Origin of the sequence: Kocuria sp. CPCC 204721 (genome assembly GCF_040980945.1) — a bacterium.
Taxonomy (GTDB): Bacteria; Actinomycetota; Actinomycetes; order Actinomycetales; family Micrococcaceae; genus Kocuria; species Kocuria marina.
The window spans coordinates 115,344-217,317 of sequence record NZ_JAVKPO010000005.1 but is presented as its reverse complement, the minus strand read 5'-3'; the positions used below and the strand labels follow the sequence as shown (position 1 = coordinate 217,317).

Genomic DNA, 101,974 nt, shown 5'->3' with positions numbered 1-101,974 from the left:
CCGTACACCAGGTTGTACGGGGCGTTGCCGACCGGGTCGAACGCCTCCGGGTCGCCGAAGATCCGCGGGTCGCGGTTGGCGGCGGTCCAGTTCAGGAGGACCCGGTCGCCGGCGGCCAGTTCTCGACCACCGACTGTGACGGGTTCCGTGGTGATGCGGCGGTTCACCACGAACGGGTCGTCGATCCGCAGGATCTCGTCGAGGATCGCGTCGAACTCCCGGTCGGACACGCCCGAACGCAACCGGTCCTGCAGATCGGGGTGGTCGGCCAGATAGGCGAGCACTACTCCGGTGCACAACGCCATCGAGCCCAAGTCACCGCCGGTCCAGTTGCGCAGGATCGAGACGATCTCCTCATCGGTGAGTTCCCGCCCGTCGACCCGGGCATGCACGAGCTCGGTGGTCACGTCATCGGGCGCGTCGTCGCCGGCCTCACGGCGGACGTCGATCAGGGACCGGATGATGGCGTCGAAGCGCTGGGCGACCTCCGCGGTGCGAGAAGCGTCCCGGGAGCGGGTGGCGGCATGGTTGTCCTGCATCCACTGCAGCAGATCCTCCTCCAGGCCTGCAGGCCACCCCAGCCAGGCCGTCTGGGCCCGCACCGCGAAGCGGGAGCCGACCTCCACGGCATCGATCGAGCCGGGGACCTCGAGCTGGCCCACCAGGTCGGTGGCGACCCGCTGCACCACCGGCTCCAGGGCGCTTATCCGCTCAGGGGTGAAATACCGCTCCACGAGGGCACGGAACACCGTGTGGGTAGGACCGTCAAGACCGTTGGGCACCTGGAGGTGACGGGAAACCGCGTTGGAGAAGCTCTCGTGGTCCAGCGCGGCGGCGGTGACGTCAGCGTGGGTGAACAGCGTCCAAGCACCACTGGTGTCGCGGGCCACGGGACAGCGTGAGCGCAACTCGTCATAGGCGGCCACGGGGTTGCGACGGACCTGCGGGCCCCGCGGGTTCCAATCGGACCGGACGGGATCCGTGGCAGACTCCGGCGCCACCACGGGACCAGTGACCGGGTCCGTGTCAGGGATGATCTCGTCGCTCGGCATGTGCTCCGTCATGTATCCATCCTGTCGTGGGCCATCTGGATCAGGAACTCCCTCCCAACACATGTGGGGTGATTCACTGTTGCGCGACTTTCTTCAGGTAGCGCGCCAGTTCCCGCGGTGCCGACTTGGGGGCGGAGGCCTCGACGGCGGCGTTGTAGTTGGTGTTCGTGTTCACGTCATAGGTCAGCAGCCGCCCGTCGATGGATTCGATGAACTCGATGCCACACACCTCCAGACCCACCCGACGGGTGAACTCCAGGTACTTGTCAATGATCGGGTCCTGGAAGTCCTCCCGCAGGCTGAAAAGTTGCTGACCTGGCTCGGGGGCCAGGGTGGCCCCGGGCGGGGCAATGGCCTTGCCGGTCACCGGGTCGATCTCGCAGGCATCGGCGGGGCAGAGTTGGAAGCCGCCGCGGGCGGTGTCGGCGGTGATCGCGTAGACGAACTCACCGCCGATGATTTCCACCCGGGTGATTTGCGGTTCGGCGGCCTGCACATACTCCTGGATCAAGGTGATGCCATCTTGGGGTTCTTCGAAGTCGGTCGAGTTCACGTACTCGGCTAGCTCGTCGTGGGATTCGAACTTTCGCACACCCAGACCTTTGCCGCCCTGGTTGTGCTTGGTGATGAACGGGGTCGGAAATCCTTGGGCGGCTTCCAGGATCCGGTGGCGGCCGATGGCGGCGACGGTGCGCGGGGTTTCGATCCCGGCCGCCCGCAGGGCGCTGAGCTGGTCCACCTTGCTCATCTCGAGTTCGAGGACTCGCCGGCCGTTGACGGTACGGCGTCCGTGGGATTCCAGCCAGGAGAGCACCGCCCGGGTGTAGTCCTTGGACAGGCCGTGGTCGCGGGTGTGGGAGGAGGCGCTGATCCGGGACCAGAAGATGCCTTCCGGTGGGGCGGAATCCAGATCGAGGACCCCGTCGGTCAGGATCCATTCTTCGACGTCCAGGCCTTCGAGTTCGAAGGCCCGGGCGAAGGGTGGGAACCATTCAGGGTTCTCATGAAGTGCGTAGATCTTGGGCAGATGGGTACTCAATCTGCGGCCTCCTTTACTCATTGATGAAAATGTCATTGCCCGGGCCCATGGGCAGGTCAAAGCCGTAGAAGACGGCCAGCACTCCTACCCACAGGACCCAGAAAACCAGGGTGAACGGCAGCATTCGGGCGATCACGGTGCCGAGTCCGGCCTCCGGCTCGTAGCGGCGCAGCATGGTCAGCAGCACGATCATGTACGGGTTCATCGGCGTGAGGATCTGGGTGGCCGAATCCCCCACCCGGAAGGCACCCTGCACGAAGGCCGGTTCGTAGCCCAGTAGCGCGAACATCGGCACGAACACCGCCCCCATCAGGGTCCACATGGACGATCCGGAGATGATGAAGAGATTCAGGACCGAGGCCAGCAGGATGAATCCGAGGATCGCCGGGAACCCCGTCAACCCGATCGCCTCCAATCCGTTGGCCCCGCTCACGGCGATCCAGCTGCCGATCCCGGACCAGTTGAACAGGGCGATGAACTGGCCGAGGATAAACGCCAGCACCACGAAACTGAGCATGTCCCGGAGCGCCTCGCCCATGATGTTCGGAACGTCCTGCCAAGTCCTGATCGTCCCGACCACCCGTCCGTAGACGATGCCGATCACGCTGAACAAGGCAAAGACGATGAAGACGATGGAGTCCAGTAGCGGGGATCTCGGTAGGAAGCTACCGGTCTCATTGCGCCAGGGCGAGGCGGGAACCAGGGCGGCCGCCATGAACAGCACCGCCACGGCCAGGCCGGCCACCAGCGCCCAGCGCACTCCCCGCTTCTCCTGCGGCTCCAGCACGGCACTCATCGCAGAGCTCTGCGCATGCTCGTCCTCCTCTTCGACGACCTGGTCCCGTGAGATCCCCGCCCGATCGATGCGCGGTTCCAGGACCTTGTCGATCAGGAACCCGGCGGCGACGGTGAGCACCACCGAGGAGGCGACGTTGAAGAAGTAGTTGGAAATCGGGGTCACCGGGGTACCGGGATCGGGCAGCGTGGCGGCCACCGCCGTCGTGATTCCGGCGAACAGGGCGTCGAGGCTGGTGACGAGCATCGTCGTCGAGTAACCGGCCCCGGCGGCGGCGAATCCGCCCAGCAGACCCGCGACCGGGTGGCGGCCGGCAGCCTTGAACACCAGTGCCGCCAGTGGGGGGATCACCACGAAAGCCGCGTCGGACATGATGGATCCGAGCACGCCCACCAGCGCCACCGCGTAGGGCAGCGCCCAGCGCGGGGCGGAGCCGAAAGCCCACCGGATCATGGCCGCCAGCAGACCGGTCTTCTCCGCTAGACCCACCCCGAAGATGATCGGCAGCACCACCGCCAGTGGGGGAAACCCGATGAAATTGGCGCCGAGGTTCGCGGTGAACCAGGTCAGTCCCTCCCCGGTGAAGAACCCCCGGATCTGGGTGACCTCGTCACTGCCGGGCACCTGCACGCTGACGCCCAACCATGCCATGACCGTGGTGGCAATGGCGGTGACGACCAACAGCAGCACGAAGAGGGTGAAGGGCTCCGGGATTTTGTTGCCGATGCGCTCGATTCCACCGAGAACGCGGTCAATCACTGACCGCTCCACGGTGTCCACTGGTGCAGATGACATGGCCTCCGCCTTCCCTCAGTCGAAAAAGCCCGGCACGTCGATGGCGCCGCCTTGGTCGTCGAACTCCTCGTGCACCGCTTTTCGCAGCCCAGCGTCGCACAGGTAGTCCAGCGCGGTCAGCCCCAGTCCGTAGGCAGCGTCCAAGGCGCCGCGTTCGGCGGCCGGGGACCCCGAGGCGACCGCGAACTCACGGGTGTGCAGAGCCACATCGGAATCGGCGATCTTCAGCAACGGATGGATGCCCGGGATGCGATAACTGACGTTGCCGAAGTCGGTGGAAGCTGCGATCGTCTCGGGCACGACACCAGCCGGCAAGGGATCACGGCCGCGTCGCCGCTGGGCGGTGATCCACCGATCCGTCAAGGCCGTGTTGGTGCGCACCGGCAACGAGGCAGGGTGCTCGTCCCAGATGATCTCGACACTCGTGCCGGTCATCATCGCCGCACCCCGGGCAATGTCCTCAAGCCGACGGCTGAGATCCTTCAGCGTCTCGGGATACTTGGACCGGGCATAGAGCTTGAGCCCGGCACGTTCGGGGATAATGCTGGGCCGCTGTCCGCCCTCGGTCATGATGGCGTGGACCCGGTCCCCCGGCGGCAGCTGTTGCCGGAACAAGCCGATGCCCTGATAGGCCAGGGCGGCCGCGTCCAGGGCGTTGCGGCCCATGAAAGGCTGAGCCGAGGCATGGGCCGGGACACCGGTAAACGTCAGGGCAAGCAGTCGCCGACCCAGCCATACCTGATCAGCCAGATCGTAACCGTAGGGGTGGACCATGATGGCGGCATCGATGTCGTCGAAGACACCGTGGCGGGCCATCACCTCCTTGCCGGTATGCCCCTCTTCGGCCGGGGTGCCCAGCAGCACCACGGACCCGGCGACAGCATCAGGGTGCTGGCGCCACAACCGCACCAGCCCGAGAAAAGCCCCGAGGCCAGCCGCGGCGATGACATTATGGCCACAGGCATGCCCGACTTCCGGCAGCGCGTCGTACTCGGCCAGGACGCCGATGGTCGGGCCCGACCCTGCACCCGCTCCCGGCCATGGCGCCCGGAAAGCGGTGTCCACCCCATACACTCCTGTCTGGGCATCGACGCCGTGACGGGACAATGCCTCAACCAGCAGCCGGGCGCTGTTGTGCTCCGCGAAAGCGGTCTCAGGATGGGCATGCAGCGTCGCGACGATAGCGTTTAGCTCCGGAGCCAACGCATCGATCTGCTCCTCCAAAGCAGCACGCAAATACTCCGGAGTCCCCGAAGACAACCGCCCCATATCGGCCCCGGCCATCAACGGCGCAGCTCGCATCCGCTCACGAGTCTCGGTCTCGAGGCGGTTCAGATAGGAACGACTGGGCGTCTCATTCACCACTTCAGGCTATGGGAGGCACCCTCGGCCACCAATCACCTGCGTCACATTCGAATAACCTGCTTTCTGTCGACGCCGGACGAATACTGAGCAGATGCGACGGTCGAAAAGTGAGCACTCGACGATTGGAGTGTGATCACTGTGGAAGATTGGGCGTTGATCCGTCGGCTGCATGCCGAGGGGGTGCCGAAGTCCCAGATCGCCTCGCGGCTGGGGATCTTGCGGAACACGGTCGCCAAGGCCGTGGCCGCCTCCCGACCACCGCGCTACGAGAGGTCCGCCGGGCCCAACGCGTTTAGCGATGTCGAGCCGGCCGTGCGGGCGCTGCTGGCCGAGCATCCGTCCATGCCGGCCACGGTGCTGGCCGAGCGGGTGGGGTGGTCGGGGTCCATCACCTGGTTCCGGGACAACCTTCGAGCCATCCGCCGCGAGTACGCCCCGCCCGATCCGGCTGACCGGTTGTCCTACCGGCCCGGGGACCAGGTCCAGTGCGATCTGTGGTTCCCGCCGGCACGGATCCCGCTGGATGATGCTCAGCAGGGATCACCGCCGGTGCTGGTGATGGTCTGTTCCTCCTCGCGGTTCGTCACCGCGGTGATGATTCCCTCCCGCACCACCGGTGATCTGCTGGCCGGGATGTGGCACCTGGTGGTCGAGCAGATCCAGGGTGTGCCGCGGCGGTGGGTCTGGGACAACGAGTCCGGCATCGGTCGCGGGGGCCGCCCGGCCGAGGGAGTGGCCGCGTTCATGGGCACGATGGCGGCAACCTTGGTGCAGCTCAAGCCCTACGACCCGGAGTCCAAGGGCATCGTGGAGAGGACCAACGGCTATCTCGAGACCTCGTTCCTGCCCGGACGCAGTTTCGCTTCCCCGGCCGACTTCAACGCCCAACTGCGCCAGTGGCTGGTGGGTGCCAACACCCGGCGGGTGCGGGCCATCGCCGCCCGGCCGGCGGAGCTGATCGCCGCTGATCGGGCCGCGATGCTCCCTGTGCCGCCGGTCGCCCCGGCCGTCGGGCACCGCTCTTGGGTGCGGCTGGGTCGGGACTACTACGTGCGGGTGGCCGGCAACGACTACTCCGTGGACCCGTCCGTGAGCGGAGCCATGGTCGAGGTCACCGCCGACCTGGATCGGGTGCTCGTGCGTCACCAGGGCCGGGTCGTGGCCGAGCACGCGCGCTGCTGGGCGTCAGCGACCACGGTCACCGACCCAGCGCACGTGGCCACCGCCGCGATGCTGCGCCGGGCCTACCAGCAGCGCCCGCACCCGGGCGCCGAGGCGGATCCGCTGGTGCGGGATCTGGCCGACTACGACCGCGCCTTCGGGATCGAGGTCGCCTGATGGCCACCACACCAGCCGAGACGGCCAAGACCCTGGAGTACCTCACCGCCTCGTTGAAGGCGCCGAGGATCCGTGAGGCCGCCGCCCGGATCGCCGACACCGCCCGCACCAATCGCTGGTCCTACGAGGAGTACCTGACCGCCGTCCTCGAGCGCGAGGTCGCCGCCCGCAACGCCTCCGGGGCCCGGCTGCGGATCACCGCCGCAGGCTTCCCCGCGATCAAGACCGCCGAGGACTTCGACTTCACGGCCCAGACGGCGATCACCCACACCGACTACGCCGCGATGGCCTCGGGCCGATACCTGGCCGAGGCCGGCAACATCGTGCTCCTCGGGCCCCCAGGCACCGGCAAGACCCACCTGGCCACGGCCCTGGGCATCACCGCCTGCCAGCAGGGCCACCGGGTGCTCTACGCCACCGCCGTGGACTGGATCCACCGGCTCAAGGGCGCCCACGACACCGGGCGCCTGGACGCAGAGCTGCGCAAGCTGGGCCGGTACCGGCTGATCATCATCGACGAGGTCGGCTACCTGCCCTTCGAGCAAGAGGCCGCGAACCTGTTCTTCCAGCTCGTCTCGACCCGCTACGAGAAGGCCTCGCTGATCCTCACCAGCAACTTGCCCTTCGCCCGCTGGGGCGAGGTCTTCGGCGACGTCACCATCGCCGCGGCCATGATCGATCGCATCGTCCACCACGCCGAGGTCCACACCCTCAAAGGCGCCAGCTACCGCCTCAAGACCTTGGGCACCGACTCCCTGCCCAGCACCACCCACCAGACCAACTAGCGACATCCACTGCTCACTTTTCGACCGTCGCTACTGCTCACTTCTCGACCGTCGTTGACACTTTCGCTCTCTCGGACACCGATTGCGAGACTATGACGACCGCGCGTGTTGGAATCGGGTATGGGATGCCAGCATCAGAGCCACCTTTAGTTCTGCCAAAAACTGTAGAACTTACTCGACTGCCGGAGTTACCGATCGCCCAGATCGCCAAAACCGAGGATCAACGAGTCCCACCTGGCTCGCCCGGGGCCACCGCCAGCCCTCACCCGGGCAGCCGCCGCTGGCGCAGGTGCTGGCCCGGTCCAGCTTCCTGCTCGACAGGGTGGCCAGCCCAGACGCCGAGATTCCGGCCGGGGCCGTGCCCGACGTCCTGCTCTCCTTTCGGGAAGCTGAGTTGAGTCCCTGATAGTGGTGTAATACCGGTCGCCGCGCCCCCGGCCCCTTGGACATGGGCGCGGCCACCGCGTGATCCTTCGAGTCAACCTCCTACAGAATCCTCGAACGGAGTCATCACGATGACCGCACCTCACATTGTCGGCCCTGCCAGCGTGTTGGGCGAAGCCTTGTCCGAAGCAAGCCCGGACATGATGCGCCAGTTGCTGCAAACCATGCTCAACGCTTTGCTGTCCGCCGACGCGGACGCCGTGATCGGCGCCGAGTGGGGCCAGCCCAGCCCGACACGCACGACCCACCGCAATGGCTACCGCCACCGCGACCTCGACACCCGTGTCGGAACCCTCGACATCGCTGTGCCGAAGCTGCGCTCAGGCACCTACTTCCCCGACTGGCTCATGGAACGACGCAAACGAGCCGCGTCCGCACTCATCACCGTCGTCGCTGACTGCTACCTCGCCGGCGTGTCCACGCGCCGCATGGACAAGCTGGTGAAAACCCTCGGCATCAACGCGCTGTCGAAGTCCCAGGTCAGCCGCATGGCCTCCGACCTCGACCAGCTCGTCGACGACTTCCGCCACCGCCCCCTCGACGATGCAGGCCCGTTCACGTTCGTCACCGCCGACGCCCTCACGATGAAAGTGCGTGAAGGAGGCCGCGTGATCAACACCGTCGTCTTGCTCGCCACCGGCGTCAACAATGACGGCCACCGTGAAGTGCTCGGCCTGCGCGTGGCCACGAGCGAAACCGGGTCAGCGTGGAACGAGTTCTTCGCCGACCTCGTCGCCCGCGACCTGAGCGGCGTCTTGCTCGTCACCAGCGACGCTCACACCGGTCTGCGCGAAGCGATCAGCGCGAACCTGCCCGGCGCGAGCTGGCAACGATGCCGCACCCATCACGCCGCGAATCTGATGGACGTCACGCCCAAGAGCGTGTGGCTAGCGGTGAAAGCGATGCTGCACAGTGTCTACGACCAACTCGACGCCGATGCGGTCAACGCTCAATACGATCGCCTCCTGGACTACGTCGACGACAAGTGGCCTGCCGTGCACGAACGCCTCGACACAGCCCGCACGGATGTGCTCGCGTTCACGAGCTTCCCGAAAGAGATCTGGACCCAGATCTGGTCGAACAACCCGACCGAGCGCCTCAACCGCGAAATCCGTCGGCGCACCGACTCCGTCGGAATCTTCCCCAACCGTGACGCGATCGTGCGCCTCGTCGGCGCCGTCCTGGCCGAGCAAACCGATGAATGGGCCGAAGGACGCCGCTACCTCGGGCTCGACGTCCTCGCCCGCTCACGTGCCGCTATCCTCACCGACCCGCCCACCGAGCCAGGACACGAACCCATGCCCGCACTCACCGCCTGAACCCACCCGCGAAGGATCACCCTGTTACACCACTGCCCGGGACTTGACCGAATCTGGACACCCCCGGCAGACGTCACCATCGGATGTCAGTGTGGGGTTTGCCGGCAAGGGCGAAGTCGGCGGGTAGTTCCGGTTGTCCGGTTGGAAGGTTGGACAAACAGAACTACCCACTCATGCAGGTTCTACCGAGAGGTTAGATTGCGGCGACAGCCGAACGAACAGCCTCGGCCATGGACGTGGCCGGGCGTCCGATAAGCCTGCTCAGGTCTCCAGAGTTCACCAGGAGGTCTCCGCGGGCTATTCCCAGATCAGAATCTGCGAGGATTTCCGCGCCCCCCTCGGGCACTCCGACCCTGACGAGCATTGCGGCGTATTCGCGCGGCGGCAGGTCCTGGTAGGAGATGTGCTTGCCGGCCGCGGCGCTGATCTCTGCCGCAAGCTCGGCCATGGTGAACGGCTTGTCACCGCCGAGCTCATAGATCCTGCCGGCCTGGTCGTCGGCCAGCAGCACCGCGGCGGCCGCCTGGGCATAGTCTGCGCGGGAGGCGGCGCTCACCCGACCATTGCCGGCACTGCCGACGAGGGCACCCTGAGCGAGCACGCCCGGCAATTGGTCGGTGTAGTTCTCCAGATACCAGCTGTTGCGCAACAGGACGAAAGGAACGCCGGACTGCTCCAGGAGGGTCTCGGTGGCTTGGTGCTCGACGGCCAGCTTCATCCCACTGCCGTCTGCGTTGGCGATGCTCGTGTAGGCGATCAGCTGGATACCCTCGCGCTGAGCGGCCTCGATCACGGTACGGTGCTGCTCCACCCGCTGGCCCACGTCGGAACCTGAGATCAGGAGGACTTTGCTGGCCCCCTTCAAGGCCTTTCCTACGGAGGCCGCGTCGGTGTAGTCCAGCTTCCTCACGTGGACACCGCGCTGTGCCAGATCCGCGATCTTGTCAACTGCACGCCCTGCGGCCACAATCTCCTGCGGCGGAACGTTGCGCTCCAGCAGTGTCTCCACGACCTGGCGGCCAAGCTGGCCGGTAGCTCCGGTGATAACGAGGCTCATGATGTCCTTCCATGGGGTCCTTGACGGAAGGTATAACCACCCCACCTTTCGATTACTTCCGAAAAGAGGGTACGCACTTCTCAGTAAGGTACTGATATGAAAGTTAGTGATTCTGCATCCGGGGGTGCGTGAGGCGGGGGGCTGGTTGGCGCGGGCGGTGTACCCGCCACGCTGCTTGTGGGCGCGTTCGGAAGCCAGGGCTTGGCGGGAGCCTCGCCCGTGGGCCCACCAACCACCACCGTCGGGGATTCTCCCGAGCTTCTTCACATCCAGGTGGATCATGTGCCCGGCCCATCCGGCCCGGATACGTTGGGGTGGGCGTGGCAGGTTCTCCCCGGACGGGGTGAGATCACGCAGTCCTGCTTCGCCCTCAGCACGGTAACGGGCCACCCAGGTGGCCACAGTGGGCCGGGAAACCCGGAACTTTGCAGCCACGTGAGCCTGGGGCACACCATCGTAAAGATGACGGTGCACCATCCGCAGAAGGCCGGTCGGGGTCAGGGGTGCATTAGCGTGGGTCATGAACGGGCTCTCTCGTACGGGTGGGTGGTGTAGGAACTTCCATCCCGCGACGAGCAGCCCGCTCCTCATCTCACCACCACACCCGTGCCAACAACCCCATCCCCCACAACAGCTAGGAAGCACCCTCATCGGGCCCGCGTCACTCGTGAACGGCGGCGCTCCGCGCCTCGGATCCCAGGTGCGGACCCGCCGTTCGCGCGCGGTCGTCCCATCGGCGGAGGGCGGCGCGCCGGATGAGCCACCGGCTCACGAGCTGCAGGAGCAGCCCCGCGGCGAACGTCACGGCCATGAACGGGCGGTCGATGTCGAGCGGTAGGACCACGGCCGCCATGCACACCGCACCGAGCACGATGAACGCGGCACGAGCGATGCAGCGGCACTCGGTGCGCCAATAACCACGGGGCAGCCGCACGGCCCGTCGGCATGTGGCGAGCACCGCGAGCCACCCCGTTCCCAGTGGAACGGACAGTTGCGGGTACGTGAGTCCGGCGTCGCCCGGCAGGGCGATCACCGCGCCTCGAGCCACCACCTGGTTGGCAAGGATCAGGGCCAGGGTCACGGCCAGGGCGTCCAGCAGTATCGACGTCAGGGGGCGGGACAGCCATCGCGAAGGCCGCGCCGGTGGTGTCCCGGTGGCGTTCGTAAGGCCGATGCCGTCCGAGAGCCACGGCCCGTGCGGGAGCCCGGCTCCTATGGACGGCCCGTTCGCCAGCCCGGTCCCGAGGGACAGCGCGGGCCCGTTCGAGGCGTGGGATGCTGTCGCTGGTCGGGACCCGGTGACGCCGGAGAGGTCCCGTGGGATGCGCGCACCACGGCGCACGATCTCGACCATCCGGGCCACCTCCCTCTCCACGCGCGCGGCCGACGTAACAGGGTACATCCAGATGCTTGAGGTTGCCCCTATTTGTATGATCGCGGCCCTCCCGCGAGCACACCCCTCCTCACCGGACCGACGTCCCCTCACCCGATCCGCCGTAGAGTGAGGGGCGTGCACCCCGCTCTCGTCCTGGCCTCGCAATCACCGGCGCGCGCATCCCTGTTGGAGCGCGCGCACATCCCGTACCGCGCCGTCGTCTCCCACGTGGACGAGGACGCCCTCGTGGCCGCGGAAGCCCCCGAGACCCCCGCAGAGACCGCCTTGCTACTGGCACGGGCCAAGGCGGAGGCCGTCTCAGCGCTTCCGGAAGCGGAGGGGCGGCTCGTGCTGGGTTGCGATTCCGTGTTCGAGCTCGACGGCGTCCCCTACGGCAAGCCGTACGAGCCGGACGTCGCGATCGAGCGCATCAGCGCCATGAGCGGGCGCACGGGCACGCTGCACACGGGCCACTGGCTCGTGGATGCGCGCACGGGCGAGGCTTCCGGCAACGGTCTGGTCTGTTCCGCGGACGTGCACTTCGCCACCATGACACGCGCGGAGATCGAGGACTACGTGGCCACGGGTGAGCCCCTCCAGGTCGCAGGCTCCTTCACCCTGGACGGGCGGGGATCCCAGTTCATCGAACGGGTGGACGGAGATCCGAACGCCGTGATCGGGCTGAGCCTGTCCACCCTGCGCACCCTGCTCGCCGGGGTAGGGATCCGGGCGTCCTCGTGGTGGGGTGCCGCAGCACAGGGTGGGGCGCAATGATTTGTAGATCTTCCACAGTTACCGCACCGCGGTGCCCCCGCGCTTAGGCGTTCCCCGGCGCGGGGCACTAACCTTTCGGCAGAGAGTCGACAAGGAGCTATCACGTGACAACCACCTCGCGGCAGCAAGAGGCCGCCACCGCAACCCGCCCCGTCACCAAGGTCCTCGTGGCCAACCGAGGGGAGATCGCGGTGCGCGTGATCCGCGCCGCGCGCGACGAGGGCATCGCCTCCGTGGCCGTCTACGCGGACCCGGACCGGGATGCGCTGCACGTGCGCATGGCGGACGAGGCGTACTCACTGGGCGGCACGACCGCCGCGGACTCCTACCTGCGGATCGACAAGATCCTCGACGCCGCTCGACGCGCCGGTGCCGACTCCGTCCACCCCGGTTACGGGTTCCTGTCCGAGAACGCGGAATTCGCCTCCGCGGTGATCGCGGCGGGACTCACATGGATCGGCCCTCCCCCGGCGGCGATAGCCCAGCTCGGTGACAAGGTCGCGGCCCGCCACATCGCGGAGAAGGTCGAGGCGCCGCAGGTCCCCGGCACCGCCGACCCGGTGTCCTCGGCCCAGGAGGTCCTGGACTTCGCGGACGAACACGGCCTGCCGATCGCGATCAAGGCCGCCTTCGGTGGTGGCGGCCGTGGCATCAAGGTGGTGCGTGAGCGCGCCGCGATCCCCGAGCTCTACGAATCGGCCGTGCGCGAGGCCACCGCCGCGTTCGGCCGCGGTGAGTGCTTCGTGGAACGGTTCCTGGACGCACCCCGCCACGTGGAGACCCAGTGCCTCGCGGACCAGTTCGGCAGCGTCGTCGTGGTGTCCACGCGCGACTGCTCGCTGCAGCGGCGCAATCAGAAGCTCGTGGAGGAGGCACCCGCGCCGTTCCTGTCGGACGAGCAGATCGAACGGCTCTACGAGTCCTCCAAGGCCATCCTCAAGGAAGCCCAGTACCAGGGCGCGGGGACGTGCGAGTTCCTCGTGGGCCAGGACGGGACGATCTCCTTCCTGGAGGTCAATACACGCCTACAAGTGGAGCACCCCGTCTCGGAGGAGGTCTCGGGACTGGACCTGGTGCGGGAGCAGTTCCGCATCGCCCGCGGTGAGGCTCTCGGCTACGACGACCCCGAGATCCGCGGACACAGCTTCGAGTTCCGGATCAACGGCGAGGACGCCGGCCGCAACTTCATGCCCTCCCCCGGCACGCTCACCACGTTCACCGTGCCCTCTGGGCCGGGCGTGCGCGTGGACTCCGGCGTGGAGGCCGGCGAGACCGTGGGCGGGAACTTCGACTCGATGCTCGCCAAGCTCGTGGTGACCGGTGCGACCCGCACGCAGGCCCTCGAACGGTCCCGCCGGGCCCTGCAGGAACTGACGATCGAGGGCATGCCCACTGTCGTCCCGTTTCACCGGGCCGTGGTGAGCGATCCCGCGTTCGCAACCCCGGACGACACCCCCTTCACCGTGCACACCCGGTGGATCGAGACGGAGTTCGACAACCGGATCGAGCCCTTCACCGTGGCACCCGAACCCTCGGCGGACGAACCCGAACGGCAGAGCGTCGTTGTGGAGGTGGGCGGTAAGCGCCTCGAGGTGACCATGCCGCAGCTGGGAGGTGCGGCCCGCCCGGACGCGGCCCAGCCCAAGGCACGCAAGCAGCGCAGCGGACGCGGCACGGCGGCCCGCGGAGCCTCGGGGGATTCCCTCTCCTCACCCATGCAGGGCACGATCGTGAAGATCGCCGTGGCCAACGGGGACGAGGTCTCCGAGGGGGACCTGATCGTGGTGCTCGAAGCCATGAAGATGGAGCAGCCGCTCACCGCCCACAAGTCCGGTGTGATCAAGGACCTGGACGTGTCCGAGGGGGACACCGTCTCCGCCGGCACCGTGCTGGCCTCCATCACGGGCTGACGCCCCGGCGCATCGCCTTACGGGGCCGGGGCATCGCCCCGGAGCTCCCACCAATCCGTCGTAGCGGCCCCGGTTCGGAACAGGACCGGGGCCGCTACGCACCCGCTCGACGACGAGACCGGCCCAGCACGCGAACTGAGCGACGTTGAGGTTCCATCTCAGAATGTGGACGCCAGAATTCACCATGCGGTATGGCCGGTCTTATCTTGAAGGCATTTCGCCCCTGAGTCCCTGTGAGGTTCTTCATGTCTTCCACCGTGTCCACCGTGGATCCGGGATCCCCCGCGGAGCAATCACGTGTGCCCCGCAGCCGCGTGATCCTGGCGTCCCTCGCGGGAACCACGATCGAGTTCTACGACTTCTACGTGTACGCGACCGCTGCGGTGGCCGTGTTCCCCGCCCTGTTCTTCACGGGCGAGAACGACACCGCCAAGCTGCTGGCCTCCATGGCCACGTTCGCCGCCGCGTTCTTCGGCCGGCCCATCGGCTCCGTGATCTTCGGTCATTACGGGGACCGGATCGGGCGTAAGGCCACCCTGATCGGCGCACTGCTGACCATGGGTATCGCCACGTTCCTGATCGGCCTGCTGCCCACGTTCTACCAGATCGGCATCTGGGCTCCCCTGATCCTCACGATCCTGCGCTTCTGTCAGGGCCTGGGACTGGGCGGCGAATGGTCCGGTGCCTCCCTGCTCGCGACCGAGTACGCGGAGGAGGGCAAACGGGCCCGCGCCGCGATGTGGCCGCAACTCGGCGCGCCGTTCGGGTTCATCCTGGCCAACGGCTTCTTCCTGCTGCTGACGGTGGTCATGCAGTTCGGCACCGCGGGTCACCACCTGGGCACGGGCCACCCGTTCCTGGTGTGGGGCTGGCGGATCCCGTTCCTCGCGTCCGTGGTCATGGTCCTGCTGGGCCTGTGGGTGCGGATCAAGCTCGAGGAGACCCCGGTGTTCCAGCGCGCGGAACAGCAGGGTGAGAAGGTCAAGGCCCCCGTGGCCGAGGTCTTCAAGACGTCGTGGGTGCAGATCATCCAGGGCACGTTCATCATGCTCGCCACGTACGTTCTGTTCTACCTGATGACCGCATGGGTGCTGTCCTACGGAATCGGCAAGCCGGAGACCGGTGGCTTGGGCATCGAGTACCGCACGTTCCTGATCCTGCAGTTGCTCGCCGTGCTGCTGTTCGCCGCCATGGTCCCCGTCTCGGGCTGGCTCGCGGACCGCTACGGCCGCCGCTCCTCGCAGCTCGTGATCACGAGCCTCATCCTGCTGTTCGGCCTGAGCTTCGCCCTGATCATGAACCCCGACCTCGTGGGCACGGGCGCGGATGCGTCCCTGCTGCGCGTGCTGGTCTTCCTCACGATCGGCATGACCCTCATGGGCCTGACGTTCGGTTCCATGTCCGCGATCCTGCCCGAACTGTTCCCCACGAACGTGCGCTACACCGGTTCGGGCATCGCGTACAACGTCGCGTCCATCCTGGGTGCGGCGATCACCCCCTACATCGCGGTCCTGCTCAACGCGCGCTTCGGCGTGGGCGCGGTGGGCCTGTACCTGTCTTTCGCCGCCGTCATCACGCTCATCGCGCTGTGGTTCTCCCCCGAGACCCGGCACGTGAACATGTACACCGTGGGCACCAAGGCCGCCACGTAGGCCTTCCGCTTCCACGGACGACGACGCCGCGGTGACCTTCCGTAGGAAGGTCACCGCGGCGTCTTCGTACCCGGGGTGCGAACCGTGCCCGGCCGGAACGAGCGGTGCTCGTCCAAGCGGGGCAGTCAGCGGTGGACATGCAAGCGGCGCGCGGCCTCCGCGATCGTGCCGGACAGGGACGGGTAGACCGCGAACGTGTCGGAGAGGTCGTCCACGCCCAGGCGGTGGGTCACCGCGAGCGCGATCGGGAAGATCAGCTCGGAGGCGCGCGGTCCCACGACCACGCCGCCCATGACCGTCCCGCTGCCGCGGCGGGCGAAGATCTTCACGAAACCGTCGTCCACGGCCATCATCTTGGCGCGCGGGTTGGTGGACAGCTTCATGGTCATGCCGGTGAACATCGTGGGATCCGCCTCGACGTCCGACTGGGAAATGCCCACGGAAGCGATCTCCGGGGACGTGAAGATGTTGGACGCGACCTCGCCAGTGTGCAGAGGGTGCACGGTGTCACCCAGGATGTGGGCCACGGCGATCCGGCCCTGCATGGCGGCCACGGAGGCCAGGGGCAGCACGCCCGTGCAGTCACCGGCGGCGTAGATCCCGGGGACGGACGTGCGGGAGACCGAGTCCACCTTGATGTGACCGCGCTCGTCCATGGCGACCCCGGCCTCCTCGAGACCCATGTCCGCGGTGTTCGGGATTGAGCCCACGGCCAGCAGGCAGTGCGATCCGCGCACCTTGCGCCCGTCAGAGAGCGTCACGCGCACGCCGTCCCCGGTGTTCTCCACGGAGTCGGCGCGGGAGCGGGACAGCACGCGCAGACCGCGGCGCTCGAAGACGTTCTCGAGCACCTGGGCGGCATCGGTGTCGGAACCGGGCAGCACCTGGTCGCGGGACGAGATCAGGGTGACCTCCGAGCCCAGGCCGTTGTACGCGGAGGCGAACTCGGCGCCGGTGACACCCGAACCCACCACGATCAGCTTCTCGGGGATCTCGGTGAGCTGGTAGATCTGCTTCCAGTTGAAGATCCGCTCGCCGTCAGGCTTGGCGGTGTCCATCTCCCGGGGGTGCGAGCCCACGGCGAGCAGGACGACGTTCGCGTGGAGTTCGTACTCGGCGTCGTCGTCGGAGGGGCTGACCACCACGGTGTGCTGATCGGCCAGGCGGCCGCGGCCCTGCACCACGCGCACGCCCACGCGCTCCAGGCCGCGCTTGATGTCACGGGACTGCGTGGCGGCGAGGCGCAGCAGGCGCACGTTGACGGTGTCCAGGTCCACGCGGAGGTTGTTCAACTCCTCGCTCGCGTCCTGACCGTCCCCCACGTGCACGCCCAGGTCCTTAGCGTCCGCGAACCGGTTCATGGTGTCCGCGGACGCGATCAGGGTCTTGGAAGGGACCACGTCCGTGAGCACGGCGGAACCGCCCATGCCCTGCTCCTCGATCACGGTGACCTCCGCACCGAGGGACGCGGCGACCAGTGCGGCCTCGTAACCACCGGGGCCGCCGCCGATGATCACGAGCTTCGGATTCGCAAATTCAGTCTGCACACTCACGGTCCCCATTGTTGCAGCATTTACCCCGGGTGCTACCGCCCATGATGGTGGTCCGGGTCTTCCGCGGGCCGGTTACGAGTGGCCGAGTCAGCGAACACACGTCGTAGGAGGAGACATGTCCACCGTCGCTCTCGTTGTCGTCCTGGGCTTCGTCCTTTTCGTCGTCCCCGTCGTCGTCCTGGTCGTCGGGGTGGTTCTCACGGCCTCACTCCGCCGGCAGCGCCCGCCCGCGTCCGATCCGGCTCCTCCGCTCAATGGCCACGTGATGCGGGGTGCACCTCCCGCCGATCGTTGAGGACGACCCCTTGCCGGCAGGACCCTTGCCCGGGCCTTTCACGTCCGAGCGGTGGATCGCGGCTTAGAGTGGTGCCCGTGACTGAGAACGCAACGGCTTGCACGGATCCCTTCGACCTTGCCCGCCGCGCCGCGGACGTCCTGCGTGAGCGCACCGGCGTGCAGAGGCACCGGATCGCCCTGACCCTGGGCTCCGGGTGGGGCGGTGCCGCGGACCTCATCGGTGAGACCGAACACGAGATCCCCGCGACCGAGATCCCCGGCTTCTCCGCCCCCGCCCTGCAGGGCCACGGCGGCACCCTGCGTTCCATCCGGCTCACGAACGGGGATCCCGCCCTGGTGATCGGGGCGCGCACCCACTTCTACGAGGGCAAGGGTGTGCGGGCCGTGGCCCACGGCGTGCGCACGGCCGCCGCGGCCGGAGCCGAGACCATGATCCTGACGAACGGATGCGGCGGACTGAACCCCGCATGGGCGCCCGGGACCCCCGTGTTGATCCGCGATCACATCAACCTCACCGCACACTCCCCGCTCGAAGGCGCCACCTTCGTGGACCTCACCGACCTTTATTCTCGGCGGATGCGGGACATCGCCCACCAGGTGGACCCCGGACTCGACGAGGGCGTTTACGCCCAGTTCACCGGACCGCACTACGAGACGCCGGCGGAGGTTCGGATGGCCAAGGTGCTCGGGGCGGACCTCGTGGGCATGTCCACGGCGCTCGAGGCGATTGCCGCGCGCCACGCCGGCCTCGAGGTGCTGGGGATGTCTCTCGTGACCAATCTCGCGGCGGGGATCAGCGACGAGCCACTGTCCCACGAGGAAGTGCTCGAGGCCGGCCAGGCCGCCGGTCCCCGGATCTCCCGGCTGCTCGCGGACGTCGTCGCAAAGTTGTGAGAACGCGCGCCGGTTCGGGTGCTCGATATCGACGGAATGTCGGCAAGTTCCGGTCCCAGGCACTAGACTGGACGCAGGAACGTAATGGGCCCGCCGCGGCGGTCTGAAAGGGTGAACTCATGGTCAGAAGAGCCGAAACACACACGAGCGATCAGTACTCCGCTGGGCGCACGGTGGAGGATGGCAGCCACGCGGTGACCGAGGACCACCGGGCCGCCCGCTCCGACCACGATTCCGCGTCCCGCCGCAAGCCGCAATACTCTGGCCAGGACGACGTCGTGAAGAACGCCATCCTCTTCGGCGGCGGTTTCATCACCATCCTGGTGAGCCTTTACCTCTTCGCGTCCTACCCGGACAGCTGGTTGTTGTTCCTGCTCGGGATCCTGGCCTACGGTCTGGCCCTCATGGTCCCCACCACGATCCTCAACGGCAGCACCGCCAAGCACTCCACGGGTGGCAAGGAAGTCACCCTGGACCTCCCGCGCGACGCCTCCGAGATGGTCCGCCAGCCCATCGGAGCGGGTCAGCTCCAGGACAACGTGAGCCACTGACGCACCACATCCACGACAGCCCCGCTCGTCCACCCGGATGGGCGGGGCTGTTTCCGTGTGCGGGCCTGCGACGACGCCGCGCCAAGGTACCCGGGGTGAGTCAGTACCCGGGCGAGGCGGAGCCCGGACGGGGCCGCGCTATCCCTACTGCGGGACCTCTTCCGTAGGCGCCTGTACCGGAGGGAAGATCGCGTCCAGCACCTCCCGTGCCCATGCGAGGATCTCCCCGTCCACGAGGTCCTTGCCCCCGATCCGCGCGGTCTTGGGTTTGGGGATCAGCGCCATGCGGGTGTCCGCCCCCGGGACCGACTTCACCTGCGCGCCCGGGTACATCCGGGTCAGGCGCATCTCGCGGGACTCGGTGAGCTCGGCCGGCGAGAACCGGATCATGGTGCCCTGGGTGGCCACGTCCGTGAGACCCGCGGCGCGCGCCCTGATCCGCAACCGGGCGACGTCGAGCAGGTTCTCCACCGGGGTGGGTAGCGGGCCGTAACGGTCCTTGAGTTCCTCGCCGGCCTCCGCGACGGCTTCTTCCGTGGCGGCGTTCGCGATCGTGCGGTACGCCTCGAGCCGCAAGCGCTCACCGGGCACGTAGTCGTGCGGGAGGTGGGCGTTGACGGGCAGCTCGATCTTCATCTCGGCGGGACCCGTGTCCTGGTCGCCGCGGTACTCGGCCACGGCCTCCCCCACGAGCCGCAGGTACATGTCGAAGCCCACGCCCGCGATGTGTCCGGACTGTTCCCCGCCCAGCAGGTTGCCCGCACCGCGGATCTCGAGGTCCTTCATGGCCAATTGCAGACCCGAGCCGAGCTCGTTGTGGGCGGCCACGGCCTTGAGCCGTTCCAGTGCCGTCTCGCTGAGGGGTTTCTCCGTGGGGTACAGGAAATAGGCGTAGGCACGTTCACGCCCACGGCCCACGCGACCGCGCAACTGGTGCAGCTGCGACAGCCCGTAGCGGTCCGCGTGGTCCACGATCAGCGTGTTGGCGTTGGCGATGTCCAGGCCCGTTTCCACGATGGTGGTGCACACCAGGACGTCGAACTTCTTCTCCCAGAAGTCCACGATGATCTGCTCCAGGCGCGACTCGCTCATCTGCCCGTGGGCCACCGCGATCCGCGCCTCGGGAACGAGTTCGGCGAGCGCTTTGGCCTGCGCCTCGATCGAGGAGACACGGTTGTGGATGAAAAACACCTGGCCCTCGCGCATGAGCTCACGCCGGATGGCCGCGGAGACCTGCTTGTCCGTGTAGGGCCCCGCGTACGTGAGCACGGGGTGGCGTTCCTCGGGCGGGGTCGCGAGCGTGGAGGTCTCACGGATGCCCGTCATGGACATCTCCAGCGTGCGCGGGATGGGGGTCGCGGACATGGCCAGGACGTCCACGTCCGTGCGCATGGCCTTGAGCTTCTCCTTGTGCTCCACGCCGAAACGCTGTTCCTCGTCGATGATCACCAGGCCCAGGTTCTTGAACTGGGTCTCCTTGGAGAGCAGTCGGTGGGTCCCGATGACGACGTCGATCGCGCCGGAGCGCAGTCCTTCGAGCGTGGCCTTGGACTCCTTGGCGCTCTGGAACCGGGACAGCGTGGCCAGGCGCACCGGGAAGCCCGAGAAGCGTTCGGCGAAGGTCTCGGTGTGCTGCTGGGCGAGCAGCGTGGTGGGCACGAGCACGGCCACCTGTTTGCCGTCCTGCACGGCCTTGAACGCCGCGCGCACCGCGACCTCGGTCTTGCCGTAGCCCACGTCCCCGGAGATCAACCGGTCCATGGGGATGGGCCGTTCCATGTCCGCCTTGACCTCGTCGATCGTGGTGAGCTGATCCGGGGTCTCCACGTACGGGAAGGCCTGTTCGAGTTCGCGCTGCCACGGGGTGTCCGGGCCGAACGCGTACCCCTTGGACGCCATGCGCGCCGAGTACAGCCGGATCAGCTCGTTGGCGATCTCCTTGACGGCCTTCTTGGCGCTGCGCTTGGTCTTGTTCCAGTCCGCGCCACCCATCTTGGACAACGACGGCGCTTCCCCGCCCACGTACGTGCTCACCTGGTCGAGCTGCTCCGTGGGCACGAACAACCGGTCCCGGGGACCGTTGCGCTTGGACGGCGCGTACTCGAGCACGAGGTACTCGCGCACGGGCTTGGGTTGACCCGGGGCAGTCATGGCCCCGGCGATCGGTCGCTGCACGAGTTCGATGAACTGCCCGATCCCGTGCTGCTCGTGCACCACGTAGTCGCCCTTCTGCAGGGCCAGGGGGTCCACCTGGTTGCGCTTGCGCCGCTGCGGCAGTTTGCGCTGGGCCCGGTTGTCGTAGGCGGTGGAACGCCCGAGCACGTCCGCCTCGGTCAACAGGGCGGTGCGCGTGGCCTCGATGACGAACCCGCGTCCGGCGCGGGCCGTGGTCAGTTCCACGAGACCGGCCCGGGGCACCTCCGTGAGGCTGTCGCACCGGGCGGCGGGGATCTCCGCCCCGTGCAGCAGCTCGCTCAGCCGCTGCAGCGGTCCGGGGCCGTCCGTGACGAGCACGACCCGCCAGTCGTCGTGCACGCGCTCCCCCAGGAAGCGCAGCATGGCCTCCACGTCCCCCGAGAACCGGGTGGGTTCGCGCGCCGTGACGGTCAGGGTGTCGGCGTCGGTGTCCGCGAGCCGGACCTCCTCGTCCGCGGTGTCGGCGTCGATCTGGGAGGTCGTCACGGCGTTGACGTTGAGCCCCGTGACGGACCACCACCCCACCGACCGGTCGAGCGCGAGTTCCCGGACCTCCCCCACTGTGTGGAAGGACCCGGCGGCGAGCGTGCGGGACGCGCCGTCGTCGGCGTCGAGCGCGGCGTGCAGGTCCAGCGGGGCGTCGTTGCCGCCCGAGGCGGACTCCCACGCGGCCGTGAGGAACTCCTGGTTGGTGGCCACGAGGTCGTGCGCGCGGGCCCGGACCTTCTCGGGTTCGAGCACCACGGTCATGGAGCCTTCGGGCAGCAGGGACATGAGCTGGACCATCTCGTCCGCGAGCAGTGGCGCGAGCGATTCCATGCCCTCCACGTACTGCCCGCCAGCAATACGCTCCAGGATCTCTCGCCCGCCCGGCAGCTGTTCCTTGAGCTTGGCGGCGCGCGACTGCACCGACGGGGTGATGAGTAGTTCGCGGCACGGCGGCGCCACGATCACGGACGGGTGTTCGGCATCGGTCAGCGTGCGCTGGTCCGCGACCGCGAACCACCGCATCTCGTCGAGCTCGTCCCCGAAGAACTCCGCGCGCACCGGGTGGTCCTCGGTGGGCGGGAAGACGTCGATGATGCCACCGCGCACCGCGAACTCACCGCGGCGGGTCACCATGTCCACGCGCGAATACGCTGCCCCGGCAAGACGTGTCACGAGCTGCTGGAAGTCGTACTCCTGGCCCGTGCGCAGCGTCACCGGTTTCATGGCACCCAGCCCGGCGACCACGGGCTGCAGCACCGAACGCACCGGCGCCACGACCACGCGCAGCGGCTGTTCCCCGTCCTGCGCGTGGTCCAGGCGCCGCAGCACGCTCAATCGCTGACCCACGGTGTCCGAGCGCGGCGAGAGTCGTTCGTGCGGCAGGGTCTCCCAGGACGGGAAGTTCGCGATCTGCTCGGCGGGCACGTAGGACGCGAGCCCCGACTGCAGTTCCTCGGCCTCACGTCCCGTGGCGGTCACGGCAAGCAGGATCGGGGTGGACCCCGCGGAACCGCCCTTGGCCCCGTCGGACGACGACGCTGCCCCGGCCCCGTCCGCGAGCCCTCGCGCGATCTGCGCGAGCACCGGCGCGCGCAAGCCGTCGGTCGCGCTGATGATCGTCTCGGCGGAGCGTTCCGTGAGCGGCCGGGCGGCCTGCACGCGGATGTTCGCGAAGCTGCGGTCCTCGGAGAGCGCGGTGAGCAGACCGGTCAGGGACATGGGTGGCTGACTCCTGGTGGGTGCGGTGATCGGGACCTGTGGTCCCGCGCCCATGACGGGCGCGACGGAACGCGCTACAGCCTACTCGGGACGTCGGACACGATCCCCCGCGAGCGCCCCGTCCGGAACATGCCCTCGCAAGAAGTGCACCGGGTCGGCCGGACTCACGCGAGGTCAGCCCCGTACGCGAGCGCGCGGACCCGACACCCGTTCCCACGGCCGGACTCGCACCGGGCGGCCCGCTCGTACCCTGGAGACATGACAACAGCTGAGCACCCCGCCCTGACCGGACTGACCGTGGCCGTGACCGCGCATCGCCGCGCCGCCGAGCAGGGCGGGGCGTTCGAACGCCACGGGGCACGTGTGCTCCACGCGCCCGCGCTCAAGCTCGCCCCGGTGGACGAGGACGACGCCGTGTTCGCCACCGTGCGCGAGACGATCGCGACTCCCCCGGACGCCGTGCTCGTCACGACGGGCTACGGCTTCGACCGGTGGCTGCGCGTGGCCGAGCAGGAAGGGCTGGGTGACGAGCTGCTGAAGACGCTGCGCGGCGTCGTCGTCATGGCACGCGGAGCGAAGGCCCGGGGGCAGTTGCAGGCCAAGGGCGTGACGTGCGCGTACACGGGTGCGTCCGGGCGCACCGCGGAGCTCGTGGACCGCGTGCTCGCGGGGGGTCCCGCGGCGCAGCGCCCCGCGACCGTGACTGTGCAGGTGCACGGCACCACGGACGAGGAGCAGCTCGAGCGGTTGCGCGCGGGTGGGATCGCGGTGCGCGTGGTGGCGCCCTATCAGTGGGAGTCCGCGGACGAGGGTTCCCGACTGGCCGGGCTCGTGCGCGACGTCGTGGCCGGGGAGATCGACTACGTCACGTTCACCGCCGCGCCCGCCGTGGACGCGCTGTTCGACGCCGCTCGCTCGGTGGGCGTGTACGACGAGTTGGTGGGCGCATTACGCGAGGGCCGGTGCACCGCGGTGGCGATCGGGCCGGTGTGTGTACAACCGCTCGAGGAAGCGGGCATCACGAACGCCGTGGTGCCCGAGCGGTTCCGCCTGGGGGCCATGGTCAAGGCCGTGTGCGATCACGCGCGGGAGGCCGCCTCGCGGTAGTGCTCCACAGTGAGCTCCATGAGTTCCGGGGGCACCGATCCAGGGTGGACGAGTAGCGGCTCGGCCACGACGTCGCCGCCGGCCGTGAGGACGCGACCGTGGAAGAAGCCCGGCGCCAGGAGGTACGGGACGAGCAGCACGCGCCCGGCATCGGCTGGCGTGGTTTCCGAGCTCTGCGCTGCGTACGGGCGCGATGCTCGACCGTGGGAGCCGGGCCGTTCGGAGTGTTGACCGAGCTCCGCGCGCGCGGCGGCCACGGCATCGGGAACCGAGGGCTGCGCCGCTGAGAGGTAGGCGGCCGTCACGGGCGTGCCCAGTGCATCGCCGAGGTATCGGGCCATGAGCTCGCAATCGTCCCGCGAACGGGGATCGGAGGATCCCGCCGCGACCATGAGCACGCGATCGGCCGGTGCGAGACCGGGTGCGCCCGCGGCGTCGAGCGCCTCGGTGAGCCGCCGGGCCATCACGCCCGCCAGGCGCCGGTCGGGGCCCAGTGCCGCGGCCACGACGTGCTGTGGTGAGGACTGGACGGCCCGGGCCATGTCCACGAACACGTGGTACCCGGCGGAGAGCAACAGCGGCACGACCACCGCGGGGTGCTCGGCGTGTTCCCGGGTGCGCGCCACCAGGTCGGGTTCCTGGACGTCCACCCACGTGTCCACCACGTCCACCTCGGGAAGGGCCGCACGCACCTGCTCGACCAGGGCGGCGACGGCGCGTTGTCCCCGCTCGTCGCGGGTTCCGTGGGCGCACGCGAGCAGGACGGGAGCGGAGGCGGGATGCGGGTTCACACAGTCCATTGTGCCGGTTTCCCAGGTTGCGCGGCGCATCCGGGAGGCCGCGGTCGCGGGACCGATGACTAGGATGAGGGCAGCCCGCGCACCGTGTCCCATGGCGCGCGGAAACCGACGATTCGGCGACGACCCTGAGGAGCACCATGTCCGTCAACGCTTCCACCACCATCAAGGCCCCCGTGGACACCGTCCTGGCCACGTTCGTGGACGAGGCCTTCGTCCGTCACGTGAGCGCCTTGGCCGGAACGCAGTTCGAGTCCTTCGAGGTCAACGGGGACACCTCCACGGCGTTCACCGCGACCACCGTGCGCAGCATGGGCTCGGACAAGCTGCCGGACGTGGCGCAGAAGTTCGTCAAGGGCGGGGTGAAGCTCACCCAGGTGGACACGTACGGCGCCCCCGCCGCGGACGGTACCCGTACCGTGCGCACCGAGATCAAAGTGGCCGGTCTGCCCGTGGGAGCCACCGCGCACCAGACCATCAAGCCCCTGGGTGAGGACGAGGCCTCGGTGGACGTCACCGGTGAGGTGCAGGCCAACATCCCGCTCGTGGGCAAGAAGATCGCCGCGGCCGCCGAGCCCTACATCGGCAAGGCCCTGACCCTGCAGGCCCGCCAGGCCGAGGCGTGGATCATCAAGAACTGAGCGCCTCGCGGGTCTAGGATGGCCGGGCGGGCACCATCGGTGCCCGCCCGGCCATCCTTCGTCCTACTCGACAACCGCGGTTCACCTGTGAACCACGTGACGGGAGTTCCTTGTCTTGAGCACAGACACGCAGACGTCCTCCGGTTCCGGTGGATCCTTCACGAATTTCCTGCGCCGGGACACCACCGGCGGTCTCTTCCTTCTGATCGCCATGGTGTTGGCCCTCGTGATCGCCAATTCCCCGTGGGGGGAGGTCTACTTCGGGCTGCGTGACACCGAGGTGGGCCCGAGTGTGGCCGGGCTGCAGCACACCGTGGGGCACTGGGCCTCGGACGGGCTGCTCGCGATCTTCTTCTTCCTCACGGGGTTGGAGTTGAAGACCGAGTTCGTGGACGGGGAACTGCACAACATCCGTAAGGCGATCCTGCCGGTCGTGGCCGCGTGCGGCGGCGTGCTCGTTCCCGCGTTGATCTTCCTGGGGGTCAACCTGGCCGCCGGTTCGGAGCGCACCGCGCTGCACGGCTGGGCGATCCCCACCGCCACGGACATCGCCTTCGCGGTGTCGGTGCTCGCGGTCGTGGGTTCGTCCCTTCCCGTGGCCATGCGCACGTTCCTGTTGACCCTGGCGGTCGTGGACGACCTCATCGCGATCGCGATCATCGCGTTCGTCTACACCGAGAGCGTGAACTTCCCGTTCCTGGGCGGGGCCGCGGTGCTGCTGGCACTGTACTGGTTCCTCACCCACAAGTTCATGGGGTGGTTCATGGCCCGGCACTGGGCCGCGTGGGTCATCCTGCTGCCCATCGGTGTGGTGACGTGGTGGCTGGTCTACGAGTCCGGGATCCACGCCACGATCGCGGGCGTGCTGCTGGGCTTCATGGTCCCCGTGCTCAAGCAGAAGCCGCGCATCATCCGTCAGGAGGACCCGCGCATGGGGTTGGCGCCCGCGCTCGAACACCGCTTCCGTCCGCTGTCCAACGGCTTCGTGATCCCCGTCTTCGCGTTCTTCTCGGCGGGTGTGGCCGTGGGCGGCTGGGACGGTGTGACCTCCGCCGCCACGGACCCGGTGGCCTTGGGCATCGTGGCCGGTTTACTGCTCGGCAAGCCCATCGGCATCTTCGGTGCCGCGTGGCTCATGGACCGTTTCACGTCCGCGGAGAAGGACCGGGACTACACGTGGTTCGACATGTTCGGCATGACGATCGTCGCGGGCATCGGGTTCACGGTGTCCCTGCTCGTGGGCGAACTGAGCTTCGGAGAGGGCAGCCCCCACGGCGACCACGCCAAGGTGGGCATCCTGTGCGGTTCCCTGCTCGCCGCGCTGATCGGTGGCACTCTCGTGGCCACGCGCAACAAGAAGTACAAGGCGATGCGCACGGCCGGCCACGACCCGGACACCCTGGACTGACGCCCACACACCGCTGCACAGGAGACGCGCCCGCTCCCCCGATCCGGGGAGCGGGCGCGTTACTCGTGACGGGCGGTCAGGCCGGGTTGCTCGGGTGGAAGTACTGTTGTGTGTCGGTGAGTCCCCGCTCGCTGAGCATTTCCACGGCGTCGGCGGCGTCACTGATGAGCAGCGGCAGTTCTTTGGCCTGCGCGCCGGAAAATCGCTTGAGCACATAATCGGCGGTATCCATGCGTCCCGGGGGTCGACCCACGCCCACGCGAACCCGGATGTAATCCCTAGTCCCCAGAGCCTTGGTGATGTCCCGCAGCCCGTTGTGACCGCCCCCACGACCATGGCACCGCTGTTGTGCCGGGTCCCCGCGTAGCGGTCCCCCGGGTTGCCCAGTCCCACGACCAGCGTCCGCTGCGTCATCTCGTGTCCCTTCTTCGGGGCGGGGGCCCGCTCGTTCGTCCCGCACAGTATCGGGTGTCGGATTGTTCGTTGCCGTCCACGTCGATCTCGAGCACGGCGTTGGAGTTACGGGACGCGAGCATCATGTCGTGGCCCGGCAGGATCACGTGCAGCGGCTCGGCACCGTGGCCGTCCTGGCGGTCGTGGGCTCGGCCCTGCCCACTGCCATGCGCACCTTTCTCTTGACCCTGGCCGTTGTCGATGATCTGATCGCGCTCATCATCATTGCGTTCGTGTACACGGATTCCGTGCGCGTGCTCTTCCTGGGCGGCGCAGCCGTGCTGCTCGGGATCCTCTGGGTACTCACCCACAAGTACGCCAACTAGTTCATCGCCAAGCACTGGGCCGCCTGGGTGATCCTGTTGCCCTTTGGAGTGGCCACGTGGTGGTTCGTCTATGAAGCCGGCGTGCATGCCACCATTGCCGGTGTCTTGCTGGGGTTCATGGTGCCCGTCATGAAGAACACTCCCCGAGTCATCCGTCACGAGGACCCCGAGATGGGCCTGGCCCCGGCCCTCGAGCATCGTTTCCGCCCGCTATCCAACGGCCTGGTCATCCCCATTTTCGCGTTCTTATCCGCTGGCGTGGCCGTGGGCGGCATCGAGGGCATCAACTCCGCAGCCACTGATCCCGTGGCGCTGGGTATCGTGGCCGGTCTGCTGATCGGTAAACCCGTGGGGATCTTCGGCGCATCCTGGCTCATGGACCGGTTCAGTCCAGCGGTCAAGGACAACGACTACACCTGGACCGACATGTTCGGCATGTCGTTCGTGGCCGGTATCGGCTTCACGGTGTCCCTGCTCGTGACCGAGCTGAGCTTCGGCACCGGCAGCCCCCACAACGACCACGCCAGGGCGGGAATTCTGTTCGGCTCCATGTTGGCCGCCGTCATGGGTGGCATCATGCTGCTGACCCGCAACGCCACGTACAAGAAAATCCGGGCCCACGGTGTGGATCCGGACGTCTACGACAACTGACGTGGCACCGCAACAGGAACGTCGTGCTGCTGCTCATAGTTGTATCGCGGGTCGCTCCACGCGCTACCTCCCGGGACCACCGGCGGGTCGGCTTGTAGGGGCGGGAGACCTATCCGGTGGCGGCCCCGCCCATCTGCTCATCCACCACGGCCAAGGACCAGCACCACCCGGCCAGCTCCCGTGCGATAGCCACGTTAGCGATCGTGGAGCGCTTCTTCTGTTCAAGCATCCGCACCCAGCGGTTGTGCAATCTGCGGTTGCTGGCATCGCCGCGGGCCCGAGCCGCAGCCGGGGCCAGGTCCCAGCGGTCCCGCATGATCTTGCCGATGCAGTATGCCCGGCGGTGGTGCCAGGCTGCGTCGACCAGCAGCCGCCAGGCATGGGTGTTACCGGTGAAGCGGTGCCAGTCCCCGATCTCCACTGCCAGCCCGAAGCCGGTCAGTGTGGAGATCCCGCGCAAGCACCCCAGCCAGTGGACGACCTCGGCGAATTGGGACTCGGCGGCCATCTTGGTAATTGCTTGATCCAGTCGGTCACGGCGGTCCGCAGTGGCCAGAACCGTCTCGTGCTCGGCATCAAAAGCCATCCGCGTGGCCGGGGATTCCAAGTACTGGCGGGCCAGGTGCACCGCGTCCTTCGCATCAGTTTTCACCCGGTCCCCAAAAGACCGTTGCAGCTTCGAGGGGCCGCCACCACACACCGGATCCCGTCTGCGTTCAACACCCGAGATGACCCGAAACCGATGGGGCGGCCTCCTAGGTCACCGCCACCGGCCCGGGCAGCTGGCGGATCCAGGACCGAATGTGAACGTAATCTGAAGTCAGCCGGGCATGTCCGGTAACCCACGAATCTCTGTGAGGGAGGCCCCGGCCCGCAACCCCTCCACGACAGACGGGTCACTAGATACCGTTTAGACGGTCTTGGACGCCGCGTGCTTCACGGCGTCCTCGACGGCCACCCAGCTGAGCATCGCGCACTTCACGCGCGCCACGAACTTGGACACCCCCGCGAAAGCAGCGGCGTCACCCAGGATCTCTTCATCTGGAGTCACCTGGCCACGCGACCGCAGCATGTCACGGAAGTGCTCAATCAACGTGTCCAGCTCGGGCAGGCTCAATCCCGGTGCCGTTTCCGCTAACACCGACGTCGCCGCCATGGAAATCGAACAGCCCTCGCCGTTCCATTCCACGGCCTCCACCGTGGGGGTCTCCCCACCGGTCACCGTCACCCGCACGGTGATTTCATCACCGCACGTGGGGTTGTACTGATGCGACACTGCGCTGCGCTCACCAGCCGATGAAACGTCCTGGCTCGCCTCGCCACTGCGCTTGTGCGAGTGCTCCAAAATGATGGTCTGGTACAGCTGGTCCAATTCAGCGCTCATGCGCCCTCCGCCCGGAAGTAGCCGCGAACACGCGAAAGCTCGTTGAGGAAGCTATCGACGTCGTCGGTGGTGTTGTACAAATACGTGCTTGCCCGCGTGCTGGCCGTGAGGCCCAGTTCGCGGTGCAGCGGCTGGGCGCAGTGGTGACCCACCCGCACGGCAATTCCCGCGACATCCAGGAGCTGACCCACATCGTGCGCGTGAACCCCTGCCACGTCGATGCTGACCAGGCCCACGCGCTCCACCCCGGGTTCGGGACCGAGGAGACGAACGCCGTCGATCTCGGTGACACCCCGTGCCAACCGACGGCCGAGTTCGGCCTCCCACGCCTCGATCCGGTCCATGCCGATCGCCTGCAGGTATCGCACGGCCTCCGCCCAGGCGACGGCCTGGCTGATGCGCTGGGTACCGGCCTCGAAGCGGACGGGCGAGTCCAGGTATCGAGCGTGCTCGGTGGTGACCTTGGTGATCATGGAGCCGCCGGTGAGGAACGTGGGCAGCGCATTGAGCAGCTCGCGGCGACCGTAGAGCGCGCCGATGCCCGTGGGGCCCAGCATTTTGTGCGCGGAGAACACGGCGAAGTCCACGCCGAGCGCGGGAAAGTCCATGGGCATGTGCGGTACGGATTGGCACGCATCGAGAACCGTGAGCGCGCCGACCTTCTGGGCCTCCTCCACGATGGCCTGAACATCCGTGATCGCGCCGGTCACGTTGGACACGTGCGTGAACGCCACGAGCTTGGTGCGCTCCGAGACCGTGTCGGCAACCGCCTGGGGCGTGATCAGGCCGCGCTCGTCCACGGGGACCACGCGCAGGCTCGCACCCGTGCGGGCTGCCAGTTCCTGCCACGGGATCAAATTCGCGTGGTGCTCCGCCTGGGTCGTGACGATCTCATCATCGGGCCCCACGCGGAACCGCTCCGCGTTCTCGGAACCATTGGAACCCGCGGTTGCGTTGGACATCGCGTAACTGAGCAGGTTCAGTCCCTCGGTGGCATTGGAGGTCCAGACCAGTGAATAAGGGTCGGCACCCACGAAGCCTGCGATCGTGGCCCGTGCGTCCTCGAAGAGATCCGTGGCCTCGACGGCCAGCGTGTGGGCGCCGCGGTGGACCGCTGCACGATGGCGCAGGGTGAAGTCTCGTTCCGCGTCAGCGACCCTCAGGGGCACCTGGGAGGTGGCACCGGTGTCGAGGTACACCAACGGATGACCCGCCACCTGCGATTCGGTGAGCAGCGGGAAATCCTGCTTCAGCCTCAAGACCTGCTCGTTGTCCAAGGGGGTTGTGGGCATGACTCCTTCTTACGAGCTTCCGCTCCTTGACGAACGCTACGGGCATTTCGACCGTAGTCCGGTGCGAGCACGGTGACGAATGGTGATTACGCAGTGTTGAGCCCACCGTCACTATGGGCCGGGTCCGCGGTGTCACCGGCCGGCGCGGGCCGGACGCGAGAACCCGGCCCGGTGTCAGGACAATCTGGCGTGGAAGTACTGTTGCGCGGCGGTCAAGCCCCGCTCGCTGAGCATTTCCACGGCGTCGGCGGCGTCACTGATGAGCAGCGGCAGTTCTTTGGCCTGCGCGCCGGAAAATCGCTTGAGCACATAATCGGCGGTATCCATGCGTCCCGGGGGTCGACCCACGCCCACGCGAACCCGGATGTAATCCCTAGTCCCCAGAGCCTTGGTGATGTCCCGCAGCCCGTTGTGACCGCCCTCCCCACCACCGCGCTTGAGCTTGACGGCACCGAAGGGCAGGTCAACGTCGTCGTGGACCACCACGAGCTCGTCCGCACCCAGGGAGTAGTACTGGGCCAGCGCGCTCACAGGCCCCCCGGAGACGTTCATGTAGCTCAAGGGCTGGGCCACCACGAGTCGCGGCGCCCCCGGACGTATCCGGGTCTCCGCCACGGCGGCGCGCGCCTTGTGGGCGGAGAGTTTCACGCCGGCGCGCTGCGCGAGTTCGGCCGCGACCATGGCACCGATGTTGTGCCGGGTCCCCGCGTAGCGGTCCCCCGGGTTGCCCAGTCCCACGACCAGCGTCCGCTGCGTCATCTCGTGTCCCTTCTTCCGTGCGGGGCCCCGCTCGTTCGTCCCGCACCGTATCGAGTGTCGGATTGTTCGTTGCCGTCCCCGTGTCCGGACCCGGGGACGACGGCGGCGGCAGGCACACGTGGTGCTTGCCGCCGCTCATCACATCGCCTCAACCCGTTACGGACGGGCGACCACTTGGATCACTCGTCGTCCGAGGACTCCTCGGCCGACTCCTGCGCGGTCTCGCCCTCGACGTCCTCGGTCTCCGGCTCCTCACCCAGATCCTGCTCCACGGGCTCGGACACATTGATGACCAGCAGCTCGGGGTCGGACACGAGCGTGACACCGGAGGGCAGGGTCACGTCCGCGGCGTAGATGTGCTCGCCGGCCTCGCGGCCCTCGATGTCCACGACGACGTTCTCAGGAACCTTCAGCGCGTCGGCCTCGACGAGCAGGACGTTCTCCTCCACGTTGTGCACGGCGGTCGCGGCGACCTCGCCCTCGACGGTCACGGGGATCTCGACCTCGACACGCTCACCGCGGCGCACGGTCAGCAGGTCGATGTGCAGGATCTCGGGGCGCACGGGGTGGCGCTGGACGTCCTTGATCATCGCGAGGTGGCCCTCGCCGTCCACGTCGATCTCGAGCACGGCGTTGGAGTTACGGGACGCGAGCATCATTTCGTGGCCCGGCAGGATCACGTGCAGCGGCTCGGCACCGTGGCCGTAGATCACGGCGGGGATCTGGTCGTTGGCGCGCACGCGGCGGGAGTAGCCCTTGCCGAACTCGGTGCGCAGGGTCGCGGGAATGGTGATGACGTCCACCATGGTGGGTCTCCTTCGATCGTGGGTCTGGTTGGTTACCGTCAGACCGTCCGAGTCACGGTGGAGGTGCTCGCACCGTGCGTCCCGAACGTTGTTACGACCGACGTGGTGCGGTACCCCACTCGCCCACCGCTCGGGATGCACTCACCGGTCGCGGTGGATTATAAGGATCCACAAGCCGTCGTCGATAACGGGGCGGGACGACCGCCCCCTCGCCTTGGCAACGGGCCCACGATAGCACGTGCCCCACCCCCGGCGCCGCCTCCGGGTTTGACCCCCAAGCGGGCGACGACGCGGCCCCGTCAAGGACGTCACATGTCCACAATTCTGTACCGATTCATGAACTCCGGGGATATTCGAGCAGGTGAGAGAGTATGTTGACTAATTAGCGGGCGTAAATCTCGGGGGAGATGAACACCGCGGTGCGGGGACTCGTTGGGAACGGTCCACGCATCGGAGCGAGCGCGTGGGGCGTCTCGCCGTCGAACGGTTTTGGGGGAAGGTTCGTCGACCGTGTTCCAACATGCAAGCCAGAAACACAAGCACCTGTCGTGGCGCGAGAGCTACCAGACGGAACTGAGGATCTACGACGCTTTGTCCCTGGTGCTCGCGCTCGCCGCGGCCCAGGCCCTGCGGTTCGGCTGGCTGCAGGGGTTGCTGCAGGTGGACGTGCTGCCCGTGCCCTACTGGCTCGTGGGGCTGCTGCTGGCCGTGGGGTGGTGGCTGTGGCTCGAGCTGCGCGGCACCCGCGGTGTGCGGCTGATCGGTAACGGCGCGGAGGAGGCAAAGCAGCTCGTCACGGCCTCGCTCACGTTGTTCGCCGCGATCGCCATCGCCTTCTACGCCTTCAACGTGCCCACGGCGCGCGGGTACATTCTGATCGCGCTGCCTCTCGGCACACTGGCCCTTTTCGCAGGACGCATGTGGGCGCGGCGTCAACTCATGCAGCGGCGCAAGAACGGGCTCAACATGTCCCGCACCATGGTGGTGGGTCGCTTCCCGGGGGCGGTGGAACTTGTTGGAGAGCTGCAGAGTCGCCCGGACGCCGGGTTCAACCCCGTGGCGGTCTATATGCCCACCTCGCACCACCAACTGCCGCAGTCCCTGCACTCCGTGCGGGTACCCGTCAACGCACTCGCGCCGGAGGAACGCCCGAGCGTCCAGGGGATCATGCAGGCGTGCCGCGAGCACGACATCGAGACGCTCGTGATGGCCGCCGCTGTACCCCTGAACACCACTGAGATCCGCCACCTGGGCTGGGCGCTCGCGGACGAGCGGATCCGACTGGTCATGAACACCGGGCTCACGGACGTGGCCGGACCCCGGATCCACACCCAGCAGCTCGTGGGTCTGCCGCTGATCCACGTGGCCACCCCGCGTTTCACCCGGTCCAAGAAGATCGTCAAGCGCATCATCGACGTCACCGGCTCTCTGGCCGCGCTGATCATCCTCTTCCCCGTGATGCTCGTGCTGGGCATCCTGATCAAGGCGCACGACGGCGGTCCCGCGTTCTTCGCGCAGGAGCGCGTGGGGATTGACGGCACCCGGTTCCGGATGCTCAAGTTCCGTTCCATGTACACGGACGCCGAGGAACGCAAGGCCGCCCTGATGGCCGCCAATGAGTCTCAGGGGGACGTGCTCTTCAAGATGAAGGATGATCCCCGCGTGACCGCACCCGGCAAGTGGATGCGCCGGTTCAGCCTGGACGAGCTGCCGCAGTTCATCAACGTGCTCAACGGCACCATGTCCCTCGTGGGGCCCCGCCCGCCGCTGGCCAGCGAGGTGGACAAGTACGAGCAGCACGTCTACCGCCGCTTGCGTGTGCGCCCCGGGATCACTGGCCTGTGGCAGGTCTCCGGTCGCTCGGACCTCGACTGGAACCAGACCGTGCGCCTGGACCTGTACTACGTGGAGAACTGGTCGCCGGTGCAGGACTTGATCATCATGCTGCGGACCGTGCGCGCGGTCTTCGCATCCGAAGGCGCCTACTGAGGTCGAAATCAGAAGTATTTCTTCTCGAAATGCAATCGTGATGACCGTTGCGTGTGAGATACATCAAATTCCTGGGTGACCACTTACACTTTCTAGTGCGTCCCCCTGGCCGCTCGCCTTCCCCCCCACGAGTGGCTCCCCCCACACGCAGTAAAGGCTACGCGTATGATCTCCCCCCGAAAATCAGTGCTGCCCGCTGCCGTGACCGCCGCGGTCCTGGCACTGACCACCTTCATCCCCGCCACGGCGGCCAACGATCCCGCGGAGAACCTCAATCCCGAGAAGGGGAAAGTGGTCTCCGTGGAAACCCACGAACTCGAGACGGTTGTCAAGGACCCCCAGCTGCCCACGGCCCCACCCAAGACCGGTGACAAGAATCCCGGCGCGACCATGGGCCAGAAGATGAAGTCCATGGCGACCACGACCAACCTCTCGGAGGCGTCCGAGAAGGAACTCGACAAGGTGGCCGAGAACGTCCTCGGCCCTGAGGCGGCGAAACCCTCCGCCGCGCCGTCGACCGCGGCGCCGTCGCCCAAGACCCCCGCCACGCCGTCCGCGAGCGCGAACCCGAAGGCCACCGCGAGTGCCGCCGCGCAGGCCGCGGGCACCACGGGCATCGGCCCGGCCGGTTCCATGTCCCTCGTGATCCGGGAGAACAACTGGACCCCGACCGGGATCCAGGGCATGGACGTCTCCGGGTGGCAGCCTGCTGTGAACTGGAGCGCGGAATACGCCGCCGGCGCGCGCTTCGCTTACGTCAAGGCCACCGAGGGGACCGGTTATCACTCCGAGGCCTTCGACGACCAGTACACGGGCTCGTACGAGGTGGGCATGTTCCGCGGCGCGTACCACTTCGCGCTGCCCTCACAGTCCTCGGGTGCCGCCCAGGCGGACTTCTTCATCAACAACGGCGGCGGCTGGTCCTCGGACGGCAAGACCCTGCCCGGCCTGCTGGACATCGAGTACAACCCGTACGCCTCCCTGGGTGGCACGTGCTACAACATGTCCCAGCCGCAGATGACCGCGTGGATCAAGTCCTTCTCGGACCGCTACAAGCAGCGCACTGGTCGACTGCCCGCGATCTACACGACCGCGGACTGGTGGCAGACCTGCACGGGCAACACGGCGCAGTTCAACGACCACCCCCTGCACCTCGCGTCCTACGGCGTCATGGCACCCCAGTGGTACCCCAATGGCTGGTCGCGCTACGACATCTGGCAGTACACGGACAGCGGGCCCTTCTCGGGTGACTCGAACGTGTACGGCGGTTCGTGGGCGCAGCTGCAGGCCCTGGCGTCGTCGTCGAACTACAAACCGCTGGGCGGGCGCGCGACCGGCTACTCCGTGGCCGGCGGCATCGGCGCGATCTACCGCGCCACGGGCGGCGCCGCGAAGTGGGGCACCCCGGTGGGCCCCGAGGCCAACACCGCGAACGGCGGCCGGTACCAAGAGTTCGTGCGCAACGGCGTGAAGTCCACCGCGTACTGGCACCGCACCACGGGCGGGCACATGGTGCGCAACACGAGCAGCATCGGCGGGAAGTTCATCGGCGCCGGACGGGAACGCGGTTACGGCTTCCCGATCACCGAGGAGCGCTCGCTGGCGGGCGGAGCCTACCAGGTCTTCCGTACCCCGTCCGGTAAGTCCACCAAGCTCATGTGGTCCCCGCGCACGGGTTCGCGCGCGATCAAGGAGTACGGCGCGATCGGTCAGCGCTGGGCGAAGTCCGGTATGGAGCGCGGCCTGGGCTATCCCACGACCGACGAGTACCGCGCGGGCTACGAGATCCGTCAGCAGTTCTCCAACGGATACGTGATCGGGTACAACACCGTCTACGGCGGGACCCGGATCAGCCGGTTGTGATGCCGTGGTGTCCGGGGTGATGCGCCCCGGACACCACAACTCCCGAGCACGACGAAGGCCGGGGTGGCGTGTGCCGCCCCGGCCTTCGTCGTACCGGAAACCGCGTCGTAGCGGTCACCGGCGGTTGTCAGGAGCGGCCGTTGAAGAGGCTGGTGACCGATCCGTCCTCGAAGACCTCCTGGATGGCACGGGCGATCAGCGGGGCGATCGAGAGCACCTCGAGGTTCTCGAACTGGTGCTCCGGGGGCACGGGCAGGGTGTCGGTCACGGCCACCTTGTCCGCGCCGCACGAGGACAACCGCTCCACGGCGGGACCGGAGAACACGGCGTGCGTGGCCGCGATGATCACGTTCTTCGCGCCCTGGTCCTTGAGCACCTTCACGGCGCCGGTGATCGTTCCGCCGGTGTCGATCATGTCGTCGATGAGCACGCACGTGCGACCCTTGATGTTGCCCACGACCTCCTTGGACACCGCCTGGTTGGGCACGGTGATGTCCCGGGTCTTGTGCACGAACGCGAGCGGGGCACCGCCCAGGCGCTCGGCCCACTGCTCGGCCACGCGCACACGGCCGGTGTCCGGGGACACCACGGTCACGTTGTCCACATCCACCACGGAGCGCACGTAGTCGCTCAGCAGCGGGATGGCCATGAGGTGGTCCACGGGTCCGTCGAAGAAACCCTGGATCTGCGCGGTGTGCAGGTCCACGGACATCAGCCGGTCCGCGCCCGCGGTCTTGTAGAGGTCCGCGATCAGGCGAGCGGAGATGGGTTCGCGGCCGCGGTGCTTCTTGTCCTGACGCGCGTACGGGTAGAACGGGCTGACCACGGTGATGGACTTGGCGGATGCCCGTTTGAGGGAGTCCAGCATGATGAGCTGCTCCATCAACCACTGGTTGATGGGAGCGGGGTGGGACTGAATCAGGAACGCGTCCGCGCCGCGCACCGACTCACCGAAGCGCACGTAGGTCTCACCGTTCGCGAAGTCGTACGCGTCCGTGGGGACCAGTTCGGTGCCCAGCTCACGGGCGATGTTGTTGGCGAGCTCGGGATGGGCCCGACCCGAGAGCAGAACCATGCGGTTCGAACCCGTGTTGGTGATGCCGGTCATGTGAACTCGCTTTCCTTGAATTCCTGTGGATCACTGCTCGCGTGCCGTGCGCCCGGACTCAGGCGTGGTCGTCGCGGTCAGAGTCTTGAGCGGCCTGGGCCGCGCGTGCCGCCGCGGTTCCGGGACGGTGCTCCTGCACCCATCCTTCCACGATGACCTGCTTGCCCTCCGTGAGCACCAGGGCCCCGGCGGGGACGTCCTTGCGCACGGTGGTCCCGGCACCCGAGTAGGCGCCGTCGCCCACGGTCACGGGGGCCACGTACATGTTGTCCGAACCCATGCGGACGTCGTTGCCGATCGTGGTGTGGTGCTTGGCCACGCCGTCGTAGTTCACGAAGACCGAGGCCGCGCCGATGTTGGAGTTCTCCCCGATCGTGGCGTCCCCCACGTAGGACAGGTGCGGGACCTTGGAGCCGCGTCCGATCGTGGCCTTCTTGGTCTCCACGAACGTGCCGATCTTGCCGTCCTCGCCCAGGACCGTGCCGGGGCGCAGGTACGCGAAGGGGCCCACCGTGGCGCCCGCGCGCAGCTCGGAATCGCTGCCGTGGGTGCGCGTGACGTGCGCTCCGCGGCCCACGATCACGTCGGTCAGGGTGGTGTCGGGGCCCACGATGGCGTCCTCCGCGACCCGCGTACGCCCGTGCAGTTGGGTCCCGGGTAGCACGGTGCTGTCCGCCTCGAGCTCCACGGTGTCGTCGATCCACGTGGTCGCGGGGTCCACGATGGACACCCCGTTGCGCATGTGCATTTCCAGGGTGCGCTGGTTGAGGTAGTGCCCCAGTGCCGCGAGCTGGACGCGGTCGTTGGCGCCCTCGAGCTCCATGTAATCCGTCATCTTGAGTGCGTCCACGCGGTGGCCGGCCTCGCGCGCGAGACGCGGGACGTCCGTGAGGTACTTCTCCGCCTGGGCGTTGTCGGTGTCCACGCGGGAGAGCGCATCCCGCAGCACCGCGGCGTCGAACGCGAAGATCCCGGAGTTGACCTCGCTCACCGCACGCTCGGCGTCCGTGGCGTCCTTGAACTCCTTGATCTCGGCGAACTCGCCGCGCTCGTCCCGCAGGATCCGGCCGTACTTGCCGGGCTCGGGGTGATCGGCGGTCAGCACCGTCACGGCGTTGCCGTGGGAGTCGTGGTGCGCCACGAACTCGCGCAGCGTGTCCACCATGAGCAGGGGGACGTCCCCGTAGGTCACCAGCACAGTGCCGCTCACGGGGGTCTCGGCGTCGAGGACCTCGAGGCCCGCGTCCACGGCGGAACCGGTACCGGGGACGTCCGACTGGTCCGCGGTCAGGACCTCGGGATCCACGGCCGCGATGTGCTCGGCCACGAGATCGCGCTGGTGACGGATCACGGCCACGATGCGCTGCGGCGCGAGCTCGCGGGCCACCTTCAAGGCGTGGCCCAGCATGGAACGACCCCCGATCTCATGCAGGATCTTGGGGGTCTTCGACTTCATGCGGGTGCCCTTACCCGCGGCCAGGACGATGACGGCGGCGGGGTTCTGCCCGGTGCTCGCGGTGTCAATGGTGCTCACGGAGCAGACTCCTCTGGTTGCTCGTGAGGCGGTGGGGGCCATCTACGCCTCGATGTATCGTGCGTTCCGCCACTAGGACTCGAACCTAGACTCACGGCTCCAAAGGCCGGTGTGCTGCCAATTACACCATGGCGGAGCGTTGTCACCCGCGGGCGCCAACATGTGCGTGCGCCCGGAGGACGCACGAGACGTCACTTTATCATCTGCGTTCAGCGCGTCAGCACGAGCAGAACCCGCCCCGCTGCACGGTTCTCCTCGAATCCGGGGAGCCACCGGGACAGGGTCTCGGTGTCCTCCACGGTGATCCCACGCACGAGCACGGGGGCGCGTGCGGCGGCGCGGCGCACGTACTCCCACGCGGCGTTGTCGGCCTGTCCGGCGGCCCGGGAACGCGAGACGTCCCACGCCGTGGAGGTGACGTCCGGGGCGGTGACGTCCAGCGTGCCGTTGTCGTACTCGCGGTCCAGCAGGGCCATGAGCATGCCCACTTCCTCCACGATCGTGCTGTTCTGCACCATGAGCTTGACCTGGCGGTGGGACGCTGCTTCCGCGAGCGCGGCGAGCATCGAGTACAGCCGCCGCCGTTGCCGCCCCCGGTGCGCCACCCCGCCCAGGGCGAGCACGAGCCACCCGGCGCCCACACCGCGGCACAGCTCCAGGGCGTCGTCCACGGCCGCGAGCACGCCCTCGTCGGGGATGTCGTCGTCCACGGCCACGGGCGCGCGCAACAACAGGGGTTCCGCGCCGGCCTCGCGCAGGCGTAGAGCGGTCTGGCGGCGCACGAGCGAACCCATGTGCGGCCCCACGGGGTGGTCCCCGCCGATCGTGATCTCCACCGGCCCCGGGAACTCACGGATCCGGGCCACCGCCGCGGCGAGGCCCTGGGGATCGTCCAGGACGGTTCCCGCGGGCGTCTCCCCGCGTCCTGTTGCGTCGTGCATGCCACACAGTCTCGCACGCCCGCGGGGCGGGGGGACGACGCCGCGGCCCGTCGGTGCGCGCTTGTATCCTTGCCGGGTGGCTCATCTGATCGGCGGAGAAAACTTACATCTCGAGTACCCCACCAAGACCGTGTTCGACTCGGTCACCGTGGGGATCGACGAGGGCGACCGGATCGGGATCGTGGGTCGCAACGGGGACGGCAAGTCCACTCTCATGCGACTGCTCGCGGGGCGCATCGCACCGGACTCCGGGCGGGTGACCGTGCGCAGCGGGACGACCGTGGGCATGCTCGACCAGGCCGACACGCTGGACCCGGACCAGACCGTGGGCCACGCCGTGGTGGGGGACGTGCCCGACTACGTGTGGGCCGCGGATCCCAAGGTGCGGGACGTGATCTCCGGGCTCGTCTCGGACGTGGACTGGGACACCCCCGTGGGGCAGCTCTCGGGCGGGCAGCGCCGCCGGGTCGCGCTCGCGAGCCTGCTGACCGGCGACTGGGACGTGATCTTTCTGGACGAGCCCACCAACCACCTGGACGTGGACGGCATCACGTGGCTCGCGAAACACCTCAACAACCGCTGGTCCAGGAACGCCGGCGCGCTCGTGGTCGTGACCCACGACCGCTGGTTCCTGGACGCCGTGTGCACCGACACGTGGGAGGTCCACGACCGGATCGTGGAACCCTTCGAGGGCGGGTACGCGGCGTACGTGCTGCAGCGCGTGGAGCGTGACCGACAGGCCGCCGTGGTGGAGCAGAAGCGGCAGAACCTCATGCGCAAGGAGCTCGCATGGCTGCGCCGCGGGGCACCCGCGCGCACGTCCAAGCCCAAGTTCCGCATCGACGCCGCCAACCAGTTGATCTCCGACGTCCCGCCGCCGCGCGATTCCGTGTCGCTGTCCCGCATGGCGGTGTCCCGGTTGGGCAAGGACGTGGTGGACATCGAGGACGTGTCGGTGGAGTTCCCCTCCCCCGCCGTTTCCGGTTCCGCGGGTTCGTCCGGTCCGTCCGGCCCTTCCGCGGATGACGACGGCGCCGCGACTGCCGCTTCGTCGGGCGCCTCTTCGCCTGGCGCCTCCGGTCGGACACGCGTGCTGCAGGACGTCACGTGGTTGATCGCTCCCGGGGAGCGCACGGGCATTCTGGGCGTCAACGGCGCGGGCAAGTCCACGCTCCTGGGGCTCGTCACGGGTGCCGTGGAGCCCACCACGGGGCGGGTCAAGCGCGGGAAGACCGTCAAGATCGCAACCTTGACCCAGCAGCTCGCCGAGCTCGAGGACGTCGCGAACGACCGGGTCTCGGACGTCGTCGCCCGGAAGAAGACCTCCTACGTGACCGAGGGCAAGGAGATGACCCCCACCCAGCTCTTGGAGCGGCTGGGGTTCTCCTCCGCGCAGCTGAAGACCCCGGTCAAGGACCTCTCGGGTGGACAGAAGCGGCGCCTGCAGTTGCTGCTCATCCTGCTGGACGAGCCCAACGTGTTGATCCTGGACGAGCCCTCCAACGACCTGGACACGGACATGCTCGCCGCCATGGAGGATCTCCTGGACACGTGGCCCGGGACCCTGCTGGTGGTCTCCCACGACCGCTATCTCCTGGAGCGGGTGACCGATCAGCAGTACGCGGTAATCAACGGCCGGTTCCGGCACCTGCCCGGCGGGGTCGAGGAATACCTTAACCTCTCGGCGACCGCGGCGTCCGGCACCGCAGCCGGTTCCTCCGGAGCATCCAACCCGCTTGCGGCGTCCTCTTCCTCCTCTGGCACTGCCCTTGCCTCCGACGGTGCCGCCCCCTCCGAGCCGCGGCTGTCCGGCGCGCAGGCGCGGGCCGCGCAGAAGGAACTGGGCGCCGTCGAACGCAAGATGCAGAAACTCGGCGAGCAGATCGAGGCATTGGACGGGACCATGGCCGCCGCGGACCCCTCGGACTTCGAAGGGCTCGGCAAGCTGGCGGCGCAGAAGTCCGAACTGCAGGAGCAGCTGGACGAACTCGAGCTGCGATGGCTCGAGCTGGGCGAGGCGCTGGAGTAGACGAGCGAGCCGGAGCTCACTCGCTCCAGGGGTTCGCCTTGATGATCTCCACGAAGTTGTCGCGCTTGAATTCCGGGTCGAAGTGCTCCAGCACGTCCGCGTTCATGTTCCCGAACGTGGAGTGCGGGCGGTGCACGTTGGCGTCGTTGAACGCCTTGAGGATCTGATTCTTGAAGTCCGGGCGGGGATGGACCTCCACCACGGCCTGCCGTTGGGCGTCCGTGAGCTCGTCGAAGTGCATGCCCAGCACGTCCGTCTCCACACCCGCACTCACGAGCGCGATCTCCGGGGCCATGAACTCGGGCACCCCGGGGGTCGTGTGCAGCGCGATCCCGAGCCACGCGTTGTGCGCCCGCTCCTGCGACGCACCGCGTTCCAGGAGGAACTCGCGGACCTCGTTCGCGCCGTCCACCTCGAAACGCAGCATGGAGTCGGAGTAAGTATCCGTGAGGCCGCGATCGTGGAACATGGCCGCCGCATACAGCAGCTCGTGGTCCACGCTCAGGTCCTGGGCCTGCCCCACGAGCGCGCCGAAGAAGAACACGCGGCGGGAGTGGTGGTAGAGCAGGTCGTCCTCGTTGTCCCGGATGTACTCGGTGATCTCCCGGGCGAGTTTGCTGTCAGGGACGGAGATGCCGGAAATGGTGTCGGTCATGAGCTGACTCCTGTTCTGGGCGGGCCGTGCATGGGCGGGCAGGGGCCGCTGCAGCTGAGGAGCCGCGCTGCCCCACCTTTCCATTGTGGGCTCGCTGCACACCCGTCCGCCAGGTCCACAGTGACAGGAACCCCTCGGGTTCGGACATACTGAACACATGACAGCCCGCCATCACGTCGTCGTTCTGCTGTTCCCCGGGGTCACCCTGCTGGACGTCTCCGGACCCGCTGAGGTTTTCGCCGCGGCCAACTCCGCGGGGGCCGACTACGCGGTGCGCTTCGTCTCGCCGTCCGGCGGAGACGTCGAGACGTCGGTGGGCGCGCGGATCGCGACCGAATCACTCGCGGATCTGGAGGGCGCACCCCGGATCGGCACGCTGCTGGTGGCCGGTGGAGAATCCCTCGCCACGCGCCCGGTGCCGGACGGCGTCGTCACGGCAGTGCGCACCGTCGCCGACCATAGCGACCGCGTGGCGAGCGTGTGCACCGGGGCATTCGCGCTGGCCGAGGCGGGCCTGCTCGACGGACGCCGGGCCACGACCCACTGGCGTCACGCCGCCGAGCTGGCCCGCCGCTACCCGGTAGTGACCGTACGCCCCGACGAGCTGTACGTGCGCGACGGAGCCGTGGTCACGAGCGCGGGCATCTCGTCCGGGATCGACCTCGCCCTGTCACTCGTGGCCGTGGACCACGGGCGGAACTTGGCCCACGGCGTGGCCCGGGAACTCGTGGTCTACATGCAGCGCGCGGGAGGGCAGTCCCAGTTCTCGGCCGCGCTGGACTGGCCCGCGCCGTCGTCCGCTCCCCTGCGCGAGCTGTGCGCCGATATCGTGAGCGACCCCGCGGCCGCACCCCCGGTGGCGGAGCTGGCCCGGCGCGCGCACATGAGCGTGCGCCATCTGAGCCGGCTGTTCACCGCGGAGCTGGGCGTATCGCCGGGGAAATTCGTGGAAAAGGTCAGGGTCGAAACCGCCAAGTCTCTGCTGGACCGCGGGCACGGCGTCATGGACACCGCGCGACTGTCCGGCTTCGGCACGGACGAAACTCTGCGCCGCGCGTTCGTGCGGCACTTCGGCGTCACACCCAGCTACTACCGCGGCCGCTTCCCGACCGATCCAGTCCGGGAGCCTTACAGGTCCACGACCTCGAACTCGAGCAGCGACGCGCCCGTGGCCACCGGTTTGCGCTGACCCCCGGCGTGGGCGGCCTTGGCATTACCGTCCCGCCACGCCTCGAAGTCCTCCTGGGTGGCCCACGTGGTCACCACGAAGTAGCGGTTCTCCCCCGCGACCGGGCGCAACAGCTGGAACCCCTCGAAACCGGGCTCACCGTCCACCGCGTGCTTGCGCGCCGCGAACCGGGCCTCGAGCTCGGCGCCGGCACCCTCGGGGACCTCGATGGCATTGATCTTCACCACGGACATGACTGCCTCCTGTCGTTCGTCATCACTTCTCTCCCAGGCTAACGACGCCGCCTGACCGGTCACTGCGACGAGGCACCGGACCAGGCGGCGTCACCCGGCGACGTCGGACACGAGTTCGAACTCGGCGCGGCCCTCCGCGACGTCGGCCCGCACGAGACGCACCCGGACCTCTTTGCCGAGCGGCAAATCGGGGGCCTTGAGGGTGACCTCAACGGCGGGTTCGCGGATGATGATGGTGCCGCGAGCGCCGTCGTCCTTGACCTCCACCACGGTGGCCGTGAACTCCTCGCCCACGTGCGCGGACAGCGCCAGCGTCTCGACCATGTTCACGATCCCACGCTCGTACGCCGAGGCCTTGCGCGCGGACGCCTCCATCTCGGCCGGCAGCTGCGGCAGCGCCTCGAGCACCCAGTCGGGAACGGGGTTCCCGGCGCTGATCGCGAGGCACACCTCGCTCCCGTAGCGGTCCACGAGTCGGCGCAGCGGCGCGGTCACGTGCGCGTACGACGTCGCGATGGCCGAGTGTTCGCGATGCTCCGGGGCCGCGCCGTGGAACGCCTCGTAACCGGCCCCCCGAAACAACAGGGTGCACGCGTGCAGCATGGCCGCGTGGGTCCCGAGCTGCGGATCGAGTGCGCGCACGAATTCCGGGTAGCTGACGTCCTCGGGCCACGGGATGCGCAGGGCGGCCGCCGTGGCCCGCAGTTTGCGGATCGCGGAGTCGGCCGCGCGGGGCAAGATGCGCAACAGGCCCGTGCCGGCGTCGAGCATCAACTGCGCGGCGGCGATGCCCGTGAGCAGCGAGATCTGGGCGTTCCATCCCTCCACGGGCAGCGCACTGCGGTGGACCACGCGCCACTGCTCGTGATCGATCACCACTTCCTGCTCGGGGATGCGCAGGCTCACCCCGCCGCGTTCCCGTTCGATCCGTTCCCGTAATTGCCCCACGGTGCGCAACAGTGTGAGGGACGGGTCCGCGGTCCCCGCGTCCAGCCGATCCTGTACTTCTCGATAGGTCAGCTGGGCGCGGCTACGCACGAGGGCCCGCCGCACCGATGTGCTGCGGAGTGCGCCCTGTTCGTCCAGCCCCAGTTCCCACAGCACGGCGGGGCGCACGGTGCGCGGCAGCAGACTCGCGGCGTCCTCCGAGAGTTCGGGAGGGTGCAACGGCGTGCGCTGGTGCGGGGCGTAGAGGGTCTGGCCGCGGCCGTGGGCCTCGACATCGATCGGATCGCCCGGGTGCACGAACGCGGCGACGTCGGCGATCGCGTACCACACGGTGAAACCCGTATCCGCGGTGCCGATGAGCACCGCTTGGTCCAGGTCCCGGGAGCCCTCCGGGTCGATCGTGACGAGCTCGAGGTCCGTGCGGTCCAGAGACGGTAGGCGCGGTGCGGCGGCAGCGGCCACGGCGGCGGCGTGCACGGCCGGTGGGAAGTCGTCGGGGATGTTGAGCTCGTGACGCAGGGCCTCGAGTGCGCGCACGAGTGGCTCGGGAACGGGATGGACCTGCTGCGGACGGATGGCCAAGATTGACTCCTCACCCGGGGGCTCGGGGAGTGCACCGCCCGGGCCGGCCCAGACCTCGAAACCGTGGTGACGCGCCTACGTTGACCCGATTCTGCCCCGGGACACCCCGGCGGGCGGGTTCATTCGCGCGATTCGACCCGCGCGCCGGGCACGGGGCCGGCCACGGCAAGGGCGTGGCGGTGTTCCCGCACGAAGTCGAGCACGAGGCGGCGCGCGGCATCCCGCGAGCGCACCAGGAAACACACCGTGGGGCCCGACCCGGAGACCCATCCTGCGAGCGCACCCAGTTCCACGCCGTGGTTGAGCAGCCCCTCGAGTTCGGGTAGCAACTGGATCGCGGGGCCCTGGAGGTCATTGCGGATCCGGGCGGCGAGGGCATCGGGGTCCGCGTCGGCCAAGGCCGTGAGCACCGCGGTGGGGACGGGGGCGGGGGCGATGCCGGTGCGCGGGGCACTCCTCGTCGACGCGTTCGTCACCGTGTGGTTGGCATCCCACTGGCGGTACACGGCCGGTGTGGACAGGCCCTGGTCCTGGGGGACGAACACGAAATGCAATTGCTCCTCCGCAGCCACCGACTCCAACTCGGTTCCCGTGCCGCGGCCGATCGCGGCACCTCCCAGGAGCATGAACGGCACGTCGGCGCCCAGGCCGGCGCCCAGTCGGAGGAGTTCGTCCGTATCCATTGGGGCGATGCCCGCGTGGCGGGCCACGAGGTCGTTGACCGCCACGAGCGCGGCGGCGGCGTCCGCGGATCCCCCGCCCATGCCGCCGGCGACCGGCACGGCCTTGCGGACATGCAGCTCGAGTCCGGGCATGGGAACGTCCAGCGCCTCACACACCGCGAGCGCGGCCTTCACGGCCAGGTTCGTCCCGTCCAGGGGGACATCGGAGAGGCGGGCGGTTCCCTCGCTCACCATGCGGGCGTACTCGCTACCGCGCTCGGCCTCCACCGTGATGCGGATCCCCACCCCACGACGGGCGAGCGCGGGATTCACGGCGGCCGTCACGGTTTCCCGCAGGTCCACGGCCACGAAGAGGGTCTCCAGGGGGTGGTAACCGTCCGGGGTGGGGCTGCCCACGTGCAGCACGAGGTTCGTCTTGGCCGGGGCGCTCGCGCGGACCCGGGTCGGTGTGGGACTCATGGGTGCTCCCCCGGGTCGGTGGCAGGTACGTCGTTCACTCCGGACCGGTCTCGGGGCGCGGTCTCAACGGCTTCCGCGGGGCGCTCGTCCGGCGCCGTCCCAGTGGCAGACGCGGTTCGTGGAGTCGTGAGGTTCCCCGGAACTTCTCCGGGTCGGCTATCGGCTCCGGCCACTTCCTCCGTCCCCTCCGAACTTACCGTCCCGGCGGCCGCCGCGATCCGGGCGAAGTCGGCGACGTCGAGCCGCTCACCGCGCGCGGCGGGGTCCACACCGGCGGCGCGCAGGATCTCCTCGGCGCGGGCACCGGACCCCGCCCAGCCGCTCAGCGCCGCCCGTAAGGTCTTGCGACGCTGGGCGAATGCGGCGTCTACCACCGCGAACGTGTCCCGGCGCAGCGACTCGGCGACCGGGGGCTCGCGGCGCTCGAAGCGCACGAGCCCGGACGCGATCTTCGGGGCGGGCCAGAACACGTTCTTGCCGATCACCCCGGCCTTGCTCACGTGCGCGTACCAGGTGGCCTTCACGGACGGCACGCCGTACACGCGCGACCCGGGCCCGGCCGCCAATCGGTCAGCGACCTCGTCCTGGACCATCACGAGCCCGTGGCGCACGGTCGGGAAGGTCTCCAAAATGTGCAGCAGCACCGGCACGGCCACGTTGTAGGGCAGGTTCGCGACGAGCGCGGTCGGCTCGCCGGGCAGCTCACGCACGCGGGCGGCGTCGGCCTCCACCACGGACAACCGGTCCGCAGCGCTCGGGAAGAACCGTTCCACGGTCTGGGGCAGCTGCCGCGCGAGGGGCGGGTCGATCTCCACGGCCGTGACCGACGACGACGACGCCAACAGCCCCAGCGTCAACGACCCCAGGCCGGGCCCCACCTCCAGGACGTGTTCGTCCTGCCCCAGGTGGGCGGCGGCCACGATCCGGCGGATGGTGTTGGGATCGATCACAAAGTTTTGACCGAGCGTCTTGGTGGGGCGGATCCCCGCTTGCTCGGCGAGTTCTCGAATCTCGGCGGGGCCTAGGAGAGGGCCGTCGGTACTGGGCTCGGTCACCGGTCAATCCTACGTGGCGTGCCTGCGCGATCCGCACCCGCACCTGTGCCCGCGCCCCCGCCCCGCTCACTCCCCCATACCCGAACCTTCCCTCCCACCCTCATTGGGCCCCGCGGCAATCCCACTGCACAACACGTGTGCCCCAGAACGACACCGATCACCGGATATGGATGCCTTTTCGAGACACAGATGTGCGAGCGCGAGATCCTGCTGCCGGGAAACGGGGCACGACCCAGAGTTGGCGCCCCAACCAGGTGCGCCACTCGACTGAGCGGGCGGGATCTCGGAGATCATCGAACACGATGATGCGAAGTTTCCACCCCAGATCTCGGAGCACCTCGTTGCGATACATCTCGTTCTTGTACGCGTGGTGGTTCTCGCTGTGCACCCGCCCGTTGAACTCAATGGCTGTCTTGTGTTCAGGCCACGCGAGGTCGAGCAGGCTGTAACCCAGGCGTGTGTCCACGCGAAAGTTCATAACGGGACACGGCAGGCCACACGCCAACAGCATCAACCGCGTCAAGGTCTCCATGGGAGAAAGCGTGGGATATTGCGTGCTCTTCAATGCCGTGCGCACCGCCATGACCGCACGGGATGTGGGAGGCAGCGTCTCCAATGCCGAGTAGATGTCCGCCAGCGAGAGCGGCTCCCCGCAGGATTGAGACGTCCACGCGGGTGTCGAGTCCACCGGCCTCAGATCACGATGCACCAGCAACGCATCCAGTGCGGCGGTGAGTGCCCAGCGGGACATCATGGGCGCGGGATGACACAGCGCCCGATCCGCCCATCGATAGTGGGACCCGATCGGAATCCCAAGGACTTGTAGCGCGGTGATCCCCGTGATGCGGACGGACGATCCAGAGCAGTTGAGATGACGTTGCAGCAACATGGCCCGTTGCACGTGATCCGGGGGCGAATCGGCGCGGCACCACAGCCCGTGGGCCAGTTGATGCATCGAAGGATCACGGGTCAGCTGGTGTTTCCGCCGACCCAGTTCACCGGAAGTGGCCACGAGAGGTCGTGGGCCTCGGTAAGTGGCAGTGATTCGTGAGTCCATGCCAGGAATCTAGGAACGGACGACCTAAAAATCGGAGGGCCTGGACTGGATGGGGAGTGCGGATGACCTCACGCCCCCGATCTCGCAAACATCTGTGCCCCGAAACGACACCGGATCCGCCTCGCTCCTTGCTTTTTCGGGGCACAGGTGTGGTGCAGCCCGGTTGCCGCGGTGGGGAGGTGGGTGGGCTGGTTGTGGGAGCACGCAGGAGAAGCCACGTGGGCGCAGGGTGTGGGTGGGCATGGTGGATGGGGTGCGGGGCGGGGTGGGAGCCCCTCAGAACTGCCCGCACACCCGTTCCGAATTCAGAACTGCCCGTACACCCGCTCCGAGTTCTCCCAGATCCGCCGGCACAGCTCCTCGAGGTCCGTGTCCAGGATCTCCGCCATCCCCCGCACCGTGTAGTTGACCATGTACGGCGCATTGGGCCGGCCCCTGAACGGGTGCGGCGTGAGGAACGGCGCATCCGTCTCGCACAGCACGAGCCCCGGATCCGCTTCCCGCAGCGCTGCCTTGAGCGGTGCCGCATTCTTGAACGTCACGGTTCCCGCGAACGACATGTACCACCCGTTCTCGTTGCACAACCGCGCGAGCTCCGCGTCCCCCGAGAAGCAGTGGAACACCGTACGTTCGGGAGCCCCGGCATCACGGAGGATGCGCACCACGTCCTCGTGGGCCTCACGGTCGTGGATCTGCATGGCCACCCCGTGCCGCTTGGCGATCTCGATGTGCGCCCGGAACGACTCCTCCTGCACCGCCAACCCCGACTCCGGGGTGTGTACACGATCCATTCCCGTCTCCCCGACGCAGCGCACCCTACGCTGCCCCGCCAATTCATCGATCACCGCGAGCGCTTCGTCCAGCGAGCGCCCGCCCGTTGAGCCCGCGTCGCGTGCCCCCGTGAAACGCCCAGCCGCGGAAACTCCCCCTGGTCCATCGGACTCGAAGCGCCCCGCTCCGGACCCCTTCGCCGAGCCGTCACCCGCCGGAGCCGGTGCATCCAGGTCTCCGGAGACACCCGACCCGGCCAAGGTGGGGGCCTCGTTCGGGTGCAGCGCCACCGCGGCCAGCACCCTCGGAACCGTCTGCGCCGCTGCCACCGCGAATCGCGACGACTCCACGTCGCACCCTGCCTGGACCACCCCGCACACGGAGGCGTCCCTGGCCGTGGCCATCGCATCCACCACGGACACCCGTACCAACCCGTCCTGCATGTCCAGGTGGGTGTGGTTGTCCACCACGGGGTGCGGCAACGGCTCCGGCAGCGCAGGGAACGTGAGATTGCGACGTCGTCCTTGCGCATCCGTGTGCGCACGACGCTCCGTGCCCTCACCGTTGGGCACGTCGTCACCGGAATCGGCGACCGCGTACCGCTCCACGGTGTACGCCTCGGGCGTCTGTCCCGCCACGGGCTCGGGTCGGGCTGCGTGGTCCCACACGGATTCGGATACGGGTGTCTCGATCACCCCTCCACGATAGATGACGCGCTCCCGCCCGGCCCCGGGCAACCGCATCCGTGCGCCGCTCGGTGAGGAAGGGGCCCCGACCCCGTTCGCAATGCACCCGCACCTGGCAAATACCTGCGAACATGGGGACAAACACCCCCGGATCCCCCTGCCCGTGAGACGAGGAAATAATGGAGCAGTTCGCCGCCCGCACCAAGGCCATCCTTGACCGCATGAACTCGGTCATCGACGGCAAACCCGCCGAGACCCGCACGGCCCTGCTGACCCTGCTGGCCGGCGGCCACCTGTTGGTCGAGGACGTCCCGGGCGTGGGCAAGACCATGCTGGCCCGTACCCTGGCCGGCGCGGTGGGTGGGACGATCAACCGGATCCAGTTCACCCCGGACCTGCTCCCCACGGACATCACGGGCGTGTCGGTGTACGACCAGACCCGCAACCAGTTCGAGTTCAAACCCGGCCCGGTGTTCGCGAACGTGGTGATCGGGGACGAGATCAACCGCGCTTCGGCCAAGACCCAGTCCGCGCTGCTGGAGGCCATGGCGGAGGGCCAGGTCACGGCGGACGGCACCACGTACCGGCTGGCCGAACCGTTCATGGTCGTGGCCACCCAGAACCCGGTGGAGATGGACGGCACGTTCCCCCTCCCGGAGGCCCAGCGGGACCGGTTCATGGCGCGGATCTCCATGGGCTACCCGGACGCGGACGCCGAGGTCGCCATGCTGCGCGATCACGGCGCAGGCTCCCCGTTGACGGGTCTCGGGCCGGTCGTGGACATCGAGGAGGCCCGCGGCCTCGTACGCCACGTGGCCTCGTTGCACGTGTCCACCCCGGTGCGCCGCTACGTGGTGGCACTGTGCCAGGCCACCCGCACGCACCCGCACCTGCGCCTGGGCGCGAGCCCCCGCGCGGCCCTGCAGTTGCAGGCGGCCGCCCGCGCGCAGGCCGCCCTGGCCGGACGCGACCACGTGCTGCCGGACGACATCAAGGACGTCGCGGTGGCCGTACTCTCCCACCGCCTGCTCCTCGAGCGTCGCTCGGGCGCGGACAGCGCCCAGGACATCGTGTGCACGATCCTCTCCGACGTCCGCGTCCCCACCGAAGACGCCCCCCAGACCCGATGAAGGCTGCGGCTCCCGAGGCGCGGGTGGACTCACGCGCCAAGTTCACGGTGCGCGGGTGGTGTTTCCTGGCGGCAGCCGTGCTATGCCTGGCCGCCGCCACGTGGCTCGGCCGCAAGGACGTCCTGGCGCTGTCCCTGTTCCTGGGCATGGTGCCGCTGCTGTCCTCCCTGGCCATGTGGCTCGTCAAACCTCGCGTCCTGCTCAAACGTTCGGTGGACCCGCCGCTCGTCACGCTCGGCGACGCCGCCCAGGTGGCCCTGCGCGTACGACGTCGCTCCGCCTTCTCCGCGCGCAACCGCACCTCGGGTGCCGGTCGAGCAGGCTTCACCCACGACCCGGTGGACCCCGCGGTCCACGACATGGGCACGGCGGGAGGCGGCCTGACGGGTGGCATGGGCAATGGCCCGGCGGATGCCGCGAACCCCGGCCGCGGGGCAGGCCCGGACACCACCGACGCGGACCGCAGAGGCACCCTCCGCTCGGGCCGCACGAGCGCCGTCGCCGCGGTGGACGTGCACGAGACCGTGGACCCCCTGCTGGGCCGGGACCAGGACGTCTCGGTACCGGTGTCCGGGGCGCCGGTCACGTACACGGTGCGCCCGCGGCGTCGGGGGATCCACGAACTGGGTCCGGCCACGGTGCGCGTGGGCGACCCGTTCGGCGTGGTGACCGAACTGCTGGACGTGGCCGAGCGGACGTCGCTGTACGTGGCCCCGGAACCCGAGGACCTCACCGAGCACGGGGCCACCATGGCGCGTGAATCCGGCAACGACCCGTCCCGGCGCGCCCAACCGCAACCGGGACCCGACAACGTGATGACCCGCGAGTACCGCCACGGTGACCCCATGCGCCGGGTGCACTGGGCGGCGTCCGCCAAGCACGGCCAGCTCATGGTGCGCCAGGAGGACCCGCGCAGCACGCGCAGCGCCGTGGTGGTCCTGGACTCCGCGGCCGAACACTGGCCGGGCGCTCGTGTGTGGGCCGGTGTGCTCGAATCCACCGAGGAGTTCGAGTGGGCGGTGCGCGCGGCGGCGTCCGTGATCGAGCACCTCACGCGCCGCGAGACCGTGGTGCACGCGCTCGACGACCAGGGCCGCGCAATGCCCCGCGGCGAGGCACCGGTGGCCGACCTGCGGGATACGGACGTCACCGACGACACCGCCACGGAAGTCGTCCACGGCCTCTCCCGAGCGGCCCTCGTGAGCCGGCCCGAATCCGAGGCGTCGACCGATCCCCTGACCGAGCGCCTCGAACGGGAGGGGCTCTCCCACCCGCTGTTGCTGCTCACGGGCCGACTCTCCCCAGCGGCCGCGCGGCGCTACGTCACGGCGGCGGCGGCGAGCACGGTGTGTTCGGTCATCATGGTGATCGACGCCCCCGCGCACCGCCCCGACAGCGCCGCGGTGTTCGAGTCCGCGGGGTGGTCCGTGGTGTTGGTGACGCGCTGGACGGACGTGGACGCCGCATGGCTCGCGACCACCCGCGGGGCCACCCTGCTGACTCCGCCGCCGCCCGACCCCGGTGCCCGACAGCTGCGCATGGACGAGATGATGGGCCGCGCCCGAGGGAGGGCCACCGCATGAGCGCCCCCGATCCCACGCCCCACGCGGACCACGACGCCATCTCCGCGGGGACCCCCGGCGCGGATGCGACCGCCACCGCGGCACCCACGGCTCAGGGCCGCTCGGTAACCCCCGCCGCCACCGGTCTCCGGGCCGCTCCGGACGGCCGGAGCTCCGCCGGCCTCTCCCGCACTCCGCACGGTCAGCACCTCCAGGGAGCGCGTCCGCCCCGGCCCCGCGTGATCGAACTCAGTCTGCTTCTGCTCACCGCGATCGCCCTGGGCTGCGTGGGCATGGCCGGTGCGCTGAACGGCCTGTGGTGGCTGCCCTCCGTGGCGGCCACCGTGCTCACGGTGCTCGTGGTCACGGGCGCGGCCCGCTGGTTGCGCGTGCCCTCACCTCTCGTCACGGTCCTGGGCCTGGCCGCCCTGTTGCTCGCGTCGACCGTGGTGCACCTGCCTTCCCACGCCCTGCTGGGCTTCATCCCCACCGGGGAGACCTTCACCGCGGCCGGTGAGCTGTGGCGTTCCTCCGGCGACTTCATCTCCCGCGACGCCGCCCCCTACGGCCCGAACCCCGGGCTGGCCTTCGTGCTGTGCACCCTGGTGGGGCTGGTGACCGTCTTCATGGAAACCGTCCTCGTGGGTCTGCGCATGGCCGGGCTCGCATGCCTGGGGGTCCTGGCGCTGCTCGTGCTCCCCGCGCTGACCCTGCCGGGCAGCGTCACTGCCCTCGGCCTGGCCGCGGCCGCGCTCGCCGCCCTGGCGCTGCTGGCCGGTTCACGGTTCTGGGGTGCCACGCGCGCCCAGCGCATCGCCCCGACCCCGGGAGGACTCCCCCGCGCCCTGCTCGTCATCGCCGGTGTACTCGCGGTCGTGCTGTTCGTCCCCGCGGTCATGCCCGGATTCTTCAACGGGGCCTTCCCCCAGGGCAGCTCGTTCACCGCGGAGCGCGCCTCCGGGGTGGGCCCGCTACGCGCGGTGGGTCAGGACCTGCGCTCGGACGAGCACACCCGGCGGTTCTCTTACACGACCTCGGACGACCAGCCCCAATACATGCGGTTGCTCACCCTTTCCGATTTCGACCAGGACGAGTGGTTCCCGGACGTCGAGAACCTGGACGACGATCTGTCGGGTCTGGCCGACGCCGCGCGCAACCCGGTCCCCCGCGGCACCGAGGTCTCGGCCAAGGTCATGTTCGACGACTTCTCCGAGCACTGGCTGCCCGCACCCTACGCCCCGGTGGCCGTGAGTGGACTCGGTGACGAGGGGTGGGCGTGGAATCCCCGCGACCTGTCCATCTTCAGCGAGTCCACGGGAATGTCCGGGGCCGAGTACACGGTCACGTCCGCGCTGTCACGAGCCACCCCGGAGGCACTGCGGACGGCACCGTCGGCGGCGTCGGACCCGCAGCTCGGCGACTACCTGCGGCTGCCCGCAAACCGCCCGCAATCGGTCGCGGACGCCGCGCGCACGTTCACCGAGGGTGCGGACACGGACTACGACCGCGCCCTCGCGATCCAGAACCACCTGCGCGACGACTTCCGCTACGACGTGACCGCGCCGCTCGCCCAGGGCTACGACGCCGGCGGGATGGGATCGCTCGACGAATTCATGCGCACCCGCACGGGGTACTCGGGGCATTTCGCCCCGGCCATGGCCCTCATGGCCCGGGAAGTGGGTATCCCCGCGCGGGTCGCTGTGGGTTACCTGCCCACCGCCCCGGTCGAGGGCCCGGACGGCGGCCGTTCCTTCCCCGTGAGCACGGGCGATTCCCACGCGTGGCCCGAGCTGTACTTCGAGGGCGTGGGCTGGGTCCGTTTCGAGCCCACCCCCGGGGTGCCCAGCACCCCCGATTACGCGCCGGATTCGGCCCAGGACCAGGGTGGGGAGGGCCCGGAGACCCCGGAGGAGACCGCGGCGCCGAGCGACGAGCCCGAGCAACAGCCCAGCGAGGAACCCTCCGACCAGCCGTCCGATCAACCGAGTGAACAACCGGGGGACGACCCCTCGCAGGAGCCACCACCCCAGGACGAGGCGGTGCCGACCACCGCTGCGGTGCCGTGGTGGCTCGTGACCGGGATGCTCGGTCTGCTCGCGCTGCTGGCCCTCGTGGCGGCGCCGCGGGTGGTGCGCGGGCGGCGTCGTCGGGCTCGACTCGCGGCACTGCAGGACGCGTCCCTGACCCCGCAGCGCCGGGCCAACGCCGCGTGGGACGAGTTCCGCGCGCTCGCCGAGGACCACGGCGTCACCTCCCCCGCGTCCGACACGCCCCGCGTGCGGGCACGCCGGCTCGCGGCGGGGCTACCGGGTGCGCAGACCGCCGTGGATCACCTCGTCGCGGACCTGGAATCCGCGAGCTACGGCGCCCCGGACTCCCGCTGGACCCCGCGGACCACGCCGGAGGACCTCACGCTGGTCCGGGACGAGTTCCGGAAGCGGGCCTCGCGCGGCGGGCGGCTGCGCGCCGACTGGTGGCCGGCGTCTCTGTGGAGCGGCCCGCGCGGGTGACCACGACGCCGCGCGGGCGGGTCCGTCCCGCCCACGCGGAGGCCGGGGCCGCGCCGTCATCACTGCACGGAGACCGGCAAGTCCGACCCGAGGGGCACTCGTCGGCGAGACGGTCGTCCTACATATCTGCGCGTCGTTACCGCGGGTCGGGTCAGTTCTGACCGCGCGCGGTGATCACGGCGTCGTAGAGCTTGCGTGTGCTCACCCCGTGCGCGGTGGCCACTTCGCGCGCGGCGGCCTTGAGCTTGACGTCGCTCGCGGCCACGAGGTGCTCGACCTCCTGAACGAGGTCCTCGGGCTCGGGAGCCGCGGCCGGTGGGGCACCATGCACGACTACCACGATCTCCCCGCGCACCTGGTTGTTCGCGGCCCACTCGACCAGACCCGCGAGGTCATCGCGCAGCACCTCTTCATGCAGCTTGGTCAGCTCGCGGCACACGGCCGCGCGCCGGTCCGCGCCCAGGGCGTCCCGCAGCGCGGTGAGCATCTCCGCGAGACGGTGCGGGGACTCGTAGAAGACCATGGTGCGGGGTTCGTCCCGCAGGGTCGCGAGGTGGGCCGCACGCTCGCCCGTCTTACGCGGCAGGAAGCCCTCGAACGTGAACCGGTCGGTGGGCAGCCCGGAGACCGCGAGCGCCGCGAGGACCGCCGAGGGCCCGGGGAGCACACTCACGGGCAGGTCCGCCTCGGCCGCGGCGCGCACGAGCGGGAACCCGGGGTCGGAGACCGTGGGCATGCCCGCGTCGGAGAGCACGGCCACGGTCCGACCGCGGCGCACCTCGTCCAGCAGTTCGCCGGTGCGCGCGTTCTCATTGTGTTCGTGGTGGGTGACCACCCGCCCGGTCACGGTCACGCCGAGCCCGGAGGCCAGGCGGTGCAGGGTGCGGGTGTCCTCCACGGCCAGCACGTCCGCGGTGTGCAGGATGTCCTTGAGCCGCTGGGACGCGTCCGAGAGGTTGCCGATGGGGGTGCCCACGACCACCACGGCACCGGGGCGGTGGTCCTCGGTGCCGGGGGTGGTCGTCGATGTCTGTGAACTCACCCGTCCACTCTACGAAGGTCCGCCGGTCGAACGCGGTGACGCCACCGTGGCCGGGCTGAATCTCCAGGGGTGCACCCTACGATGGGATCCGTGCCCTCGACTGTCTTCTCCCCCGCCTCGACCGCACCCGTGGCCCCCTCCGTGCGCGACCGCCTGCTCCCTGCGGTCACCCGGTTGCCCCGGTACTGGTGGGTCCCCCTGGCGCTCGTAACCCTGCTGGGCGGGGTGCTGCGCTTCGTGCACCTGTCGTGGCCGCACGCCGTGGTCTTCGACGAGACGTACTACCTCAAAGACGCCTACTCGCTGCTGCTCCACGGCACGGAGCAGCAATGGCCCGAGGGCGCGGACGAGGGTTTCGTCTCCGGGAACATCCCGGACACACAGGGTCACCCCTCTTTCGTGGTGCACCCGCCCCTGGGCAAGTGGCTCATCGCGATCGGGCTGTGGTTGTTCGGCGCGGACGACCCGTTCGGGTGGCGCTTCTCCGCGGCCCTGTTCGGCACGGCGTCCATCGCGGTGATCTGGTGCGCGGGATGGTTGTTGTTCCGCTCGGTCACCCTGGCCACGATCGCCGGTGTGCTGACCTCCCTGGACGGGCTGCACCTCGTGGAGTCCCGCCTGGCCCTGCTGGACGTCTTCCTCATGTTCTTCCTGTTGCTCGCCTTCGTCTTCGTCCTGTTGGACCGCGACGACGGTCGACGCCGCCTGCTCGCCCGCAGCCCCGGCGGCGTCCTGGGCCCGTGGTTGGGCGCGCGGTGGTGGCGGATCGCCGCGGGCGTGGCGTGCGGTGCGGCCGCGGCCGTGAAGTGGAACGCGCTGTTCAGCATCGCCGCGCTCGGGATCCTGGCGGTGCTGTGGGACATGAACGCGCGGCGGATCGCCGGGGTCAAGAACTGGTTCGCCGGTGCGGTGCTCAAGGACGGCCCGTGGGGATTCCTGAGCATGATCGGCGTGGGCGCGGTGGTGTACGTGATCACGTGGACCGGGTGGCTCACCACGAGCACGGGCTACAACCGCAACTGGGCCGAGCTGAACCCGGGCGACGGCCCGCAGTGGCTCCCGCCCGCCCTACGTTCCCTGTGGGAGTACCACGTGGCGGCCTATTCGTTCCACGCGGGGCTGTCCTCGCACCACACGTACATGGCCGGCCCGGCCACGTGGCCGGTCATGGCCCGCCCCACGTCCTACTTCTACGAATCCCCCGGACGAGGCGTGGACGGCTGCACGGTGGAGTCGTGCAGCCAGGCCATCCTCAACCTGGGCAACCCCGCCGTGTGGTGGGTGGGGATCCTGGCGGTGCCGCTGGGACTGTGGTTGTGGGCGGTGCTCCGTGACTGGCGCTTCGGTGCCCTCGTGGGCGTGTACGCGGCCGGTTACCTCCCGTGGTTCCTCTACCCGGAACGCACAATGTTCTTCTTCTACGCGCTGTCCTACTTCCCCGCCATGGTCCTGCTGATCACGGGGGCGATCGGGGTGCTCACAGGCAAGCTCGCGGTCCCCCGCCTGGGTGCCACCGCGGGCACGCCGTCCGCCGCGGTGCACGAGCAGGTGATCTCACCGGTGTGGGCGCGACGCTGGCGCAGGGTGAGCCTGGTGTTCCTGCTGCTCGTGGTGGTGCTCGCGGTGTTCTTCTGGCCCGTGTGGACCGCCCAGACCATTCCCTACGAGCACTGGCGCTGGCGGATGTGGTTCACCTCGTGGATCTGAAGGAGCGTGCCGCCCGCATCCGGCGGGTCGTGGCGAGCATGACCGCGAACGCCCCGATGAGCGCCACGAGCGCCACGGCGATCGCGGCGTCGATCCAGAACTGGGTGGGATAGAGTCGGATCAGGGTGTCCGAGATGCTGAAGGTCCACGTCCCGGAGCTGAAGAACAAGGAGTGGAACGCCGTGAAGAAGCTCTGCCACCCCACCACCGCGAACACGGCCGTGAGCAGCAACAGGACCACGGTGAGCCACGAGCCCGCGAACCACGCGGAAGAGGCGGTCCCCGGGGTCGCCCGGTGCAGGTACCAGGCCGCCAGGACGCTCAGCACGAGCAGGACGAACGCGATCAGCAGCCCCCAGTACATCACGTGCTGGACGTCCCGCATGTGAGAGACCTCCGCCGGGGTGAACGCCATGCCACCCTCGCTGCTCACCAGACCGCCCAAGTACTCGGGCGGGGCCAGGTTCATGATGTAGTCCATCCCGTAGGAACCGAACGTCATCCGTTCCTGCGTGCTCATCCCCCAGTGGTCAGCAGGGAAGCCGGGGCGGTGGTACTCGAGCCACAGGAAGACCGGGGTGGCCACGAGTCGTACCCCCAGCGCCACGAGCAGGACGGGCAGAGTGAGTGCCAGGAATCCCTGGAGGATGCGCTGCACCGCGGTGGGGCGGGGCCAGGGGCCGCGTGGGATGGAGGAGCTCACCGGGCTGTATCACCAGTTTCCGTGCCAGTCCTCGTCCGAGTAGTGCTCGAACGGGATGTTCCAGTCCCCGTAGCCATCGTCGGGATCGGCCTGGGGGTAGTCAGTGTTGACTACCTCCACCATGTCACCCGGGCGGAAGGTCTCAAAAATGTAGGCCGCACCCTCCGGCGGCATCCCCACGCACCCGTGGGACACGTTGGCCACGCCCAGCACGGGCATCGCGGACGGCAGCGCCTGGTGGATGAACTCGCCGCTCCACGTCAGCCGGGACACGTTGGACGCGTCGAACGGCGGGTAGTAGTGGGGGTCGCCGGGCTTGAGGTTCAGCGACGACGCCTTGAACTCGTAGGAGGCCGCTTGCTCGATGATGACCTTCTTGCCCGTGGTGGACGGCCAGTCCGGGTTGCCCAGGGTCACGGGCCAGCGACCGGTCTCCTTGCCGTTCACGTAGGCCACGAGGGTCTTGGTGTTGTTGTCCACGAACACCCGCTGCTCGGCACCGGTGCTGAACGACACCGTCTCGTTGCCGTTGCCGATCATCCCGTTGCCCAGATCCTTGCCCAGGATGCTAACGGTGACCGTGACCTTGGAGTTCGGGTCCCACGGTTGCTCCGGGCGGAAGCGCAGTTTGCGGTCCGAGTACCACCGGAACGCGCCGTCGCGGTGCGCCCCGTCCACGGTCACGGCCTTCTCGACCTCGTCCTTGTTCATGACGGGCTCGGAGAAGTTGAACTCCACGACCTGCCACACGCCGTAGGTCTGCCCGTCCTTGACGTTGAGGGCCACGTCCGCCTCGTGGGCGGCGTCCACCGTGCTGAACACGGACTGCCCCGTGCTGTCCCGGTCCCCGGAGCGCGCGGTGTAGTCCACCGTGTAGGTCTCGTCGAACGCAAGGGGCGCCTTCGAGCGCCACTCGTGGCCGTCCTGCGCGAGTTCGCCCTCGACCCGCTCCCCCGAGCCCGCGGCGCTCACGGTCACGTCCGTGAGTTCCCCGCCGTCCGCTGTGACGACCACGGGGTCCACGGGGTTGACCATGCTCGTGTCGGCGGCCGGGCTCACCTCGACCCGCACGGTCCCGAAACTCTTCGTGGGCGCGGTACTCGATGGAGCGGCGGCGGCGGACGACGGCGCTGCCGGGGTGGCGTCGTTCCCCCCGGCGCACGCGCTCAGGCCCAGGAGCCCCGCGAGAGCGAGGCACACGATGCCCGGACGACGACGCCGCGCGCTCGCCCCGGCGGGACGCGCGGGCTCGCGCGGTGTCCCGGGCAGCGGATCGCGGTGGTGGGAAGGGAGTCTCATGGGCACCTCACATCGGGGGGAGAACGGCGGCCGTGGGAATCACGGTCTCGCAGCCCACCCGGACGGGGCAACCGGGTTACGGCCGCCGCCAGTGCGGGGTGCGCAGGGCTGCGGGGAGGGGGACGGAGTCCATGCGCTGCCCCACCTGCGTATTTGCGTTCGCAATCGTACGCGTCGCTACAGAATAGCCGGTATTCGCCCCGGAACGGCCCATGGGAACATGACGCGCCGGGCGCGCGCCATTGGCGCCCGCGGAGCCCTCGGAACGGGGCATTTCGGCGGAACCGGAGTCGCCCGCGGGGCCGGAATCGGCGTCTGCCCGGGATTCGTCATCGCGGCCCTGGTAGGAGACGTCGCGCAACACGGGACCCCGTGACCGGGACGGGCCCGAGGGTCGCGCAGCCCCGGGCGGTCGCACGGCGCCCAGGAACGTACCACGCGCCGTGCGGTGGGGTGCGGGATCCTCGTCCGGTCGGACGGCTTCCACCACGGCGTCGAGGTCGTCGTGGTTCCAGCCGTCCGGTGACTCCAGGCGCACCACGCGCCAGCCCTTGGGTGCCGTCAATGAGTCCGCGTGCACGGGGCACAGGTCGTACGCGTGCGGTTCCCGCCGCGCGGACAGGGCACCGATCACCGCGGTGGAATCGGAATAGACATAGGTCAGGGTGCACACCGCGTCACGGTTGCACATCTGCTTGGAGCACGTGCGCCGCGGAGTCTCGGGAGCGGCCACGGGGTTCAGCGTCCCCGGCGACGCAGCCTGCGCCGCTCGCGCTCGGACAGGCCGCCCCAGATCCCGAACTTCTCGTCGTTGGCCATGGCGTAGTCCAGGCACTTGCCGCTCACGGGGCACGCCTCGCACACGCGCTTGGCGTCCCGGGTGGACCCGCCCTTCTCGGGGAAAAAGGCCTCGGGATCGGTCTGGGCGCACAGGGCGTCGGTCTGCCACGCGAGCTCGCCCTCGGCGTCGCCCTCGCTCACGGAGTACAGCCCGGCCACGGCCTGCCACACGGAGGCGTCCACGCTCTGGACGTCGTGGACCTCGGTGGTGCTCAGGTCTTGGGGGGTGCTCACGGGGGGTTGCGGTTCACGCGGCTTCTTGCGGTCGGAACGCAGGAGCACGTCCCCGGCGACCTCGGGGTGTGCGGCCAGGAAGGCCGTGGCGAGATCGTCCAGTGTGGTCACACCCAAGTCCCCCCGGGCTTGATCCACGGGATCCACGAACCAGTCCACGGGAGCTGCACCCCCGGTCGACCCGGGTTCGTAGTCCTCCCGAGCATCGATCTGGCGGCGTGCGGCCTCTCCCATGTCGCTCCTTCCGTCCCACGCGTTCGCTGTTCAAATGCCCTCAACCAGCCCGGTTGTCCCGACCGAAAACGAGTCCGCCACGTAGGGGCGTACACCGTCGATATCCAGGTGGACCCCCTAATTACACGCGTGTAAGTCCTACTGAGTCAAGCCGAGTATCCTGGGCTTCCCGGGTCCACCGGCGCGCCGCCCGGGAACCCGTGGTTCCGTCACATACCCTAAGGAGTTTCCTCGTGGGACGCACACCGACAGACCTGGCCCAGGCCCTGCAGACCGTGGCCGAGCGCCCCACCCCCGCTCTGATCTGGCGCGACGGCGCCGAACGGGTCGAGCTGTCCGGGCGGGTCCTGGTGAACTGGGTCGAGAAGGCCGCCGGGCTGCTCGTGGACGAGCTCGACGTCGTCGCCTCCGACGTCCTCACGATTTCCCCCGTGCCGCACTGGCGACTCGCGGTGCTCACGTTCGCGGCGTTACGCGCGGGTGCGCGCGTGGACTTCACGCGTCATCCCGAACCGGATTCGGTGGTCCATGCGTACCCGGAGTCTCACCCTGACGACGACGCCGCGGCGCAGACCCTGTTGGTGGTCGCCGAACCCGCACTGGCCTTCGAGCGCTCGGGGCCCCTGCCCAAGGGCGCGGTGGACTTCTGCGACGAGGTCCGGGCGCAACCGGACATGTACGGGGGTCTCGAGAACCCGGAACCCGACAGCGTGGCGCTGCCGTCCGGGGTGACCCACGCGGAGGTACTGCCGCGAGCGTTGGAGCTCGCCGGAACCGACGGGGGCACCGTGTACCTGCCGCTCACCGAGGGTTGGGGCGAGAACGCGGCCCTGCGGACCCTGGGAATCATCACGGGCGGTGGGGCGGTGGTGCTGAGCGCGCGTCCCGAGGACGCCACGGCCGCTGTCCTGGACCAGGAGCGCGCGACCCGCGGTTGACACCGAAACACGGTGGCGCCTGCACCGGGCCGCGCGACCGGCGGTGGTCCGGCCGGCGTTTGTCTGGTGCAGGCGCCCTGTTCGACGGTCCTCGCGGATCAGGACGCGCGGCGCACGTCCTGCTCGGGAAGGGTGTTCGCCACCGTGTCCTCGGGCCGCAGCGCCGGGTTCCCGTGGTGGGATGCCGGGTCGTTGTGTCGGGGCGTCTTGTCCTCGCGCTGCGGGATCACGGGGATCTGCCCGGTGATGAACGCGAGTTCCTGGTCCGGGCTGCTCGCGAAGTCCGGGTCCTGGTCCAGCTTGGTGCTGAACACCCAGAAGCGGTAGGCGAAGTAGCGGAAGATCGTGCCCAGGATGGTGCCGATGATCGTGCCGGAGATGAAGGACGCGGTCGCGGAGGTCAGGCCCAGGACGTAGTAGCTGACCCCGAGGCACCCGAGTTCGATCCCCATGCCGATGCCGTTGGCCACCAGGAACTGCACGAGTTCCTTGCGTTTGTCCTCTTGGCGCTTGTCCCGGAAGGTCCACAACCGGTTGGCGACCCACGAGAAGATGATGGCCACGACCGTGGTGACCACCTTGGCCTTGATGTGGCTTTCCGCGAAGTACTGCGTGTGCATGAGCACCCAGACCAGGCCCGCGTTGATGGCGAACGCAGCCGCACCCACGACCCCGAACTTCGCGAGTTCTTTGACGAACAGATTCCACAGCGCGTGTGCGCGATCAAACATTTTGTTCAAGATTCGATCCCAATCTGACGCTCGGGGAAGAGGGATGGGCGGCCGCACCGGCGTGGCCCGCCGCCGACCCGTGACCCGCCACGACACGGATGATGTGGCGTCCGCAGGATGATTGAGTGCATCGTACTCCGAAATGGCTGAACGTCCGCTGTGGCGCTAGCCTGAAGCCGTGAATTCTCCCATTACCGGTCCTGTCATTGGTGTGGTGGGCGGCGGGCAGTTGGCCCGCATGATGGCCCCCGCCGCCGTCGCTCTCGGCGTGGAACTGCGCGTGTTGGCCGAGGGCCCGGAGGTCAGTGCCGTGGCCGCGGTGCGCACGGCACCCACGGGTGACTACACGGATCTCGAGACCCTGCAGCGTTTCGCCGCGGACGTGGATGTGCTCACGTTCGACCACGAACACGTTCCCACCGAGCATCTGCGCGCGCTCGAGGCGCAGGGTGTGGCGGTGCGTCCGGGGCCGTCCGCCCTGGTGCATGCGCAGGACAAGCTCGTGATGCGCCGCGCCGTCGCCGAGCTGGGCTTGCCCAATCCGCAGTGGCAGGAAGTCTACTCCCCGCAGGAACTCGTGGCGTTCGGCGAGCGGGTGGGTTGGCCCGTGATCCTCAAAACCCCGCGCGGCGGGTACGACGGCAAGGGCGTCCTCAAGGTCGACGGCCCGCAGGACGCCGGCACCGGCACCGCCGCCGAGTGGTTCGAACGCGCCACCGGCCAGGACGACGGCGCCGGGTTGCTCGCCGAGGAAGCGGTCGCGTTCTCGCGGGAACTGTCCGCGATGGTCGCGCGCCGGCCCTCGGGGCAGACCGTGGCGTGGCCCGTGGTGGAGTCCATCCAGGTGGCCGGGGTGTGCGACGAGGTCATCGCCCCCGCCCCCGGCCTGGATCCCCAGGTGGCCCGCGCGGCACAGGACGCCGCGGTCCGGCTGGCCGAGGAACTGGGCGTGACCGGGGTGATGGCCGTGGAGCTGTTTGAGACCCCCGGGATGGACGCGGGTTTCGCGGTCAACGAGCTCGCCATGCGCCCCCACAACTCGGGTCACTGGAGCATGGACGGATCCGTCACGGGACAGTTCGAGCAGCACCTGCGCGCCGTGCTGGACTGGCCCCTGGGCGCCACGGACGTCGTGGCCGGGGCGGCCGTGATGAAGAACTACCTGGGCGGGGACAACCAGGACCTCTTCGCCGCGTATCCGCAAGCACTGAGCGCGGAACCCCGCGCCAAGATCCACAACTACGGCAAGTCCGTGCGCCCGGGGCGCAAGATCGGTCACGTCAACGTGGTGGGCGGCGCCCACGAGATCCAGCGGTTGCGCCAGATCGCGACCCACGCGGCGAGCATCCTGCGCGACGGCGAGGACCGCGGCGTGCGACCCACCGACGTCACCGATGCTCCCGAGCAGCAGCCGTGGGGTGCCGTCCCGTCCGGTCAGGACGAGCCCCCGCGCGTGGGTCTCGTGATGGGCTCGGACTCGGACTGGGCCACCATGCGGGCCGCGGCCGAGGCCCTCGAGGAACTAGGGGTCCCGTACGAGGCGGACGTGGTCTCCGCGCACCGGATGCCCACCGAGATGCTCGAGTACGGCCGTACCGCCCACGAGCGTGGCCTGCGGGTCATCATCGCCGGGGCCGGCGGTGCCGCCCACCTGCCGGGTATGCTCGCGTCCGTCACGCCGCTGCCCGTGATCGGGGTGCCCGTGGCGTTGAAGACCCTGGACGGCATGGATTCCCTGCTGTCCATCGTGCAGATGCCCGCGGGGGTTCCCGTGGCCACGGTGTCGATCAACGGCGCCCGCAACGCCGGTCTGCTCGCCGCCCGGGTGCTGGGATCGGCGCCGGACGCGTCCGGGCAGGACCTGCGGGAACGACTGCGGGATTTCGCACAGGAGCTCTCGGAGGCGGCGCATCGGAAGGGCTCCGCGCTGCGTGACACCGTGGGCCGCGGAACCGCCTCCCAGGACTGAGCGCCACCCCCTTCGGGGTGCATTGTCGGCCCGGACCCAGGCGGACAAGGCACAATGATCGGGTCGGGATCCGTTCTCCTCTGATGGATCCCGGCCCGGCGGGCCCGCACCCATGGCCCGTCGCAACACCGACTTCCCCTTCAGCACGGAGTTGCACGTGAACGGATCCAGCGACCGGCCCGACGACGCCGCCCCCCATCCCACGGCCACCAAGGCCTACGAGAGCGTGGCGTCGGGCTCCCACACCGCATCGGACGAGCCGCCCGCGGGCGCCACCGCCGAGCGTCACCCGGGCGACGGGCCGCGACGATCGCGTTCCCGCGTGGGGGATCCCCTCAGGAGTCCCCGGTTCGCTGCACCCGCCACCCGCACCAAGCGGGCCTGGTGGCTGCTGGGTACCACGCTGCTCGTGCCCGGTTCCGCGCAACTCGTGGCGGGCCGACGCGGCCTGGGGCGGATCGCCGTGCGCGTGACCGCCGTGGTGTGGGCGCTCGTGCTCGCCGCCCTGTTGTTGTGGGTCGTGTGGCGCAGCGCGCTGATCTGGTTGCTGACCAACACCGTGACCTCCGCGGTGCTCATGTACGGCCTGGTGGCGCTCGCGATCGGGTGGGTGCTGTTGTGGTTCGACACGCTGCGCCTGATCAGACCCGGGCTGCTCGGGGACGGGATGCGCCGGGCCGTGGTGCTCGTGACCGTGCTCGCGATGCTCGTGACCGGAGGGGGACTCGGCTACGCGGCGCACCTGGTCTCTGTGGCCCGCAACGCGGTCTCGGACATCTTCGGCGGGGGCATGCCGTTCGCCCCGGAGGACGGGCGCTATAACATCCTGCTCATGGGCGGTGACGCCGGTGACGACCGCGAGGGCCGCCGCCCGGACTCCATGACGGTGCTCAGCATCGACGCCTCCTCGGGACAGACGGTCACGATCTCCCTGCCCCGCAACCTGCAGAACGTCCCGTTCCCGGCGGACTCCCCCATGAACTCGGTCTACCCCGAGGGGTTCAATTGCGGGGACGAGTGCATCATGAACGCCGTCTACACGGACGTGATGCAGAACCACAAGGACCTCTACCCGGACGTCGCCGATCCCGGGGCGCAGGCCACCAAGGAGGCCGCCGAGGGCGTCACGGGCCTGAAGATCCAGGCGTACGCGCTGATCGACATGGACGGCTTCGCGTCCCTCGTGGACGCGCTCGGCGGGATCGACATCAACGTGGGTGGCCGCGTACCGATCGGCGGCGGGACCAACCTGGACACGGGACTGAAGAACCCCATCCTGGGGTGGATCGAGCCCGGGACCCAGCACATGGACGGCTTCCACGCCCTGTGGTACGCCCGCTCCCGCGAGGGCGCCACGGACTACGACCGCCAGGCCCGGCAGCGCTGCGTCCAGGCCGCGATGCTCGCGCAGCTGAACCCGGTCGCGGTGGCCACCAAGTTCGACGAGCTCGCGAGCTCTGGCCAGCAGATCCTCGAGACGGACATCCCGCAGTCCTCGATCGGCTCCATGGTCACCGTGGCCACGAAGGCCAAGGACCACGAGCTGCAGGCGTACGCGGCGGGTCCTCCCTACTACGACCAGTCCTTCCCCACCTATCCGGACTACGCGCAATTCCAGTCCGACGTCTCCCGGGTCCTGGCGAACGCGAACGGCGACGACGCCCAGGCCGCCGGGGGCGTGCGCGGCGACGCAGCGGCGTCGTCCGCCGACACACCCGGCACCGTGGGTTCCCAGGGTGCGGCGCGAGCGGGCGGGGTGTCCGCGCTGGGCGGCGGTGCGGGCGTCGGGACGGCCGTGGTCGTGCCCGCCGCGCTCAAGGTACCGGCGCAGGAGCAGTTGTCGCCGAACGGGACGTGCTCGGTCCCCTGACCCGGCACCCCGGACCCGCGCACTCGGTACAGTTGGGGGCGTGGCGAACATCCTGCAGTCCCCCGAATGGGCACGGTTTCAGCAAAGCATCGGACACCGCGTGATCCAGGCGAATGGGCCGGGCTGGCGGTACCTCGCGACCGTCGAGGGCGGGCGCACCGGACGGTACCTGTACTGCCCGTACGGCCCCGAAGCGGACTCCCCGCACACGTTCGACGCCGCTCTGGCGGACCTCACGGCGCAGGCCGAGGCGCACCGGTGCTGGTTCGTGCGCGTGGAGCCGATCAACGGTCACCCGGTGGACGGTCTGGAGACCCCGGAGGCATCGCTCAAGCGGCGAGGCATGAAGCTCGCGCCGCGACAGGTGCAACCGGGACACACCCAGCTGATCGACCTGCGCAAGGACGCCAAGGACCTGCTCAAGGACATGAAGTCCACCAACCGCAACCTCTACCGCAACATCCACAAGAAGGGCGTGAGCATCGAGCGCTCCGAGGATCCCGCGGACGTGCGGTACCTGCTGACCTTCCTGGACGCGACCGCCAAGCGGCGCAACTTCAACCGGCAGCACGACGATTACCTGCAGGCCGTCGCGGAATCGCTCATGCCCGCGGGTGCCGCGAGCCTCTACCTCGCGAAGCTGGACGGCGAGCCGATCGCGGCCTCGCTCGTGTACGACTCCGAGGACACCCGCACCTACGCGCACGCGGCCACGGACCAGACCCATCGCAAGCTCTCGGCGGGGATCCCGCTCGTGGTGACCATGATCATGGACGCCAAGGAGAAGGGGCTCACGTGGTTCGACCTCTTCGGCACCGCTCCCGAGGGCGCGGGTCCCGAACACGAGTGGTACGGCTTCACGTCCTTCAAGAAGTCCTTCGGCGGCGAGCCCGTGTCCTATCCGGGGACGTGGGACCTGCCGGTCTCCCGCGCGGGCTACACCGCCTACGGCGCGGTGCGTGCGGGCCGTGAGACCCTCGGGGCGGCCCGGGGCAAACTGCGCACCCTGCGCGAGCGTAGGGTGGGCGCATGACTCACACAGCCCTGATCACGGGTGCCACCGGTGGCATCGGACGTTCCTTCACCCATGCCCTGCACGAGCGCGGCTACGGCCTGATCCTCACGGGCCGCAGCACCGAGAAGCTCACGGAACTGTCCCAGACCGTCACGGGCGGCACCGCGCAGATCGTGGTCGCGGACCTCGGGACCACCGAGGGGATCGACACCCTCGTGGACGTGCTGGAGCGCAACCCCGTGGACCTGCTGATCAACAACGCGGGCTTCGGCAGTCACGGTGAGTTCGCCCACCTGGACCTGGACCACGAGATCGAGGAGCTCACGGTCAACGTCCGGGCCCTCATGACGCTGACCCACACCGCCCTGGGTGCCATGACCGCCGCGGGGCACGGCGCGATCGTGAACATCGCGTCCGTGGCGAGCTTCCAGCCCCTGCCGTCCATGGCCACGTACAGCGCGTCCAAGGCTTTCGTGGACCGGTTCAGCCTCGCCGTGGGTGTGGAGGCCCGCAAGCACGGCGTCCACGTGTTGAGCGTGAACCCCGGTCCCGTGGACACCCAGTTCTTCACGGTCGCCAATGCGCAGGCCATCGAGCTGGGCCGTTCCGCGAATCCGGACGACCTCGTGGCCGCGACCCTCTCCGCGCTCGACAAGAAGCGTTCCCGACTCGTGTTCCCGCGGGCCTACTACCTCATGGACGCGCTCACGGGTGTGCTGCCGCGGTCGCTCGTCGCGCGTGCCGCGAACGTGGTCTCGGGCCGGAAGTAGTCCCGCCCCGGGCGGGCAACGATCGTCCCGACCGCGCCACGCGACGAGGCATGCCCCTCCATGCACCGCATGCCTCGGCTCGTAGGCGTCGTCCGCGCCGTCGACAGCGTGCGCCGCGGGTCACGACCCGTTCACCAACGGGCGGCATCGCGGACGGCTGCCCGGCCCTCCTCCACGGCGCGACGCACCAGCCCCGCCGCGGCGCTCTGCCGCCACGAATCGACCCGTGTGTTCCGGTCCGTGGCCGGGGCGCCGGTGGTCGGGGTCCCGGCGGATCGAGTCTCGCTGGACGGGGTGGCGTCGGACGGCGCGGTCCGCTTGCGGCGTGCCAACGGACCCGGAAGCAGGCCGGCGATCCTCCCGCCGCGTGATGCATGTGCTGAGCGAGCCGCGTCGGACTCAGGCTGTGCGCCACCCGGGGCCGCGTCCGCGGAGCGCACCAGATCCGGGTCGGCGTCCACCCCGGGGGTCGCCCGGGACGGCGGAGCGGCGTCGTACCCGTCGGTCCGTGCGGTGGGCCGGTCATCGGAGAACCCGAACCCGGACGACGTGCTCCGGGGAGCTGCGGCCTCGGGGGTCGCGGTCTCGAGGCTGGCCGCCTCGGAGGCCGCGCTGCGGGACCGTGTCGGCTCGGGTGCCGCGGGCGACGTCGCCCGGGCCGGGGCGGCGGCGTCGTCGCGGACCGCGGGCTGCTCCGGTAAGAGGTCGTCGGGGGCCGTGTCCTTCGGGCGCCTGCCCAGGAAGCGGCGCCTGGTCTTTTCCACGCGGCCGGCCACCTGGAACTCGCCGAGCAGCGGGTACTCCCACGTGCCGGGGGCCTCGTGCTCCTCGGTCGCGAGCTCGCGCAGCACCATGGGTTGTGAGGGCCGGTCGGGGTCCCCCGCGAGCACCTTGTGCACCTGGCGCTGCTGCAGTTGGACCAGGCCCGTGAGCAGGAGGGCGTCGTCCACGCCCAGCTGGCGGGCGCGATCGGTGAAGCCCAGCCGGTAGATCATGGCGGATTCCCCGGTGTGCACGAACCACAGGTACCCCAGGGCGGTCTCCGTCCCGTGCTCGAGGTGTTCGGTGGCCACGAGGAACACGGAGTTCTCCCCCACGGCGCGTAACAGTTCGCGGATGTACTCGCTGCGCAGGCCCACGTTGGACAGGTCGCGGTCCGAGGCGTGCACCCGGCGCACCCGCACCCCGGAATCGCGCAGCCCGGCGCGGCAACGCTGGAGGGTGTCGTCCGACAACCTCTTGGACAGCTCACCCTCGGTCTCGCCCAGTCGCACGACGAGGTGACGAGGTCCGGCCTCCCCCTTGCGGGGCTTGTCCGCGCGGCGGTAGCCCGCGCCGGTGAGCAGCTCGGTGAGTTCGGGGGTGGCGTCGGTGTCCGGGCTCACCCGCAACACGGCGGCCTCGTGTGCCGTGCGGGCGTGGTCCTGCAACGCGGCCAGGACCTCCGTGAGGTGACGCGGATCCTTGACGTGCAGGGACCGGGCGTCCACGACCGTGTGCAGGTCCTCCCGCAGGATCACCAACTGGCTGTAGCCCACGGTCTGCTGACCCCGGTCCACGGCCACGCGTTCGACCCTGGCGTCCTGGGCGGTCAGGGCCTCGGCGTCACCGATGCCCCACAGCAGTTCGGGGTGTCCGCCCGTGACACGGACCCGGGCGTCCCAGGTCTTCCGATTTCCGCAGGGGGTCACGCTCAGCGCCACGGGGTTTCCTCTCCTCAAGCCCACAACGCGTTCCAGCATAGCCGGGCACATACCGCGCGCGTGCCCTCCCCGACCGGGGTGAACACGCGCGCGGTGTGTAGAGAGTGTCGGGGATCAGCCCTGGTTGCGCTCGTACTTCTCCCACTTCTTGGCCAGGTGCTCGGCCTCGACCATGCGCACCGTGCCCGAACGCGAACGCATCACGATGGACTGGGTAGTGATGGTGCGCCCGCGGTAGCGCACACCGCGCAGCAGGTCGCCGTCGGTGATGCCCGTGGCGGCGAAGAAGCAGTTGTCGGACGTCACGAGCTCGTCCGTGGTGAGGATCCGATCCACGTCGAGTCCTGCGGCGGCGGCCTTCTCCCGCTCGGCGTCGTCCGTGGGGGCCAGCCGGCCCTGGATCACACCGCCGGTGGCCTTGACGGCGCACGCGGTCACGATGCCCTCGGGCGTGCCGCCGATGCCCATCATGATGTCCACGCCGGTGCCCTCACGGCACGCGGCGATCGCCCCGGCGACGTCCCCGTCGAGGATCATGCGGGTGCGGGCACCGGTCGCGCGGATCTCGTCCACGAGGCCCTGGTGGCGGGGGCGGTCCAGGACGCACACGGTGACCTGGTTGGCCTTGACACCCTTGGCCTTGGCCACGAGGTGCACGTTCTGCTTGACGGGCAGGCGCAGGTCCACGAGATCGGCGGCCTCGGGGCCCACCACGAGCTTGTCCATGTAGAACACCGCGGAGGGGTCGAACATGGAGCCGCCGTCCGCCACGGCGATCACGGCTAGCGCGTTGTTCATGCCGAGAGCCGTGAGCCGGGTGCCGTCGATGGGGTCCACGGCGACGTCCGAAGCCGGGCCCTTGCCGTCGCCCACCTGTTCGCCGTTGAACAGCATGGGGGCCTCGTCCTTCTCGCCCTCGCCGATCACCACGGTGCCGTTGAAGTCCACGGTGGAGAGGAACGAACGCATGGCGTCCACGGCCGCGCCGTCCGCGCTGTTCTTGTCACCGGCGCCCACCCAGTGGCCACCCGCGATCGCGGCGGCCTCCGTGACCCGCACCAGTTCCAAGGCCAAATTCCGGTCCGCCACATTGCCCGCTCTGCTCTGCTGGGTCGCTTCTGCCACGTTGTTCCTCACATTCGAGTTTCGGGTCGCCCCGGTGACCGCCTGCCGGGCCCCGGCGGCACCACCATGACACGTACGTCCAGCATATCCCCGGGTTCCCAGGATTGGGCCGGTCCCCGGGAGCACGGCACAATGGGTCCGTGAGTTCTTCCGCTTCCGGTCCCGGTGCCGGGTCCTCCCCCGATCCCCGCGACGCGCACGCCGCGCCCGCCTCCGCCGCGGCCGACGACGCCGCCACCCCGGACGCGGGTCAGGCGCCGGTCCCGCAGCTCACCCGCAAGCAGGCCTCGCGGATCAACGCACCCATCCGCGGCATGGTCATCTCCATGCTCGTGCTCATCCTCCTGTTGTTGCCGTTTTTGTGGTTGCAGCCCAAGCCCGATGCCCAGCCCTACCGAGCACATGTGGACGTGAGCGAGGAGGCGCGCTTTGCGGGTGACCAAGCCCCGTTCACCCCCGCGGCCCCGGCGTTGGGGGACGGGTGGAGCGCCAACTACGCGCGCTGGGAGGCGCAGTCCCAGGACGGCGTCCCCCTGTGGAACGTGGGTTTCCTCTCCCCCGGTTACCACCTGGTGGACATGGCGCAGACCGCCCGGTCCAATCCCACGTGGCTCGCGCAGCGCACCCAGCTGATCCCGCCCACGGACGAGCGCACGGTCAATGGGATCACATGGCAGATCCATCACCGTGACGCGTCGGGCAAGCAGGACGAGTTCACCGCATGGGTCGGTGAGCTCAAGGACTCCACGGTGGTGCTCAGCGGCCAGGCCCCAAGCGCCGAGTTCGAGCACGTCGCGGGGGCCGTGTCCGGGCAGTGACGCCGGGCAGCGGGACCGGGCGCAGCGACGTCGTCGAACCGGGGTCCCGGAACCGGGGCTAGTCTAGGACCCGAGCGAGCCGACCCGGCCCAGCCGTCGTGCCTTCGAGATTTGGAGATCAGCGTGAGCACTCAGCCGTCTGCCGTGGAGAACACACCCCGCACCCCGTTGGGGGCCTGGCGGAAACTGCGGGAGGGCAACGCCCGGTTCATCTCGGGTGACACCCTGCACCCCCACCAGGACGCCCAGCGCCGCAAGGACCTCGCGCAATCCCAGAAGCCGTTCGCGGTGATCTTCGGGTGCTCCGACTCCCGCCTGGCCGCGGAGATCATCTTCGATCTCGGGCTCGGCGACGCCTTCGTGATCCGCACCGCGGGCCAGGTGATCGACAACGCCGTCCTGGGCACGCTCGAGTACGCGATCGAGGTCCTCGGCACGCCGCTGATCATGGTGCTCGGCCACGACTCGTGCGGCGCCGTGACCGCGACCAAGGCCTCCGTGGAATCCGGGGAACTGCCCCGCGGTTTCCAGCGGGACCTCGTGGAGCGCATCACGCCGTCGGTGCTCGAGGCCCGGAGGCAGGGCCACACGGACCTACAGGACATGGTCGTGGAGCACACCAAGCAAACCGCGGCGCGCATGCTCGACCAGTCCGCGGCGATCTCCAGCGCGGTCTCCCGGGGCGAAGCCGCCGTGATCGGCGTGTTTTACCACCTCTCGGACGGCCAGGCGGACCTCGTCTACAGCAACGACCCGGCGTTCCGGGACGCGTGAGTCCCCCTCCCGGATCTCACCTCCCATGCCCTGCTGAATGACGACGACGCCGCGCGCTCCCGGGCACGCGGCGTCGTCGTCCTCCGCACCGCGGTAGTACGGCGACCGCGAAGGCTGACGACGGGGCCGTGGGCCTAAACTGTGGGCCATGGCAGAAAACACCGAGTACCGCATCGAACACGACACCATGGGTGAGGTCCGCGTCCCCAAGAACGCGCTCTACCGAGCCCAGACCCAGCGCGCCGTGGAGAACTTCCCGATCTCCGGCACCACCCTGGAACGCGAGCACATCAAGGCGCTCGCGCAGGTGAAGAAGGCCGCCGCCACGGCCAACGAGGAACTGGGTGTCCTCGACGCCCAGCGCGCCCAGGCCATCCGCGACGCCGCGGACGCCGTGGCCTCTGGCCAGTACGACGAGCACTTCCCGATCGACGTCTTCCAGACCGGCTCGGGGACCTCCTCCAACATGAACACCAACGAGGTGCTCGCGACCCTGGCCACGCGCTCCCTCGAGTCCGAGGGCGTGGAGGTCCACCCCAACGACCACGTCAACGCGTCCCAGTCCTCCAACGACGTGTTCCCCACCTCGGTGCACGTGGCCGTGACCAACGCGCTGATCAACGACCTCAAGCCGGCCATGGACGTGCTCGCGATCTCCCTGGAGAAGAAGGCCTCGGAGTTCAAGGACGTCGTGAAGTCCGGGCGCACGCACCTCATGGACGCGACCCCCGTGACCCTGGGTCAGGAGTTCGGCGGCTGGGCCGCCCAGGTGCGCTACGGCATCGAGCGCATCGACGCGTCCCTGCCGCGCGTGGCCGAGGTGCCGCTGGGCGGCACGGCCGTGGGTACCGGGATCAACACCCCGGACGGCTTCTCCGCGCGTGTGATCGAGCTGCTCTCCGAGGAGACCGGCCTGCCCCTCACGGAGGCCCGCAACCACTTCGAGGCGCAGGCCAACCGCGACGGGCTGGTGGAGGCCTCAGGACAGCTGCGCAACATCGCGTACTCGTACATGAAGATCATGAACGACATCCGCTGGATGGGTTCCGGGCCGAACACGGGCCTGGGCGAGCTGCACATCCCCGACCTGCAGCCGGGATCCTCAATCATGCCGGGCAAGGTCAACCCCGTGATCTGCGAAGCAACCATCCAGGTGGCCGCCCAGGTGATCGGCAACGACACCACCGTGGCGCTGTCCTCCACCAACGGCGCGTTCGAGCTGAACGTGGGCATCCCCGTGATGGCCGCGAACCTGCTCGAGTCCATTCGTCTGCTCGCCAACTCCTCCCGCGTGGCTGCGGAGAAGATGGTGGACGGACTGCAGGCCAACGAGGATCGCTGCCGCTTCCTGGCCGAGGCCTCCCCCTCGATCGTGACCCCGCTGAACAAGGCCATCGGCTACGAAGCCGCCGCGAAGATCGCCAAGCACGCCGTGGCCAACAAGGTCACCGTGCGCGAGGCCACCATCGAGCTCGGCTACGTGGACGGCGAGAAGCTCACCGAGGAGCAGCTGGACAAGGCCCTGGACGTCACCACGATGACCGGCAAGCACTGATCCGCTCGTCCCGTATGGCACTCACCGGCCCCCGGTGAGCGCCCCGGGAAACAGGGGCGTGCTCGCGTCACCCCGTCAACGGCAGAACTCGGCCACCCGTTCACCGGGTGGCCGAGTTCTTCGTCGCGGCGGGGACCTCCTGACCGCCGAGCGGTCGGGGAGGTCCTACGGAAGGTCACGCCTTCCGGGGTGAGGAGGCCGCGCACCGGGAGACCCCGGTGGCGCCGGCCACGGCGCAGGAACGCTGCGCCCGTGCCACGGTTCGAGCACCCACACCCGGGTGTTCCCCCACCGCCCCGCTGATGCGCGACAGAGCCCGAGGCGCTCCCGCGTTCCCGCGGCCGCTCAGATGCACGTGGAACTGCGGCGCCGTGGTCCCCGCATGGGACACGGTGGGCTCACGATCGGACGGGGTGGGTGTGCGAATGCTCACGGGCTCCATCATGTCACGTGCGGGGCGATCGCGCGGCGGCGCGGGACCGAGCGGCCGCGGGGCCCTCGTGGGACGCCGCACGCACCGGTGTTCCGTTGCCCACAGATCTCTTTGACCGCAAGGACCCGGGGCTACCCTGGATGGCAGAGACATTCGTGATGCCAGCCCGGGTGCTCCCGCGGCGGGCCGTTCCCCCGAGGAGACAGTGTGAAACTTGCAGAGCAGATCGTCCAGCAGCTAGTGGAAGCAGGTGTGGAACGGATCTACGGCGTGGTGGGCGATAGCCTGAACCCCATCGTGGACGCCGTGCGCCGCACCGGCGGCTCCGCCAAGGGCGGGATCGACTGGGTGCACGTGCGCCACGAGGAGGCCGGTGCGTTCGCAGCGAGCGCCGAGGCTCAGCTGACCGGCAAGCTCGCCGTGTGCGCGGGCTCGTGCGGGCCGGGCAACCTGCACCTGATCAACGGGCTCTACGACGCCAACCGCTCCGGTGCGCCCGTGCTGGCGATCGCCTCCCACATCCCCTCGCAGTACATCGGCTCCGAGTACTTCCAGGAGACCCACCCGGACCGGATCTTCACCGAGTGCTCCGTGTACTCGGAGCTGGTGAGCACCCCGCAGCAGTGCCCCGCCGTGGTGAGCTCCGCGATCCAGTTCGCCGTCACCAGCCCGGGCGTCTCCGTGGTCACCTTGCCGGGCGATCTCGCGGACTCGGACGCCGCCGTGGAAGCCCGCCCGTTCGCCGTGCCGGCACCCAGCGCCGTGGTCCCCTCAGACGAGACGGTCGAGCGCATGGCACAGGCCCTGAACTCGGCCAAGAGGGTCGCGATCTTCGCGGGCATCGGCGTGGCTGGCGCCCACGACGAGGTGATTGCCCTCGCAGACACCTTGAAGGCGCCCGTGGGCCACTCGCTGCGCGGCAAGGACCAGATCCAGTACGACAACCCGTTCGACGTGGGCATGACCGGGCTGCTGGGCTACGGCGCCGCGGCGGAGGGGCTGCACGACGCGGACGTAATGGTCATGCTCGGCACGGACTTCCCGTACGACCAGTTCCTCCCGGACGTCACCACCATCCAGGTGGACACCGATCCCACCGTGATCGGGCGCCGGACCGGCGTGGACATCCCCGTGCACGGTGACGTGAAATCTACGATCCTCAAGCTGCTGCCCGAGCTCACGGTCAAGTCCGACCGCTCGTTCCTGGACAAGACCCTGGCCAAGCACGACAAGCTCATGAACAAGGCCGTGGGTGCGTACACCCGCAAGGTCGAGAAGATCACGCCTATCCACCCCGAGTACGCCGCGTCCATCCTGGACCAGGTGGCCGCCGAGGACGCCGTGTTCACCGCGGACACCGGTATGTGCAACGTGTGGAGCGCCCGCTACATCAACCCGCTCGGCACTCGTCGCATCCTGGGCTCCTACCTGCACGGGTCCATGGCCAACGCCCTGCCGCAGGCGATCGGCGCGCAGCTGGCCCATCCGGGACGCCAGGTCATCTCGATGTCGGGCGACGGCGGGCTCTCCATGCTCATGGGCGAGCTGCTGACGCTGGCGACCTACAACCTGCCCGTGACCGTGGTGGTGTTCAACAACTCCACGCTGGGCATGGTCAAGCTGGAGATGCTCGTGGACGGGCTACCGGACTTCGGCGTGGACGTGCCCCAGGCGAACTACGCGCAGATCGCAACCGCCATGGGCATGCAGGGCATCCGGGTGGAGAAGCCCAAGGACCTCGAGTCCGCGTTTACCACCGCACTCGCCCACCAGGGCCCGTCCGTGGTGGAGGTCATCACCGACCCCAACGCCCTGTCCATCCCCCCGGAGATCAAGAAGGACCAGGTCTTCGGCTTCGCCACAGCGATGTCCCGCATCGTGCTCAACCGCGGCGTCGGTGAGGCCGTCTCCATGGCCCGCTCCAACCTGCGCAACATCCCGCGCGGCTGACCGGCGCGGCAGTCCCGCGCAACTGACCCACGCTCCGGGTCGGAGGCCTGACCCGCTCTTCGGCCCGGGCGACGACGCCGCTCGGCCCGTGCGTCCCGAAGGCCCCGGGGACCCCTGGTTACCCGGGGCCTTCGCCATATCCGGGTCGTGAACCAGCGGGGTGGTGTGAATCACACGCGACGGATATGCTCACATTTGAGAGTGAAGCACTTCACTTTTGTGCCCCTTTTCTCCCACGGATCGTCCGGCACGTGCCTGCCGGGAAAGAGGATCGCCATGTCGAGCGTGCAGTACGAACACGTCACCTGTCATTACCCGGGCGCCGAACGCCCCTCCGTCAGCGATCTCAGTCTGAAAATCGCCGACGGGGAGTTCCTGGTCCTCGTGGGACCCTCGGGTTGCGGCAAGTCCACAACCCTGCGCATGCTCGCGGGCCTCGAGGACGTCAGTGACGGCGCCATCCGAATCGGGGGTGAGGACGTCACCCACGTGGCCTCCCGCGACCGGGACATCGCCATGGTGTTCCAGAACTACGCGCTCTACCCGCACATGAGCGTGCGGGACAACATGGGATTCGCCCTGAAGATTGCCAAGGTTCCCGAGTCCGAGCGCAATCAGCGCATCGAGGAGGCGGCCAGGATCCTGGACCTCACCGACTACCTGGAGCGCAAACCCAAGGCCCTGTCCGGTGGCCAGCGGCAACGCGTGGCCATGGGCCGTGCGATCGTACGCTCGCCCCAGGTGTTCCTGATGGACGAGCCGCTGTCCAACCTGGACGCCAAGCTGCGTGTCCAGACCCGCACCCAGATCGCGTCCCTGACCCGCCGGCTGGGCGTGACCACGGTGTACGTGACCCACGACCAGACCGAGGCCATGACCATGGGTGACCGGGTCGCGGTGCTCAAGGACGGCCGCCTCATGCAGGTCGACACCCCGCGGGAACTCTACGACCGCCCGGCCAACGAGTTCGTCGCCGGGTTCATCGGCTCGCCCGCCATGAACCTGTTCCGCACCACCGTGAGCCCCCAGCACACCGTGGAACTCGGAACGCTGTCCTGGCAGTTGAGTCCGGCCGCGCGGGAGGCGCTCACGGGTCCCGAGGTCACCGTGGGGGTGCGCCCCGAGGACCTCGTGATCTCCTCCAAGGGTCACGGACTGGCCGTGGTCGCGGACGTCGTCGAGGAGCTCGGCGCGGACGCGTACGTATACGGTCACCTGGACCAGCGCACCGCCCAGCACGTGACCCCCGTGGCCACGTCCCACGGCGAGGACGAGGACACCGTTCCCAACACCGGCCTGAACACCGAGGCGGATGCGAGCCCACTCGTGATCCGCGTAGACGGTCGGCAGCCACCGCGCGTGGAGACCACCGTGTGGGTGGCCCCCGATCCCGAGCGCGCCCACCTGTTCGACACCACCACGGGCCTGCGACTGCCCGACTGATCCCACGCCGCGGGCTCCGCTCAGCCGTCGGTGCCCGGACCCCTTCCGAACCGACGAGGAGAACGACACCGTGAGCGACACCTCCTTCCAGATCCCCACCGAGATGCGCGTGAGCGTCCTGAGCGCCCCGGGCGAGATCCACGTGGAGCACCGACCCGTCCCGCGCCCCGGACCGCACGACGTGCTGGTACGGATCGCGTCCGTGGGCGTGTGCGGATCGGACACCCACTACTTCGAGCACGGGCGGATCGGTAGCTTCGTGGTCGAGCAACCGCTCGTGCTGGGCCACGAACCGTCCGGCACGGTGGTGGCCGTGGGTTCCGAGGTCACGGATCGCCACCCGGGCCAGCGCGTGTCCTTGGAACCCGGCGTCCCCTCGGCCTTCTCCCCCGAGACGCTGGGCGGGCATTACAACCTGGATCCCGCGGTGCGCTTCTTCGCGACTCCCCCCGTGGACGGTGTGTTCAGCGAGTACGCCGTCCACCCGGCGGCCTTCGCGCACCCCGTCCCGGATTCCGTGTCCGACGACGCCGCCGCCCTCCTGGAGCCGCTATCCGTGGCCGTGAGCGCGGTGCGCGCCGCGAACGTGACGCTGGGTGACCGCGTCCTGGTCAGCGGCGCGGGCCCCGTGGGTCTGCTCGTGGCACGGTGTGCCCGGCTGGCCGGGGCCGTGGCCGTGGTGGTCACCGACACTCGGGAGGACCGGTTGCGGGTCGCGGAGGCCTACGGCGCCACCGACACCTTCGCGGTCGCGTTCGCTCCCCCGGACTCGGACCCGTTCCCCGGTTCCGGGTACACCGCCCTGGTGGATGCGAGCGGCGCGGAGGCCGCGATCCTCGCGGGCATGCGCCGCGTGGCCCCACGCGGCAGGATCGTGCTCGTGGGCATGGGCTCGGACACCCTGTCCGTTCCCGTTCCGCTCCTACAGGAACGGGAACTACAGCTCACGGGCATCTTTCGCTACGCCAACACGTGGCCCACCGCGATCGCCCTGGCGGCCTCCGGGGACGTGAACCTGGACGCCCTCGTGACCTCCCGGCACACATTGGACGAGGTCCCCGCGGCCTTGATCGCGGGGACCTCTCCGGGGGCCCTCAAAGCGATCGTCACGCCCTGAGCCCGAGCGCCGTCGGCTACTTGATGGCGCCCATCGACAGACCGCGAACCAGCTGCTTCTGGGCGATCCACCCGGCCACCACCACGGGCAGGGACGCCAGCACGCTCGCGGCGGAGAGCCGGGCCAGATAGAGGCCCTCGCTCGTCATGGTGGACACGAGCATGATGGGTGCGGTCGCGGCCTCGGCGGCGGTGAGGTTCAGCGCGAAGAAGAACTCGTTCCACGCGAAGATCACGCAGATCAGCGCGGTCGAGGCGATGCCAGGGGTGACCATGGGGATCAGGATCGAGCGCATGGTGGTCATCAGCGAGGCACCGTCCATCTGGGCGGCCTCGAGGACCTCGCGCGGGACCTCCTGGAAGAACGAGCGCATCATCCACACCGCCAACGGGAGGTTCATGGCGGTGTAGAGGAACACGAGCGTCCACACGTTGTCGAGCACCTTGAGCTTGCCCGCGACCACGTAGATGGGCATGATCACGGCCACCACCGGCAGCATCTTGGTGGAGATGAAGAAGAACAGCACGTCCCGGGTCTTCTCCACGGGGCGGATGCTCACCGCGTAGGCCGCGGGAACGGCCAACAGGATCACCAGCAGCGTGGAGACCACGGTCGCCACCGCGGAGTTCCAGAAGTACCCGCCCGCTCCGGCCTCGAAGACCGCCTTGTACTGGTCCAGCGTGGGATCGAAGAAGAACGTGGGAGGGTCGGACGCGGCGTCGGCCTCCTGCTTGAAGGACGTCAGGACGAGCCACAGGACGGGCATGAAGAACCCGATGGCGACGAGCCATGTGAACAGGGTCAGGGCTGCGGAGCCCGCCCCGGAGGAGTTCCGGCGGGAACGGCGCGGCGCGCGGGACGGCGCGGTGGTCTGGGCGGCGGCGGGGATCCCGGCCGGGGACGCTGCGGTGCTGGTGCTCATCAGTTCTGCTCCGTGCTCATGAAGCCCTTGAAGATCAGACGCAGGGCGAAGTTGGCGATGATGATGGTGGCGATGACCACGACCACACCCATGGCCGCCGCCTGGCCGATGTCGAAGCCCAGGAACGCGCGCTGGTAGATGTAGTAGGGCAGGTTCGCGCTGCTCGTGCCCGGACCACCGGCGGTCATGAGGTAGATCTGGTCGAACGTGTTGACCACGTAGATCGCGCCCAGCAGGACGGACAGTTCGATGTAGCGGCGCAGGTGCGGCAGAGTGATGTGCACGAACGTCTGCCACCGGGTGGCGCCGTCCATCTGGGCGGCTTCCAGGACGTCACGGGGCTGGGACTGCAGGCCCGCCAGGATGAGGAGCATCATGAACGGCGTCCATTGCCACACGAGCGCGATCAGGATGGACAGCACCGGGTAGGCCGAGGTCCAGTCGATCGCCGGGATGCCCACGAGCCCCAGCAGCCAGTTCACCAGCCCGAACGTGGGGTTGAACATGGACACGCCCCACAGGGTCGCGGAGGCCACCGGCATGATCAGGAACGGGGTGATCAACAGGGTCCGTACGATGCCCCGACCCCGGAACTTCCGGTCCAGGAGCAGGGCGAAGACGGTGCCCAGCACCATGGCGGCCAGGACGCAGCCCAGGGTGTAGATCACCGAGTTCAGCGCCACCTGGCGGAAGGTGCTGTCCGTGAAGATCGCCGCGTAGTTGGCCAGGCCCACGAACACGTCCGAGGCGGGGTTCAGCAGGTTCCACGAGCGCAGCGAGTACCAGATGGTGATCAGGAACGGGATCTGGGTCGCGATGATCGTGAAGATCAGCGCGGGCAGCAGCGGGAGCCTGCGGGACCACGCGTCGTGACGACGGCGCTCGTCACCGGTGGCCGGCGAACGGCCGGCACCGTGCGGGCCGGCCAGGGCGCGCACGCGGGTGGAGGTCGAGGAGGACGACATGGTCACTGCCCTTCTTCACGCTGGTAGGTACGGGCCACTTGCTGCGCGTACTCCTGGGACTGCTGCAGGGCCTCGTCCACCGAGGTGCTCCCCGCGATCGCGGCCGACATCTGCTGTCCCACCCGGGTTCCCAGGTCCTGGAACTCGGGGATGGACACGAACTGCAGTCCCTCGTACGGGACGGGGTGCGTCATGGAGGTCTTCTGGGACGCCCCGTCCATGGCGCGTAGGGTCGGCTGGGCGTAGGCCTGGGAAATCTTGCGGTACTCGGGGATCTCGTACGTGGAGTAGCGCGAGCCCGGGGGAACCCGTTCCCACCCGAACCGTTCACCCACGGTCTTGATGTACTCCTTGTCGGTCACCCAACTCACGAAGTCCCATGCGGCGTCCTTGTGCTCGGACGTGGTGGGGATCGCGAGCGACCAGCTATACAACCACCCCGCGGCTTCCGTGTTCATCACGGGCGCGGGTGCGTACCCGTTCTTGTGGGCCACGGTGGAGGACGCCGGGTCCTCGATCGCCGAGACCATGGCGGTCGCGTCGTACCACATGGCCGCGTTGCCCTGGCTGTAGCGGGTGATGCAGTCCCCGTACCCGGACGTCGCGGCACCGGGTTGACCGTGCGTGCGCACGAGGTCCACGTACTCGGTGACCGCTTCCTTGGTCTCGGGGGACGTGAGGGTGGGGTTCCAGTTCTCGTCGAACCAGCCACCGCCGTAGGTGTTCATGACCGTGCTCAGCGGTGCCATGACCTCACCCCAGCCGGCCAGACCGCGCAAGCAGATCCCCGAGACACCGTTCGCCGGATCGTCCAGCTTGGCAGCGAGTTCGGCGACCTGGGGCCACGTGGGCTTCTCGGGCATGGTCACCCCGGCCTTCTCGAAGAGTTCCTTGTTGTAGACCAGGAACGAGGACTCGCCGTAGAACGGGACCGAGTACATGTCCCCGTCCTTGCTCAGGGCGGTGCGGATGGAGCCGATGAAGTCCTTGTCGTCGTAGCCCTCGGTGCGGTCGATGTAGGGCTGGAGGTCCTCGATCCACCCGTTCTCGGCCCAGATGGGGGTTTCGTAGTTGGAGATCATCACCACGTCGAACTCACCGCCGCCCGTGGCCACGGACGCGGTGATCTTGGCCCGCGCCTCGTTCTCCGGAAGGGACACGAATTTCACGACCACCCCGGGGTGCTCCTTGCGGAACTCGTCCTGCAGCTGCATGGCGTCCTGCATCTGGGGGTTGGACACGATCGCCACGACGATCTGGTCCGTGGTGTCGTCCGCGGCGGCGGCACATCCCGTGAGCGTGAAGCCCGTGAGCACCGCGACGGCGGCCGCGGGCCACCACGCCGAACAGCGCGTCCCATGCCGCCCTCGCCGGGGCGGATGGCCGGAGGCGCAGGGTGGGTCCGTGAATCGTCGACTCATGATCTTCCTTGTCCTCGGGGCACGTGATGCGCGGGAGGAATCACTGGTCGAGCCCCAGAATCTCATCTGAGATCACCGCATTCCTCAAGTGTGATGTGATGCTAGTCATATAGACTCAGATGAGCAAGGCCCTCGGGCACGAATGATGACCCCGGATGCGGTGAGATATGCCAACCACGGCCCCCTGGCCCCCCACTGACCCGGGCCAGCGCCAGCGTCTGCTCGCGCACCTGGCCCACGAGTACTTCGTGGAGGGCACGTCCAAGATCGCGCTCGGCAAGAAGTCCGGGCTCTCTCGCTTCCAGGTGGCCGCGCTGCTGCAGGAGGCACAGGACACGGGGATCGTCCGGATCGAGATCGCGGTCCCGCTCGAGAACTCGGACGAGGGCCTTGCGCGCGCCGCGGGGCTGCAACGCCTCGTCACGGTGGGTTCCGCGCAGTGGCCCGCGGACCGGGAGGCGCTGGCCAAGGCCGTGGCCCGGGAGATCACGCGCGTGCTGCACGACGACGACGTCCTGGGGATCTCGTGGTCCCGCACCCTGCAGCTCGTGGTCCATGACCTACCCGCGCTGCCGCACAACGACGTCATCCAACTCGCGGGAGCCCTCAGCACCGACGACCGCGCGGCGGAGTCGCCACGGCTGCTCGCGTCCCTGCACTGTCGCTCGGTCTGGCCGCTATGGGCACCGCTCGTGGTGGAACAGGCCGATTCGCTCAAGAAGTCCCGCGAGATTGAACTGACGCTACGGCGCGCAGATTCCCTCGACGTCGCCGTGCTGGCCGTGGGCGGGTGGACGCCCGACACCTCCACGGTGTGGCCCCGGATCGCGGACGACGTCGCTCGCGCCGCCCAGCGCGCGGGCGCCGTCGCCGAGGTCTCCGGGCACCTGCTGGACGCCGAGGGCCACGAACTGGACACCCCCGTGAGCGGGATGATCGTCGCCGCGAGCGTGGCGCAGCTGCGCGCCGCCCGCCGCAAGGTGGCCGTGGCCTCGGGTGCGGAACGCGCACCCGCGGTGCTGGCAGCCGTCCGGGGCGGTCTCGTGGACCACCTCGTGTGCGACGCCGCCCTGCGCGACGCCCTCGAGGGCCTACTCCCCCGTGCCAATCCGGCCAATGGCGAGTGACACCCGGCCGCACCCATACCCAGCCCGTTCCCACGGAAAGGACCCCATGACCACGGTCGTTGGCATCGATTCCTCCACGCAGTCCTGCAAGGTCGTGGTGGTGGACGAGCGCACCGGGCGGACACTCGCCCAGGCGAGTGCCCCGCACCCGGACGGGACCAGCGTGGACCCCGCGGCATGGTTGGCCGCGCTGCGCACCGCCTGGCGGGACGCCGGGGTCCCGGATCGCGGTGACGTGGTGGGCGTGGCGGTGGCCGGTCAACAGCACGGCATGGTCGCCGTGGACCGCCACGGTGAGCCCGTCCACGATGCGCTGCTGTGGAACGACGTCCGTAGCGCAGCCCAGGCCGCGCGCATGTTCGCCGAGCACGGGACCGAGTGGTGGATGGAGCGCGTGGACATGGCGCCCGTCCCCTCCATGACGCTGTCCAAGCTCGCGTGGTTGCGGGAGAACGACCCCGGGGCCGCCTCACGGGTGGAGCGCGTCATGCTCCCCCACGACTGGTTGACCCTGCAGCTGTGCGGTGAGTTCGTCACCGATCGCTCGGACGCCTCCGGCACGGGGTACTTCGACGCCGCGCACGACCAGTACCGCCCCGAACTGCTCCAGGAGTACTTCGGGGCCGTTCCCCAGCTGCCCCGCGTCCTGGCGGCGGGCGAGGCCGCGGGAACGCTGGGTGAGGAGTGGGGCTGCGGCAGCGGCGTCGTCGTGGGCCCCGGCGCCGGGGACAACGCCGCGGCCGCGCTGGGACTGGGCCTGGGCGAGGGCGAGGTCACGATCTCCGTGGGGACCTCGGGCACGGTGTTCGCGTGCAGTGCCGAACCTCCACGGGACCCGAGCGGGGTGACGGCGGGCTTCGCGGATGCCACGGGCCGGTTCCTCCCGCTGCTGTGCACGATCAACGCCGCGCGCGTCATGACCTCCACGGCGGAGCTGCTGGGCGTGGGGCTCGACGAGTTCACGCGCCTGGCCACGTCCGGCGCGTCGGACGCCGGCGGCCTCACATTGCTGCCGTATTTCGACGGCGAGCGCACGCCCAACCTGCCCAAGGCCACCGGTCGGCTGGACGGGATGACGCGCGCGTCCCTCACGCGGGAGAACCTCGCGCGCGCCGCCGTGCTGTCCGTGGCCAATTCACTCGCGGACTGCCTGAGCGTGCTGCGCGGGCTGGACGTCGCGGTCGAGCGGGTCCTGCTGATCGGTGGGGGCGCCAAGTCCGAGGCGCTGTGCGGCGTCCTGCCGGACACCCTCGGGATGCCGGTGGACGTGCCGGACACGGGCGAGTACGTGGCGCTGGGTGCCGCGCGGCAAGCAGCGTGGGTCGCTACCGGGTCCTTCCCGGAGTGGGAGCGTTCGGTGGGGCGGCGGTTGCACCCCTCCTCCGACACCGGTGCGCAGCGGTTCCGGCAGCGGTACGGGGACGCTCGCGCGAACCTCGAGACCGAGCTCGCGGCGGACCCCACGGAGCAGCGGCCGGAACCGACGGACTGAGACGGCGGGCCGGCACCCCGGCGCACCCCCATGTGCCCTGGCGCGATGCCGGTACCGGGGCCGACCCGTGAGGCCGTACCGGTCTCGCACGTCCTCCGGCTACCGCGCGAACCGGGCGACGGCGTCCTCGATCGTCGCGCGCGCCCCGCGCTCGTGGAAGCTGCGCAGCGCCTCGAGGTAGGGCCGGGTGAATTCCTCGTGGTCCGCGAGATCCCCGAACAGGTCCGTGTCCCGCACGAACGCGAGCTCGTCCTCGGACTGCCGGGCCGCGGCCGCCATGACACGTTCCTTCCGACCGTCCACCACGGTGATGGGTGCTCCGTGCTCGTCCGTGCCCTCCGCGTAGCGCGCCCAGGAGGCCACGATCGTGGCACCGAGCTCGACCGGGCGACCGTGGGCCAGGTTGTCCTTGATCACCGGGACCAGCCACTTGGGGATCCGGTCGGAGGATTCCGCGCACAACCTCGCGAGGGTGTCCCGCACGTGCGGATTGGCGAAGCGCTCGATCAGCTGGTGCTTGTAGGCGTCCAGGTCCACACCGTCCACCGGTCGCAGCGTGGGAGTGGCCTCACGGTTCATGTACGCGAGCAGGTAGGAGACGAACGTGGGGTCCTGGCACACCTCGTGCGCGTACTCGTACCCGGCCAGGAATCCGGGGTAACACAGGGCCTGGTGACTCACATTGAGCAGGCGCAGCTTCATGAGTTCGTACGGCTCCACGTCCGGGACCACCTGCACGCCGACCTCCTCGAACGCGGGGCGCCCGTCGGTGAACGCGTCCTCGAGCGCCCACTGGGCGAACGGTTCCGCGACCACGGGCCACGCGTCCCGGACCCCGAACCGTTCGGCGACCATGAGGCGGTCCTCGTCCGTGGTCACGGGCGTGATCCGGTCCACCATGGAATTGGGGAACGGCACCTCCTGCTCGATCCACTCCGCGAGTTCGGGATCACGCAATCGGGCGTAGGCCGTGAACTGGCGGCGGGCCATGTCCCCGTTGCCCTGGATGTTGTCGCAGGACATGACGGTGAACGGGCGGGTACCCGCGGCGCGCCGTCGGGCCAGTGCTTCGACCACGAGTCCGAAGACCGTGGCCGGGGGTTCGGCCTCTCCACCCTGCGTGGCGACCCGTGCCTGCTCGAGGTCGTGGGCCACCGCCGGGTTCTGGGCGTCGAACTCACCCGTGGCCTGGCTGAAGTTGTACCCGCCCTCGGTGATGGTCAGCGAGACGATGCGCGTGGCGGGATCGGTGAGCCGCGCCATGGCCTGCTCGGCCTCGGCCGGCGCGAACACGTAGTCCACGATGGATCCGATGACCCGCGGTTCCAGGGTCCCGTCCGGGTGCTTGAGCACGAGCGTGTAGAGGTGATCCTGCTCCGCCATGACCTGCTTCATCGCGGCGTCCCCGGGGAGCACACCCATGCCGCAGATGCCCCAGTCCAGGTCCTTGCCCTCGTTCATGAGGCGGTCCGCGTACATGGCCTGGTGCGCGCGATGGAAGCCCCCCACGCCGAAATGCACGATCCCGACCGAGACCTGGGAACGGTCGTAGCCGGGAACCGGGATGTCCAGCTCACCCAGCACGGTCTGGGAAAGTGTCACGGCGTCCTGGGCGGATGTGTCCTGCTGCATGGCTGCTCCCATCAGAGACCCGGGAGTGGCTGATGTGACCCACCCCACGTGCCCAACATATCAGATGAGAAACATCTCGTGCTCATCAGAGCACCTCCGAGCGGAGTGTGCAGCCTCAGCACTCGAATTCCGTGCGGCCCGTGAACGCCAGCGCGGCCCGCAGGCGCTCCGCCTGGTGCTCGGGCATCGGGGGCAGGTCGTCGAGTGAGTACCACCCCACCTGGAGGGACTCGTCGTCCGCCACCCGCGCCTCGCCGGAGACGTAACTGCACAGGAACGTGTGGTCCAGGAACTGGCAGCGGTCCCCGTTGGGGAATTCGACGACGTCCCCGGCCTTGACCCGCACGAGGTCGTCCACCGTGACCTCCACGCCGGTCTCCTCGAGGCACTCGCGGCGCGCGGCGACCCCGGGGTCCTCCCCCGGTTCCACGATCCCGGTGATCAGTCCCCAGTTCCCGTTGTCCGCGCGCCGCCCCAGCAGCACCCGGCCCTCGTGCAGGACCACGGCGGTGCACCCGGGCACCCACAACAAGTCGTGATCGATCTTGCGGCGCAGGTGGGCGATGAACTCGGGAACGGGCACGGGTGTCTCCTCCTGGGTGGGTACGACTGCGCGGGCGGCGTTCACAGGAACGCCACGACACCCAAGCTTCCCACGATCATGAACGGCCCCAGGGGGATGCGACTGCTCGCCCGGGCGCGGCGCAGGATCAGCAGTACGGCGCAGAACAGCCCGGCCAGCACGAACGTGGCCGCGAGCGCGAGCACCGTATGGGTCACGGACGAGAATCCCGTGAGCAGCCCCAGGACCCCCGCGAGCCGCACGTCCCCCATTCCCATGCCGGCGGGGTTGATCAACCGCAGGGCCAGGAAGAGTCCTTTCATGATGAGCAGACCCCACAGCATCCACCACAGGCGCACGGTGTCGTGGGCGAGGACGGCGGAGGCGCCCAACAGGAGGGCGGTCACGGGATACAGCGGGCGCACCACCCGCCCCGGCAGGCGGTGGTATCGGATGTCGGTGGCGGCGAGCCACACTCCTGTGCATGCGAGCACCATGACGGCCAGGGCGCATGCCACCGCGGCCAGCTGTGCGCCGACCGTGGCTTCCTGCAGGTGCGCCCCCACGAACCCGCCGATGCCCGTAGTGTCGGGCTGAAGCATGAACTCATCCTAGGCACCCCGCTGTGGTGCGGGTCATGAACAGCGGCCCATGTGGAGCACGGGTTCGTAGACTGGGCCCATGATCGCTCCCTGGCAGAACAGGCCCGCCCGATCGACCGTGTCCGAGGAGTCCTTCGCCGCGCTGTGCCGGTCCTCCCCGTGGCGCTGGGACACGGTGCGGTTCACGCTGTACTGGGTGAGCGAGGATCCGGACAGCGCCGCCCGCCCCGTGCGCGTGTGGCTGCGCCGGCCCTCCGATGTGCGCGTGGAGACACTGCAGGGCGACGTGCTGTACGCGAGTACGTCCCTCGAACGCTCCCGGGACGACTTCTACGTCACGGACACGTCCCGCTCCTGGTTGCTGCCTCCCGCGCTCGTCTCACCGGTCTATGACGACGACGGCCTCGTGGTCCGCCGCCCCGAGGCCGCCTACGGGGACCCGATCTTCGGGGGCGGGCGCTGGCAGGCGATCCTGGACCCCGTGGAATGCGTGGGCCCCGCGCCCACCCCGCCCTACCTACCAGAGCAGCGCCCCTCGCAGTTGTCCTCCGTGGTGGCCGGGGCCTTCGCCAAACGCCGGGTGTGGTGCGCGACCGTGGAGCCCACCGTGCGCTACCGGCCCGTGACCGCGAACCACCCGCTCGCCCCGGGTCCCACGCGGATCGCGGTGGACACCGCGACCGGCGTCTGCGTCTACTCCCACGTGCTGCGCGGACCGTACGCGGGTCAGGGCCACCGACTCGTGATCGAGGCGGTGGACGAATACCAACTGGACGACCTGTTCACGCAACAGGACTTCAACCTCACGGACGTCTCCCGTCACGTGCCGTGGCCCGTGCTCCCAGCCTGAGCCGCCGCCCGCGATCCGCACCGGGCGGATTCCCCAGGGGCCGCGTTTCTCGGGTGTCCAGGGCGCGCAGCCCGTTCGGACCTGACGACGACGCCGCGGGCTCGGGACGACCAGGCCGGGCGGGGGACGACGCCGCCCTCCCGGCCCGGCGTCGTCGGGTCACACGTCCTGGCGCTCGAGCAGGTCGGTCACGAGGGCCGCGATGGGTGAACGCTCGGAGCGCGTGAGGCTCACATGCCCGAACAACCGCTGACCCTTGAGCGCCTCGACCACGGCCATGATGCCGTCGTGACGTCCCACCCGCAGGTTGTCCCGCTGGGCGACGTCGTGGGTGAGCACCACCTTGGAGTTCTGCCCGATCCGGGACAGGGCGGTGAGCAACACGTTGCGTTCGAGCGACTGCGCCTCGTCCACGATGACCCACGCGTCGTGCAGGGACCGCCCGCGGATGTGGGTCAGGGGCAGTACCTCGAGCATCCCACGCGCCACGACGTCGTCCACGACCGCGGGTGAGACCACGGAGGACAGCGTGTCGAAGACCGCCTGACCCCACGGGTTCATCTTCTCCTCCTCCGTGCCGGGGAGGTAGCCCAGGTCCTGGCCACCCACCGCGTAGAGCGGGCGGAACACCATGATCCGGCGGTGTTCGCGGCGTTCCAGAACGGCGTCGAGCCCCGCGCACAGCGCGAGCGCGGACTTGCCCGTTCCTGCGCGACCGCCCAGCGAGACGATGCCCACGGCGGGGTCGGTCAGCAGGTCGATGGCCAACCGCTGTTCGGCCGAGCGTCCCTGCACCCCGAACACGTCCCGGTCCGCGGCGACCAGGCGCGCCTGCCCGTCCGGTTCGGTCCGGGCGAGAGCGCTGCCCGCGGACGAGCGCAGGACCAGACCCGTGTTCACGGGAAGCTCCCGGGCGCCCGGCACTTCCGTGCGGCCCTCGGCGTAGAGGCCGGAGACGACGTCGTCCGCGACGTCCAGATGGGCCACTCCCGTGTACGCGTCGTCACCACCGATCCACTCACCGCGGTACTCCTCCGCGGCGAGTCCCAGGGCGGAGGCCTTGAGCCGCATGGGCAGGTCCTTGGACACCACACACACGTCGTGACCCTCGCCGGAGAGGTTCGCGGCCACGCTGAGGATGCGTGAATCGTTGTCCCGCAGCCGGAAACTCTGGGGCAGCACCGTGTCCGCGACGTGGTTGAGTTCCACCTGCAGGCACCCGCCGTCCGCGAGGTCCACGGGCCGGTCCAGGCCGCCGTGGGTCACGCGGAGGTCGTCCAGCAACCGCAGCGCCTTGCGCGCGAAGTACCCCAGTTCCGGGTCGTGACGCTTGGCCTCGAGCTCGGTGATCACCACCACGGGCAGCACCACGCGGTGCTCGGCGAAACGGAACACGGCGCGCGGGTCCGAGAGCAGCACGGACGTGTCGATCACGTACGTGCGCACACCGGCCGCGGAGCCGTCCTCCTCGAGCGCGCCGGATCGGACGGGGGTTACGGGGGTGTCGATGCTCATGGGGCCCTTTCCCTGCGGAGTCATTGGCCGGTGTGTCCGGCACCTCTCACGCTAGGGAGGCCGATCAAGGGTGGCGCGCCCCACCGGTGAACGGCGCGTGAACATCCGCCACGGGCCCGTGAGCGGGACCGGTAGGGCCCGCTCAGCCCCCGAATCGGCGCTGACGGCGCGCGTAATCGCGCAGGGCCCGCAGGAAGTCGACCCGGCGGAAGTCCGGCCACAGCGCTTCGCAGAAGTAGAACTCGCTGTATGCGGACTGCCACATCAAGAAGCCCGAGAGGCGTTGTTCGCCGGAGGTGCGGATCAGCAGGTCGGGATCGGGTTGCCCGCGCGTGTAGAGGTGTGCGGAGATGTCCTCCACGCTGAGCTCCTGCGCCATTTGCGCGAGCGACGCACCGCGGGCGTCGGCATCGGTGAGCACCTCGCGTACCGCGTCCACGATCTCCTGCCGCCCCCCGTACCCCACGGCGATGTTCAGGTGGGGGCCGGGATTGTCCACCGTGCGCTGTGCGCTGTTCAGCAGTTGCTCCTGGAGCTTCTCCGGGAGGGTTCCCAGGGCACCCACGGGTTGGATCCGGCAGATCCCTTCTTCCTGCAGCTCGCACATGAGGTTGGTGATGATCTCCAGCAGGGCCGTGAGTTCCTCGCGCGGACGGTTGAGGTTCTCGGTGGAGAGGATGTAAAGGGTGACCACCTGGATGTTCAGCTCGTGGCACCAGCGCAGGAACTCCACGATCTTGCGCGCGCCCGCCCGGTGGCCCTCCTCCGTGGTGGCCCCGAACTGGCGCGCCCACCGGCGGTTGCCGTCCACGAGCACACCCACGTGATGCGGCAACTCGTCCGCGGTGAGGGTGCGCGCCAAGCGGTGTTCGTAGAAGGAATACATGACACGGGGAAGTTTCACAGCGTCATTCCTCCCCTGAGTCGGCCCGGTCCACACGGATTCACACCCCTAAACTACCTGTAGGGCAGACCCAATCCAGTAGCACCCCCGAGCTCCGTGTCCGCGGGGCGCCCATGAGAGGCAGTGGTGTCCACCATGTCAGACGAACGCACCGAGAAGCGCACCGTTCCCGGCCCGGTGACGATCGTGCGTCACACGCGTAACGGTCCCCTCACGGTGGAGAAGAAACCGTCCTGGCGCGGGTGGATCCACGCGGGCTTCAGCCCGGTGGCCGCGGTGCTGGGTGTGGTGGCCATCGTCGTGGCACCCACGGTGGAGCTGCGTCTCGCATGTCTGGTCTACACCATCACGGCGATCATGCTGTTCGGTACCTCGGCCGTATACCACCGCTTCTACTGGGGCGCGCGCATGAACGCGGTGCTGCGGCGGATGGACCATTCGAACATCGCCCTGATCATCGCCGGGACGTACACGCCCCTGGCCGTGAGTTTCCTCCCGGTGCGGGGCGCCACGATCCTGCTCGGCGTGATCTGGACGATCGGTGCCCTGCTCGTGATCTTCCGTGTCTTCTGGATGAGCGCGCCGCGATGGCTCTACACCCCGCTCTACGTGATCATGGGGTGCCTGGCCCTGCTCTACCTCCCGGCGTTCTTCGCGGTGAACGTCCTCGCGACCGTCCTGCTGATCTGCGGCGGCGTGTTCTACATCGCCGGTGCGGTGTGTTACGCGACCAGGCGCCCCCGGTTGCTCCCGGCGACGTTCAGCTTCCACGAGGTCTTCCACGCGTGCACGATCGGCGGCTTCGTCTGCCACTACATCGCGATCATGTTCGCGATGTTCGCCGCGTGAGCGATGTGTGACGCTCCGGTCAGAGGTCCGACGGCGCTCGGCGTGCGGGGACCGCTCGGCGCGGTGACGTCTGCGTCGTCCACGCGATGCCGACGACGCAGCGCCCCTGTGCGCTCAGCCCCGCTCTGCGCGGATCCGGGTGACGAGTGCGCTCACGTCCGGCATGGAATGGACGGGAAGTTCGCAGCGTCCCTCCCGGCACAACCACACCGTGTATCCGGGTTCCGATGCCGCAGGAACCCCGTACGGCGCCGCACTCCCGTCCAGGACCAGGACATCCAGCATACGTGCCGCACCGACCGCGTCGAGCGTCTCGCGCCACTGCTCGGCGCTCGCGTCCACGACCTGCAACAGGGCCGGGGGGTGCTCGTCGGCCAGCACGGCCGACACCATGCCCCCGGCCGTCGTGGATGCCTTGAGGACCACCCCGGTCGCGGGCGCGGTCACGGCGTCGACCACCTCCCGGGCCTGGCGCTCACCGATCGTCGGCTGGGACAGCTCCGTGAGCCACCGGGAGAGCACCGCGGAACTGGACGCGGCGACGTCGTCGAACGGCTCCGCACGGCCCGTGGCCCCGGCCGCCGCGAGGGTGGGGTCCACCTCGGCGGACTCGAGCACGGTACTCCCGCGCACAAAACGCTTCACGGCGACCTCGGCGAGCGCGCGGCTGCGCTCGTACCACGCGGTCTCGCCCGTGGCCCGGTACAGCGCGAGCAGCCCGGCGCCGAAGCGCGCGTAGTCCTCGAGCTGGCCCTCGTGGGGGTCCACGACGCCGCCGCGTGACGTGCGCGTGATGCGTCCGGTGGCGGAGTCTCGGTGCCGTTCCCACAGGAAACCGGCGGCCGTGGCGGCCAGCTCGATCCATTCGGGGTGCCCCAGCAGCACACCCGCGTCCGCGAGTCCCGTGAGCGCCATGCCGTTCCAGGCCGTGACGATCTTGTCGTCCAGGTGGGGTGCCGTGCGCGTGATCCGCCGCTGCCACAGCTCCTGCCGTACGGACTCGTCCAGGATCCCCGTGACCGCACCCGCCTCACCCCAAGCCGCCGTGGCCGGCGCGGGGCGACCCCCTGCGGAGCTCCCGGCGTGACCCGAGAACGTGTAGTAGGCGCCCTCACGTTCGGCATGCGGCTCGTCGGACGCGGGATCACTGTCCGCGTCGAGGGATGCGGCGAACGCGCCCTCGGGGGTCATCACCTCCCGTTCGAGCCACTCGACCAGCAGCTCTGCGGCCCGGCGGTAACGGGCCGCGCGAGTGGCGTCCGTGCCGGTGCGTTCCAGCAGCGCCACGGTGCGCGCCAGCACGCCGAGCAGCTGGGCGTTGTCATAGAGCATCTTCTCGTAGTGGGGCAGGGACCAGTCCGGGGTCACCGAGTACCGGAAGAACCCGCCGCCCACATGGTCCTGCAGCGCCCCCGTGACCATCGCGTCGAGCGTGGCGCACAACAGATCACGTGCGGTGCGCGCGTGCTGCGCCGCGGCGTCGTCGTGGCCGGAAGCAGCGTGCGCGCTCGCCGACGCAGGATACCCAGCCAGGGCATCGCGGTGCGCAGTGCTCGCAATGCGCGTGAGGGCGTCCAGGGTGGGCGAGGGCGGGAACTTGGCGCCGGTTCCGAAGCCCTCGTGGGCGGCGTCCCGGGCGACCTCCAGGCCGTCGAGCCAGGCTCCCGTGAGTTGTTCCGCGGCGTCCTCGGCGGCCTCGCCACCCTCCATGCGAACAACCGACGGACCTGCGTCGGCGAGCATCCGGTCCACGAGTTCGGGGTGGCGGGACAGCGCATCGTAGACCTGTTCGGCCCCGCGCAACACCTCGTCACGGCGCTCGGTCCAGGCCTCGGTGACGGCCCGCAGGACCTGCATGAAGGACGGCCTCCCCTGCACGGGACGCGGCGGGTAGTAGGTCCCGGCATGGAACACCCTGCCCTGCGGGGTCAGGAACGCGGTCATGGGCCAGCCGCCCTGACCAGTGAGCAGCTGGGTGGCCGCCATGTAGATCGAGTCCACGTCCGGGCGTTGTTCGCGGTCCACCTTGATCGCCACGAAATGTTCGTTGAGGTAGCGCCCCACCTCCGGGTCCTCGAAGGACTCGTGGGCCATCACATGGCACCAGTGGCACGCGGCATAGCCCACGGACAGCAGGACAGGCACCTCCCGCGCGTGGGCCTCCTCGAAGGCCTCGGGGCAGAACTCCCACCAGTCCACGGGGTTCTCCGCGTGCTGCAGCAGGTAGGGACTCGTGGAGTGGGCCAGACGATTGGACATACCCCACGGTCTCACACGGGAGCGGGGATGACAGCCAGGGGGCTCACGGCTCGAGGGTCATGAGGCGCGGCTCTGGTCGCGGTTGCCCGCCACCGGGTGGTGCGTCGTGCCCAGGAGCGGGGCGCCCGTCGGGTTCGGGCGCAGGCCGGAGCGCCTGTGGCAGTCAGTCGCGGGGCGGACCGTCCCGGCGGTCACCCGCGCGAGGCGGGCGGGCGACATCGCCCTCGCTCGACCCGCCGGTGCGGGACGTGCGCGACGGCGACGCCGCGGCGTCGTCCGCGTAGCCACCCACGTGATCCTCCGCGGCGCGCTGCTCGGCGTACTGGGCGCGGTAGCGCAGTCGCCGGTTACGGCGGTTGAAGTCCATCACGAGCAGGACCACGGCGGCGGCCAGCAGGAACGTCATGAGGAAGCCCACGAGGCCCGGCGAGACCTGGCTGGGGTCCAACCCAGGGCGCAGGGTGTTCTCCGGACTCGGGGCCGGCGTCGCGGCGGTCAGGACGGTCAGCAGCGTGGGCACGGGAAGGCTCATTTCCGGGGGGTCGAGGCAGCGTCGGTGACGCCCGCGAACAGATCCGTCTCGGGCAGGGAGGTCTCCACGCGGGAGTCCGCGAGCGTGTAATCCTCCCACGGCCACACTTCGGCCTGGGTCTCGGCGGAGACCGCGAAGAACAGGCCCTTGGGGTCCACCTGGGTCCGGTGGCTGCTCAGGGCCGCGTCCCGGACGGTGAACTGGTGCGCGCACTCGATCTTGGTGGTGGTCTCGTGGCGCGGCATGGGCGGGCGGTGACCCTCCGGGTCCGACTCCTGGATCGCGGCGATGCGCTGGGCGTACGGGGACTGCAGTCCGCGGGCCTCGAGGGCCTCGTGCAGTGCGATGAACCGCTCCACGTTGAACGCGCGGTCGTAGTACAGCTTGGACGGGGTCCACGGCTCACCCGTCCCGGGGTAAGCCTCCGGATCACCCGCGCGCTGGTACGCCTCCATGGCCACGTTGTGGGTCTGGATGTGGTCCGGGTGCGGGTAACCGCCGTTCTCGTCGTAGCTCAGGATCACGTGCGGGCGGAACTCACGCACCAGCTGCACCACGGGGGCCGCGGCGCGTTCGAGGGGCTGCAGGGCGAAGCAGCCCCACGGCAGCGGGGGCAGCGGGTCCCCCTCGGGCAGACCGGAGTCCGTGAACCCGATCCACCGGTGCTCCACGCCCAAGGCCTTCGCGGCCGCGGCCATCTCGTGACGACGCAGCCCGGGCAGGTCACGCTCGGCCCAGACGTCCCCCTCCATCTCAGCGTTGAGGATCGAACCGCGCTCGCCACCGGTGCACGTGGCCACCATGACGCGCGCGCCCAGCTGGGCGTAATGTGCCATGGTCGCGGCACCCTTGCTGGACTCGTCGTCCGGGTGGGCGTGGATGGCCAACAATCGAAGCTGTGAATAATCCGTCACCGAACGGATGCCTCCAAGACGTCATCGCGGGAAAAATGCAATCCCCGGTATCTTACGCCGCTCGTGCCGCCGGAGCTGTCGTGCCCATCACGGCTGCCGCGCACCGCACGGCGACCGGCCTCCCAGAAACCGCACACGCGCGCTGGGTACAGTGGTCGCTATGAGTTCTGCCATGCCCCGGCCTACCTCCCGGCCGGAGACGGGCGCCACTGCCCCCGGCACCTCCGCGACCCAGCGGGCGCTCGCACAGCGCTACGGGACCGGACACCGCGCCGTCGCCCGCTCCCCCCGCCGCGGGCCCAGCACCCGTGGCTGGATGCTGATCGCGGCCGCGGCCACGCTGGTGGCGGCGCTGTTCGTGGTGTGGATCGTGTGGGGCAACTCCCAGCGGCCCGTGTTCAAGGACGTGAGCTTCCAGATCACGGACTCCGCGCACGTGTACGCGGACTTCGACCTCACCAAGGACCCCGACCAGACCGTCACGTGCGCGGTGCAGGCCCTCAACGAGCAATACGCCGTGGTGGGTTGGACCGAGGTCATGATCGGCCAATTGCCGGACGACCAACTCAACGGCCGCACGAGCACCCACCGGGTACCCCTGCGCACCACGAACCTGGCCACCACAGCGGGGGTCGACTCGTGCTGGGAGAGTGCTGGCTGACCCTCCCGCGGTGGTCGGGTAATTCCTGACTGACCATCCGCGCAGCTTCGGACCGGCCACATCCGTGACGGGAACCATGACGTCTGATTGCACGACCCACCGCACCCCGCACGCGCTTTGGGCCGCGGGCGCGGACTCCACTAGACTGGACAGAGATCACATCCCCGACCCGGACGCGCTGGGCCACTCGGCTCGCCCCGGGGCGGGGTTTTTCTACACGTGTCCGTCAGGGCGACGGACACCAGAGAACGGAGGCACCGTGGCTACTAATGAGGGAGCCTGGCTCACCCAGGAAGCCTACGACCGGCTCAAGAAAGAGCTTGACCACATCTCCGGGCCGTACCGCCAGGAGATCGTGGACCGGATCGAACAGGCGCGTTCCGAGGGTGACCTCAAGGAGAACGGCGGCTACCACGCTGCACGCGAGGAGCAGGGCAAGAACGAGGGCCGGATCGCCCAGTTGACCCAGCTGCTCGAGAACGCCCAGGTGGGCGAGGCCCCCGCGGACGACGGCGTGATCGAGGCCGGCATGGTCGTGACCGCGGAGATCGCGGGCGACGAGATGACCTTCCTCATGGGTTCCCGCGAGGTCGCCGAAGACCTCACCGGCGGTTCGGACCTCGAGGTCTTCTCCGAGCGCTCTCCCATGGGTGCCGCGATCAACGGCCACAAGGTCGGTGACACCGTGAGCTACAAGGCCCCGAACGGCAAGGACATCACGGTGAAGATCCTGAAGGCCAAGCCCTTCAGCCGCTGATCGACCCCGGTTCATCACGAAGGCCACCTCGCCCGTGCGAGGTGGTCTTCGTCGTGCGCGACCCGATGCGGCCCAGGAGTCTTACGCGGCTCGACACGGTCCATGAGTCGCCCGGGTGTGGCCCGTAGGATCGAAGCACGCCCCGTCGAGCCCCGCTAGGAGTTTCCCCCGTGGTCACACACTGGAACCGGACCCCCAACTCGTGGACGGTCCCGCTGATCATCCTCACCGCGCTGCTGGGGATCGCCGCGATCGTCGTGCACTTCCTGGGTCAGGACGACCCCGCACTGAACGCGACCGGCGGCCTGCGCAACATCCTGTGGTTCGCCACCTTCGTGGCCGCGTTCGTCACGTACTTCACGGCCCGGCGCGGACGACGCCGCTGACGCACGCGCACCGCGCGGGTCACCTCCCGCTCAGTGCACCACCACAGGTCGGTAGCCGTGGGACTCCAGGGCGTCGATCACGTGATCGCAGTGCCCGTGGCCCTTGGTCTCCATGTCAATCGTGATGGACACGTCCCCCATGGACAACGAGCCCCCGATCCGGGTGTGATTCACCCCGGTCACATTGGCGTCCATGTCCGCGATGATCTGCGAGATCTGGGCGAGCTCACCGGGGCGGTCCGTGAGCATCATCTTGATGGTCATGTAGCGCCCCGCCGCGGAGAGACCCCGCTGGATCACCTTGAGCATCAGCATGGGATCGATATTGCCGCCCGAGAGCAGCACGACAGTGGTCCCCAGATCCGGGTACTCACGCTTGAGCGCCCCCTCGAGGATCGCCGCCACACCCACGGCACCCGCGGGTTCCACGACCATCTTGTTGCGCTCGAGCATGAAGATCAGCGCCTGGGCGAGCGAGTCCTCGGAGACCGTGACGACGTCGTCCGCGAGGTGGCGGATCACGTTGAACGGCAACTGTCCGGGCCGGCCCACGGCGATGCCGTCCGCAATGGTGGAGACCTTGGACAGCGTGACGATCGCGTCCCCGGCGAGCGAGGGCGGGTAGGCCGCGGCGTTCTCCGCCTGCACCCCGATGACCCGGATGTCCTTGCCCTGCTCCTGTGCCTTGGCCTTCAGCGCCACGGACACTCCCGCGAGCAGCCCTCCCCCGCCCACACCGGCGATGACGGTGTCCACGGTGGGCAGCTGGTCGAGGATCTCGAGACCCAGGGTGCCCTGGCCGGCGATGATGTCCGGGTGGTCGAACGGGTGGACGAACACCGCGCCGGTCTCGTCCGCGTAGCGCTGGGCCTCTGCGAGCGCCTGGTCCACGTTCGACCCGTGCAGCACGACCTCCGCACCGTGGTCCTGGGTGGCCGCGATCTTTGGCAGCGCCGCTCCGCGGGGCATGTAGATCCGCGCCGTGATCCCCAGTTTGGCCGCCGCGAGCGCCACACCCTGGGCGTGGTTGCCCGCCGACGCCGCCACGACGCCCCGTCGCTTCTCCTCGTCCGAGAGCTGGGCCATGCGCACGTACGCGCCGCGGACCTTGAACGATCCCGCGCGCTGGAGGTTCTCGCACTTGAGGTACACCTCGGAACCGAGCATGCGGGACAGCGCGCGCGAGTGCGCGAGCGGCGTCATCTCGATCACCCCGTCGAGCAACTGCGCGGCGTGGCGGACGTCGGCCACCGAGACGGGCAAATCAGTGAGGCCCACAGAGAACTTCTTTCGTGGTAGTCGGCCGTTGCGGCTCGTTCGAAACGCGCGAACCCGGGGTGGATCACGACCTCGAGGCTCGGCGCGGACACACAGAACGCGGCGTCCGGGGTGAGGACGCCGCGTTCCATGGTATTACGCCGTGCGGGACTAGACGTTCCGGGAGTCCCCCGAACCCACCTCGTCCGCCTCGATGGACGCGTTGTGCTTGGTTTCCTTCTTGTGCTTCTCCTCGCGCTTCTTCTCCGCGTTCTGGCGCTCACGATGGCGCTTGCCGCGGAAACGCTGCAGCTGGGCCATGACCTGTTCGCGCGTGAGGTCCTGCTTCTTGGCTGCCTTCTTGATCTCCCACGGGTACATGAAGGGCTGCCATGCGATCTCCTCGTCCCGCTCCCAGGCGCGGCTGCCGAGGTAACGGATGATCGTGTTGAGCATGGCCATCAGGGGCACGGCGAACAGCGCACCGGCGATCCCGAAGAGCACGCTACCGGCGGCCACCGCCAGGAACACGGCCACGGGGTGCAGGGCCACGGCCTTGCCCATCACGAGCGGCTGCAGGACGTTGGACTCGACCTGCTGGACGAGCAGCACCACACCGAGCATGGCGAGCGCGATACCGGGCCCGATCGCCACGAGGGCCACCAGGACGGCCACCGCACCGGTCAGCACGGCACCCACGATGGGGATGAAGGACGCCAGGAACACCAACACACCGATCGGCAGCGCCAGCGGCACACCCAGCAGGAACGCACCAAGCCCGATACCCACGGCGTCCACGAACGCCACGAACACCTGGATGCGCACGTACTGCGCGAGCGAGATCCAGCCCTTGCGCCCGGCACCATTCACGGCGGGGCGGGCGCGGCGGGGGAACAGTTTGACCAGGAACAGCCAGATGTTCTCGCCGTCCATGAGGAAGAACAGCAGGACGAACAGCATGATGATCATGCCCGTGACGATGCTGGTCGCCGTGGAGCCGAAGGTCATCGCGCCGGAGAGGATGGCGTCCGAGTTGCGCTGCAGCGTGGCCCCGATGTCCGAGAGCCACTGGTTGATGTTGTCCGTGGAGATGTTGAGGGGGCTGTCCTCCAGCATTCCGATCAACTGCTGGAAACCGGCCACCGCGCTGTCGGAGAGCTGTGCGAAACCGGCGATCATCTGCTGACCCGCGAGCACCAACAGGCCCAGGACCCCCAGGATCAGTCCGAGCTCCACGGTGATCGCGGCCAGCGCGGACGGGAAGTGCTTGGAGCGCAGCCAGCGGACGGCCGGCGAGAGCAACCCCGCGAGCAGCGCGGCCAACAGCACCGGGATGAACACGGTGGTCACGTGGCTCAGCAGCCACCCCACCACACCCACACCGGCGATGATGAGCAAGATCCGCCACGACCACGCGGCCGCGATCCGGACCGGGGTCGTGACCATGGTCCGCGCGTCAGGGACGTTGGGCCCCGTGGAGGGGGGCGACGCGCCGTCGTGCTGGGTGACGAGTTCGGAGGACGTGTCGGACTGGGGACGTTTGACCACGGGGTTCGGGGATGAGCCCGCGTGGGACGTCGTAACACTGGATGACATGCCCTTATCATGACACCATCGCGCAACGTGCTGATACCGGCGTGCGGGGCCGAGGGTGACAAAATGGGCGTCATGTCCACCACACTGCTGCGCGTCCTGTCCCAACGCCGCCCCGCGAGCGTCCTGACACAGGAGGCCCCGCGGCGTGAGGAGCTCGAGGCCGTCCTGCGGGCCGCCGCCGGCGCCAAGTACGACGAGCGCCCCACGGGTTGGCGCGTGGTCGCGACGAGCGGGCAGGCCGCGTCCCTGCTGGCCGCGGCCATGGCGGGCCTCACGTCCGTCCCCACCCTCTCGGGCCCCGTCCCCCGGTTGAAGGGTCGCAAGATCCGGGTCCTGGCCGCGTATCGCGGGAGCCTGCAGTGGGCGTCCCGGGGCGGGGTGGCCCTGGCCATCATCTTCCGCCACCACCCGGAACTGCCGCAGTCCAAGAAGGACCAGCGCGGGGACGTGTACGCCGCCCGCGGGATCCTCGAAGCCGCGTTCTACGCGCAGGGATGGGCCACCGCCTGGTCCCATCGCGAGCCCTACGACCGGGACGTGGTGCGCGAGTTCTACGGTCTGGACGAGCACGAGGAGATCCTGGGCTGGCTGTTCGTGGGACGAGCCGCGAGCAATAACATCCCCGCCCGCGCGATCAACCTGCCCCCGCGCGAACTCGAGATCCGCTACATGTGAACGATCCCCACAACGCGAGAAGCGGCGACCCACTGGGCCGCCGCTTCTCATTCCGGCGTACGTCACCGGGCCCTGAGGGCCCCGAGCGACGCGCGGGGATGGGAGTCAGTCGCTCATGGAGCGGATGATCGAGAGCACGCGCAGGATCTCCACGTAGGCCCAGATCAGGGTCACGGTCAGCCCGAACGCCGCGGACCATGCCGCCTTCTTGGGAATACCGCGCTTGACGCCGTCGCTGATGTTCTCGAAGTCGAGCACGAAGCTGTAGACGGCCAGCAGAATGGCGATCGCGCCCACGAACAGCCCCAGCGGGATGCCG

General features: G+C 69.0%; 85 protein-coding genes, 1 tRNA gene and 4 pseudogenes (1 of these 90 running past the window's edge). 41 read left to right on the top strand and 49 right to left on the bottom strand.

The genetic code is table 11. The annotated features are described in order from the left end of the window. From RF637_RS07350 to RF637_RS07335, 4 genes are all read right to left on the bottom strand, one after another. The coding region (locus RF637_RS07350) for a cytochrome P450 (protein ID WP_368844496.1) at positions 1 to 1,064 on the bottom strand (1,064 nt) is incomplete at its 3' end. Positions 1,065 to 1,125: 61 nt separating this feature from the next. Next, the gene (locus tag RF637_RS07345; RefSeq protein WP_240505670.1) at positions 1,126 to 2,091 is read right to left on the bottom strand and encodes a RimK family alpha-L-glutamate ligase; all 966 of its coding nucleotides are present in this window, start codon (positions 2,089 to 2,091) and stop codon (positions 1,126 to 1,128) included. Between the two features lie 13 nt (positions 2,092 to 2,104). Beyond that, positions 2,105 to 3,682: an AbgT family transporter gene (locus RF637_RS07340; protein WP_368844495.1), complete on the bottom strand. Its 1,578-nt coding sequence runs from the start codon at positions 3,680 to 3,682 to the stop codon at positions 2,105 to 2,107. A 15-nt stretch (positions 3,683 to 3,697) separates the two neighbouring features. Next, positions 3,698 to 4,966: a M20 family metallopeptidase gene (locus tag RF637_RS07335; RefSeq protein WP_368844500.1), complete on the bottom strand. Its 1,269-nt coding sequence runs from the start codon at positions 4,964 to 4,966 to the stop codon at positions 3,698 to 3,700. Positions 4,967 to 5,176: 210 nt separating this feature from the next. Between RF637_RS07335 and istA the strand changes: the two genes are divergently transcribed. The 3 genes from istA (at position 5,177) to RF637_RS07320 (ending at position 8,933) form a co-directional block, all read left to right on the top strand. Further along, a complete protein-coding gene (istA, locus tag RF637_RS07330) occupies positions 5,177 to 6,385 on the top strand; it encodes an IS21 family transposase (RefSeq protein ID WP_368844494.1) in 1,209 nt (402 codons plus the stop codon). Continuing rightward, positions 6,385 to 7,170, top strand: coding sequence for an IS21-like element helper ATPase IstB (gene istB / locus RF637_RS07325; RefSeq protein ID WP_368844493.1), 786 nt, complete (start codon positions 6,385 to 6,387; stop codon positions 7,168 to 7,170). Before istA ends, istB begins: the two co-directional genes overlap by 1 nt. A 515-nt stretch (positions 7,171 to 7,685) precedes the next feature. Next, positions 7,686 to 8,933, top strand: coding sequence for an IS256 family transposase (locus tag RF637_RS07320; RefSeq protein ID WP_368844492.1), 1,248 nt, complete (start codon positions 7,686 to 7,688; stop codon positions 8,931 to 8,933). Between the two features lie 193 nt (positions 8,934 to 9,126). Here the strand turns inward: RF637_RS07320 and RF637_RS07315 are convergent, their stop codons facing one another. The 3 genes and pseudogenes from RF637_RS07315 to RF637_RS07305 form a co-directional block, all read right to left on the bottom strand. Continuing rightward, positions 9,127 to 9,990, bottom strand: coding sequence for an SDR family oxidoreductase (locus RF637_RS07315; protein WP_368844499.1), 864 nt, complete (start codon positions 9,988 to 9,990; stop codon positions 9,127 to 9,129). Positions 9,991 to 10,173: 183 nt separating this feature from the next. Next, positions 10,174 to 10,512 (bottom strand): annotated as a pseudogene (locus RF637_RS07310) (helix-turn-helix domain-containing protein); the annotation flags it as partial. Positions 10,513 to 10,651: 139 nt separating this feature from the next. Continuing rightward, on the bottom strand, positions 10,652 to 11,344 hold the full coding sequence (locus RF637_RS07305; RefSeq protein ID WP_368844491.1) for a hypothetical protein: 693 nt from the start codon (positions 11,342 to 11,344) through the stop codon (positions 10,652 to 10,654). Between the two features lie 156 nt (positions 11,345 to 11,500). Between RF637_RS07305 and RF637_RS07300 the strand changes: the two genes are divergently transcribed. The 3 genes from RF637_RS07300 (at position 11,501) to RF637_RS07290 (ending at position 15,701) form a co-directional block, all read left to right on the top strand. After that, the gene (locus RF637_RS07300; RefSeq protein ID WP_085106939.1) at positions 11,501 to 12,139 is read left to right on the top strand and encodes a nucleoside triphosphate pyrophosphatase; all 639 of its coding nucleotides are present in this window, start codon (positions 11,501 to 11,503) and stop codon (positions 12,137 to 12,139) included. Positions 12,140 to 12,243: 104 nt separating this feature from the next. After that, positions 12,244 to 14,049, top strand: a complete 1,806-nt coding sequence (locus RF637_RS07295) for a biotin carboxylase N-terminal domain-containing protein (protein WP_167318712.1) — start codon at positions 12,244 to 12,246, stop codon at positions 14,047 to 14,049. A 245-nt stretch (positions 14,050 to 14,294) separates the two neighbouring features. Then, the gene (locus RF637_RS07290; RefSeq protein ID WP_368836124.1) at positions 14,295 to 15,701 is read left to right on the top strand and encodes an MFS transporter; all 1,407 of its coding nucleotides are present in this window, start codon (positions 14,295 to 14,297) and stop codon (positions 15,699 to 15,701) included. A 125-nt stretch (positions 15,702 to 15,826) separates the two neighbouring features. On the opposite strand, the gene RF637_RS07285 is transcribed toward RF637_RS07290, so the two are convergent. Further along, on the bottom strand, positions 15,827 to 17,263 hold the full coding sequence (locus tag RF637_RS07285) for an NAD(P)H-quinone dehydrogenase (RefSeq protein ID WP_085106941.1): 1,437 nt from the start codon (positions 17,261 to 17,263) through the stop codon (positions 15,827 to 15,829). Between the two features lie 106 nt (positions 17,264 to 17,369). On the opposite strand from RF637_RS07285, the gene RF637_RS07280 reads away from it, so the two are divergent. The 3 genes from RF637_RS07280 (at position 17,370) to RF637_RS07270 (ending at position 18,996) form a co-directional block, all read left to right on the top strand. Then, positions 17,370 to 17,549 (top strand): hypothetical protein, encoded by a 180-nt coding sequence (locus RF637_RS07280; RefSeq protein ID WP_368844490.1) that lies wholly within the window; start codon positions 17,370 to 17,372, stop codon positions 17,547 to 17,549. Between the two features lie 77 nt (positions 17,550 to 17,626). After that, positions 17,627 to 18,445, top strand: coding sequence for a purine-nucleoside phosphorylase (locus tag RF637_RS07275; protein ID WP_368844489.1), 819 nt, complete (start codon positions 17,627 to 17,629; stop codon positions 18,443 to 18,445). Between the two features lie 119 nt (positions 18,446 to 18,564). Further along, on the top strand, positions 18,565 to 18,996 hold the full coding sequence (locus tag RF637_RS07270; RefSeq protein ID WP_368844488.1) for a hypothetical protein: 432 nt from the start codon (positions 18,565 to 18,567) through the stop codon (positions 18,994 to 18,996). 144 nt (positions 18,997 to 19,140) lie between these two features. Here the strand turns inward: RF637_RS07270 and mfd are convergent, their stop codons facing one another. Further along, positions 19,141 to 22,899 (bottom strand): transcription-repair coupling factor, encoded by a 3,759-nt coding sequence (gene mfd / locus RF637_RS07265; protein WP_368844487.1) that lies wholly within the window; start codon positions 22,897 to 22,899, stop codon positions 19,141 to 19,143. Positions 22,900 to 23,157: 258 nt separating this feature from the next. Between mfd and RF637_RS07260 the strand changes: the two genes are divergently transcribed. Continuing rightward, positions 23,158 to 24,006 carry a uroporphyrinogen-III synthase gene (locus tag RF637_RS07260; protein WP_368844486.1) on the top strand — a complete coding sequence of 283 codons (849 nt, stop codon included), beginning with the start codon at positions 23,158 to 23,160 and terminating at the stop codon, positions 24,004 to 24,006. On the opposite strand, the gene RF637_RS07255 is transcribed toward RF637_RS07260, so the two are convergent. After that, positions 23,979 to 24,806: a sirohydrochlorin chelatase gene (locus tag RF637_RS07255; RefSeq protein WP_064846891.1), complete on the bottom strand. Its 828-nt coding sequence runs from the start codon at positions 24,804 to 24,806 to the stop codon at positions 23,979 to 23,981. The genes RF637_RS07260 and RF637_RS07255 overlap by 28 nt on opposite strands. Positions 24,807 to 24,943: 137 nt before the next feature. Between RF637_RS07255 and RF637_RS07250 the strand changes: the two genes are divergently transcribed. Together RF637_RS07250 and nhaA are read left to right on the top strand one after the other, a co-directional pair. Beyond that, positions 24,944 to 25,444: a DUF2505 domain-containing protein gene (locus tag RF637_RS07250; RefSeq protein WP_368844485.1), complete on the top strand. Its 501-nt coding sequence runs from the start codon at positions 24,944 to 24,946 to the stop codon at positions 25,442 to 25,444. A 115-nt stretch (positions 25,445 to 25,559) separates the two neighbouring features. After that, positions 25,560 to 26,852: a Na+/H+ antiporter NhaA gene (gene nhaA, locus RF637_RS07245; protein WP_144931299.1), complete on the top strand. Its 1,293-nt coding sequence runs from the start codon at positions 25,560 to 25,562 to the stop codon at positions 26,850 to 26,852. A 76-nt stretch (positions 26,853 to 26,928) separates the two neighbouring features. Here the strand turns inward: nhaA and RF637_RS07240 are convergent. Next, positions 26,929 to 27,266, bottom strand: a pseudogene (locus RF637_RS07240) (aminoacyl-tRNA hydrolase). Between the two features lie 206 nt (positions 27,267 to 27,472). Here RF637_RS07240 and RF637_RS07235 point away from each other — a divergent pair. Then, positions 27,473 to 28,282: pseudogene (locus tag RF637_RS07235) on the top strand (Na+/H+ antiporter NhaA). Between the two features lie 109 nt (positions 28,283 to 28,391). Here RF637_RS07235 and RF637_RS07230 read toward each other — a convergent pair. The 5 genes from RF637_RS07230 to RF637_RS07210 all read right to left on the bottom strand — a co-directional run bounded on the left by RF637_RS07230 (position 28,392) and on the right by RF637_RS07210 (position 32,523). Next, the gene (locus RF637_RS07230; RefSeq protein ID WP_368844484.1) at positions 28,392 to 28,934 is read right to left on the bottom strand and encodes a hypothetical protein; all 543 of its coding nucleotides are present in this window, start codon (positions 28,932 to 28,934) and stop codon (positions 28,392 to 28,394) included. 258 nt (positions 28,935 to 29,192) lie between these two features. Then, positions 29,193 to 29,666, bottom strand: a complete 474-nt coding sequence (sufU, locus tag RF637_RS07225) for a Fe-S cluster assembly sulfur transfer protein SufU (protein ID WP_368844483.1) — start codon at positions 29,664 to 29,666, stop codon at positions 29,193 to 29,195. Further along, on the bottom strand, positions 29,663 to 30,958 hold the full coding sequence (locus RF637_RS07220) for an aminotransferase class V-fold PLP-dependent enzyme (protein WP_368844482.1): 1,296 nt from the start codon (positions 30,956 to 30,958) through the stop codon (positions 29,663 to 29,665). The genes sufU and RF637_RS07220 overlap by 4 nt, the downstream gene beginning before the upstream one ends. Positions 30,959 to 31,132: 174 nt before the next feature. Then, positions 31,133 to 31,717, bottom strand: a complete 585-nt coding sequence (gene pth / locus RF637_RS07215; protein ID WP_368844481.1) for an aminoacyl-tRNA hydrolase — start codon at positions 31,715 to 31,717, stop codon at positions 31,133 to 31,135. A gap of 179 nt (positions 31,718 to 31,896) precedes the next feature. Next, a complete protein-coding gene (locus tag RF637_RS07210; protein WP_167318719.1) occupies positions 31,897 to 32,523 on the bottom strand; it encodes a 50S ribosomal protein L25/general stress protein Ctc in 627 nt (208 codons plus the stop codon). A gap of 510 nt (positions 32,524 to 33,033) precedes the next feature. Between RF637_RS07210 and RF637_RS07205 the strand changes: the two genes are divergently transcribed. Both RF637_RS07205 and RF637_RS07200 read left to right on the top strand, forming a co-directional pair. Beyond that, entirely contained in the window at positions 33,034 to 34,512 is a 1,479-nt protein-coding gene (locus RF637_RS07205) for a sugar transferase (protein WP_368844480.1), read from the top strand. A 165-nt stretch (positions 34,513 to 34,677) separates the two neighbouring features. Then, positions 34,678 to 36,375 (top strand): GH25 family lysozyme, encoded by a 1,698-nt coding sequence (locus RF637_RS07200; protein ID WP_368844479.1) that lies wholly within the window; start codon positions 34,678 to 34,680, stop codon positions 36,373 to 36,375. Between the two features lie 127 nt (positions 36,376 to 36,502). Here RF637_RS07200 and RF637_RS07195 read toward each other — a convergent pair whose 3' ends face one another. The 4 genes from RF637_RS07195 to RF637_RS07180 all read right to left on the bottom strand — a co-directional run bounded on the left by RF637_RS07195 (position 36,503) and on the right by RF637_RS07180 (position 39,958). Further along, positions 36,503 to 37,483: a ribose-phosphate diphosphokinase gene (locus RF637_RS07195; protein ID WP_064847154.1), complete on the bottom strand. Its 981-nt coding sequence runs from the start codon at positions 37,481 to 37,483 to the stop codon at positions 36,503 to 36,505. A 58-nt stretch (positions 37,484 to 37,541) separates the two neighbouring features. Further along, complete coding sequence (glmU, locus tag RF637_RS07190; RefSeq protein ID WP_368836113.1) at positions 37,542 to 39,059, bottom strand: bifunctional UDP-N-acetylglucosamine diphosphorylase/glucosamine-1-phosphate N-acetyltransferase GlmU; 1,518 nt, start codon at positions 39,057 to 39,059, stop codon at positions 37,542 to 37,544. Between the two features lie 22 nt (positions 39,060 to 39,081). Beyond that, positions 39,082 to 39,153, bottom strand: a tRNA-Gln gene (locus RF637_RS07185). Positions 39,154 to 39,226: 73 nt separating this feature from the next. Then, entirely contained in the window at positions 39,227 to 39,958 is a 732-nt protein-coding gene (locus tag RF637_RS07180) for a hypothetical protein (RefSeq protein WP_368844478.1), read from the bottom strand. A gap of 76 nt (positions 39,959 to 40,034) precedes the next feature. On the opposite strand from RF637_RS07180, the gene RF637_RS07175 reads away from it, so the two are divergent. After that, positions 40,035 to 41,987, top strand: coding sequence for an ABC-F family ATP-binding cassette domain-containing protein (locus tag RF637_RS07175; protein WP_368844477.1), 1,953 nt, complete (start codon positions 40,035 to 40,037; stop codon positions 41,985 to 41,987). Positions 41,988 to 42,003: 16 nt separating this feature from the next. Here the strand turns inward: RF637_RS07175 and RF637_RS07170 are convergent, their stop codons facing one another. Further along, positions 42,004 to 42,642, bottom strand: coding sequence for an HD domain-containing protein (locus tag RF637_RS07170; protein ID WP_085106954.1), 639 nt, complete (start codon positions 42,640 to 42,642; stop codon positions 42,004 to 42,006). Between the two features lie 157 nt (positions 42,643 to 42,799). Between RF637_RS07170 and RF637_RS07165 the strand changes: the two genes are divergently transcribed. Next, entirely contained in the window at positions 42,800 to 43,831 is a 1,032-nt protein-coding gene (locus tag RF637_RS07165) for a GlxA family transcriptional regulator (RefSeq protein WP_368844476.1), read from the top strand. Here RF637_RS07165 and RF637_RS07160 read toward each other — a convergent pair. From RF637_RS07160 to RF637_RS07135, 6 genes are all read right to left on the bottom strand, one after another. Next, complete coding sequence (locus RF637_RS07160) at positions 43,771 to 44,064, bottom strand: antibiotic biosynthesis monooxygenase (protein ID WP_085106956.1); 294 nt, start codon at positions 44,062 to 44,064, stop codon at positions 43,771 to 43,773. The genes RF637_RS07165 and RF637_RS07160 overlap by 61 nt on opposite strands. Before the next feature lie 90 nt (positions 44,065 to 44,154). Then, positions 44,155 to 45,594, bottom strand: coding sequence for an RNB domain-containing ribonuclease (locus RF637_RS07155; RefSeq protein WP_368844475.1), 1,440 nt, complete (start codon positions 45,592 to 45,594; stop codon positions 44,155 to 44,157). A 119-nt stretch (positions 45,595 to 45,713) separates the two neighbouring features. Further along, complete coding sequence (locus tag RF637_RS07150; protein ID WP_368844474.1) at positions 45,714 to 46,736, bottom strand: 4-(cytidine 5'-diphospho)-2-C-methyl-D-erythritol kinase; 1,023 nt, start codon at positions 46,734 to 46,736, stop codon at positions 45,714 to 45,716. Continuing rightward, positions 46,733 to 47,791, bottom strand: coding sequence for a 16S rRNA (adenine(1518)-N(6)/adenine(1519)-N(6))-dimethyltransferase RsmA (rsmA, locus tag RF637_RS07145; protein ID WP_368844473.1), 1,059 nt, complete (start codon positions 47,789 to 47,791; stop codon positions 46,733 to 46,735). Before rsmA ends, RF637_RS07150 begins: the two co-directional genes overlap by 4 nt. A 157-nt stretch (positions 47,792 to 47,948) precedes the next feature. Next, a complete protein-coding gene (locus RF637_RS07140) occupies positions 47,949 to 48,803 on the bottom strand; it encodes a hypothetical protein (protein WP_368844472.1) in 855 nt (284 codons plus the stop codon). A gap of 350 nt (positions 48,804 to 49,153) precedes the next feature. Continuing rightward, on the bottom strand, positions 49,154 to 50,314 hold the full coding sequence (locus RF637_RS07135; RefSeq protein ID WP_131333280.1) for a TatD family hydrolase: 1,161 nt from the start codon (positions 50,312 to 50,314) through the stop codon (positions 49,154 to 49,156). A 170-nt stretch (positions 50,315 to 50,484) separates the two neighbouring features. On the opposite strand from RF637_RS07135, the gene RF637_RS07130 reads away from it, so the two are divergent. From RF637_RS07130 to RF637_RS07120, 3 genes are read left to right on the top strand one after another with little or no spacing between them, the layout of a single operon-like run. After that, positions 50,485 to 51,435: an AAA family ATPase gene (locus tag RF637_RS07130; RefSeq protein ID WP_368844471.1), complete on the top strand. Its 951-nt coding sequence runs from the start codon at positions 50,485 to 50,487 to the stop codon at positions 51,433 to 51,435. After that, positions 51,432 to 53,018 carry a DUF58 domain-containing protein gene (locus RF637_RS07125; RefSeq protein WP_368844470.1) on the top strand — a complete coding sequence of 529 codons (1,587 nt, stop codon included), beginning with the start codon at positions 51,432 to 51,434 and terminating at the stop codon, positions 53,016 to 53,018. The genes RF637_RS07130 and RF637_RS07125 overlap by 4 nt, the downstream gene beginning before the upstream one ends. Beyond that, positions 53,015 to 55,507: a transglutaminaseTgpA domain-containing protein gene (locus RF637_RS07120; RefSeq protein ID WP_368844469.1), complete on the top strand. Its 2,493-nt coding sequence runs from the start codon at positions 53,015 to 53,017 to the stop codon at positions 55,505 to 55,507. The genes RF637_RS07125 and RF637_RS07120 overlap by 4 nt, the downstream gene beginning before the upstream one ends. A 151-nt stretch (positions 55,508 to 55,658) precedes the next feature. On the opposite strand, the gene rsmI is transcribed toward RF637_RS07120, so the two are convergent. After that, a complete protein-coding gene (rsmI, locus tag RF637_RS07115) occupies positions 55,659 to 56,549 on the bottom strand; it encodes a 16S rRNA (cytidine(1402)-2'-O)-methyltransferase (protein ID WP_368835749.1) in 891 nt (296 codons plus the stop codon). 81 nt (positions 56,550 to 56,630) lie between these two features. Here rsmI and RF637_RS07110 point away from each other — a divergent pair, with 81 nt between their 5' ends. Next, positions 56,631 to 58,256 (top strand): dolichyl-phosphate-mannose--protein mannosyltransferase, encoded by a 1,626-nt coding sequence (locus tag RF637_RS07110; RefSeq protein WP_368835748.1) that lies wholly within the window; start codon positions 56,631 to 56,633, stop codon positions 58,254 to 58,256. Here RF637_RS07110 and RF637_RS07105 read toward each other — a convergent pair. From RF637_RS07105 to RF637_RS07090, 4 genes are all read right to left on the bottom strand, one after another. Then, a complete protein-coding gene (locus RF637_RS07105) occupies positions 58,240 to 58,959 on the bottom strand; it encodes a TIGR01906 family membrane protein (protein WP_368835747.1) in 720 nt (239 codons plus the stop codon). The two genes, RF637_RS07110 and RF637_RS07105, sit on opposite strands and share 17 nt — an antisense overlap. A gap of 9 nt (positions 58,960 to 58,968) precedes the next feature. After that, positions 58,969 to 60,258 (bottom strand): Ig-like domain-containing protein, encoded by a 1,290-nt coding sequence (locus RF637_RS07100; RefSeq protein ID WP_368835746.1) that lies wholly within the window; start codon positions 60,256 to 60,258, stop codon positions 58,969 to 58,971. Positions 60,259 to 60,334: 76 nt separating this feature from the next. Then, entirely contained in the window at positions 60,335 to 60,991 is a 657-nt protein-coding gene (locus RF637_RS07095; RefSeq protein WP_260850662.1) for a DUF3499 domain-containing protein, read from the bottom strand. A gap of 5 nt (positions 60,992 to 60,996) precedes the next feature. After that, a complete protein-coding gene (locus tag RF637_RS07090; RefSeq protein WP_368835745.1) occupies positions 60,997 to 61,566 on the bottom strand; it encodes a WhiB family transcriptional regulator in 570 nt (189 codons plus the stop codon). Between the two features lie 233 nt (positions 61,567 to 61,799). Here RF637_RS07090 and RF637_RS07085 point away from each other — a divergent pair, with 233 nt between their 5' ends. Then, complete coding sequence (locus RF637_RS07085; protein WP_368844468.1) at positions 61,800 to 62,504, top strand: TIGR03089 family protein; 705 nt, start codon at positions 61,800 to 61,802, stop codon at positions 62,502 to 62,504. Between the two features lie 98 nt (positions 62,505 to 62,602). Here RF637_RS07085 and RF637_RS07080 read toward each other — a convergent pair whose 3' ends face one another. After that, positions 62,603 to 63,235, bottom strand: a complete 633-nt coding sequence (locus RF637_RS07080; protein WP_368835743.1) for a GtrA family protein — start codon at positions 63,233 to 63,235, stop codon at positions 62,603 to 62,605. 190 nt (positions 63,236 to 63,425) lie between these two features. Between RF637_RS07080 and RF637_RS07075 the strand changes: the two are divergent. The 5 genes and pseudogenes from RF637_RS07075 to RF637_RS07055 all read left to right on the top strand — a co-directional run. Beyond that, a pseudogene (locus tag RF637_RS07075) lies at positions 63,426 to 64,595 on the top strand (5-(carboxyamino)imidazole ribonucleotide synthase); the annotation flags it as partial. Between the two features lie 12 nt (positions 64,596 to 64,607). Then, entirely contained in the window at positions 64,608 to 65,204 is a 597-nt protein-coding gene (gene purE, locus RF637_RS07070) for a 5-(carboxyamino)imidazole ribonucleotide mutase (RefSeq protein WP_368835754.1), read from the top strand. A 157-nt stretch (positions 65,205 to 65,361) separates the two neighbouring features. Then, entirely contained in the window at positions 65,362 to 67,074 is a 1,713-nt protein-coding gene (locus RF637_RS07065) for an LCP family protein (protein ID WP_144998750.1), read from the top strand. A gap of 40 nt (positions 67,075 to 67,114) precedes the next feature. Beyond that, positions 67,115 to 68,107: a peptidoglycan bridge formation glycyltransferase FemA/FemB family protein gene (locus RF637_RS07060; protein WP_131333290.1), complete on the top strand. Its 993-nt coding sequence runs from the start codon at positions 67,115 to 67,117 to the stop codon at positions 68,105 to 68,107. After that, a complete protein-coding gene (locus RF637_RS07055) occupies positions 68,104 to 68,859 on the top strand; it encodes an SDR family NAD(P)-dependent oxidoreductase (protein WP_368844467.1) in 756 nt (251 codons plus the stop codon). Before RF637_RS07060 ends, RF637_RS07055 begins: the two co-directional genes overlap by 4 nt. Positions 68,860 to 68,990: 131 nt before the next feature. Here RF637_RS07055 and RF637_RS07050 read toward each other — a convergent pair whose 3' ends face one another. Continuing rightward, a complete protein-coding gene (locus tag RF637_RS07050) occupies positions 68,991 to 70,562 on the bottom strand; it encodes a hypothetical protein (RefSeq protein ID WP_368844466.1) in 1,572 nt (523 codons plus the stop codon). Between the two features lie 114 nt (positions 70,563 to 70,676). Continuing rightward, complete coding sequence (glpX, locus tag RF637_RS07045) at positions 70,677 to 71,687, bottom strand: class II fructose-bisphosphatase (protein WP_064846181.1); 1,011 nt, start codon at positions 71,685 to 71,687, stop codon at positions 70,677 to 70,679. A 140-nt stretch (positions 71,688 to 71,827) separates the two neighbouring features. Here glpX and RF637_RS07040 point away from each other — a divergent pair, with 140 nt between their 5' ends. The 6 genes from RF637_RS07040 (at position 71,828) to RF637_RS07015 (ending at position 79,777) form a co-directional block, all read left to right on the top strand. Next, positions 71,828 to 72,505, top strand: coding sequence for a DUF4245 domain-containing protein (locus RF637_RS07040; protein ID WP_064846180.1), 678 nt, complete (start codon positions 71,828 to 71,830; stop codon positions 72,503 to 72,505). 123 nt (positions 72,506 to 72,628) lie between these two features. Then, positions 72,629 to 73,279, top strand: a complete 651-nt coding sequence (locus tag RF637_RS07035) for a carbonic anhydrase (RefSeq protein ID WP_368844465.1) — start codon at positions 72,629 to 72,631, stop codon at positions 73,277 to 73,279. Positions 73,280 to 73,427: 148 nt separating this feature from the next. Next, on the top strand, positions 73,428 to 74,834 hold the full coding sequence (locus RF637_RS07030) for a class II fumarate hydratase (protein WP_064846178.1): 1,407 nt from the start codon (positions 73,428 to 73,430) through the stop codon (positions 74,832 to 74,834). Positions 74,835 to 75,474: 640 nt separating this feature from the next. Continuing rightward, complete coding sequence (locus tag RF637_RS07025) at positions 75,475 to 77,217, top strand: pyruvate dehydrogenase (protein ID WP_270239015.1); 1,743 nt, start codon at positions 75,475 to 75,477, stop codon at positions 77,215 to 77,217. 276 nt (positions 77,218 to 77,493) lie between these two features. Continuing rightward, on the top strand, positions 77,494 to 78,660 hold the full coding sequence (locus tag RF637_RS07020; RefSeq protein WP_167318739.1) for an ABC transporter ATP-binding protein: 1,167 nt from the start codon (positions 77,494 to 77,496) through the stop codon (positions 78,658 to 78,660). A gap of 70 nt (positions 78,661 to 78,730) precedes the next feature. Next, a complete protein-coding gene (locus RF637_RS07015; protein ID WP_368835739.1) occupies positions 78,731 to 79,777 on the top strand; it encodes an NAD(P)-dependent alcohol dehydrogenase in 1,047 nt (348 codons plus the stop codon). 16 nt (positions 79,778 to 79,793) lie between these two features. Here the strand turns inward: RF637_RS07015 and RF637_RS07010 are convergent, their stop codons facing one another. From RF637_RS07010 to RF637_RS07000, 3 genes are read right to left on the bottom strand one after another with little or no spacing between them, the layout of a single operon-like run. Next, positions 79,794 to 80,699: a carbohydrate ABC transporter permease gene (locus RF637_RS07010; RefSeq protein ID WP_167318740.1), complete on the bottom strand. Its 906-nt coding sequence runs from the start codon at positions 80,697 to 80,699 to the stop codon at positions 79,794 to 79,796. Further along, positions 80,699 to 81,664 carry a carbohydrate ABC transporter permease gene (locus RF637_RS07005; RefSeq protein WP_167319188.1) on the bottom strand — a complete coding sequence of 322 codons (966 nt, stop codon included), beginning with the start codon at positions 81,662 to 81,664 and terminating at the stop codon, positions 80,699 to 80,701. Before RF637_RS07005 ends, RF637_RS07010 begins: the two co-directional genes overlap by 1 nt. A 2-nt stretch (positions 81,665 to 81,666) precedes the next feature. Next, positions 81,667 to 83,085 carry a sugar ABC transporter substrate-binding protein gene (locus tag RF637_RS07000; protein ID WP_368835738.1) on the bottom strand — a complete coding sequence of 473 codons (1,419 nt, stop codon included), beginning with the start codon at positions 83,083 to 83,085 and terminating at the stop codon, positions 81,667 to 81,669. A 167-nt stretch (positions 83,086 to 83,252) separates the two neighbouring features. On the opposite strand from RF637_RS07000, the gene RF637_RS06995 reads away from it, so the two are divergent. Both RF637_RS06995 and xylB read left to right on the top strand, forming a co-directional pair. Further along, on the top strand, positions 83,253 to 84,212 hold the full coding sequence (locus RF637_RS06995; protein WP_144998738.1) for a sugar-binding transcriptional regulator: 960 nt from the start codon (positions 83,253 to 83,255) through the stop codon (positions 84,210 to 84,212). 46 nt (positions 84,213 to 84,258) lie between these two features. Beyond that, a complete protein-coding gene (gene xylB, locus RF637_RS06990; RefSeq protein WP_368835737.1) occupies positions 84,259 to 85,704 on the top strand; it encodes a xylulokinase in 1,446 nt (481 codons plus the stop codon). 99 nt (positions 85,705 to 85,803) lie between these two features. Here xylB and RF637_RS06985 read toward each other — a convergent pair whose 3' ends face one another. From RF637_RS06985 to RF637_RS06975, 3 genes are all read right to left on the bottom strand, one after another. Next, a complete protein-coding gene (locus RF637_RS06985) occupies positions 85,804 to 87,336 on the bottom strand; it encodes a mannitol dehydrogenase family protein (protein ID WP_368835736.1) in 1,533 nt (510 codons plus the stop codon). Between the two features lie 115 nt (positions 87,337 to 87,451). After that, positions 87,452 to 87,919: an NUDIX domain-containing protein gene (locus tag RF637_RS06980; RefSeq protein ID WP_368844464.1), complete on the bottom strand. Its 468-nt coding sequence runs from the start codon at positions 87,917 to 87,919 to the stop codon at positions 87,452 to 87,454. Positions 87,920 to 87,960: 41 nt separating this feature from the next. After that, positions 87,961 to 88,500 carry an A24 family peptidase gene (locus RF637_RS06975; protein ID WP_085106976.1) on the bottom strand — a complete coding sequence of 180 codons (540 nt, stop codon included), beginning with the start codon at positions 88,498 to 88,500 and terminating at the stop codon, positions 87,961 to 87,963. Between the two features lie 79 nt (positions 88,501 to 88,579). Here RF637_RS06975 and RF637_RS06970 point away from each other — a divergent pair, with 79 nt between their 5' ends. Next, complete coding sequence (locus RF637_RS06970; RefSeq protein ID WP_368844463.1) at positions 88,580 to 89,350, top strand: hypothetical protein; 771 nt, start codon at positions 88,580 to 88,582, stop codon at positions 89,348 to 89,350. 159 nt (positions 89,351 to 89,509) lie between these two features. On the opposite strand, the gene RF637_RS06965 is transcribed toward RF637_RS06970, so the two are convergent. Together RF637_RS06965 and RF637_RS06960 are read right to left on the bottom strand one after the other, a co-directional pair. Further along, positions 89,510 to 90,865 carry a PhoH family protein gene (locus RF637_RS06965; protein WP_312796527.1) on the bottom strand — a complete coding sequence of 452 codons (1,356 nt, stop codon included), beginning with the start codon at positions 90,863 to 90,865 and terminating at the stop codon, positions 89,510 to 89,512. 142 nt (positions 90,866 to 91,007) lie between these two features. After that, a complete protein-coding gene (locus tag RF637_RS06960; protein ID WP_085106979.1) occupies positions 91,008 to 91,769 on the bottom strand; it encodes an isoprenyl transferase in 762 nt (253 codons plus the stop codon). Positions 91,770 to 91,904: 135 nt separating this feature from the next. On the opposite strand from RF637_RS06960, the gene RF637_RS06955 reads away from it, so the two are divergent. Then, the gene (locus RF637_RS06955) at positions 91,905 to 92,618 is read left to right on the top strand and encodes a hemolysin III family protein (protein WP_368844462.1); all 714 of its coding nucleotides are present in this window, start codon (positions 91,905 to 91,907) and stop codon (positions 92,616 to 92,618) included. A 114-nt stretch (positions 92,619 to 92,732) separates the two neighbouring features. Here the strand turns inward: RF637_RS06955 and RF637_RS06950 are convergent, their stop codons facing one another. The 3 genes from RF637_RS06950 to mca all read right to left on the bottom strand — a co-directional run bounded on the left by RF637_RS06950 (position 92,733) and on the right by mca (position 96,323). Beyond that, positions 92,733 to 94,877 carry a thioredoxin domain-containing protein gene (locus tag RF637_RS06950; RefSeq protein ID WP_368844461.1) on the bottom strand — a complete coding sequence of 715 codons (2,145 nt, stop codon included), beginning with the start codon at positions 94,875 to 94,877 and terminating at the stop codon, positions 92,733 to 92,735. A gap of 163 nt (positions 94,878 to 95,040) precedes the next feature. After that, positions 95,041 to 95,409: a hypothetical protein gene (locus tag RF637_RS06945; protein WP_260849323.1), complete on the bottom strand. Its 369-nt coding sequence runs from the start codon at positions 95,407 to 95,409 to the stop codon at positions 95,041 to 95,043. Beyond that, on the bottom strand, positions 95,406 to 96,323 hold the full coding sequence (gene mca / locus RF637_RS06940; protein WP_368844460.1) for a mycothiol conjugate amidase Mca: 918 nt from the start codon (positions 96,321 to 96,323) through the stop codon (positions 95,406 to 95,408). The genes RF637_RS06945 and mca overlap by 4 nt, the downstream gene beginning before the upstream one ends. A 160-nt stretch (positions 96,324 to 96,483) precedes the next feature. Here mca and RF637_RS06935 point away from each other — a divergent pair, with 160 nt between their 5' ends. From RF637_RS06935 to RF637_RS06925, 3 genes are all read left to right on the top strand, one after another. Then, positions 96,484 to 96,984, top strand: coding sequence for a DUF4307 domain-containing protein (locus RF637_RS06935; RefSeq protein WP_368844459.1), 501 nt, complete (start codon positions 96,484 to 96,486; stop codon positions 96,982 to 96,984). A gap of 259 nt (positions 96,985 to 97,243) precedes the next feature. Next, positions 97,244 to 97,741 (top strand): transcription elongation factor GreA, encoded by a 498-nt coding sequence (greA, locus tag RF637_RS06930; RefSeq protein ID WP_085106982.1) that lies wholly within the window; start codon positions 97,244 to 97,246, stop codon positions 97,739 to 97,741. A gap of 170 nt (positions 97,742 to 97,911) precedes the next feature. Next, complete coding sequence (locus RF637_RS06925; RefSeq protein ID WP_064846168.1) at positions 97,912 to 98,127, top strand: hypothetical protein; 216 nt, start codon at positions 97,912 to 97,914, stop codon at positions 98,125 to 98,127. Between the two features lie 30 nt (positions 98,128 to 98,157). Here the strand turns inward: RF637_RS06925 and ilvA are convergent, their stop codons facing one another. Further along, complete coding sequence (gene ilvA / locus RF637_RS06920) at positions 98,158 to 99,405, bottom strand: threonine ammonia-lyase (protein ID WP_368844458.1); 1,248 nt, start codon at positions 99,403 to 99,405, stop codon at positions 98,158 to 98,160. Between the two features lie 150 nt (positions 99,406 to 99,555). Then, positions 99,556 to 100,980, bottom strand: coding sequence for an AI-2E family transporter (locus RF637_RS06915; RefSeq protein ID WP_368844457.1), 1,425 nt, complete (start codon positions 100,978 to 100,980; stop codon positions 99,556 to 99,558). 72 nt (positions 100,981 to 101,052) lie between these two features. Between RF637_RS06915 and RF637_RS06910 the strand changes: the two genes are divergently transcribed. After that, positions 101,053 to 101,655, top strand: coding sequence for a hypothetical protein (locus tag RF637_RS06910; protein WP_368844456.1), 603 nt, complete (start codon positions 101,053 to 101,055; stop codon positions 101,653 to 101,655). 105 nt (positions 101,656 to 101,760) lie between these two features. On the opposite strand, the gene RF637_RS06905 is transcribed toward RF637_RS06910, so the two are convergent. Beyond that, positions 101,761 to 101,974 carry the 3' end of a Bax inhibitor-1/YccA family protein gene (locus RF637_RS06905; protein WP_035963708.1) on the bottom strand. 590 nt of this gene lie beyond the right edge of the window, so 214 of the gene's 804 nt are visible here — the last part of the coding sequence; its start codon lies off the right edge, out of view; it ends in the stop codon at positions 101,761 to 101,763.

Bases quoted from the DNA above. Each gene is read 5' to 3' on its own strand.
- RF637_RS07280 (WP_368844490.1), top strand. From the start codon at position 17,370: ATGTCCACCGTCGCTCTCGTTGTCGTCCTGGGCTTCGTCCTTTTCGTC.
- RF637_RS07335 (WP_368844500.1), bottom strand. From the start codon at position 4,966: ATGGCCGGGGCCGATATGGGGCGGTTGTCTTCGGGGACTCCGGAGTAT.
- RF637_RS07080 (WP_368835743.1), bottom strand. From the start codon at position 63,235: ATGTTTGATCGCGCACACGCGCTGTGGAATCTGTTCGTCAAAGAACTC.
- RF637_RS07165 (WP_368844476.1), top strand. From the start codon at position 42,800: ATGACAGCCCGCCATCACGTCGTCGTTCTGCTGTTCCCCGGGGTCACC.
- RF637_RS07180 (WP_368844478.1), bottom strand. From the start codon at position 39,958: ATGCACGACGCAACAGGACGCGGGGAGACGCCCGCGGGAACCGTCCTG.
- RF637_RS07120 (WP_368844469.1), top strand. From the start codon at position 53,015: ATGAGCGCCCCCGATCCCACGCCCCACGCGGACCACGACGCCATCTCC.
- istB (WP_368844493.1), top strand. From the start codon at position 6,385: ATGGCCACCACACCAGCCGAGACGGCCAAGACCCTGGAGTACCTCACC.
- RF637_RS07030 (WP_064846178.1), top strand. From the start codon at position 73,428: ATGGCAGAAAACACCGAGTACCGCATCGAACACGACACCATGGGTGAG.
- RF637_RS07000 (WP_368835738.1), bottom strand. From the start codon at position 83,085: ATGAGTCGACGATTCACGGACCCACCCTGCGCCTCCGGCCATCCGCCC.
- RF637_RS07285 (WP_085106941.1), bottom strand. From the start codon at position 17,263: ATGGGGACCGTGAGTGTGCAGACTGAATTTGCGAATCCGAAGCTCGTG.
- RF637_RS07250 (WP_368844485.1), top strand. From the start codon at position 24,944: ATGTCCGTCAACGCTTCCACCACCATCAAGGCCCCCGTGGACACCGTC.
- RF637_RS07340 (WP_368844495.1), bottom strand. From the start codon at position 3,682: ATGTCATCTGCACCAGTGGACACCGTGGAGCGGTCAGTGATTGACCGC.
- RF637_RS07255 (WP_064846891.1), bottom strand. From the start codon at position 24,806: ATGGACTGTGTGAACCCGCATCCCGCCTCCGCTCCCGTCCTGCTCGCG.
- RF637_RS07090 (WP_368835745.1), bottom strand. From the start codon at position 61,566: ATGGGAGAGGCCGCACGCCGCCAGATCGATGCTCGGGAGGACTACGAA.
- RF637_RS06995 (WP_144998738.1), top strand. From the start codon at position 83,253: ATGCCAACCACGGCCCCCTGGCCCCCCACTGACCCGGGCCAGCGCCAG.
- RF637_RS07195 (WP_064847154.1), bottom strand. From the start codon at position 37,483: ATGACCGGCATCACCAACACGGGTTCGAACCGCATGGTTCTGCTCTCG.
- RF637_RS07170 (WP_085106954.1), bottom strand. From the start codon at position 42,642: ATGACCGACACCATTTCCGGCATCTCCGTCCCTGACAGCAAACTCGCC.
- RF637_RS07290 (WP_368836124.1), top strand. From the start codon at position 14,295: ATGTCTTCCACCGTGTCCACCGTGGATCCGGGATCCCCCGCGGAGCAA.
- RF637_RS07005 (WP_167319188.1), bottom strand. From the start codon at position 81,664: ATGTCGTCCTCCTCGACCTCCACCCGCGTGCGCGCCCTGGCCGGCCCG.
- RF637_RS06950 (WP_368844461.1), bottom strand. From the start codon at position 94,877: ATGTCCAATCGTCTGGCCCACTCCACGAGTCCCTACCTGCTGCAGCAC.
- RF637_RS06965 (WP_312796527.1), bottom strand. From the start codon at position 90,865: ATGAGCATCGACACCCCCGTAACCCCCGTCCGATCCGGCGCGCTCGAG.
- RF637_RS07010 (WP_167318740.1), bottom strand. From the start codon at position 80,699: ATGAGCACCAGCACCGCAGCGTCCCCGGCCGGGATCCCCGCCGCCGCC.
- RF637_RS07160 (WP_085106956.1), bottom strand. From the start codon at position 44,064: ATGTCCGTGGTGAAGATCAATGCCATCGAGGTCCCCGAGGGTGCCGGC.
- RF637_RS07320 (WP_368844492.1), top strand. From the start codon at position 7,686: ATGACCGCACCTCACATTGTCGGCCCTGCCAGCGTGTTGGGCGAAGCC.
- RF637_RS07200 (WP_368844479.1), top strand. From the start codon at position 34,678: ATGATCTCCCCCCGAAAATCAGTGCTGCCCGCTGCCGTGACCGCCGCG.
- RF637_RS07150 (WP_368844474.1), bottom strand. From the start codon at position 46,736: ATGAGTCCCACACCGACCCGGGTCCGCGCGAGCGCCCCGGCCAAGACG.
- RF637_RS07100 (WP_368835746.1), bottom strand. From the start codon at position 60,258: ATGAGACTCCCTTCCCACCACCGCGATCCGCTGCCCGGGACACCGCGC.
- glmU (WP_368836113.1), bottom strand. From the start codon at position 39,059: ATGGCCCCCACCGCCTCACGAGCAACCAGAGGAGTCTGCTCCGTGAGC.
- RF637_RS06915 (WP_368844457.1), bottom strand. From the start codon at position 100,980: ATGTCATCCAGTGTTACGACGTCCCACGCGGGCTCATCCCCGAACCCC.
- RF637_RS07055 (WP_368844467.1), top strand. From the start codon at position 68,104: ATGACTCACACAGCCCTGATCACGGGTGCCACCGGTGGCATCGGACGT.
- RF637_RS07210 (WP_167318719.1), bottom strand. From the start codon at position 32,523: ATGGTGGACGTCATCACCATTCCCGCGACCCTGCGCACCGAGTTCGGC.
- RF637_RS06910 (WP_368844456.1), top strand. From the start codon at position 101,053: ATGTCCACCACACTGCTGCGCGTCCTGTCCCAACGCCGCCCCGCGAGC.
- RF637_RS06945 (WP_260849323.1), bottom strand. From the start codon at position 95,409: ATGAGCCTTCCCGTGCCCACGCTGCTGACCGTCCTGACCGCCGCGACG.
- RF637_RS07220 (WP_368844482.1), bottom strand. From the start codon at position 30,958: ATGCCCACAACCCCCTTGGACAACGAGCAGGTCTTGAGGCTGAAGCAG.
- mfd (WP_368844487.1), bottom strand. From the start codon at position 22,899: ATGTCCCTGACCGGTCTGCTCACCGCGCTCTCCGAGGACCGCAGCTTC.
- RF637_RS06970 (WP_368844463.1), top strand. From the start codon at position 88,580: ATGATCGCTCCCTGGCAGAACAGGCCCGCCCGATCGACCGTGTCCGAG.
- RF637_RS07270 (WP_368844488.1), top strand. From the start codon at position 18,565: ATGGTCAGAAGAGCCGAAACACACACGAGCGATCAGTACTCCGCTGGG.
- RF637_RS06985 (WP_368835736.1), bottom strand. From the start codon at position 87,336: ATGCAGCAGGACACATCCGCCCAGGACGCCGTGACACTTTCCCAGACC.
- xylB (WP_368835737.1), top strand. From the start codon at position 84,259: ATGACCACGGTCGTTGGCATCGATTCCTCCACGCAGTCCTGCAAGGTC.
- RF637_RS06935 (WP_368844459.1), top strand. From the start codon at position 96,484: ATGAGTTCTGCCATGCCCCGGCCTACCTCCCGGCCGGAGACGGGCGCC.
- RF637_RS07130 (WP_368844471.1), top strand. From the start codon at position 50,485: ATGGAGCAGTTCGCCGCCCGCACCAAGGCCATCCTTGACCGCATGAAC.
- RF637_RS07125 (WP_368844470.1), top strand. From the start codon at position 51,432: ATGAAGGCTGCGGCTCCCGAGGCGCGGGTGGACTCACGCGCCAAGTTC.
- RF637_RS07260 (WP_368844486.1), top strand. From the start codon at position 23,158: ATGACAACAGCTGAGCACCCCGCCCTGACCGGACTGACCGTGGCCGTG.
- pth (WP_368844481.1), bottom strand. From the start codon at position 31,717: ATGACGCAGCGGACGCTGGTCGTGGGACTGGGCAACCCGGGGGACCGC.
- sufU (WP_368844483.1), bottom strand. From the start codon at position 29,666: ATGAGCGCTGAATTGGACCAGCTGTACCAGACCATCATTTTGGAGCAC.
- RF637_RS06975 (WP_085106976.1), bottom strand. From the start codon at position 88,500: ATGCTTCAGCCCGACACTACGGGCATCGGCGGGTTCGTGGGGGCGCAC.
- RF637_RS07020 (WP_167318739.1), top strand. From the start codon at position 77,494: ATGTCGAGCGTGCAGTACGAACACGTCACCTGTCATTACCCGGGCGCC.
- RF637_RS07305 (WP_368844491.1), bottom strand. From the start codon at position 11,344: ATGGTCGAGATCGTGCGCCGTGGTGCGCGCATCCCACGGGACCTCTCC.
- RF637_RS07315 (WP_368844499.1), bottom strand. From the start codon at position 9,990: ATGAGCCTCGTTATCACCGGAGCTACCGGCCAGCTTGGCCGCCAGGTC.
- RF637_RS07110 (WP_368835748.1), top strand. From the start codon at position 56,631: ATGGGATCCGTGCCCTCGACTGTCTTCTCCCCCGCCTCGACCGCACCC.
- RF637_RS06955 (WP_368844462.1), top strand. From the start codon at position 91,905: ATGTCAGACGAACGCACCGAGAAGCGCACCGTTCCCGGCCCGGTGACG.